Source organism: Streptomyces sp. NPDC006798, from assembly GCF_040635975.1.
In the GTDB taxonomy this organism is placed as follows: domain Bacteria; phylum Actinomycetota; class Actinomycetes; order Streptomycetales; family Streptomycetaceae; genus Streptomyces.
Window position 1 is genome coordinate 1 of the sequence record NZ_JBEYIS010000028.1, and the last position, 103,229, is coordinate 103,229.

87 protein-coding genes, 4 tRNA genes, 3 pseudogenes and 1 riboswitch are annotated in these 103,229 nt (G+C 71.3%); of the genes and pseudogenes, 56 read left to right on the forward strand and 38 right to left on the reverse strand.

The window, feature by feature from the left end; translation table 11 throughout:
- The first annotated feature begins 292 nt into the window (after window positions 1-292).
- The 4 genes from ABZ714_RS20035 (at window position 293) to ABZ714_RS20050 (ending at window position 4,034) form a co-directional block, all read left to right on the forward strand.
- On the forward strand, window positions 293-1,015 hold the full coding sequence (locus ABZ714_RS20035; protein ID WP_358826606.1) for an HNH endonuclease: 723 nt from the start codon (window positions 293-295) through the stop codon (window positions 1,013-1,015).
- A gap of 171 nt (window positions 1,016-1,186) precedes the next feature.
- Complete coding sequence (locus ABZ714_RS20040) at window positions 1,187-1,507, forward strand: hypothetical protein (RefSeq protein ID WP_358826607.1); 321 nt, start codon at window positions 1,187-1,189, stop codon at window positions 1,505-1,507.
- A 150-nt stretch (window positions 1,508-1,657) separates the two neighbouring features.
- Window positions 1,658-2,278 carry an HhH-GPD-type base excision DNA repair protein gene (locus ABZ714_RS20045; protein ID WP_358826608.1) on the forward strand — a complete coding sequence of 207 codons (621 nt, stop codon included), beginning with the start codon at window positions 1,658-1,660 and terminating at the stop codon, window positions 2,276-2,278.
- A 223-nt stretch (window positions 2,279-2,501) separates the two neighbouring features.
- A complete protein-coding gene (locus ABZ714_RS20050; RefSeq protein WP_358826687.1) occupies window positions 2,502-4,034 on the forward strand; it encodes a M20/M25/M40 family metallo-hydrolase in 1,533 nt (510 codons plus the stop codon).
- 91 nt (window positions 4,035-4,125) lie between these two features.
- Here ABZ714_RS20050 and ABZ714_RS20055 read toward each other — a convergent pair whose 3' ends face one another.
- On the reverse strand, window positions 4,126-5,664 hold the full coding sequence (locus ABZ714_RS20055) for a helicase HerA-like domain-containing protein (protein ID WP_358826609.1): 1,539 nt from the start codon (window positions 5,662-5,664) through the stop codon (window positions 4,126-4,128).
- A 152-nt stretch (window positions 5,665-5,816) separates the two neighbouring features.
- Between ABZ714_RS20055 and ABZ714_RS20060 the strand changes: the two genes are divergently transcribed.
- Window positions 5,817-6,113 carry a type II toxin-antitoxin system VapB family antitoxin gene (locus ABZ714_RS20060; RefSeq protein ID WP_003955420.1) on the forward strand — a complete coding sequence of 99 codons (297 nt, stop codon included), beginning with the start codon at window positions 5,817-5,819 and terminating at the stop codon, window positions 6,111-6,113.
- Window positions 6,114-6,283: 170 nt separating this feature from the next.
- Complete coding sequence (locus tag ABZ714_RS20065) at window positions 6,284-6,913, forward strand: LytR C-terminal domain-containing protein (RefSeq protein WP_358826610.1); 630 nt, start codon at window positions 6,284-6,286, stop codon at window positions 6,911-6,913.
- Window positions 6,914-6,983: 70 nt separating this feature from the next.
- Here ABZ714_RS20065 and upp read toward each other — a convergent pair whose 3' ends face one another.
- The gene (upp, locus tag ABZ714_RS20070; RefSeq protein ID WP_358826611.1) at window positions 6,984-7,619 is read right to left on the reverse strand and encodes a uracil phosphoribosyltransferase; all 636 of its coding nucleotides are present in this window, start codon (window positions 7,617-7,619) and stop codon (window positions 6,984-6,986) included.
- A 192-nt stretch (window positions 7,620-7,811) separates the two neighbouring features.
- Between upp and ABZ714_RS20075 the strand changes: the two genes are divergently transcribed.
- The 10 genes from ABZ714_RS20075 to ABZ714_RS20120 all read left to right on the forward strand — a co-directional run bounded on the left by ABZ714_RS20075 (window position 7,812) and on the right by ABZ714_RS20120 (window position 13,743).
- Entirely contained in the window at window positions 7,812-8,081 is a 270-nt protein-coding gene (locus tag ABZ714_RS20075; protein WP_358826612.1) for a hypothetical protein, read from the forward strand.
- A gap of 193 nt (window positions 8,082-8,274) precedes the next feature.
- Window positions 8,275-8,805, forward strand: a complete 531-nt coding sequence (locus tag ABZ714_RS20080) for a hypothetical protein (protein WP_358826613.1) — start codon at window positions 8,275-8,277, stop codon at window positions 8,803-8,805.
- Between the two features lie 65 nt (window positions 8,806-8,870).
- Window positions 8,871-9,299: a tRNA adenosine(34) deaminase TadA gene (gene tadA, locus ABZ714_RS20085; RefSeq protein ID WP_358826614.1), complete on the forward strand. Its 429-nt coding sequence runs from the start codon at window positions 8,871-8,873 to the stop codon at window positions 9,297-9,299.
- 78 nt (window positions 9,300-9,377) lie between these two features.
- A tRNA-Ser gene (locus ABZ714_RS20090) sits at window positions 9,378-9,465 on the forward strand.
- A 114-nt stretch (window positions 9,466-9,579) separates the two neighbouring features.
- The gene (locus tag ABZ714_RS20095) at window positions 9,580-9,828 is read left to right on the forward strand and encodes a hypothetical protein (protein WP_358826615.1); all 249 of its coding nucleotides are present in this window, start codon (window positions 9,580-9,582) and stop codon (window positions 9,826-9,828) included.
- Complete coding sequence (locus ABZ714_RS20100; protein ID WP_358826616.1) at window positions 9,813-10,253, forward strand: PIN domain-containing protein; 441 nt, start codon at window positions 9,813-9,815, stop codon at window positions 10,251-10,253. The genes ABZ714_RS20095 and ABZ714_RS20100 overlap by 16 nt, the downstream gene beginning before the upstream one ends.
- 355 nt (window positions 10,254-10,608) lie before the next feature.
- Window positions 10,609-10,773 carry a hypothetical protein gene (locus tag ABZ714_RS20105; RefSeq protein ID WP_358826617.1) on the forward strand — a complete coding sequence of 55 codons (165 nt, stop codon included), beginning with the start codon at window positions 10,609-10,611 and terminating at the stop codon, window positions 10,771-10,773.
- An 82-nt stretch (window positions 10,774-10,855) separates the two neighbouring features.
- Complete coding sequence (locus ABZ714_RS20110; protein ID WP_358826618.1) at window positions 10,856-11,149, forward strand: Dabb family protein; 294 nt, start codon at window positions 10,856-10,858, stop codon at window positions 11,147-11,149.
- A 367-nt stretch (window positions 11,150-11,516) separates the two neighbouring features.
- Window positions 11,517-12,431 carry an RNA polymerase sigma factor SigF gene (locus tag ABZ714_RS20115; protein ID WP_358826619.1) on the forward strand — a complete coding sequence of 305 codons (915 nt, stop codon included), beginning with the start codon at window positions 11,517-11,519 and terminating at the stop codon, window positions 12,429-12,431.
- 235 nt (window positions 12,432-12,666) lie between these two features.
- The gene (locus tag ABZ714_RS20120) at window positions 12,667-13,743 is read left to right on the forward strand and encodes an RNA polymerase sigma factor SigF (protein ID WP_358826620.1); all 1,077 of its coding nucleotides are present in this window, start codon (window positions 12,667-12,669) and stop codon (window positions 13,741-13,743) included.
- 502 nt (window positions 13,744-14,245) lie between these two features.
- Here ABZ714_RS20120 and ABZ714_RS20125 read toward each other — a convergent pair.
- Window positions 14,246-14,467 carry a hypothetical protein gene (locus tag ABZ714_RS20125; RefSeq protein WP_358826621.1) on the reverse strand — a complete coding sequence of 74 codons (222 nt, stop codon included), beginning with the start codon at window positions 14,465-14,467 and terminating at the stop codon, window positions 14,246-14,248.
- 214 nt (window positions 14,468-14,681) lie between these two features.
- On the opposite strand from ABZ714_RS20125, the gene ABZ714_RS20130 reads away from it, so the two are divergent.
- Both ABZ714_RS20130 and ABZ714_RS20135 read left to right on the forward strand, forming a co-directional pair.
- On the forward strand, window positions 14,682-15,164 hold the full coding sequence (locus ABZ714_RS20130; RefSeq protein ID WP_358826622.1) for a MarR family transcriptional regulator: 483 nt from the start codon (window positions 14,682-14,684) through the stop codon (window positions 15,162-15,164).
- Between the two features lie 71 nt (window positions 15,165-15,235).
- Window positions 15,236-16,903, forward strand: a complete 1,668-nt coding sequence (locus ABZ714_RS20135; protein WP_358826623.1) for an MFS transporter — start codon at window positions 15,236-15,238, stop codon at window positions 16,901-16,903.
- Between the two features lie 64 nt (window positions 16,904-16,967).
- Here ABZ714_RS20135 and ABZ714_RS20140 read toward each other — a convergent pair whose 3' ends face one another.
- The 4 genes and pseudogenes from ABZ714_RS20140 to ABZ714_RS20155 form a co-directional block, all read right to left on the reverse strand.
- Window positions 16,968-17,966, reverse strand: a complete 999-nt coding sequence (locus tag ABZ714_RS20140) for a TetR/AcrR family transcriptional regulator C-terminal domain-containing protein (RefSeq protein WP_358826624.1) — start codon at window positions 17,964-17,966, stop codon at window positions 16,968-16,970.
- A gap of 105 nt (window positions 17,967-18,071) precedes the next feature.
- Window positions 18,072-19,592 carry a DHA2 family efflux MFS transporter permease subunit gene (locus tag ABZ714_RS20145; RefSeq protein ID WP_358826625.1) on the reverse strand — a complete coding sequence of 507 codons (1,521 nt, stop codon included), beginning with the start codon at window positions 19,590-19,592 and terminating at the stop codon, window positions 18,072-18,074.
- Between the two features lie 165 nt (window positions 19,593-19,757).
- Window positions 19,758-20,051: pseudogene (locus ABZ714_RS20150) on the reverse strand (winged helix-turn-helix domain-containing protein); the annotation flags it as partial.
- Window positions 20,052-20,194: 143 nt separating this feature from the next.
- On the reverse strand, window positions 20,195-21,064 hold the full coding sequence (locus ABZ714_RS20155; protein ID WP_358826626.1) for a DUF2797 domain-containing protein: 870 nt from the start codon (window positions 21,062-21,064) through the stop codon (window positions 20,195-20,197).
- A gap of 268 nt (window positions 21,065-21,332) precedes the next feature.
- Here ABZ714_RS20155 and ABZ714_RS20160 point away from each other — a divergent pair, with 268 nt between their 5' ends.
- Window positions 21,333-21,836: a toll/interleukin-1 receptor domain-containing protein gene (locus ABZ714_RS20160; protein WP_358826627.1), complete on the forward strand. Its 504-nt coding sequence runs from the start codon at window positions 21,333-21,335 to the stop codon at window positions 21,834-21,836.
- A 9-nt stretch (window positions 21,837-21,845) separates the two neighbouring features.
- Here ABZ714_RS20160 and ABZ714_RS20165 read toward each other — a convergent pair whose 3' ends face one another.
- Window positions 21,846-22,121, reverse strand: coding sequence for a hypothetical protein (locus tag ABZ714_RS20165; protein ID WP_358826628.1), 276 nt, complete (start codon window positions 22,119-22,121; stop codon window positions 21,846-21,848).
- A gap of 140 nt (window positions 22,122-22,261) precedes the next feature.
- Between ABZ714_RS20165 and ABZ714_RS20170 the strand changes: the two genes are divergently transcribed.
- The gene (locus ABZ714_RS20170; RefSeq protein ID WP_358826688.1) at window positions 22,262-22,591 is read left to right on the forward strand and encodes a hypothetical protein; all 330 of its coding nucleotides are present in this window, start codon (window positions 22,262-22,264) and stop codon (window positions 22,589-22,591) included.
- 226 nt (window positions 22,592-22,817) lie between these two features.
- Here the strand turns inward: ABZ714_RS20170 and ABZ714_RS20175 are convergent.
- Both ABZ714_RS20175 and ABZ714_RS20180 read right to left on the reverse strand, forming a co-directional pair.
- Window positions 22,818-22,890, reverse strand: a tRNA-Arg gene (locus tag ABZ714_RS20175).
- A gap of 258 nt (window positions 22,891-23,148) precedes the next feature.
- Window positions 23,149-23,242: transfer RNA gene (locus ABZ714_RS20180), tRNA-Ser, on the reverse strand.
- A gap of 271 nt (window positions 23,243-23,513) precedes the next feature.
- Between ABZ714_RS20180 and ABZ714_RS20185 the strand changes: the two genes are divergently transcribed.
- Together ABZ714_RS20185 and ABZ714_RS20190 are read left to right on the forward strand one after the other, a co-directional pair.
- Entirely contained in the window at window positions 23,514-23,993 is a 480-nt protein-coding gene (locus tag ABZ714_RS20185; protein WP_358826629.1) for an SSI family serine proteinase inhibitor, read from the forward strand.
- A gap of 207 nt (window positions 23,994-24,200) precedes the next feature.
- Entirely contained in the window at window positions 24,201-28,508 is a 4,308-nt protein-coding gene (locus tag ABZ714_RS20190) for a PAS domain-containing protein (RefSeq protein WP_358826630.1), read from the forward strand.
- 149 nt (window positions 28,509-28,657) lie between these two features.
- On the opposite strand, the gene ABZ714_RS20195 is transcribed toward ABZ714_RS20190, so the two are convergent.
- The 3 genes from ABZ714_RS20195 to ABZ714_RS20205 form a co-directional block, all read right to left on the reverse strand.
- On the reverse strand, window positions 28,658-30,310 hold the full coding sequence (locus ABZ714_RS20195; protein WP_358826631.1) for a long-chain fatty acid--CoA ligase: 1,653 nt from the start codon (window positions 30,308-30,310) through the stop codon (window positions 28,658-28,660).
- Between the two features lie 348 nt (window positions 30,311-30,658).
- Window positions 30,659-31,246, reverse strand: coding sequence for a SigE family RNA polymerase sigma factor (locus ABZ714_RS20200; protein ID WP_358826632.1), 588 nt, complete (start codon window positions 31,244-31,246; stop codon window positions 30,659-30,661).
- A gap of 667 nt (window positions 31,247-31,913) precedes the next feature.
- Complete coding sequence (locus ABZ714_RS20205) at window positions 31,914-32,222, reverse strand: hypothetical protein (RefSeq protein ID WP_358826633.1); 309 nt, start codon at window positions 32,220-32,222, stop codon at window positions 31,914-31,916.
- Between the two features lie 354 nt (window positions 32,223-32,576).
- Here ABZ714_RS20205 and ABZ714_RS20210 point away from each other — a divergent pair, with 354 nt between their 5' ends.
- Window positions 32,577-33,563, forward strand: coding sequence for a bifunctional DNA primase/polymerase (locus tag ABZ714_RS20210; protein ID WP_358826634.1), 987 nt, complete (start codon window positions 32,577-32,579; stop codon window positions 33,561-33,563).
- Between the two features lie 77 nt (window positions 33,564-33,640).
- Here ABZ714_RS20210 and ABZ714_RS20215 read toward each other — a convergent pair whose 3' ends face one another.
- The 3 genes from ABZ714_RS20215 to ABZ714_RS20225 all read right to left on the reverse strand — a co-directional run bounded on the left by ABZ714_RS20215 (window position 33,641) and on the right by ABZ714_RS20225 (window position 36,530).
- Complete coding sequence (locus ABZ714_RS20215; RefSeq protein ID WP_358826635.1) at window positions 33,641-33,889, reverse strand: hypothetical protein; 249 nt, start codon at window positions 33,887-33,889, stop codon at window positions 33,641-33,643.
- Between the two features lie 518 nt (window positions 33,890-34,407).
- Window positions 34,408-35,238 carry a class I SAM-dependent methyltransferase gene (locus tag ABZ714_RS20220; RefSeq protein ID WP_358826636.1) on the reverse strand — a complete coding sequence of 277 codons (831 nt, stop codon included), beginning with the start codon at window positions 35,236-35,238 and terminating at the stop codon, window positions 34,408-34,410.
- Entirely contained in the window at window positions 35,235-36,530 is a 1,296-nt protein-coding gene (locus tag ABZ714_RS20225; RefSeq protein WP_358826637.1) for a helix-turn-helix domain-containing protein, read from the reverse strand. The genes ABZ714_RS20220 and ABZ714_RS20225 overlap by 4 nt, the downstream gene beginning before the upstream one ends.
- Window positions 36,531-36,831: 301 nt before the next feature.
- On the opposite strand from ABZ714_RS20225, the gene ABZ714_RS20230 reads away from it, so the two are divergent.
- The 10 genes from ABZ714_RS20230 (at window position 36,832) to ABZ714_RS20275 (ending at window position 45,745) form a co-directional block, all read left to right on the forward strand.
- A complete protein-coding gene (locus ABZ714_RS20230) occupies window positions 36,832-36,990 on the forward strand; it encodes a hypothetical protein (protein WP_358826638.1) in 159 nt (52 codons plus the stop codon).
- A 111-nt stretch (window positions 36,991-37,101) separates the two neighbouring features.
- Complete coding sequence (locus ABZ714_RS20235; RefSeq protein ID WP_358826639.1) at window positions 37,102-37,230, forward strand: albusnodin family lasso peptide; 129 nt, start codon at window positions 37,102-37,104, stop codon at window positions 37,228-37,230.
- 71 nt (window positions 37,231-37,301) lie between these two features.
- On the forward strand, window positions 37,302-39,002 hold the full coding sequence (locus ABZ714_RS20240) for an albusnodin/ikarugamycin family macrolactam cyclase (RefSeq protein ID WP_358826640.1): 1,701 nt from the start codon (window positions 37,302-37,304) through the stop codon (window positions 39,000-39,002).
- Entirely contained in the window at window positions 38,999-39,637 is a 639-nt protein-coding gene (locus tag ABZ714_RS20245) for a lasso peptide biosynthesis B2 protein (protein ID WP_358826641.1), read from the forward strand. The genes ABZ714_RS20240 and ABZ714_RS20245 overlap by 4 nt, the downstream gene beginning before the upstream one ends.
- On the forward strand, window positions 39,634-40,185 hold the full coding sequence (locus tag ABZ714_RS20250) for a GNAT family protein (RefSeq protein WP_358826642.1): 552 nt from the start codon (window positions 39,634-39,636) through the stop codon (window positions 40,183-40,185). Before ABZ714_RS20245 ends, ABZ714_RS20250 begins: the two co-directional genes overlap by 4 nt.
- A gap of 170 nt (window positions 40,186-40,355) precedes the next feature.
- Window positions 40,356-41,762: a cell division protein FtsK gene (locus ABZ714_RS20255; protein WP_358826643.1), complete on the forward strand. Its 1,407-nt coding sequence runs from the start codon at window positions 40,356-40,358 to the stop codon at window positions 41,760-41,762.
- 48 nt (window positions 41,763-41,810) lie between these two features.
- Entirely contained in the window at window positions 41,811-42,539 is a 729-nt protein-coding gene (locus ABZ714_RS20260; protein ID WP_358826644.1) for a DUF2637 domain-containing protein, read from the forward strand.
- A gap of 145 nt (window positions 42,540-42,684) precedes the next feature.
- On the forward strand, window positions 42,685-44,157 hold the full coding sequence (locus ABZ714_RS20265; protein WP_358826645.1) for a replication initiator: 1,473 nt from the start codon (window positions 42,685-42,687) through the stop codon (window positions 44,155-44,157).
- A complete protein-coding gene (locus ABZ714_RS20270) occupies window positions 44,154-44,357 on the forward strand; it encodes a helix-turn-helix domain-containing protein (RefSeq protein ID WP_358826646.1) in 204 nt (67 codons plus the stop codon). The genes ABZ714_RS20265 and ABZ714_RS20270 overlap by 4 nt, the downstream gene beginning before the upstream one ends.
- Window positions 44,351-45,745, forward strand: coding sequence for a site-specific integrase (locus tag ABZ714_RS20275; RefSeq protein WP_358826647.1), 1,395 nt, complete (start codon window positions 44,351-44,353; stop codon window positions 45,743-45,745). Before ABZ714_RS20270 ends, ABZ714_RS20275 begins: the two co-directional genes overlap by 7 nt.
- 82 nt (window positions 45,746-45,827) lie before the next feature.
- Here the strand turns inward: ABZ714_RS20275 and ABZ714_RS20280 are convergent, their stop codons facing one another.
- A complete protein-coding gene (locus tag ABZ714_RS20280; protein WP_358826648.1) occupies window positions 45,828-46,592 on the reverse strand; it encodes an Eco29kI family restriction endonuclease in 765 nt (254 codons plus the stop codon).
- Between the two features lie 45 nt (window positions 46,593-46,637).
- Window positions 46,638-47,420 carry a GIY-YIG nuclease family protein gene (locus ABZ714_RS20285; RefSeq protein WP_358826649.1) on the reverse strand — a complete coding sequence of 261 codons (783 nt, stop codon included), beginning with the start codon at window positions 47,418-47,420 and terminating at the stop codon, window positions 46,638-46,640.
- A gap of 123 nt (window positions 47,421-47,543) precedes the next feature.
- Between ABZ714_RS20285 and ABZ714_RS20290 the strand changes: the two genes are divergently transcribed.
- Window positions 47,544-48,848 (forward strand): DNA cytosine methyltransferase, encoded by a 1,305-nt coding sequence (locus ABZ714_RS20290; protein WP_358826650.1) that lies wholly within the window; start codon window positions 47,544-47,546, stop codon window positions 48,846-48,848.
- Window positions 48,849-48,988: 140 nt separating this feature from the next.
- Window positions 48,989-49,627 carry a very short patch repair endonuclease gene (locus ABZ714_RS20295; RefSeq protein WP_358826651.1) on the forward strand — a complete coding sequence of 213 codons (639 nt, stop codon included), beginning with the start codon at window positions 48,989-48,991 and terminating at the stop codon, window positions 49,625-49,627.
- A gap of 188 nt (window positions 49,628-49,815) precedes the next feature.
- Here ABZ714_RS20295 and ABZ714_RS20300 read toward each other — a convergent pair.
- Both ABZ714_RS20300 and ABZ714_RS20305 read right to left on the reverse strand, forming a co-directional pair.
- Window positions 49,816-49,903 (reverse strand) — tRNA-Ser (locus tag ABZ714_RS20300).
- A gap of 90 nt (window positions 49,904-49,993) precedes the next feature.
- Window positions 49,994-51,652 (reverse strand): trypsin-like peptidase domain-containing protein, encoded by a 1,659-nt coding sequence (locus ABZ714_RS20305; RefSeq protein WP_358826652.1) that lies wholly within the window; start codon window positions 51,650-51,652, stop codon window positions 49,994-49,996.
- Window positions 51,653-51,880: 228 nt separating this feature from the next.
- Between ABZ714_RS20305 and ABZ714_RS20310 the strand changes: the two genes are divergently transcribed.
- The 3 genes from ABZ714_RS20310 to ABZ714_RS20320 all read left to right on the forward strand — a co-directional run bounded on the left by ABZ714_RS20310 (window position 51,881) and on the right by ABZ714_RS20320 (window position 55,297).
- Complete coding sequence (locus ABZ714_RS20310; protein ID WP_358826653.1) at window positions 51,881-52,696, forward strand: glycerophosphodiester phosphodiesterase; 816 nt, start codon at window positions 51,881-51,883, stop codon at window positions 52,694-52,696.
- Between the two features lie 345 nt (window positions 52,697-53,041).
- Entirely contained in the window at window positions 53,042-53,647 is a 606-nt protein-coding gene (locus tag ABZ714_RS20315; RefSeq protein WP_358826654.1) for an ATP-binding protein, read from the forward strand.
- 657 nt (window positions 53,648-54,304) lie between these two features.
- Entirely contained in the window at window positions 54,305-55,297 is a 993-nt protein-coding gene (locus tag ABZ714_RS20320; RefSeq protein ID WP_358826655.1) for a DUF5926 family protein, read from the forward strand.
- A gap of 382 nt (window positions 55,298-55,679) precedes the next feature.
- On the opposite strand, the gene ABZ714_RS20325 is transcribed toward ABZ714_RS20320, so the two are convergent.
- Both ABZ714_RS20325 and ABZ714_RS20330 read right to left on the reverse strand, forming a co-directional pair.
- Window positions 55,680-56,354: a hypothetical protein gene (locus ABZ714_RS20325; protein WP_358826656.1), complete on the reverse strand. Its 675-nt coding sequence runs from the start codon at window positions 56,352-56,354 to the stop codon at window positions 55,680-55,682.
- A 357-nt stretch (window positions 56,355-56,711) separates the two neighbouring features.
- Window positions 56,712-57,395, reverse strand: a complete 684-nt coding sequence (locus tag ABZ714_RS20330; protein ID WP_358826657.1) for a bifunctional DNA primase/polymerase — start codon at window positions 57,393-57,395, stop codon at window positions 56,712-56,714.
- A gap of 1,104 nt (window positions 57,396-58,499) precedes the next feature.
- Between ABZ714_RS20330 and ABZ714_RS20335 the strand changes: the two genes are divergently transcribed.
- Both ABZ714_RS20335 and ABZ714_RS20340 read left to right on the forward strand, forming a co-directional pair.
- Window positions 58,500-60,077 (forward strand): PP2C family protein-serine/threonine phosphatase, encoded by a 1,578-nt coding sequence (locus ABZ714_RS20335; protein WP_358826658.1) that lies wholly within the window; start codon window positions 58,500-58,502, stop codon window positions 60,075-60,077.
- Window positions 60,078-60,382: 305 nt separating this feature from the next.
- Window positions 60,383-61,840 carry an aminopeptidase P family protein gene (locus ABZ714_RS20340; RefSeq protein ID WP_358826659.1) on the forward strand — a complete coding sequence of 486 codons (1,458 nt, stop codon included), beginning with the start codon at window positions 60,383-60,385 and terminating at the stop codon, window positions 61,838-61,840.
- A 93-nt stretch (window positions 61,841-61,933) separates the two neighbouring features.
- Here the strand turns inward: ABZ714_RS20340 and ABZ714_RS20345 are convergent.
- Together ABZ714_RS20345 and ABZ714_RS20350 are read right to left on the reverse strand one after the other, a co-directional pair.
- Window positions 61,934-62,074, reverse strand: a pseudogene (locus ABZ714_RS20345) (ATP-binding protein); the annotation flags it as partial.
- Between the two features lie 375 nt (window positions 62,075-62,449).
- A pseudogene (locus ABZ714_RS20350) lies at window positions 62,450-62,725 on the reverse strand (ATP-binding protein); the annotation flags it as partial.
- Window positions 62,726-63,025: 300 nt separating this feature from the next.
- On the opposite strand from ABZ714_RS20350, the gene ABZ714_RS20355 reads away from it, so the two are divergent.
- From ABZ714_RS20355 to ABZ714_RS20395, 9 genes are all read left to right on the forward strand, one after another.
- Window positions 63,026-63,838: a hypothetical protein gene (locus ABZ714_RS20355; RefSeq protein ID WP_358826660.1), complete on the forward strand. Its 813-nt coding sequence runs from the start codon at window positions 63,026-63,028 to the stop codon at window positions 63,836-63,838.
- Between the two features lie 214 nt (window positions 63,839-64,052).
- A complete protein-coding gene (locus ABZ714_RS20360; RefSeq protein WP_358826689.1) occupies window positions 64,053-64,835 on the forward strand; it encodes a YcnI family protein in 783 nt (260 codons plus the stop codon).
- A 44-nt stretch (window positions 64,836-64,879) separates the two neighbouring features.
- Window positions 64,880-65,542 carry an SCO family protein gene (locus ABZ714_RS20365; RefSeq protein ID WP_358826661.1) on the forward strand — a complete coding sequence of 221 codons (663 nt, stop codon included), beginning with the start codon at window positions 64,880-64,882 and terminating at the stop codon, window positions 65,540-65,542.
- Window positions 65,543-65,646: 104 nt separating this feature from the next.
- Window positions 65,647-66,153 (forward strand): copper chaperone PCu(A)C, encoded by a 507-nt coding sequence (locus ABZ714_RS20370; protein WP_358826662.1) that lies wholly within the window; start codon window positions 65,647-65,649, stop codon window positions 66,151-66,153.
- Between the two features lie 22 nt (window positions 66,154-66,175).
- Window positions 66,176-68,254, forward strand: coding sequence for a copper resistance protein CopC (locus ABZ714_RS20375; RefSeq protein ID WP_358826663.1), 2,079 nt, complete (start codon window positions 66,176-66,178; stop codon window positions 68,252-68,254).
- An 8-nt stretch (window positions 68,255-68,262) separates the two neighbouring features.
- The gene (efeB, locus tag ABZ714_RS20380) at window positions 68,263-69,681 is read left to right on the forward strand and encodes an iron uptake transporter deferrochelatase/peroxidase subunit (protein ID WP_358826664.1); all 1,419 of its coding nucleotides are present in this window, start codon (window positions 68,263-68,265) and stop codon (window positions 69,679-69,681) included.
- Between the two features lie 177 nt (window positions 69,682-69,858).
- On the forward strand, window positions 69,859-70,794 hold the full coding sequence (gene pheA / locus ABZ714_RS20385; protein ID WP_358826665.1) for a prephenate dehydratase: 936 nt from the start codon (window positions 69,859-69,861) through the stop codon (window positions 70,792-70,794).
- Between the two features lie 774 nt (window positions 70,795-71,568).
- Window positions 71,569-72,846 (forward strand): serine--tRNA ligase, encoded by a 1,278-nt coding sequence (gene serS / locus ABZ714_RS20390; protein WP_358826666.1) that lies wholly within the window; start codon window positions 71,569-71,571, stop codon window positions 72,844-72,846.
- On the forward strand, window positions 72,843-73,697 hold the full coding sequence (locus ABZ714_RS20395; protein WP_358826667.1) for an HAD family hydrolase: 855 nt from the start codon (window positions 72,843-72,845) through the stop codon (window positions 73,695-73,697). The genes serS and ABZ714_RS20395 overlap by 4 nt, the downstream gene beginning before the upstream one ends.
- A 474-nt stretch (window positions 73,698-74,171) precedes the next feature.
- Here the strand turns inward: ABZ714_RS20395 and ABZ714_RS20400 are convergent, their stop codons facing one another.
- The 4 genes from ABZ714_RS20400 to ABZ714_RS20415 all read right to left on the reverse strand — a co-directional run bounded on the left by ABZ714_RS20400 (window position 74,172) and on the right by ABZ714_RS20415 (window position 77,832).
- Window positions 74,172-74,891, reverse strand: a complete 720-nt coding sequence (locus tag ABZ714_RS20400; RefSeq protein WP_358826668.1) for an ABC transporter permease — start codon at window positions 74,889-74,891, stop codon at window positions 74,172-74,174.
- A gap of 19 nt (window positions 74,892-74,910) precedes the next feature.
- A complete protein-coding gene (locus ABZ714_RS20405; RefSeq protein ID WP_358826669.1) occupies window positions 74,911-75,822 on the reverse strand; it encodes an ABC transporter ATP-binding protein in 912 nt (303 codons plus the stop codon).
- Between the two features lie 100 nt (window positions 75,823-75,922).
- Complete coding sequence (locus tag ABZ714_RS20410; protein WP_358826670.1) at window positions 75,923-76,846, reverse strand: ABC transporter permease; 924 nt, start codon at window positions 76,844-76,846, stop codon at window positions 75,923-75,925.
- Window positions 76,843-77,832, reverse strand: coding sequence for an ABC transporter ATP-binding protein (locus ABZ714_RS20415; protein ID WP_358826690.1), 990 nt, complete (start codon window positions 77,830-77,832; stop codon window positions 76,843-76,845). The genes ABZ714_RS20410 and ABZ714_RS20415 overlap by 4 nt, the downstream gene beginning before the upstream one ends.
- A 477-nt stretch (window positions 77,833-78,309) precedes the next feature.
- Here ABZ714_RS20415 and ABZ714_RS20420 point away from each other — a divergent pair, with 477 nt between their 5' ends.
- On the forward strand, window positions 78,310-80,112 hold the full coding sequence (locus ABZ714_RS20420) for an SDR family oxidoreductase (protein ID WP_358826671.1): 1,803 nt from the start codon (window positions 78,310-78,312) through the stop codon (window positions 80,110-80,112).
- Between the two features lie 266 nt (window positions 80,113-80,378).
- Here the strand turns inward: ABZ714_RS20420 and ABZ714_RS20425 are convergent, their stop codons facing one another.
- Genes ABZ714_RS20425 through ABZ714_RS20435 form a run of 3 tightly spaced genes read right to left on the reverse strand, consistent with a single transcriptional unit; the run spans window position 80,379 to window position 81,239 of the window.
- The gene (locus ABZ714_RS20425; RefSeq protein ID WP_358826672.1) at window positions 80,379-80,555 is read right to left on the reverse strand and encodes a hypothetical protein; all 177 of its coding nucleotides are present in this window, start codon (window positions 80,553-80,555) and stop codon (window positions 80,379-80,381) included.
- Window positions 80,556-80,568: 13 nt separating this feature from the next.
- A complete protein-coding gene (locus tag ABZ714_RS20430) occupies window positions 80,569-80,961 on the reverse strand; it encodes a DNA-binding protein (protein ID WP_358826673.1) in 393 nt (130 codons plus the stop codon).
- The gene (locus ABZ714_RS20435) at window positions 80,958-81,239 is read right to left on the reverse strand and encodes a hypothetical protein (RefSeq protein ID WP_358826674.1); all 282 of its coding nucleotides are present in this window, start codon (window positions 81,237-81,239) and stop codon (window positions 80,958-80,960) included. Before ABZ714_RS20435 ends, ABZ714_RS20430 begins: the two co-directional genes overlap by 4 nt.
- A gap of 118 nt (window positions 81,240-81,357) precedes the next feature.
- On the opposite strand from ABZ714_RS20435, the gene ABZ714_RS20440 reads away from it, so the two are divergent.
- Complete coding sequence (locus tag ABZ714_RS20440; RefSeq protein WP_358826675.1) at window positions 81,358-82,251, forward strand: LLM class flavin-dependent oxidoreductase; 894 nt, start codon at window positions 81,358-81,360, stop codon at window positions 82,249-82,251.
- Window positions 82,252-82,351: 100 nt separating this feature from the next.
- On the forward strand, window positions 82,352-83,224 hold the full coding sequence (locus ABZ714_RS20445; protein ID WP_358826676.1) for a Cof-type HAD-IIB family hydrolase: 873 nt from the start codon (window positions 82,352-82,354) through the stop codon (window positions 83,222-83,224).
- 24 nt (window positions 83,225-83,248) lie between these two features.
- Here the strand turns inward: ABZ714_RS20445 and ABZ714_RS20450 are convergent, their stop codons facing one another.
- The 6 genes from ABZ714_RS20450 to hisC all read right to left on the reverse strand — a co-directional run bounded on the left by ABZ714_RS20450 (window position 83,249) and on the right by hisC (window position 94,925).
- Window positions 83,249-84,754 (reverse strand): peptidoglycan DD-metalloendopeptidase family protein, encoded by a 1,506-nt coding sequence (locus ABZ714_RS20450; protein ID WP_358826677.1) that lies wholly within the window; start codon window positions 84,752-84,754, stop codon window positions 83,249-83,251.
- 131 nt (window positions 84,755-84,885) lie between these two features.
- Window positions 84,886-86,730 (reverse strand): GAF domain-containing protein, encoded by a 1,845-nt coding sequence (locus tag ABZ714_RS20455; protein WP_358826678.1) that lies wholly within the window; start codon window positions 86,728-86,730, stop codon window positions 84,886-84,888.
- A 185-nt stretch (window positions 86,731-86,915) separates the two neighbouring features.
- Complete coding sequence (gene cydD / locus ABZ714_RS20460; RefSeq protein ID WP_358826679.1) at window positions 86,916-90,584, reverse strand: thiol reductant ABC exporter subunit CydD; 3,669 nt, start codon at window positions 90,582-90,584, stop codon at window positions 86,916-86,918.
- A gap of 90 nt (window positions 90,585-90,674) precedes the next feature.
- Complete coding sequence (cydB, locus tag ABZ714_RS20465) at window positions 90,675-91,676, reverse strand: cytochrome d ubiquinol oxidase subunit II (protein ID WP_358826680.1); 1,002 nt, start codon at window positions 91,674-91,676, stop codon at window positions 90,675-90,677.
- Between the two features lie 21 nt (window positions 91,677-91,697).
- Window positions 91,698-93,206: a cytochrome ubiquinol oxidase subunit I gene (locus tag ABZ714_RS20470; protein WP_358826681.1), complete on the reverse strand. Its 1,509-nt coding sequence runs from the start codon at window positions 93,204-93,206 to the stop codon at window positions 91,698-91,700.
- Between the two features lie 645 nt (window positions 93,207-93,851).
- Window positions 93,852-94,925 carry a histidinol-phosphate transaminase gene (hisC, locus tag ABZ714_RS20475; protein WP_358826691.1) on the reverse strand — a complete coding sequence of 358 codons (1,074 nt, stop codon included), beginning with the start codon at window positions 94,923-94,925 and terminating at the stop codon, window positions 93,852-93,854.
- Window positions 94,926-95,373: 448 nt separating this feature from the next.
- On the opposite strand from hisC, the gene ABZ714_RS20480 reads away from it, so the two are divergent.
- From ABZ714_RS20480 to ABZ714_RS20490, 3 genes are all read left to right on the forward strand, one after another.
- Window positions 95,374-96,486: a LacI family DNA-binding transcriptional regulator gene (locus ABZ714_RS20480; RefSeq protein WP_358826682.1), complete on the forward strand. Its 1,113-nt coding sequence runs from the start codon at window positions 95,374-95,376 to the stop codon at window positions 96,484-96,486.
- Window positions 96,487-96,805: 319 nt separating this feature from the next.
- Window positions 96,806-98,242, forward strand: coding sequence for a metallophosphoesterase (locus ABZ714_RS20485; RefSeq protein ID WP_358826683.1), 1,437 nt, complete (start codon window positions 96,806-96,808; stop codon window positions 98,240-98,242).
- A 140-nt stretch (window positions 98,243-98,382) separates the two neighbouring features.
- A complete protein-coding gene (locus ABZ714_RS20490; RefSeq protein WP_358826684.1) occupies window positions 98,383-99,204 on the forward strand; it encodes a hypothetical protein in 822 nt (273 codons plus the stop codon).
- Window positions 99,205-99,334: 130 nt separating this feature from the next.
- On the opposite strand, the gene thiC is transcribed toward ABZ714_RS20490, so the two are convergent.
- Window positions 99,335-101,137, reverse strand: a complete 1,803-nt coding sequence (gene thiC, locus ABZ714_RS20495) for a phosphomethylpyrimidine synthase ThiC (protein WP_358826685.1) — start codon at window positions 101,135-101,137, stop codon at window positions 99,335-99,337.
- A riboswitch (TPP riboswitch) is annotated at window positions 101,131-101,309 on the reverse strand. Its footprint overlaps the gene before it by 7 nt.
- Window positions 101,310-101,381: 72 nt before the next feature.
- Here thiC and ABZ714_RS20500 point away from each other — a divergent pair.
- Window positions 101,382-103,037, forward strand: coding sequence for a YibE/F family protein (locus ABZ714_RS20500; protein WP_358826686.1), 1,656 nt, complete (start codon window positions 101,382-101,384; stop codon window positions 103,035-103,037).
- Window positions 103,038-103,229 lie beyond the last annotated feature (192 nt).

Below are 103,229 nucleotides of genomic sequence, written 5' to 3' on the forward strand. Positions count from 1 at the left end.
CCGAACCGTCCGACACCCCGTCGCCGGGGGCGTCATCCGCCCCGGACCCGAGGCCCGGTGAGTCGGGTGAGGCCGGTGAGGCCGGGGCCCACGCCCGGCCGCCGCGGCCCCGCACCCGTCGGCCCGTACGGCCCCGGACGCCCGCCCGGCACCCCCCGGGCGGGCGTCCGGACAGCTGTACGGGCCGGCGCCGTACCGAACGCCACCTCTCCGGGCTCAACTTTCCACCCGGAAGGACGTCTTGCCCCGCAAGGTGCGGCCCGGACCCCCTCCGAGGCGCTATCACCGTCGCATGACCGACCATCGCGTCCGCGGCACGACCGCCGTCGCCGCCGCCCTCGTCCTCGTTGTCGTTGTCGTTGTCGTTGTCGCACCGCTGCTCCTCACCTCCCCGGCCGCGACCGCCGCGCCCCTCGCCCCCTCCTCGTCGGACCAGGTCTACCAACTGGAGGACGCGATCTCCCTGCTGGTCGAGGCCGACGAGGACCGGACCGGCTACGCCGACACCGCCTTCCCCCGCTGGAACCAGGGCCTCGACCCCGCCGACGGCTGCACCACCCGCGAGGAGGTGCTGATCGCGGAGGCCGTGGAGCAGCCCGCCGTCTCCCGCGGCTGCGCCCTGCGCGGCGGCCGGTGGGTCTCGCCCTACGACAACCAGTCCGCGACCGATCTCCAGGCCCTGGCCGTGGCCCACGCCGTGCCGCTCGCCGAGGCCTGGGGCTCCGGCGCGAAGGCGTGGACCGCCGAGCGCCGGGAGGCGTACGCCAACGACCAGGCGGCGTACCCCAGCCTGAACGTGGTGACCGCGCGGACCGTCCGCGAGCGGGCCGAGGCCGACATCGCCGGCTGGCTGCCGCCGCACCCCGACGCCGTCTGCCGCTATATCGGCGACTGGGTGGCGACCAAGCTCCGCTGGGGTCTGACCGTCGACAAGAACGAGAACGAGGTCCTGAAGCTCTTCGCCGACAACTCCTGTGAGACCACCGGTGTCATCCGCCGCCTCGCATCCGTCTGATCCACATCCGCCCGCTTTTTCCTACCGCCGAACGAGTGAATTGTGTGCTCGCCTGCTTGTACACCGTGACCTCGGGGCCGGTTCTGCGGATACACCCGGTGAACGGATGACCGTGAACCGACCGAGAACAGATGTCCGTGCCGCACCGGCACGGCTCCCGGAGGCGGAGAGATGACCAGGGTGACCATGCCGATAGTGAAGCCGACCACCGAGCGGACCCCCGAGAGCAGTCCCGAAGGCACCCCCGCGCGGCGGCCCCGCGCCGAGGGACCCCGGCGGGCCCGGCTGCTGCTGACCGCCCTCGGGGCGACGGCGCTGGCGGTGGCGATCCCCGTCCAGCCGGCCGCCGCCGACTCCTCCCGCGAGGGCGATCAGTTCACCCTGATCTCGGTCGACCACATCGAGCTGGACGACCCGGCGGAGGACGTCCTGGAGCACGCGGTGATCCTGGAGAACGCCCAGATCCTGCCGGTCACGCACCACCACCGCTGACCGGGGCGGGCCCGTCGACCACCGGGGTCCCGCCGTACACGGCGGCGGGGCCCCGGTGCCGTACCCCCGCGAGCCGTACGCCCGGCCGCGCGAAGGCCCCCGCCCACGCGCCGCTGGCGGCCGGGGCCCCGCCGGGTGACCATCGAGTGCATGAGCGCCAACAGCACCGGGGCGGCCGGGACCCCCGCCCACTCCCTCCACCTCGCCCAGCAGCCGGAAGCCGACGCCCTGCTCAGCCGCAGCCCGCTGGCCGCCCTGGTCGGCATGCTGCTCGACCAGCAGGTGCCCATGGAGTGGGCCTTCTCCGGCCCGTACACGATCGCCTCCCGGATGGGCCGGGACGATCTCGACGCCGCCGAGATCGCCGCCTACGACCCCGAGGCCTTCGCGGAGCTGCTGAAGGAGAAACCGGCCGTCCACCGCTATCCGGGCAGTATGGCCCAGCGGGTCCAGACGCTCTGCCGCTTCCTCGTCGACGAGTACGGGGGCGATGTCACCGCCCTGTGGACCGGCGCCGCCGACGGGGCCGAACTGCTGGCCCGGCTCAAGGCGCTGCCCGGCTTCGGCGAGCAGAAGGCGAAGATCTTCCTGGCCCTGCTGGGCAAGCAACTGGGGGTACGGCCCCGGGGCTGGCGGGTCGCGGCGGGGGCGTACGGCGAGGCCGGCTCCTACCGCTCGGCCGCCGACATCACGGGACCCGAGTCACTCGCCAAGGTCCGGGCCCACAAGCAGGAGGCGAAGCGGGCGGCGAAGGCCGCGAAGGAAGGGTGACGGAAACGGACGTTCCGGACCCGGGGTGCGGCCGGTCGGGCGAACCCGGCCGCAACCGGCACAAGGAACAAGCCATTCCGGGAAGGGTGAAGTGTGGCAATGCCACACCACGGGAAGTGAGTTGAAGCACAGACGTTCCCAGGGGCACACCTCCCCGGCTAGCTTCCCGTTCGACATGTCCATTACGGGAAGGAACTCTGTGAAGGCATCCCGTCGCAGAGCCGTGGCCTCTCTGGCCGCCGCCGCACTCGCGACCCCGCTGCTGCTGGCCTCCGCTTCGCCCGCCGCCACGGCCGATCACCATACGCCGAAGGACCGGGAGACCCGCGGCGCCGCCAAGCTGGCGGCGAAGCTGGTGAAGAAGTCGTCCGCCGACGACGCCTTCGAGCACCTGGAGAAGTTCCAGCAGATATCGGACACCACCGGCAACCGGGCCGCCGGAACGCTGGGTTACGACGCCTCCGCTGCGTATGTGTTCCAGCAGCTGAAGAAGTCCGGCTACAACGTCTCGTACCAGACGTTCCAGTTCCCGTACATCGAGACGCAGGCCGAGAAGCTGGAAGTCGTCTCCCCGACGCCCCGCCCGGTCGGGGTCGTGGCGATGGACTACACCAAGTCCACCCCGGTCGGCGGCATCACCGCCGACCTGGCCGCCGTCCCGGTCGACGCGACCACCGGCTGCGAGCCCGCCGACTACGCCTCCGCCACCTTCACCGGCAAGATCGCGCTGATCAAGCGCGGCGGCTGCACCTTCGCGCAGAAGCAGGCCACGGCCGCCGACGCGGGTGCCGTCGGCGCCCTGATCTTCAACAACACCGAAGGCTCCATGGGCGGCACCCTGGGCGACCCGGCCGGGGTGAAGATCCCCACCGGCGGTGTGGTCCTGGCCGAGGGCGAGAGGCTCGCCGCCGAACTGGCGGGCGGACCGGTGCGCGTCACGCTCGACGTGCGGCAGCTCCAGGAGACCCGCACCACCCGCAATGTGATCGCCGAGACCAAGCACGGCAACGCCGCCAACACGGTGATGCTCGGCGCCCACCTCGACAGCGTCTCCGAGGGCGCGGGCATCAACGACAACGGCTCCGGCTCCGCCGGTCTGCTGGAGGTCGCCGAGGAGCTGGCGAAGGCCGAGAAGCGGCCCACCAACAAGATCCGCTTCGCCTGGTGGGGCGCCGAGGAGAACGGTCTGCTCGGCTCCGAGGCGTATGTCGCGAGCCTCAGCTCCCTCGGCAAGAAGGAGATCAAGGCGTATCTCAACTTCGACATGATCGCCTCGCCGAACTACGGCATCTTCCTCTACGACGGCGACAACTCGGACGGCGTGGGCGCGGGCCCGGGCCCCGAGGGCTCCGCGCAGATCGAGCGGGACATGCAGAAGTTCCTCGACGGCCGGAACACCCCGCACGAGGGCACCGACTTCACCGGCCGCTCCGACTACGGCCCGTTCATCGAGATCGGCATCCCGGCGGGCGGCACGTTCACCGGCGCCGAGGTCAAGAAGACGGCCGCCCAGGCCGCCAAGTTCGGCGGCACCGCCGGTGTGGCGTACGACCCGAACTACCACGGCGCGGGCGACGACCTGAGCAACATCAGCATGAAGGCGTTCCGGATCAATATCGGCATCATCGCCAACGCGGCCGGTACCTACGCCCATGACATCAGCTCGCTCACCAAGCCGGTTCCCCCGGCCGGTCCGAACGGCGGCCAGTCCGGCAGCGGCGGACTGCGCGACGGCCACGCGGTCGTGACCGAGTAACACCCCGCACGGCTTCCGGCGGAGGCGCCGAACGCGCCTCCGCCGGAAGGAACGTTCAACCGGCTGCCGGGCCCGGTGCTACGGGCCCGGCTCAGCGCCTGCGCCGGGACGTACCGAAGAGCGAGCGGGTGATCTCCCGCCCCAGCTGGGTCCCCACCGAGCGGGCCAGGGTCGTGAAGACCCCGCTGCCCACCACCTGCGCGACCAGCGACTCCCGTTCCGGTTCGGCCGGTTCGGGGCGCGGCTCCGGCTGCCGCTCGGGCTCCGCCGGGGCCGACGGCGCCGCGGTCAGCTTCTCGTACGCCGACTCCCGGTCGACCGCCCGCGCGTACTTCCCGTACGACGCCGAGGCCCGCACCGCCGCGTCCAGCGCCGCCGGATCGACCGGCCCCATCAGCGACTCCGGCGCCCGCAGCCGGACCGCGGCGACCGGTGTCGGCGCGCCCGACTCGCCCAGTACGGTCACCACCGCCTCGCCCGTCCCCAGACCGGTCAGCACCTCTTCGAGGTCGTACGGCGACTTGGGGAAGGTCCGGACCGTCGCCGTCAGCGCCTTGGCGTCCTCCGGGGTGTACGCCCGCAGCGCGTGCTGTACCCGGCTCCCGAGCTGCGCCAGCACATCGGCGGGCACGTCCTTCGGGGTCTGGGTGACGAAGAAGACCCCGACGCCCTTGGACCGGATCAGCCGTACGGTCTGCGTGACCGACTCCAGAAACGCCTTCGACGCGCCCGTGAAGAGCAGATGCGCCTCGTCGAAGAAGAACACCAGCTTCGGCCGGTCCGCGTCGCCGACCTCCGGCAGATCCTGGAAGAGATCGGCCAGCAGCCACATCAGGAAGGTGGAGAACAGCCGCGGCCGGTCCTGGACCGCCGGGAGTTCCAGTACGGAGACGACGCCCCGGCCGTCCGGCGCGGTCCGCAGCAACTCCGCCGTGTCGAACTCGGGCTCGCCGAAGAAGCCTCCCGCGCCCTGCTGCTCGAAGGCGGTCAGCGACCGCAGGATCACCCCGGCCGTGGCCGCCGAGAGCCCGCCGACCGTCCGCAGTTCGGCCTTCCCCTCGTCGGAGACCAGGAAGGCGACGACCGCCCGCAGGTCCTTGAGGTCGTACAACTCCAGGCCCTTGGCGTCCGCGTAGTGGAAGACCAGCCCGAGGGACTGCTCCTGGGTCGGATTGAGATCCAGCACCTTCGCCAGCAGGACCGGGCCGAAGTCGGTGACGGTGGCCCGGACCGGGATCCCGGTACCGATCCCGCCGAGCGCGTAGAACTCCGCCGGACGGCCCCCCGGCCGCCACTCCTGCCCCACATCGGCGGAGCGCTCGCGGACCCGGTCGTTCGGCTCGCCCGGCGCCGAGATCCCCGACAGGTCGCCCTTCACATCGGCCAGGAAGACCGGAACGCCGCTCGCCGAGAGCTGTTCGGCCATCAGCTGGAGGGTCTTGGTCTTCCCGGTACCGGTCGCGCCCGCGACCAGACCGTGCCGGTTGAGGGTCGCCAGCGGCACCCGGACCGGCGCGTCGGCGCGGCAGACCCCGTCCCACAGCACCGCGCCCAGCTCCAGCGCCGGGCCGTCGAAGGCGTATCCCTCGGCGATCCGCCGTACCGGCTCCGCCGTACCGTCGTCGGTCATCTCGTACCCCTGTCGTCCCCCCGATTTCCCCGGCTCTCGCCGGGCTTTCCCCCGGCTTTCCCCGGCGGATTCCTCGTTTGTCAGCCTTCGCCCAGGATCGCACCGGCCCGCCATGGCTGCGCCCGGAGGGGCTTGACCGGTAGGCTTTCCGTGTGATCTTCAAGCGCATCGGAAACGGCCGGCCATACCCCGACCATGGCCGGGAATCCACCCGGCAGTGGGCGGACGTCGCCCCGCGTCCGGTCCGCCTCGACCAGCTCGTCACCACCAAGGGCCAGCTGGACCTCGAAACGCTGCTCGCCGAGGACTCGACCTTCTACGGCGACCTCTTCGCGCATGTCGTGAAGTGGCAGGGCGATCTGTATCTGGAGGACGGGCTGCACCGCGCGGTGCGCGCGGCGCTCCAGCAGCGCCAGGTGCTGCACGCCCGCGTCCTCGAACTGGGCTGACCCGCGGCCCGCCGCCCGGTTCACCCCTCGGAACGGCGCGGCGGCGGCCCGCCCGGCGTTCCCGATCGGCGGCGCCCCACTGGGCCTTTCGGACCCATTCCCGGGCCGTACGGGCGCAACCCGTAGATCATCTTGTAGGCACGGCGTCCGGACGGCACTACGCTGCGCCCATGAGCATGCTGACTCCTCCCGGGATGGGGGGAAAGTACCGCATCACGGGCGACGTCTACCCCCGGATGCGCCGTCCCCGCAACCGCCGCAGGATCGTCGTCGTCGCGATCGCCGCGGTGGTGGCCCTCGGACTGGCGGGCTGGGGAACGGTGCAGCTCATCGATGCCTTCTCCGGCGGCTCCGAGAAGGAGACCACGGCGTCCCGGAAGGCGGGCTGCGTCCCCGCGAAGGGCAAGCCGTCGGCGCCTCCGAAGACGCCGGTCACCCTGAAACCCGCCCAGATCACCGTGAACGTCTACAACGCGACCCCGCGCGGCGGTCTCGCGAAGGCGGCGGCGGAGGAACTGAAGGCCCGCGGCTTCACCATCGGCAAGGTCGGCAACGCCACCGCCGCCTACGACAAGAAGATCCCGGGCGCCGGACTGCTGCTGGGCGCGCCCGGCGCCGTGAAGGGCCCGTTCAATGTGCTGGGAACCCAGCTGCCCGGGGCGACGGCCAGGACGGACACCAGGAGCACGGCCGATGTCGACCTGATCATCGGTACGGCCTACACGTCACTGGCGCCGCGCCCGGCGGCGGAGAAGGCCCTGACGACCCTGGCCAACCCGGCCCGCACACCGGCCTGCTGACGGCCGGGCGGGCGGCGCGTTCGGTGGTACGCCAGGTGATGACGCGTACCACCGAACCCTCGGGGATCCGCTACTCCGCGGAGCCGTACATCCGGTCGCCCGCGTCGCCGAGCCCCGGCACGATGTAGCCCTGCTCGTTCAGCCGCTCGTCGACCGCGGCCGTGACGACCGTCACCGGCGCGCCCTCCAGCTCGCGCTCCATCACCTCGACGCCCTCCGGCGCCGCCAGCAGCACCACGGCCGTGACATCGTCCGCGCCCCGCTGGATCAGCTCGCGGATCGCGGCGACCAGCGTGCCGCCGGTGGCCAGCATCGGGTCGAGTACGTACACCTGCCGGCCGGACAGGTCCTCCGGCATCCGGGTGGCGTAGGTCGACGCCTCCAGCGTCTCCTCGTTGCGGATCATCCCGAGGAAGCCGACCTCGGCGGTGGGCAGCAGCCGCACCATGCCGTCGAGCATGCCGAGCCCGGCCCGCAGGATCGGCACCACGAGGGGCCGGGGGTGCGAGAGCTTCACCCCGGTCGTGGTGGTCACCGGGGTGTCGATGTCGACCTGCTCGGTGCGCACGTCCCGGGTCGCCTCGTAGGCGAGCAGGGTGACCAGCTCGTCGGCGAGCCGCCGGAAGGTGGGGGAGTCGGTGCGCCTGTCGCGCAGCGTCGTGAGCTTGTGCGCCACCAGGGGGTGGTCGACAACGTGGATCCGCATGTCCTCCACAGTAGCCCGGCACCGCGACCCGGCTCGCATCAACCGAGGTGAGCGGGGGAAGGTGGAGGCATACGAGGCATCGGCGGAGCCGTTGGGCGGTGAGGAACCGTGCCGGAACCCGGTCGCGAAGGACGCGCGGCCCCGGATGGGAAACGCAACACGAAGGAAGCAGAGAAAGGGGACGAACCGGTGATGAACTGCGGGGACGCCCCCGGCCGGAGGCCCGTCGGCGGCCGAGATCCCGGCGACGCCTTCGAAGACGCCGCCGGGATCTCGGCCGCCGAGGCCGATCCCGAGGCCGGGGACGGCACCGGGGAGCCGGAGGAGACCCGCAGGCGCCGCCGGGCCGCGTTTCTGCGGGAGCTGCACGAGGCGAAGGCCCTGCGGGAGCGGGTCCAGCCGCGCCGCGCGCGGGCCGCGCGGATGCGCCAGCAGATGCGGATGCGCACCTTCCGCTGGTGATCGGGAAGCCGCCGGGCAGGCCGGAACGGGCCCCCGACCGGGTAACTCCGATGCCGGGCGGAAAAAGAACTGGTGGCCGACGCAACGACGGAAGACCTCTCGCGGAGCCCGGGTTTCTGCCACGATTCCGATGGGGCGGGGCACCTATGCCACGCCGCCGGTCGTCACACCTCTGATCAGTGGGAGAGTCACGGTGTACTTCGCCGCACTGCTCGCGCGCACTCATGACGGGTGGGAAGCGAGCGACACAGAGCTCGACGATGTGGAGACCCTGGCCGATCTGGCCGATCTGGCCCGGGAAGCCGCGTCCGACGACGAGACGGTGATCGTCTTCATCGAGCAGGAGGGCGCCTGGTTCGGCCTGCTGCGGGTGGAGGGCGAGGAGGACCCCCGGGTCTTCGTCTCGAACGCGGCCCGGGCCGCGCGCTCCTCGTACGGGGAGATCCTGACCAAGGAGGTACTCGGCGGGGACGAGGACGACCCGGCCGAAGACCTCGACGCACTCGACCTCGACGGCACCGAGGACGGCGAGCCGGAGCCCGAGAGCGCCGACGGCGACGGGGACGACCCCGAGGGCGCGGCCCCCGCGGGCCCGGTCGGCGACGCCCGGATCCTCACCGACCTCGGCATCACCGAGCCCGAGCTGCTCGCCCTGCGCGACGACGCGCTCGGCGAGATCGCGGAGGCCCTCGGCGCCGGAGAGGTCCTGGAGGCCGTCCGCTAGTGAGTTCGGCAGCACGGCCGGCGGAGCCCGTACGGGATCCGGTACGAGCCCCCTGGGAAGCACCGATGCGGCTCGCCGTCGCGGAGGCGGAACGCGCGGCACTCGCGGGCGACGTCCCGGTCGGCGCCCTCGTCCTCGACGGCGACGGCCGCGTCCTGGCCACCGCGCACAACGAACGGGAACTGACCGGCGACCCGACGGCCCACGCCGAGATCCTGGCGATCCGCCGGGCCGCCGAGTCCCGCCCCGGCTGGCGGCTGACCGGCTGCACGCTGCTGGTCACCCTGGAGCCGTGCACGATGTGCGCGGGCGCCATCACCCAGTCCCGGCTCGACCGGGTGGTCTACGGCGCCCGCGACGAGAAGGCGGGCGCGGTCGGCTCCCTCTGGGACGTCGTACGCGACCGCCGCCTCAACCACCGCCCCGAAGTGATCACGGGCGTCCTGGAGGAGGCGTGCGCGGCCCCCCTGACCGCCTTCTTCCGCACCCGCTGACCCCACCACCGCCCCCGGTCCGGACGGCCCCGGATACCGATTTCGGCGATGGCCCCACCGTGTACTAAGCTCTCCCTCGGTAGCGTGTCCGAGCGGCCGAAGGAGCTCGCCTCGAAAGCGAGTGTGGCGTAACCCGTCACCGTGGGTTCAAATCCCACCGCTACCGCTTCTGACGCCCTCCCGGGTTGTGGAAACACTCTCCGGGAGGGCGTTTTGCGTATCCGGAACGGACTCGCGGATACGACTGGAAGAATCCTACTTGCAGTAGGACAATGCTCTTATGGCTATCGAGCACACACCCCCGGACGAGACGACCGTCAAGAAGTCCGTCACGATCCCCAAGTCGCTGGCACGGGAAGTAGAGGCCCGCACGGGCGCGCGGGGTTTCTCGCGTTTCGTCTCCGAGGCCGTCGAGCACGCCCTCGCTCTCACCAAGACCAGGGAGATCGTCCAGGGGTACGAGGACGAACACGGCGCCTTCACTCCGGAAGAGATCGAGGAGGCCCGCCGCACATGGCACGGCGAGTAGCCCTGGCTTTCCCCCGCTCCTTCTTGTTCCTCGACGCCCAGCCGCTGTCCCTGCTGGCCGATCAGGACCGCCGGATGGCGCTGATGCTGAAGGTGGCGGAGTCGGAGGGGTACGCTGCCGCGATCTCCACGGTGAGTCTGGCCGAGGTCCGCCGCACCGGGCGGGCCGCGGACCGACTGCGCTGGCTCCGCTCCCGGCTCACCGTCGTCCCCGTCACCGAGGCCGTCGCGGATACCGCGGCCCGCCTTCTCGAGGACGCCGGACTGGATGGTCACGAGAATGTCGTGGACGCGATCGTGGTCGCCACCGCCGCCGGTTCGGGCGGCCCCGCGAAGGTGGTCTCCGCCGATGGTTCCCATATCCCGAAGCTCTGCCATGCGGCATCCGTGACCCGCAGCACCCCCGTGGAGTGGATCCGGGTCTGACGCGGCCGGGGCGGGCCGTTACGCGGGGTCCGGCACGAGAGGGAAGAAGGTCGGGGGAAGCGGCATCGGGGGAGAGCCGCTCCCCCCGGCGGCGACCGGTGTGCGCCGGTCGGGGGCGCGGGCCGCGATCGGGGGAAGCTGCGGACCGCGCGGCCCCTGGCACGGGCCGGTCGCGCGCCCGGGCGGATTCCTGCCAGATCCGTACGGGCACTGCCGACCATCCTGCTCCTCCTTCCGGTCCGATCCGGTCGGCAAAGGGCCCGCTTCCACAGGTCCTTGGTCCATAAAGGCTCGGTTAGACTTCCGCGACCGCGCCGCCGGGGCGCGTACGGGAGCGGACGGGAAGGCGGAGCTGATGGCAAACGTGCAGAAGATCGCGTTCTATCTCGTCATCGTTTTCGTGCTGTACACGATCATCACGGACCCCGAGAAGGCGGCGGACCTGGTCCAGATAGGCTTCGAGGCCATATCGGACGCCGCGCAGTCCGTCGGCGACTTCATGTCCGGGCTCGTCGGCTGAGTCCGGCGCCCCGGGCAGCCGGGGCCGGGCCGGGGGCGGTGCGGCCGTCCGTCCGTGTCGTACGACCCGATCGAGGAGTCCCGTGATCCGCCACCTGGTGCTGTTCAAGCTGAACGACGGCGTCGTACGGGACGAGCCGAGGGTCGCCGCGGGCGCGGCGGCGTTCGAGGCGCTCGACGGGCAGGTGCCGGAGATCGCGCAGTGGGAGTGCGCCTGGAATTTCTCCGACCGCCCCATCGCCTACGACTACGCCATCAACTGCGCCGTGGCCGACCGTGGCGCGCTCCAGCGGTATCTGGAGCACCCGGCTCACCAGGCCGCGGCGGCCCAGTGGCGGGAGTTCGCCACCTGGGTGATCGCCGACTACGAGATCTGAGCCGTACGCCACGACTCACCCCTACGAAGACGCCCCTTGCCTCTGAGGCAAGGGGCTTTTCCAGGTTTGAACCCCAACTTGCCTTCAACACGGCTTTATCAGGTGCTTGCACACAGTGGACATGTCTTGTGATGCTATGACCGCTTTTGACGGATGAGTTGACCGTAGTTGACCGCGAAGGGGTGGCGTCATCGTGCCGGCCAGTACCGCGCCTCGTCAGGCGCCGCCCCAGACCGCGAACCCGGCCCCGGGTCCGGCCGCCGCCCCGCCGGGCGGCGCCCCCGGTCCGCCCGCTCCCGGCCCGCCCGCCGCCGTGCCGGGACCGGGGGTCGTACCCGGTCCCGGGGCGGTGCCCGGTCCGGGACCGGTGCCCGACGCCGGTCCCGGCACCGAAGGCACCGGGGCCACCGGGGAGCCCGGCGGCCCGTCCGGCTCCGGGACGGACCCCGGCACCTCCAGCACCCCCGGATCACCCGGCATCCCCGGCCCAGAATCCGCGGCCCGCCCCCAGGGCGGCGGCCGGGGCGCCGACACCCGCGCCCTGACCCAGGTCCTCTTCGGCGAGCTGAAGACTCTCGTCCCCGGCACCCCCGAGCACACCCGGGTCCGGGGCGCCCTGATCGAGGCGAATCTGCCGCTGGTCCGGTACGCGGCGGCCCGCTTCCGCAGCCGTAACGAGCCGATGGAGGACGTCGTCCAGGTCGGCACGATCGGGCTGATCAACGCGATCGACCGGTTCGACCCCGACCGGGGCGTACAGTTCCCGACCTTCGCCATGCCCACGGTCGTCGGCGAGATCAAACGATACTTCCGGGACAATGTGCGCACCGTGCACGTCCCCCGGCGGCTGCACGAGCTGTGGGTGCAGGTCAACGGCGCGACCGAGGATCTGACCACCGCTCACGGCCGGACCCCCACCACCGCCGAGATCGCCGAACGGCTGAAGATCGGCGAGGACGAGGTACTCGCCTGTATCGAGGCCGGGCGCTCCTACCACGCGACTTCTTTGGAGGCCGCCCAGGAGGGCGACGGCCTCCCCGGCCTGCTCGACCGGCTCGGCTACGAGGACCCGGCGCTGGCCGGGGTCGAACACCGCGACCTCGTCCGCCATCTGCTCGTACAGCTGCCCGAGCGCGAGCAGCGGATCCTGATGCTCCGCTACTACAGCAATCTGACGCAGTCGCAGATCAGCCAGGAGCTGGGGGTGTCTCAGATGCATGTGTCAAGACTCCTCGCCCGGAGCTTCGCCCGATTGCGATCCGCAAACAGGATCGAGAGCTAGCCGGAACGGGTAGAGACCGTACGGAGGCATCCGTACGGGTCGCCATCGGCGCACCCCCCGCTTCCTGCGTTGATTCGTTTCCTCCATGTCGACTTGTCACTTCAGCGCGTTGCCGACATGTGACATTCTGCGGGTGACGCGTTTGCCGCAGCCTTCCCGCCGGTATCTCAGGGGCAGGCTGCGTTCCTCCGTTGGTCGCGGCCACCGCGACCGACCGCGACCTCTAGGGGGTGGCATGTCCGCAGAACAGGGCAGCTCGAAGGTGCTCACGCGCACGCCCGCGTCCGTGTCCGTGTCCGCGTCCGGCTCCGGGTCGGAAGCGCTGACCGGGCTGCCGGAGCTGACGGCGATGCCGGAACTGGCAGGGCTCACAAGGCCCGTGCCGGAGCCGGCGACCGGATCGGGCGCCGAACCGGCCGCCGGTCCCGCCGCCGAGACGGCCGATCAGGCCGCAGGCGCGGACTCCGCCGATTCCGCGGCTGCCGCGTCCCGAACCGCCGAAGCCCCGGGCGGTTCAGGCGGTTCAACGGGGTCGGACGCCATCGACACCCGTACGCTGTCCCGCTCCCTCTTCCTGCGGCTGCGCGCCCTCGACAACCAGGGCACCGGCGACAGCCCGGAGCGCACCTACGTCCGCGACACCCTGATCGAGCTGAATCTGCCCCTCGTCCGGTACGCGGCGGCCCGCTTCCGCAGCCGTAACGAGCCGATGGAGGACATCGTCCAGGTCGGCACGATCGGGCTGATCAAGGCGATCGATCGTTTCGATTGCGAACGCGGTGTGGAGTTCCCGACGTTCGCGATGCCCACGGTCGTCGGTGAGATCAAGCGCTTCTTCCGCGACACCTCGTGGTCGGTCCGCGTGCCGCGCCGCCTCCAGGAGCTGCGGCTGGCGCTGACGAAGGCGAGCGACGAGCTGGCGCAGCGCCTCGACCGCTCCCCGACCGTGCCCGAACTGGCCGCGGTCCTCGGGGTGTCGGAGGAAGAGGTCGTGGACGGCCTCGCGGTCGGCAACGCGTACACGGCGTCGTCGCTGGACTCGCCCTCCCCGGAGGACGACGGCGGCGAGGGCTCCCTGGCGGACCGTCTCGGGTACGAGGACACGGCGCTGGAGGGGGTGGAGTACCGCGAGTCGCTGAAGCCGCTGCTGGCCAAACTGCCGCCCCGTGAGCGGCAGATCATCATGCTGCGCTTCTTCGCCAATATGACGCAGTCGCAGATCGGCGAGGAGGTCGGCATCTCGCAGATGCACGTCTCCCGGCTGCTGACGCGGACGCTGGCCCAGCTCCGTCAGGGGCTGACCGCCGACTGACCCCCGACCGGGTGGGCGGGCGCCGCGCGCCGGGCGATCGTACGACCGCGTGACCGTGTGACCGCGCCCCTGTGACCGTTCGGCCGAGCGCCCGACCGGCGCCCGGCCCGCCGACCGCCACCGACCCTCACCGAGCCGCGTCGAGCGCCTGATCGACTGGTCGCCCGCAGACCGTCCGCCGCATCCGTCCGGATCGCGGTCGACGGCCCGCTGACGGCCCGTCGACCGGCTGCCGGCGCCTGCCGGCGCCTGCCTTCGACCGGCCGTTTCCGCTTCCGGCCCGTCGTGCCACGACGGCACGGGTCGCACCCGGTGTCCGTGGCCGCGCCGCGCGTACCGCCCGGCACGCGAATCGAGACCGGGCGGGGGTCCCGGGCATCGGCAGCCGCAGCACATCCGTATCGGCACCGGCACGGCATCGGCCGGAGCCACCCCCACGGGGCATGCCGCCGTCAGGACGGCGCGTACCGGTACGGCATACGCCGGGAACGGCGACGCGGGCTCAGCCCAGGGCGAGCCAGAGCGCCCCGCCGAGGACGGCGAGCGCCACCACGACCCCGGCGATCAGCCCGATCCGGGAGCCGGAGCGCTCGGGGGCCGCGTCCCGCCGCCGCCCCTCCGGCGCCCCATCGTCGACGAACGCGCGGAACATCTGGGTACTGCCCGCCGGGTCGTACGCACCCTCGGGGCCCTGGCCGTGCGGAGCTTGGGGGTTGTCTGCCATGGGCCCCGACCCTAGCGAACCGGCCGTGGCCGCCCAAGCCCCCGGCCACGCCCCACCGGCCCCTCCTTGGCGAGTTCTTCACTCCCGCGAGGCCGGCCGCGAAGCCATTTAATTTGCCTTGAGCAACCACTCACCCTATGGTTGCTCTAAGCAACAACCATTGGCGTACTTTCATCGGCTCCGGCCGGCTTTCATCAGGGGAGGAACCCGGACCATGGCCGCTCAGACCCGGTACGCGGAACTGGCCCGCCAGCTGAACTCGATCGGCGCCCTGCGGCGCGGTCTGCTGCGCGCGCTCCCCGCCGACTGTCCGTCCGGCCCCGCCGCCACCCTTTCCCTGCTGCACCGGCACGGCGAGATGCGGATGAGCAGGCTCTGCGAGCTGCTCGCCATCGATATGTCGGTGACCAGCCGGCATGTCGCCCACACCGTGGACCGCGGCTGGGTGGAGCGGGCGACCGACCCGGGCGGCGACCGCCGCTCCCGGCTGCTCCGGCTCACCCCCGAGGGCCGGGCCAAGCTCGGCGAACTCCATGAACGGAGCGCCGAACTGCTGGCCGGACGGCTGGCGGACTGGTCGGATCCGGAGATCGGCGAACTGATCGCGATGCTCGAACGGCTCCGGGAGTCCTTCACCCGCGACTGCCGCCCGGCGGACGCCTCCGTACCGCCACCGACACCGGCGCCCGCGCGCTGACCCCCGAACACCCCCACCCCACATCACCCACCCACCCACCACTCCACCCGAAGGGACGGACGAGGACGGCCATGGCAGCGACCACCCACAGCGCCGCGACGGGGGACGACGGCGCCCCGATGACCCATCGGCAGATCATGGAGGCGCTCTCCGGCCTGCTGATCGGGATGTTCGTCGCGATCCTGTCGTCCACGATCATCTCCAACGCCCTGCCGCAGATCATCACGGATCTCGGCGGCGGCCAGAGCGCCTATACCTGGATGGTCACCGCCGCCCTGCTGTCGATGACCGCGACCACGCCCCTCTGGGGCAAGCTGGCCGATCTGGTCAGCAAGAAGCTGCTGGTCCAGATAGCCCTGCTGATCTGGATCGCGGGCTCGGTCGCCGCCGGACTCGCGACCAGTACCGGTGCGCTGATCGCCTGCCGGGTCGTCCAGGGCATCGGCGTCGGCGGTCTGAGCGCCCTGGCGCAGATCATCATGGCCGCGATGATCGCCCCCCGGGAGCGGGGCCGCTACAGCGGCTATCTCGGTGCCACCTTCGCGATCGCGACGGTCGGCGGCCCGCTGCTCGGCGGGGTGATCACGGACACCTCCTGGCTCGGCTGGCGCTGGTGCTTCTACGCCGGTGTGCCGTTCGCCCTGCTCGCCCTGGTGGTGCTGCGGCGGACCCTGCGGCTGCCCGTGGTCAAGCGCCGCGACGTCAAGGTCGACTGGTTCGGGGCCACACTGATCAGCGCCGCCGTATCGCTGCTGCTGATCTGGGTGACCTTCGCCGGTGACTCGTTCGGCTGGGCGTCGTGGCAGACGTACGCCATGCTCGGCGGTACGGCGCTGCTCACCGCGGCCTTCCTGTGGGTGGAGTCCCGGGCGGGCGAGCCGATCATCCCGCTGCACCTGTTCCGCAACCGGACCATCGCCCTCGCCTCGGTCGCGTCGCTCTTCGTCGGCGTCGCGATGTTCGCGGGCACGGTCTTCTTCAGCCAGTACTTCCAGCTGGCCCGGGGGTTGTCGCCGACGATGTCCGGGGTGATGACGATCCCGATGATCGCCGGGATCTTCCTCTCCTCGACGGTCTCGGGACGGCTGATCACCCGGACCGGCCGGTGGAAGTCCTGGCTGGTCATCGGCGGTGTGCTGACCACGGCGGGGCTGGGTCTGCTGGGCACGATCCGGTACGACACCGCGTACGGGTATACCGCCGTCTATATGGCGGTCCTCGGTCTGGGGATCGGGATGACCATGCAGAACCTGGTGCTCTGCACCCAGAACCAGGTCGACGCGTCGGAGCTGGGCGCGGCGTCGTCGGTCGTCACCTTCTTCCGCTCCCTCGGCGGCGCGATCGGTGTCTCGGCGCTGGGCGCGCTCCTCGGCACCCGGGTCACCGGCTATGTCGAGGACGGTCTTACGGCCCTGGGCCCCGAGGGCGCGGCGGCCGGGCAGGCCGCGGCGGGCGGCGGGATCCCGGACCTCGATCTGCTGCCGGGTCCGGTACGCGCGGTGATGGAGAGCGCGTACGGCCACGGGGTCGCCGATGTCTTCCTCTACTCGGCGCCGTTCGCCCTGCTGGCGCTGTTGGTGACGGTCTTCATCAAGGAGGTGCCGCTGAAGACGCGTACGGTCGTCACCGACACCGACACCGACACCGACGCGGACACCGAGACCGAGACGGATTCCGGTCGGCGTCCGGCGCGGACACCGGCGGCCGTCGCGGCTGAGGGCACGGACACCCGCGGCTGAGGGCGCGGACCCGGCAGAGGGGGCGTACGGCTGTCGAAGCCGTACGCCCCCTCTGCCGTACGGCCTACTCCCCCGAGGGGTCGGCCGATTCGTCCCCGGCCCGTTCCGCCATCCGCTCGATCCCGGCGATCAGCAGGTCGAGGGCGAAATCGAAGTCCCGGTTCCGCATGTCCGCGATGGTGCTGCCGCCCCGCGCGTCCAGCATCTCGGTCGAGACGGCGACGTACTCGGCCAGTTCGGGCAGTTCGCCGACCGTACGCATGGCACCGGCGATGGCCTCGTCCTCGGTCATTCCGGCGGCGGCGGAGCGGACCATGGACTGGCCCTCGATCGTGCCGAAGCCGTAGACGAACTGGAAGACCGCGGCCATACCGCCGAGCTGCCCCCGGAGCGGCAGTCCGGAGTTCTGTACCGCCTGCTGGGCGGCGAGGACGAAGGAAACGGAGTTCGGCCCGATATTGAGGAAGTGGCCGACGAGTGCGGAGGTCCACGGATGCCGTACCAGCAGGGTGCGGTAGGCGAGGCTCAGGGCGCGCAGCTGCTCGCGCCAGCGGGCGGGATCCGAGACGTCCGGCAGGGGCAGCTCGCCGTAGACCGCGTCGAGCGCGTACTCCAGCAGGTCTTCCTTGTTGTCGACGTACCAGTAGACCGACATCGCGGTGACGTCCAGCTCGGCGGCGAGCCGGCGCATGGAGAACTTGGCGGGGCCCTCCGTGTCGAGCAGCCGTACCGCCGCCGCCACGATCTTCGTCCGGTCGAGAGTGGCGGCCAGGGTGGAGCGGCGGTGGCGGGCGCGGGCGGCCTTCTGGTCGGTCTGCCACACACTGGTACGCAGAGGGGGCTTGGCCGCGCCGTCACCGCCGTCCGGCGCTCCGGCCCCGCCGCCCGGCCCGCCGGAACCCTCCCCGGCTCCGGCGCCCGGTCTTTCGGACCCGTCACCCGGACCCGGGCCCTCGGACCCGTCCCCCGGACCCGTACCCGTACCTTCGTCGGACTTTCCGCCCCCGTCGGCCGCGCTCGCCATCACACCACCCTGCTCCTTCTCTTGGTCCGCCGCTGTCACCGCCGTCGATGGTATGCGGCAGAGGTGGTAGCGCTGCCGCGGAGGCGCACCGCCCGGCCGTCGGCTTTCCCCGATCCGCACGTTCCGCACCTCCGCTGCCCGCCCCTACCGCGCGGCCGGGACGCGGTCGTGCCGCTCGGCGCGCCACAGCAGACCGGCCGCCAGCAGACCGCCCACCAGGACGGCGACCGCCCCGACCAGCTGACTGGTCTCCAGACCGGTGGCGAAGGCATCGGCGACGGCCGCGCGTTCGGCGTCGTTTCCGGCCGCCGCGAGGGCGGCGGGCAGGGAGGCCGCGCCGATGGCCGCGGGGACGAGCGCCGCGAACCTGGCGTTGAGGACCGCGCCGAGTACGGCGACCCCGAGACCGTTGCCGAACTCGGCGAGGGTGCCGTTGATCCCGGCGCCGACCCCGGCCTTCTCCGGCGGAATGGCGCTCATGATGGCATTGGCCATCGCGGGCATCGAGAGCGCGACACCGGCGCCCATGACGACCAGGCCGAGCAGGGTGCCGCCGTAACCGCCGTCGCTCAGGAGGGCGATCGAGGCGAGCCCGGCCGAGACCAGGGTCATGCCGATGGCGATGGCCGCGGGGGTGCCGATCTTCCTGACCAGCAGCGCGCCGCCGCCGGTGAGATTGATGGCGATCACCGCGAGGGCCAGCGGGGCGGTCCGCAGACCGGCGTCCAGGGGGTCGTAGCCGAGGACGAACTGGAGGTGCTGGGTGAGCAGGAACAGGGATCCGGTCATTCCGAAGGCGACGAGGATGGCGCCCGCGACCGCGCCGACGAACTTCCGGTTGCGGAAGAAGTGCATATCGAGCATCGGGTACGGAATGCTCAGCTCCCACCGGACGAAGGCGGCCAGGACGCCGATGCCGACGGCCGCGGCGATCAGTACCTCGGCGGAGGTCCAGCCGTGGTCGGGCCCGGAGATGATCGCGTAGACGACGGCGGTCATACCGATGGTGGAGAGTACGGCCCCCATCAGGTCGGGCCGGTCGCCCTGCGGATTCTTGGACTCCGGTACGAGGGCGGCGACGGCGATCAGCCCCAGCGCCACCACCGGCAGATTGATCAGGAAGATCGCGCCCCACCAGAAGTGGTCCAGCATGAAGCCGCCGAGCAGCGGACCGCCCGCGAACCCGAGGGAACTGACGGTCGACCAGATGCCGATCGCCTTGATCCGCTCGCTGTCGTCGAAGATCTGCACGATCACGGCGAGGGTCGTGGTGAGCAGCAGCGCCCCGCCGACGCCCATCCCGGCCCGGGCGGCGATCAGCTGGCCCGAGGTCTGGGAGAGCCCGGCGGCGAGGGAGCCGACGCCGAACAGGAAGAGCCCGGCGAGCAGCAGCTTCCGGCGGCCGTAGCGGTCGGCGGCGTTGCCCGCGGTCAGCAGCAGTCCGGACTGGACCAGGGAGTAGGCGTTGATCATCCACTGGATGTCGGAGGTGGAGGCGTCCAGTTCCCGGGTGAGGGAGGGGATGGCCACGCTGAGCACGGTGTTGTCGATCAGGACGACGAGCTGGGCGAGCGAGATCACGCCGAGGATCAGCCAGCGCTGGGGGTGGCCCCCGGGCTGGATCAGGGGGGCGTCGGGCCCGGACGAGGTTGCGGACACAGCCATAGGGGCACCTCCTGGTGCGGTGTGGGGGAGCGGTTCCCGTACACCGTACAAGGGTTCCTGTACGCCGTATAACTGTTTTTTCGAGCCGCCTGTCGAATCACCCCGCTTGCTCCCGCGAGACGTAGAAGATCCCCTCGCTCACCCCCGGGGATCACTCCCCGAGGCTCACTCCCCGGGCCGGATCAGATACCCGGACCCCCGCCGGGTGTGGATCATCGGAGGGCGCCCGGCGTCGATCTTCTTCCGGAGGTAGGAGACATACAGCTCGACGATGTTGGCCTGGCCGCCGAAGTCGTAGGACCAGACGCGGTCGAGGATCTGCGCCTTGCTCAGCACCCGCCGGGGATTGCGCATCAGATACCGCAGCAGGGCGAACTCGGTCGCCGTCAGCCGGATCGGATCACCCGCGCGCCACACCTCCCGGGTGTCCTCGTCGAGAACCAGGTCCCCGACGGTGAGCCGCCGTACGGTCCGGGTACCGCGGGCGAGGGTCTGCTGCGATGTCGGCGTCATGCACCGGACGCTAAGCGCCCCCGATCAGAAGGACCTTGTCGCAGGATGGGAATTCCCTGAGAAAACCCCGCCCGGTCCGCCCCGCCCCCTTAGAACAGCCCGTCCTGAACGCTCCGGGCGCCGGTCCCGGCGAGGGGTACGGACACCCCGGCGGCCGGATCGGCCCCGACCAGCGACCAGCCGGCCAGCAGCCGGGTGTCGAGCACGATCTGCCGCTCCTCGGCGACCCAGAGATGCAGATCGGGCCCGGCGACAGCGACCAGGGTCCCCGCGACGGTCCCGCCGTCGACCAGCTCCCGCACCACGGGCGCCCCCGGAACCAGCCGCTCCAGACCGAACGCCGCCGCGTGATCGACCGCCGCGTACGGCAGCGGCTCCAGGGTCTCGCCCCACCCCGCGACCGCCCGGGCCCGCCCGTACCACTCCGCGACCTCGGCCGCGCGCTCCGCCGCGTGCCCCGGCAGCGCGGCCCGTACGGCCCGCTTCTCCGCGTACGAAACCCGGTCCGGCACCCCCAGCGCGCTCCGCAGCACCTCCTCGGTCCGCCGCGCCGCCATCAAGGGCCCGCGGCCGAGCCAGCTGAACACCACGGCCCCCTGCTCCAGCAGCCGGACCCGCCCCCGCTCCTCGGCGGTGATCCCGACCTTCACCATCCCGGGCCCGAACCACGCCAGATACACCCGGTACACCCGCGGATCGTCGGGCACCCCGTCGGCGGCCACCGACCCCACCCGGTCCAGCCGCCCGCACTCACCGCACAGGGCCCGCGTCACCCGCCCGGCCACGACCACCCGCCCGGGACACGGATTCCCCCGCGCCCCCGTACACACCCGCTCCCCCTCGGCCCGGAACCCCAGCCGCTTCCCCGCGGTCAGCGGACTGATCCGCCCGCCCTCCCACCGCAACACCGCTATCCGCGCCTCGGGCGGCCAGCCGAGCCCCGTGCATCGCCACGTCATACGCACCTCCGGGCACCGGCGGTCACGACCACAACGACCAAAACATCCACAACGAACACAAGCACGAAAGCGCAGAGGGTACCCGAGGCAACCGACTCACCCCCGCCGACCCATCACTTTCCAGCCGCCCGAAATCCCCCTCGGACTTCTACCCGCCCACGTCACCCCACGAACGCCCATGCCGAACCCCTGTCCGAAACCGCCCCCTAGGACGGCAGAACCCCGCCCGGAGAGACTCGGAAACGCCATCCCAGCAAAGAGGAGCACAGTGGAACAAATATTTCTCAACTACCGCAAGGACGGCGGCTCCTATGCGGCGGCCCTCCTCGACGAACTGCTGTCGAAGCGCTTCGGGGAGAGCCGGGTCTTCCGGGCCGCCCGCTCCATCCCCCCGGGCTCGGACTACCCGGACGCGATCCTCGGCGCCGCGGCGCGCTGCGAGATCCTGCTCGCCGTGGTGGACCCGGGATGGCGGAACCACTTCTCCACCGGCCCGGGCGCCACGGACCCGGAGGAGAACTGGGTGACCCGGGAAATGGCCGAGGCGTTCGAGAACGACAGAACCGTGATCCCGGTCCTGCTCTCGAACACCCCCCGCCTCGACGCCACCGCCCTCCCCCACACCCCGACCCTGACCCGCCTGGCGCGTCTCCAGTACCTCAGGTTCGACTACCGCCACATCCACCGCGACACGGCCGCCATGACCGACCAACTGACCAGGATGTGCCCGCGCCTCATACCCCTCGACACACCGGCGCCGGCCGAGGCATGACCCACCACATCACCCGGCCTGCCGGGCCCGCCGCTCCCCGAAGAACTCGCCCAGGAACTGAAGAAGCAGCCCGCCCAGCAGCAGCGGCACGGTCACCTCGTACGTCACCATCCGCGCGGTCCCAAGACCCACGGCGGCCAGCAGGGCACCGGCCCCCCAGACCCTGGCCTGCCGCACCTTCCCGTTCCACGGCAACACCACCCGCCCGGCCACCAGGGCGATCACTCCGGCGGCCCCGAGTACCAGTGCCATCACGATGCTGATGATCAAAAACAACTCGGCCACATGCCCCCCTTTGGTCGCTCTCCCCCCAATGATCGCAGCGCCCTCAACACCCCCACAATGCCGCTATCCGGCAGCCCGGCCACCCCCTGACTGCCGCCCCGCACCGGCTACGGAACTGGGAACGAGACAGGATCGGTAGCATTCGAGCAGTTGAAGGGGGAGCCGTAGCACTGGTCCGCAAGGGGTCACGACATATCGTCGTCGACGGCGTGACCTACCGCTGGCGGCTGCGTGGCAGGCCGACGTACGACCAGGGGATGGCCTGGTCGCCGTGCACGTTCGCGGTCGAACACGCGGACAGCCCGGGCACGACCCTCGTGGTCACCACCGACCAGCCGCATCCGAGCAACTGGCTCGGCCGAGATGCCAGGCCGGTACTGCCGTCCGACGTAGCCGAGGCAATCGGGCTCGCGCTCCGCACAGGGTGGATTCCCACGAATCCGGGCCGCCCATTCCACCTCGGGCGCTGATCGCCGATGGAGACCGGGGGGCCTCTACGCACCATCCGCGCGGAGATCTCGGCAGCAGCAACGGTCCCGCCGGCCGAAGCCCGGCGCAGAAACCCGGGCGCCCGGTCGAGCCTCGAGGACAGGGGATGACACCACGCGGTGATCACCGTGGACCCGGCCGTGCGTTTCACCGCGTATCGCATAACGCGAGAGGCCCCGGACTCTCGTCCGGGGCCTCTCGTTCATGTGCACTCGGCAGGATTCGAACCTGCAACCTTCTGATCCGTAGTCAGATGCTCTATCCGTTAAGCTACGAGTGCTTGCCTTGCTCGGCTTCGCGGGCTTTTCGTCCCGGTCGGCGTTGCGGGAACAACATTACATGACCTGCGCCGTCACGCGAAATCCATTAGCCCCACCCCTCCTGACCTGCGAAAACAGTCTCGCGAGCAGGAGGTGGACAGACCCCCGGACGGGCCCTCGACAAGGGCCTCGCCGTCCCTCGGACGAGGGATGTGGGGTGGCGGGAGCAGACGCACCAGAGCCCCGGTCCTGAGGGGCCGGGGCTCTGGTGATCTTGCTGGCGGAGGCGGAGGGATTTGAACCCTCGATGGGCGGTAAAACCCAAACCGCATTAGCAGTGCGGCGCCATAGACCGGACTAGGCGACGCCTCCAGCACCTCGCGCAGCCGCGCGTGGTGTGCCGATGATGACACAGCCACACGGGCTGTCACCAATCGCCGTCCACCGTACTAGGCGGTCGGGGGCGAGAGCAAAGGCGATTCCGGGCCCCCGATAGGCATCCGATAGCCATCCGAGAGGGCTCTCGAATGGGCTCCCGGGGCGGCCTCGGCGGGCGGAGAGCGCAACGAGACGGGGCGGGGCGCGTTAGAGGGTGTGGGGCCGTCGGCCCTCCGTTTCGCGTACGAGCCGAACAGGAGCGTTCATGCTGCGCCGCATCGTCACCACCGCCACCGCGTCCGCCGCCGCCCTCACCGCCCTCACCGCCTTCGCGGGTGCTTCGGTGGCCGCGCAGCCGCTGCTGCTGCCCCTGCCGCTGCCGCCGCTGCTCGGCGGGGAGCAGGCGGAGGACCGGCTGACCGTGGTGGTGTCGGAGACGGGGAACACCAGGACCGACGGGCGGTACGAGCTGGAGTGCGGCCCGGCCGGGGCCGTCGGCGGGAATCATCCGGCCGCCGACGCCGCCTGTGACCGGCTCGACGAGCTGGCGCGGGGTACGGAGGATCCCTTCGCGCCGGTGGACCGGGGGGTGTTCTGCACCCAGCAGGCGGGCGGGCCCGCGACCGCGCGGGTGACCGGGGTCTGGCAGGGGCATCGGGTCGACGCCTCCTTCTCCCGGCAGAACGGCTGCGAGATCCACCGCTGGAACAACCTCACGCCGGTACTGCCGAGCGCCGGGGCCTGATGCCCGGCCCCTGGTCGGCGTCGGGAGGGCGGGCCGATCGGGCCGGGGGCTCGTACCCGGAAACGTCACGGGGGACCCACCGGTCCCCCACACCGTCGGCACACCACCGGATGAGAGCTGACCCTCAGCCCCCGCCCCGGTACACCCACTGCCCTAGACTCCCTCCAGTGACAGGCTGATGTCCGTAGGTCAGGAGGAACCGTCGTCGTGAGCAGCAGGCCATCCCGAGGCGCTGCTCGCCTCGCAGCCATACTCGACGCACTCCCCGACGGCCTGGTGCTCGTCAATTGCAACGGCACCGTCGTCAACGCCAACACCATCGCCCTCGGGCTGTTCGAGGCGCCCGGTACGGCGCTGGTCGGGCGCGGGTTGCTGGATCTGCTGCCCGCGTTCGACTCCCGGCTGATTCCCGGGTCGATGCGCCGGCCGGAGGCCGCCGACGCCCGGGGCCGTACCAAGCCGACCCGGATGACGGCCCGGCGGACGGACGGCAGCGAGTTCCCCGTGGAGGTGACGAGCGCCAATCTGGAGGACGGGCGCGAGGCGTACGACGCCGCCACCACCTACACGGGTGACGAACTGCTGATGCTGGTGGTACGGGATCTGTCGGGCACCGTGGACACCGAGGCGGAGCTGGCCCGTTCGCAGCGGCAGACCGAGATGATCCTGCGCGCGGCGGCCGAGGGCGTCGTGGGTACGGACACCGAGGGCCGGGTCGTCCTGGTCAATCCGGCGGCGGCCCAGATCCTCGGGTTCCGCGCCAGCGACCTGGGTGGCCGGGAGCTGCATCCGCTGGTGCTGCACTCGCGCGAGGACGGCAAGCCGTTCCCGTACAACGAGTCGCCCCTCGCGGACACCCTCAGGTCCGGGCGGAAGCACCGGGTCCGGGGGCAGGTGCTCTGGTCGAAGGACGGTTCGCGGGTCCCGGTCGACCTGACGACGGCGCCGGTACGCGACGGGGACCAGCTGGTCGGAGCGGTGATGACCTTCACCGACCGCAGGCCGTTCGAGAAGCTGGTCGAGCGGCACAGGACCGAGTCGGAGCGGCTGGCCGAGCGGCACAGGACGGAGCTGGCGGAGACCACCGAGCGGCTGACGGCCGAGCGGGACCTGGCCGCGGAGGAGTACGCCGCCGAGATCGCCGACAAGTCGGAGCGGTACACCGCCGAGATCGAGGCCCGTGACGAGCGGCACCGCGAGCTGGCGGCGCGGCACGAGCAGTTGACGGCGGTCCTGGGCGGTGCGCTCCGGGCGCCGCTGGACGAACTCCGTACGGAGCTGGGCATGCTCGCCGCCGACCCGGCCGGGCAGCTCTGGCCCGAGGCGAACCAGATCCTGCACCATCTCGCCGCCGGGTACGCCCGGATGACGACCCTGATCGACAACGTTCTCGGCTATCAGCGGCTCGACACCGGTGACGAGCCGCTGTTGAAGACGAATGTCCTGCTCGACGCGGTGGTGGCCACCGCCGTCGAGGGCGCGGTGGAGCTGATCGGGCCCGGCCGGGCGCAGTTCGCGGTGCACGCGCCGCCGATCGAGGCCGAGGTGGACGCGGGCCGGCTGGCGACGGCGCTGGCGCATCTGATCGCCGATGTCGCCGGGGTCGACGCGACCGGCAAGACCCGGCAGCCGGTACTGAACGACGGTACGGCGCCGGGGTACGCGGACTCCACGATCGTGGTCGCGGCGGCGCAGCGCGGCAGGGTGGTCCGGTTCGAGATCCGCGGCCCGTACGCCGGGGGCGATCCGGTCCATCAGCCCATCGTGCGCGGGATCGTCGGGGCGCACGGCGGGGTCGTACAGACCCATGAGGTGCCGGGGACCAGCGGCGGCGCGTATGTGGTCGAGGTGCCGCTGGGCGAGGGTTCGGGCGCGGTGGCGGCGAAGGCCGCCGTCGATGTCGATGCCGGTGGTGGTGAGGGACCGGCCGGGGGATCGGTCGGCGGGGCGACCGGCGGTGGGGCCGGGCAGGTTCTGGCGCTGCCGGAGCAGGCGACGGACGAGACGATGGGCGGTGGGCGCCGCCGGGCCCGCCGGGGGTCCACGGACGCGTTCCTGGAGAGCCCGCTGGCGGCGGAGCGGGCCGCCGGGGAGCCGCAGGGCTCCGATTCCGGCCCGGGTTCCGGTTCCGGCTCCGTTTCCGGCTCCGGTTCGGGCCCGGAGACCGCCGGTGCCGGTATCGGTGCCGGGGGCGAGGACGACGGCGGTACGGGGCGTCGGCGCGGCGCGCAGGGCGGCGTACCGGCTCATGAACTGATCCCGGCGCAGGACGCGACCGGGGGCACGGGCCGTCGGCGCGGGCGGCCGAGTCCGGCGGAGGGCGCGGTCGTGACCGCCGCCGAGGGTGCCGCGGCGGCCGGGCAGGCCGCCGCTCCGGGTGCCGCCGTACCGCCGCAGGGCGTTCCGGTGGAGGGTGCGGCCGTCGCCGGGGCCCAGGCCGTGCGCCGGGCGCGGCACGGCGGAGTGGCCGAGCTTCCGGCCGGGGCCGGAACCGGGGCCGGGGACGCGGGCCGACCGGGCGACCACGGTGGCACGGGTGGCCCTGGCGGCCTTGGTGGCGTGCCCGTGCAGGGCGCGGAGGCCGTCGCGGTGCCCGTACCGGGTCCCGGACAGCCCGTACCGGCGCAGGGGCTGCCCGCCCAGGCGGCCGCGGCCGGCGGGCGGCGGGCCCGGCGCGCGCTCGCGCCCGCACCGGCGGAGGGCACGGATCCGCAGGCGCGGTCCCCGTTCGCGCTGCCGCCCGCCGACGCCGACCGGGCGCCGGGCGGCGGGGACACCGGTCAGCACGAGCTGGTGTTCACCCAGCCCGGTACCGATCAGCACACTCCCCCGCAGCCGCATCCGATTCCCCTTCCGATTCCCGGTCCGGTTCCGGGGGCGGGGGCGGGGGCGGGTCAGGCTGCCGGTCCTGGTGCCGGTCCCGGCACGGGGCCCGATCCGGCCGCGCCCGCTCCGACGGGCCGCCGCCGGGCCCGCCGTCCGGAGGGAGCCGACGACACGGCCGGACACGGCCGACCGCTCGCCCCGGAGGCCCCGGGCGCGTCCGGGGCCCCCGCCGACGGATCCGTACCGGTGTCGCATCCGCACGGGACCGGCGGAACCGGGTCCCTGTCGCTGCCGCTGCCGCCCGCGGAGCCCGTACCTCCGGCTCCGCCCGTTCCCGCGCCCGCCGTCCAGGCGCCCGGCGCTCCGCTGCCGGGTGCTCCGACGCGGGGTGGTCGGACCGGGGGTCCGGCTCAGGGGCGTACCGCCGCACAGCCGTTGCCCGCCGAGGCCCCGACTCCGGCCGGTGGCGTACCGCTGCCGCCGGACGCCTCGCAGGGGAGGGCGTTCAGTGTGCGGGCCCTCGGTCAGGGCGGCCCCGGCCACCAGGCCGCCGCGCCCGGACCCGTACCCGCGCCTGTTCCCGTACCCGCGTCCGTGTCCTCGGCATCGTCCGGATCCGGGCAGCCGCAGGGCTCCGGGCAGCAGGGGCCGGGTCAGCAGGGCTCTTCCGGTTCCGGTCGGCGCCGCAAGCTGGGTACGCCACCGACCGCCGACCGGCCCGAGCCGGGTGCGGACCCGCAGTCGGCCGCCGCACAGGCGGTCCCGGCGGCTCCCTCCGCGACCCCGGTGGCCCCGGTGACCCCGGCCGCCACCCCCGTACCGTCCGGTCTCGACCGGGACGGCGGGGCGCCGGGCCGGGCTTACGCCATCAGCGCGCCCGACGACGGCGCCGAGGGCCCCGAGTCGCTGGACGGCGCGGTCGAGGTCGACAACCGGCCGCCGCCCCAGCCCGTCGACGACGAGCTGCCGCCCGAGCCGCTGGACAATCCGCGGCGGCTGCTGGTGTGGCCCGCGCCCGACGTCTCCACCCAGCAGGCGCTGAGCGAGCGGGGCTACCGGCCCGTCGTGGTCCATTCACGGGAGGAGGTCGACGCGCAGATAGCGGCGTTCCCGGCCGCCCTGTTCGTGGATCCGCTGACCGGTCCGATCACCCGTACCGCCTTGCAGTCGCTCCGTCAGGCCGCCGTGGCAGCCGAGGTTCCGGTGCTGGTCACGGCCGGTCTGGGGCAGGCCACGCGAGAGGCCGCGTACGGCGCCGACCCGGCCGTCCTGCTGAAGGCGCTCGCCCCGCGCGACAGCGAGCAGCACCCCTCCCGGGTACTGCTGATCGAGGAGCACGAGGAGATCGCCCTGGCGCTGACGGAGGCGCTGGAGCGGCGCGGTCTCCAGGTCGCCCGGGCGGCGGCCGACGCGGACGCGGTCACCCTCGCCACCCAGATGCGGCCCAACCTGGTCGTGATGGATCTGATGCAGGTACGGCGCCGCCGGGCCGGGATCATCGACTGGCTGCGCGCCAACGGCCGGCTCAACCGCACCCCGCTCGTCGTCTACACCTCGGCCGGGCTCAACCGCGCCGAACTGCCCCGGCTCGCGTCGGGGGAGACGGTGCTGTTCCTCGCGGAGCGGTCGACCAGCACCGAGGTGCAGTCGCGGATCGTCGATCTGCTCGCCAAGATCGGTACCAACTGACCGGGGCGGATTGACCGGGACCGGCTGACCGGGACAGCCCTTAGCCGGGACCGGTCAGCGGAAGATACGGAGAACCGCGCCCGCCGATTTCCATGGCGGGCGCGGTTCTCCGTATCCGTATCTACTTATCCCCGTATCCCGGGAAAGAACTACACCTCGACGACGTCCAGTTCCCCGTCCGCGTACTGCCTGCGGATCACCCGCTTGTCGAACTTGCCGATATTCGTCTTCGGCACCTCCTCGACCAGCGACCAGCGCTCCGGGAGCTGCCACTTCGCCACGGTCTCGGCGAGGAACGCCTTCAGACCCGGCAGATCGACGGTCGCACCGGCTTTGAGGACCACGGTCGCCAGCGGGCGCTCGTCCCACTTGGGGTCGGGCACCGCGACCACCGCCGCCTCGGCGACTTCGGGATGGGCCATCAGCGCGTTCTCCAGGGCGATGCTGGAGATCCACTCGCCACCGGACTTGATCACGTCCTTGACCCGGTCGGTGAGGGTGAGGAAGCCGTCGTGGCTGATCACTCCGACGTCACCGGTCTTCAGCCAGCCGTCGTCGCTGAACTTGTCCTCGGGGCGGAGCGGTTCGGCCCCGGTGCCGCCGAAGTACGAGGCCGTGATCCACGGGCCGCGTACCTCCAGCTCGCCGACCGACTCGTTGTCCCAGGGCAGGACGTCCCCGCCCGGGCCGACGATCCGGCCCTCGACCCCGGCCGGGAACCGGCCCTGCGTATTGCGGTACGGCCACTCCTCCTCGGGGGTGAGTCCGCCCGGCGGGTGGGCCATCGTGCCGAGCGGGGAGGTCTCCGTCATGCCCCAGGCCGGACAGAGCCGTACGCCCAGCTCGTCGTAGGCCTTCATCAGCGCCGGAGGACAGGCCGAGCCGCCGATGGTGACCTGGGTGAGGGACGTCAGATCGCGCGGGTTGGCGGTGACCTCGGCGAGCAGGCCCTGCCAGATGGTGGGGATCGCGGCGGCGTGCGTCGGCCGCTCGCGCTCGATCATCTCGGCCAGCGGCGCGGGCTGGAGGAAACGATCCGGCATCAGCATGCCGACACCGGTCATAAAGGTGGCGTGCGGAATTCCCCAGGCATTTACATGGAATTGCGGCACGACGACGAGGGTCGTGTCCTTGTCCGTCAGGCCCATCGACTCCGCCATACCCACCTGCATCGAATGCAGATAGATCGAACGGTGGGAGAAGACCACGCCCTTGGGATCGCCGGTGGTGCCGGAGGTGTAACACATGGCGGCGGCGGTACGTTCGTCCAGCTCCGGCCAGTCGAAGGTGGTCGGGCGGTCCGCCAGCAGCTCCTCGTACTCGTGGATCCGCGCCTCGGTGTCCGCACCGGTCAGCAGCCCCCGGTCACCGGGTCCCGAGACCACGATGTGTTCGACGGTGGGCAGATGCGGCAGCAGCGGGGCGAGCAGGGGGAGCAGCGAGCCGTTGACGATGACCACCCGGTCGGCGGCGTGGTTCGCGATCCAGATCAGCTGCTCGGCGGGGAGCCGGAGATTGAGCGTATGCAGGACGGCGCCCATGGAGGGCACGGCCAGATACGCCTCCAGATGTTCGGCGTTGTTCCACATGAGGGTCGCGACCCGCTGGTCGCCGTCGACCCCCAGCTCGTCGCGGAGCGCGTTCGCCAGCCGGATCGCCCGTTCACCGACCTCGCCGAAGCTGCGGCGCTCCGGTTCGGGACCGCCGGTCCAGGTCGTGACCTGGGAACCCGCGTGAACTCTCATCCCGTGTTCGAGGATGCGGCTCACGGTCAGCGGTAGATCCTGCATGGTGCTCAGCACGGCGTCCTCCCGGTGGGCGCTGTGATGCTACGCGGCAGTAAGGGTGTGAAGATTCTGCTCGCGTACCAGGCGGTATGTCACTACCCGGGGGAGACGAAATCGCCGTCGGGGGCGAGTGGAGGGGCGGCCGGTGGCCGCGGCCGGGTGGTGGGCACCGGGCAGGCGCCGGATGGAGCGGTGGATCGGGCTCTGGCGGTGCTGTCCGCGAAGCCCGTCGGGCTCGCGGCGTTCGGGTGGTACGCGGCCTCGCGAACACCCGGGCGTCGTCGGAGCCGGTGTGCCGTACGGATTCGTACGTCTGGATTCGCACGCCTTCGCATGTCTGCGTACGGATTCGTACGCTGCGGCTCAGCGCGCGGGCGCCAGCTCCGGGTCCTCGCGGAGTTTGCCGAGCGCCCGGGAGACCGCGCTCTTGACCGTTCCCACGGAAACCCCGAGCACCTCGGCCGTCTGGGCCTCGCTCAGGTCCTCGTAATAACGCAGCACCACCATCGCCCGCTGCCGGTCCGGGAGCCTCATCACCGCCCGCCACATCGCGTCGTGCAGCACCTGCTGCTCCGCCGGGTCGGGCGTGGGCGAGGTCTCCCGCTCGGGCACCTCCTCGCAGGCGAACTCGTCCACCTTCCGCTTCCGCCACTGCGACGTCCGGGTGTTCAGCAGGGCCCGGCGGACATAGCCGTCGAGCGCCCGGTGGTCCTCGATCCGCTCCCAGGCCACATAGGTCTTGGTGAGGGCGGTCTGGAGCAGGTCCTCGGCGTCGCAGGGGTTCGCGGTGAGCGAGCGCGCGGTCCGCAGCAGCACGGGGCCCCGCGCCCGCACATACGACGAGAACGACGGGTAGCAAGAGCTGGTCGCGTACCGTGCGTCGGTCGTGCCGTACGACGGAGGCACCGGCAGGGCGGCCTTCGAAGCGCTTGTGCAGACTGGCGTGGTCACAGCTCCACGCTAGGAGCGGGCCCGGCTCCGGCGGATCGGCCAGAAGGCCCGAAGGCATGTCCCCCTCAGGTTGTAGTGGTGGTGGTGACCCCACCTCCTCTGGGTGGAGAAGACCCTCAGGGGCGGAGGAGAGGCCGTGGCCGGCGGATGTCCGTTCCGCCGGGATGGCCCGGACCGGTGACGGTTTTCCGGGTGGAGACGGGTCCTCTCCGGGAGTACGACCTGGGTGGACCTCCGTACGCCTCCAGGTGGAGAACAAGCACTCCTACCCCTGATACCCCGGTCCACCCCTACCCGCCGGGTACGGGAACCGGCAGCGGTACGGGCAGGGGGCGCGGGCGGGTGCTCACAGGCGTGCGGGACCGGACGAGGGCTTCGGCGTACGAGCCCCGGCGCGTGAGTCCTTCGACGCGCTGATACCTCCGACAGACACCCGGCGGACACCCGACAGGCCCGGAGGCCGCCCGGACCCCCGTACCGGCCGGGACCGGGGTCCGGGGCGCACCCGGATGTCCCCGGAGTCGCCCGCCCGTCGAAGTGAGAACCAACAGAGGGCAAGAGAACAAAGAGGAGGCGCCGAGAACGGAGAAGCGCCTGCGCGGCGGCGCTCCCGGCACCGCCGCGCAGGCGACATCACCCCTCGGTCATCCCCCCGTCGGGCCGGACCTCACCACCACAGGTGCCCGAAGTGGACATTCACGTTGTCCTGGTCGATGGCGGTGAAGGCCGAGCCGTTGACGCTGGCGTTATTGCTCTGGTTCGAGGAACCGGCGCCGCTGGCGACCTGCTGGCTGGTGGTCGAGTTGCCGTGATTGGCGCCGCCCACCCCGCTGCCGGCGATCGAGGCGATGGTCGTATTCGATCCGTTGTCCGCGAAAGCTCCGTTGTCGGCCGAGGCGACCCCGGTGAACAGGACAGCCGTCAGGGGCAGGGCGGCAACAGCGGCGAGAACGCGGACCGTACGGATGCTTGCCATGTCTTCTCCTCCGAAAAATTCATAACTACTGCCATAAATACGACGTATCTCACCGAGGCGACTCCGGGCGCCGGTCCACAAGGACCGAACGCGCCGGATCGCGATGACGACGTCGCGCCCCCAGAGTTGCCCAACGAACCCCCGCCGAACCACCCAAGCCGGAGCGATTCCCCCTCAAGCGTGAGGACAAGCAGATAAACCCCTTTCACGCCCGCAGACCGGTACGGACCACCGGAACCGACCCCGCCGGATAACCCTGGATCCCGGGCGCGACAAGAGGTGAACCGTTACGGCATCCCTCGGCCCTGTCACCCCCCTCTACCGATCTTCGAACACAAGTACGAAAATAAGCTCATGGCCCTGCCCGACAGAGAGACCTCCACCCTCGTTCTCGCCCACGCCCTGGCCGCCGCCGAACGCGGCCTCCCCGTCATCCCGCTGTCCGCCTCGAAACTCCCGGCCCTGCGGTCGCCGCACCGCGACGAGCCGGCCCCCGGCCGGGCCGCCGACGCCGCCCGGACCGAACGGTGCCGCGGCGCCTGCGGGCTGCCCGGCCACGGCGTCCACGACGCCACCACCGACCCGGCGGCCGTACGCGCCCTGTTCGCCGCCGCGCCCGGGGCGACCGGCTACGGCATCGCGTGCGGCCGGGCACCGCACCGGCTGATCGGGATCGACCTCGACGTCACCACCCCGGACATCTCCGGCACCCCCGCCGACCAGGGCCCGGCGCCGTCCGCGCCGGATTCGCCCGCGTCCTTCACGGCGCTGCGGGACCTCGCGCTCCGGCATCTGTTCACGATCCCGGAGACGGTCACCGTGATCACCCCGAGCGGGGGCCGCCATCTCTGGCTCACCGGCCCGCCCGATGTCACCGTCCCCAACTCCGCGAGCCGGCTGGCCCCCGGGATCGACATCCGGGGGTACGGGGGCTACCTCGTCGGCCCCGGCTCGGCGACCGCCCGGGGGACGTACCGCCTCGCCCCCGGTACGGCCCGGCTCGCGCCCGCGCCCTGCCCGCGCACGCTCCTTCGGCTGATCGCGCCCCCCGCACGCCCTCACCACCCCGGCGCTTCGCATCCGCGCCCCTCCCACGGCCACGGCCTGGTGCACTTCGTCCGCGCCGCCCACGAGGGCCAACGGAACACCCGGCTGTTCTGGGCCGCCTGCCGGGCCTACGAGAACGGCATCGGCGAGACCCTGGCCGACGCTCTCACCCGCGCCGCCGTCCATGCCGGACTCCCCGAACCCGAGGCCCGCGCCACCATCGCCTCCGCCCACCGCCTCACCTCGGAACAGCGGGGCCGCCGCCACGGGACCGCCGCGCCGAAGCACCCGTAACACCGGAAAGGGGTGCCCCGCCGGCGGGGCACCCCTTCACAACCGATTCCGGCGTCCCGGCGTCCCGGGCTCCGCGGCTACTTCTTGCCGAAGAGGCCGCCCTCGAACTTCGCCCAGTCGTACATCTGGTGCACGGCCTGGCCGAAGATCGGGATGCTGATGTGCTCGAAGACGTCCTCGAGCAGATCGATGTCACCGGTGTTGTAGATCAGCGGCCCGTTGATGTTGATCAGACCGCCCCCGGCACGGGGAGCCGCCTGCTTCTCCTGGGCGTGCGCGGTACCGCTCGACAGGGTCAGGGCGACACCCGCCGCGACAGTCGCCACAAAAGCCGCACAACGAACACGACGCTTCACGAGCACTCCGATCCAGAGGTCTGTTTCCACTGAAATTCCACTGAAATCAGCCCAGGCTCAACTCCCTTATGAACAGGGGGAGTTGAGAAGGTTTTGCCTGTGGGGGGCTGAGATGGACGTCAGCCTGCCATCAGGTCAAGGGCAAGTAAAGTACCTGGAAGCGTTGATGTGATCATGACCGAATCCCCACCGCCTGACCGAAACCCGCCCCCACTTTCGGCCACCCCACCCTCGGGCCGTCCAAACCCGCCGACCCGCCCGACCGTTCCGGACAGACGCCCGGGCAGACGAAAGGCCCCTGACCGATCATGCTGGTCAGAGGCCGTTCCATCAGGGCGGTGGGTGTGGGACTTGAACCCACGGTGACTCGCGCCACGACGGTTTTCAAGACCGTTCCGCTTCCGGTCTCCACACCTGATCCCACCTGGCCGTTCTCCGACTCAAGGGCTGCTGCGACCGGGCCGTGGTCCACACCTGGTCCACAAGGCTCAGGCTGCCCGCACCTTCGCCCCTCGGCAGACGAGGATGCCGCCCAGACATGTGATGCGGAACGCTCCCTCCGCCCGGATGGTCTCCTCGACCCGTTCGCGGGCTCGCTCGACGGTCTCCCGGAACGGGACACCCATCCGGTCCGCCCAGGCTTCGTACGAGGCCAGATGCGCGACGACCGGTTCGGCGTCGGTCACCTCGATGACCCCGGGAAGGGGGATCGTGCGGATATCGGTGAAGACCTCGCCGAGTACCGCCGGTGCGTCCTCCAGGGTGAAGCGCGCGGACAACTGCACCCTGGCCGGCCCCTCCGGGGTGCCCAGGACATCCGCGGCGGACCGGCTCCAGAGGCTTTCCAGCTCCCGCTTGTCGGTCCGGCTGTTGGTGGAGACGATCGCCATCCCGCCGGGCGCCAGGACTCTGCCCAGTTCGCGCACGGCCTGGGCCTGGTCCTCGACGTGGTACAGCATGTGGAGCGCCAGGGCCACGCCGAGCACTCCATCGGTGATGGGGAGCTGCTGAGCGTCCGCGACGAGAGCTCCGGGGATGTCGCCGACGATGCCGGGTGAGACGTCCAGGGGGACCACGGTGAGGTCGGGCCGGTCCTCCCGTATCCGCCGTACGAACTTCCCGTTGCCGCAGCCCACATCCGCGATCGGGCCTCGCACTCCCTCCAGCTCGTTCACGACGATGCCCGGAAGATCGTGGCGCGGGGTCTGCCACTGGTACAGCGACTGGCGAGCGGACAGGTGACGGCCTGTGCCGTATGCCTTGGTGGAGAGAAGACCCCGGTCGGTGACCGAAGCGTCGTTCGTGGGCTGGGCAGTCATCGCGGCTCCGTGGGGTGGCTGACGAGAGCGGGGCGGACGGTCATCTCGTGGATGTGCTCACGAAGATCAAGCACCGACTGTGCGTCACGGTACGGCCCACTGCCCAGGAGCGCGCTCAGTTTGCGAAGCCTGATGGTGATGCTGGCGGTGTGCCCGTCGGCGTCCAGAACCTCGGAGAGCTCCGTGCCGACTCCTTCCACCTCCCCGTTCGCGAGGTAGGCGGTGGCCAGGTCCAGATGGGCGGCGTGTACATCACCAGGGGAGCGTTCCCTTTCAGGGCCGGCCTGGTACAGGTCCACCGCGCGGTTGGACGCGGTGATCGCCAACTGGATCTGTTCGGGTCCCCCGACCGTCAACAGGGTGGTGCCGGTATAGGCCCATTGCTTCGCCTCAGGGAACGAGAAGATCCCCGACGGCTCGTCCGCTTCCGCGGTGCTTCGCGCCTCATGAGCCAGCGTGAGGGTACGCAGGGCGTTGCGCCTGTCACCTCCTGCTGCCAGGGCCCGTGCCTCCAGACTCAGCAACCGGGCCTTGATCGTTCCTGAACCGGGGCCCCGGCCCTCTTCCCGCCCGGCCCTCGCGAGGTCTGCCGCCCTTCCGTGGTCCCCGGCCCAGTAGGCGGCCAGCGACTGGAACGATCGTGCCCAGGAGCGCAACTCCGCGTGCCCTGCGATCTCCGCGCACTGCACCACGGTCCGGGCGTGGGTGGAAGCCGAGGAGCGATCACCGAGGTCGAGCGAAGCATGCGCCGCGAGACCGCAGAGCCAGCCCGCGATCACGTACAGATGCCGTGTCTGGCCGGGGTGCTGGCGGCCTTCGAGTAAGCGGAATACCTCTGCCCGTACGGTGCGGATCTCCGGGACCACCTGAAGCAGCGACCGACTGACAAACCGTTGGGAGAGCCGTTCCACATCGGCGTCGAACTGTTCCAGCACCACGGCGTTGACGTTGGTCTCCGCCGCGTATCGGGCGAGTCGGGAGGACAGCTCCGTATCGGCGTCGAAGCCGCTCCGCTCGTCCGCGCGCGGGTTGACCGCTGGCTCGCCAAGCCCCTTCGGGTACAGCCCCAGCTCCTCCTCGCGGGCTACCTGGAAGACCGCGCACAGGGCCGCCCGGTAGTCGCCGGAGGGCCAGGTGATCGCCCCGCGTTCAAGGCGCGAGATCCAGTTCGCGTCAAGCTCGGGGTCCCGTCCAGTGGCGGCCCGCACCTGGGCGCACACCCGCTCCGCAGCCTGCCTTTGAGTCCACCGCCGCCCGCGTCGGAGCCCTCGCAGAACCTCGTTCGCCATCATCCCGCCGTCTCCGCTGGTCGAGTTGGGGCGGCGGAAATCCTAGCGGGCATCTGCCTTCCCAGTGCCTACAACCTGCCTGGTGATATGCCCTGTTCGGCTGCTGGCCAGCGGAGTTGACTGAAGCGCACCCCAACCGGACGGACCGGAAATCACGTGCACAGCCCTGGCCTCCTGGGCCAGGTCCGGCCTTGGAACACCGACGCCAGGTGCCTCATTCGGTGTCCACCCGTAGGGCCCGCTCTGCTAGGTGCCGAAGTCTGGAGGAGACATGTCCGGGAACTCCCGGAAACACCGCGACCCCGTGAGCTCGGTCCTTACCGGCTTCTGGGCATTGGGCCACATCGTCACCCTGCTCCTCCTCGGGGCCACCGCGCTGCATCAGGACGGCGCTCCCGTCCTCGGATCGCCTCTGACCGAGCCGTCCCGCGAATCAGCACCTGACCTCGGCCACCTCGGCTGACCAGTTCCTCTCACTCCCCCGAACCGCCTCCGGACACACAGTGCCGGAGGCCACCTGCGGCAGGGATAACCATCTCGCCGCCCCAACCAGCGAAGAAGGGAGGTGAACACCATGGCGGACACCACCCAGCCCGGTATCGAACCGGACGAGGAGGTCGTGCCCCTGGAGAACGCGGCTCTGCTGACCCAGGGCGGTAGCAGCAGCAGCGTGGAGAACAAGCGCTCCCCGTACGACTGCTGATCCTCAGCGGCGGCATCCCGCTTCGGGGTGCCGCCGCGCCCTTCCGGCTCGAATCCCTTGGAGGTGATCACATGAGGTGGTTCGGTGGAGCCCTCGTCTCGCCCTCCCCGAGTCCGACACCGGTCGGCGCCCAGGCGCTGTGGCACGAGCCCGACACCTGGACGGTGGGTGCGCCCGTCCGGCTGGCAACAGGAAGTGCGCGACGACGGCTCGCGGTCTTCGGACCCTGTGGAGCGGTGGACGCCGAGTTGAACCGACTGGTCGAGCATGCCGACCACCGCGAACTCGACGCGGCGGCGACCACATGGACCGGCGCCTACGCCCTCGCCCTGGACAACGGGAAGGGCACCTTCACCCTGTGGGCGGACCCCGCCGGCACCTGCCCGCTCTATCTCGCTCGGACGAATGACGGCGCCCTCGTCTGGGCGTCCAGTTCTCTCGCCCTCGCGTCGCTGCTCGGCTGCGGGCCCGACCGAGGGTGGCTGGCCGCGCATCTGGCGGACCCGACCGCGTGGACTCCCGAACGTTCGGCGTGGACCGGGGTGGAACAGATCCCGCCGGGATACCGCTGGACCGTCTCCCCGAACGGGTCGTCGGCCTGCGTCCCGTACTGGGAAACCCCGTCGGCCACCCGAGCCGCATCCGTCGAGCGGCTCCGCGACGACCTGGCGGACAGCGTCCTGATCCGCGTGACCGGCCGGGCGGCCTCCTCGGATCTGTCCGGTGGACTCGACTCCAGCACGCTCGCCGCCGAAGCGGCCCGGTGCGGTCCGGTCCTCGGTGTCACCCTCCACCCGAAAGGGAGGGAGAGCGGCGGCGACACCGATCACGCTCACGAGGTCGCGCGGGCATTCCCCGCCATCCGGCACCGCCTGATGCCGCTGGGACGGGAGCACCTTCCCTTCACCGATCTCGACGCGCTGCTCCTCACCGACGAACCCGCACCGTCCTCGATCACCATCGCCCAGCTCTTCTCCCAGTTCGTCCTGCTGGAGTCCGAGGGAATCGAGGTCCACCTCACGGGCGACGGCGGTGACTCCCTCTTCCTCCCGCCGCCGGTCCACCTCGCCGACCTCGTACGCTCGGGGCGCCTGCTCCGTCTCGCCTCGGACGCCCAGTCCTGGGCACGTCTCCACCGGGCCAGCCCCTGGACTGCCCTGGCCACGGCGTGGAAACGCCCCGATCGACTGGGCACCTCGGCAGCCTCGAAGACCTGGCTGACCAGCGATGCCCTCGACCTGGCCGACGCCGTCACCTCACCCGGCCCGCACAGCGGACACCTGGGGCACGCCGATCGCCACCTTCTCGCGGAGTGCCGCTACGTCGGCCGTACGGCGGCCACGGAGAACCAGTTGGCCGCCGCGTTCGGGATCGAGATGCACAACCCGTTCACCGACGCCCGGATCATGGAATCCGCCCTGGCCGTCCCCGCCGAGGAACGCTGGTCGGCACACCGCTACAAGCCCCTTCTGACCGACTCGGTCCGGGACCTGCTGCCCGACTCGGTAGTACGGCGCGGGGCGAAGGGTCTGTTCGCCATGGACCACCACCACGGTCTCCGGGCCAACCTGGGCCGCGTCCTGGAGCTGGCGGACGGGCACCTCGCGGATCTCGGTCTGGTCCAGCCGGCGGTGCTGCGATCACTGCTTCGCCGGGGCGCGCTCGGGGTCGACATCCCCTGGGGACTGATCGAACCGGTCCTCGGCACGGAGCTCTGGCTCCGCGCCTCCGGAACGGCCACACAGCTCGTACGGTGGGAGACGAGGCCATGACCACGCCGCTCCCGAACCGGCACACCCGTACGGCGATCATCGACCGGACCGGGGTGGTCATCGACTACCGCACCGGCTCCACCACGGTCCTCACCGGAGCGTCGCTGACCCGCTGGCTCGATGATCTGGACGACAGCGCGGCTCCGGCTCCCGTGACCGTTCAGTCGTCCGCGGTCTCCTGGGGAACCAGCGAATCGGCCGCCTGCCTCCCGGCCCTTCCCCGGCCGCCATGGCGATGGGCCCTGGCCGCGGCCGTGCTGCTTCTCTGCACGCTCGCCGTCCGGCAGTTCGGCAGCCGTGGAACACGCTTCGGCCGCCTGGTCCGCCTCGCCGAGGCCGGCCGGAACCTCCCTCCTCCGCCCCGGGACCAAGCGGCGCTCGCGGTCCGCTCCGTCCGCTGGGCGGCCCGTGTCCTGCCCGCCCGAGTCGCCTGTCTGGAGGAATCCACGACGGCCTCGCTGCTGCTGGCGTGCCGCGGCCGGGGCGGGGTCTGGCGGCACGGCATCGCCACCGACCCCATCCGATTGCACGCGTGGATCTGCGATATTCACGCCCGCCCGGTCGAGGAACCGGACCAGACTGACGACTACACACCCCTCAACACCCCGGCAGCAACAGCGAAGAGGTACCGATGACCGCCCCGCAGATCCTGCTCACCGGCGAACGCGTCGCCTTGGTCCTCCCCGACCGCGATCACCTTCCCGACTACCACCGCTGGGAGAACGACTCCGGCACCATCCTCGGCTTCGGCACCCAGGTCCCCCAGTCCTGGGAAGCCCGCTCGGGCGGCTGGGAGCGCCAGCGCGCCAACCGCGACTACCCCCAGTTCGAGGTGGTCACCACCGACGACCACACCCCCGTCGGGCTCACCACCCTCCAGATCGACGGAGCGGTACGGACGGCGGAGTTCGTGATCCTGATGGCCCCCGAAGCCCGTGGCCGGGGCCTCGCCACCGAGGCCACCGCCCTCACCCTCCGCTGGGCGTTCGAGTACGCCGCCCTCCGCATGGTCTGGCTCAAGGTCCTGGAGCCCAACGCGGCCGGCGTCGCGGCCTACCAGAAGGCCGGCTTCCAGCCCGCAGGCCGCCTGCGGCAGTCCGGCTACTGGCAGGGCCGCCCCTGCGACGAACTCCTGATGGACGCCCTCGCCGACGACCACTTGGTGACCGCCGACCCCGCCTGATCACGGCGGAAAGCCGCCCACGCGGGGGCTGGCGCGGCTTTGGCCGGTGTCCTGCCCGGTCCGGGGTCGGGCATGGCCAGGGGGCCGTACGCTGGCCGGCAACTCGGGCAGGGACCCCGGTCCACGACATCCATGTCCCGGCCCCTGCGGGGCACATCCGAGGAGAGCAAGTGACTGTGCAGGAGGCGTACGCCTACGCCCCCGTCGTGGTGGGGGCGGGCCTCGTCCTGATTGGCCTGTGGGCCCTGTGGTGGGTGATCCGCTACATACGAGCGGACGAGATGCTGCGGGCCAGCATCCGGCAGGCGGTACGGGTCCGCAGGAGCTGGAAGCGGCTCGCCCCGATGATCAAGCTGGCGGCGGTGGACAAGACCCCGACCACGATGGCGGTCCTGGCCAACCCGGAGGGCAAGCCGATCAAGCCACGGGTCGTGATCCCAGCCCTCAAGGTCACCCCCGACCGGTTCGGCGTCGTCGCGCTGGCGAACTGCGTACCCGGCGTTGGGCTGGAGGAATTCCAGAAGGCCGCCCCCTATCTGGCCGACGCCTGGCGGTGCGCGCGGGTTTCCGTCCAGCCGGACAAGCCCGGTCTCTTCGTCATCCGGGGCGTTCGCCTGGACCCGCTCACGCTGAAGACCACGCACACCCCCACGGGGCGGGTTCCGGCGAAGCCTGCCACCTGGAACCTGGGCCAGGACGAGTACGCACAACCCGTCTCCGCGAACCTGGCGGAGGTGCCGGGCGTCACCGTGGCCGGCCTGCCCGGCTACGGCAAGACCTCACTCATCAACCGCCTCATCTGCGACTGGGGCCCCTCGCCCGCGATCCAGTTCGTGGGCTTCGACGGAAAGGTCTCCGCCGCGAGCGAGGGGGACTATGCCCATCTCTCCCAGAGGATGTTCGACTTCGCCGGGGACGACCTGGAGGACGCGAACAGGCTGCTCAACCGCCTGGTGGAACTCCTGCGGGATCGCACCTCCGCCGTTCTGTCGCTGCTCGGTTCACCGAACATGTGGCACGTCGGCCCCTCCGAGAAGTGGCCCCTGGTGGTCGTGATCATCGATGAAGCGCACACCTACTTCCGCGATCACAAGGGCAGTGACCCCAGGACCAAGAAGCTGGCGGCGCTGGCAGCCGATAACGCCCGGCTCGTGGAAGCACTGGTCAAGAAGGGCCGCTCGGTGGGCTTCCTGACCATCCTGGCCACGCAGAAGGCGACCGGCGACGCGATCCCCACGTTCATCCGCGATGTGTGCCCGGTAGGGCTGTCCTTCGCGCAGAAGACCGCCGAAGCCGCGGTGGCCGCGCTCGGCGAGGACATCCGCAACTGGGAGGACGCCAGTCCCGTCAACCTCCAGGACCCCTCCTACGTCGGCGTCGCCTCCATGAACAACCAGTTCGGCCCCGGCTTCCTCCGCGTGCGTACGCCCTTCGTGGCCGGCGAGCACGCCGCCCGGATAGCCTCCGCGACCGCCCACCTCACACGGGACCCGGCCGATCTCCTTGCCCGGCTGCGGGCGTCCGCGCCCGTACCGCTCACCAAGAAGGAGGACGACGGCTTGCCGGAAGCCGCCTGACCTCGACCCCTTGCCGTACCTCACCACTGGAAAGGAGGTGAACACCTCATGAAAGAGGACCGGATCACTCAGCGCACCGTGACCGTGGTCATGATCATCATCGCGGCCCTGGCGTTCGTCTTCTCCTTCGGCAACGTCTGGTCCCTCGCTCTCCGCCTGGGCATCCCCGAACCGATCGCGCCCCTGATCGCCCCCATGGTGGACCTGTCCGTCGTCGGTCTGATGGTCGCCCTGCACCACTTGTCCCTGCGCGGCGTCTCCGCCGAGGAACTGAAGGCCGCGACGCGCCTGATGCACGTCTCCGGCCTGCTGACCCTGGCCCTCAACATCGCCGAACCGATCATCGCCGGGCACTACGGCCGTGCCGCCGTGGACGCGGTCGCCCCGCTGCTCCTCCTGAGTTGGGGCACTGTGGGCCCTCAGCTCCTGCGCCACTTCCACGCCGTGGCCATCGAGTCCGCACCGGCTCCCTCCCCGGATCGGCCGCCCGCTCCTCAGCCGGTCGCCCTCGGCGACGCCGACACAAAGGCATCCCCGGAGATTGCCGCCCCGGCCGTCGAGCCTCTTCTCCCTGTCGGCCCTGCTCCGGCCCCCGACAGACCCGCCCCGGCGTCCACGGCTCCCGCCTCCAAACTGCCTGAGCCGCTGCTGAACGAAGCGCGATCGATCGCCCTGTCCCATCAGGCCGAACACGGTGAGCCCATCACCTCGGCCCAGTTGAAGGCACGGCTCGGGATCGACCTGCCGATGGCCACCGCGCTCCACGCCGCCCTGTAGGGCCTCCCCTCCCGCCGGCCTTCCCGGCAACCCCTTCCCGCCCTCCGGGCGCACTTCACCACGCCTGTGGGCAGCAGCCCCAGCAGTCGTCGGCTGCTGCCCGCACGGCGGACACCCCCATGCCAGAAAGGAAGCCCCGCCACCCATGGCCCGTACCCCGGACCTCCGCCATGTGATCAGCCCCGCCGTGCGGGACCTCATCGAACTGGCCCATCTCGACGACTTCGACCGTGTCACCGAGCAGATCCGCGACATGCGCGGCTGCACCCGGCCCGTGAACCTCACCGGCTGGACCGAGACCCGCGACGCGACGACGAACACAGTCGTCCGCTCGTACTCGACCGCCGCCGAACCCACGGGGCGACTCCTCACACCCTGCGGCAACCGGCGCTCCTCGCGCTGTCCCTCCTGCTCCCGCGTCTACGCCGCCGACACCTACCACCTGATCAAGGCCGGACTGTCCGGCGGCAAGACCGTCGCAGAAACGATTTACCAACATCCCCGGGTCTTCGCCACCCTCACCGCCCCCAGCTTCGGCCCCGTTCACAACCGCCCCACCGATCACAGCGGTAAGCCCCTCCCCTGCCGCTGCGGCAACCACCACCCCGAGGACGCCTCCGCCCTCGGTACTCCTCTCGCTCCGGACACCTACGACTACACCGGTGCCGTCCTCTGGAACGCCCACGCGGGCGCTCTGTGGGCTCGCTTCACCACCTACCTCCGGCGTGCGCTCGCCGCTCACCTCGGCATGACGCAGAAGGCACTCAACGCCGCCGTGCGCGTCTCCTTCGCCAAGGTCGCCGAGTACCAGAAGCGCGGCCTGGTCCACTTCCACGCCGTGATCCGCCTCGACGGACCGGACGGTCACACCAGCTCTCCCCCGGCCTGGGCCACCGCCGACGCCCTCGACCACGCCGTACGCACCGCCGCCCGGAAAGCCGTGCTCACCCTCGCATCCGACGCGATCGGTGAACGGGAGATCACCTGGGGCGAGCGGATCGACGTCCGGGAGATCTCCGCCTTCGGCGACGGCGAACTCACCGACCGGAAGGTGGCCGCCTACGTCGCCAAGTACGCCACGAAGAGCGCCGAGGGCTCCGGCACCGTCGACCGGCCGCTGATCTGCCGCCCCTGCTCCGGGCGCGGCTACAGGAACGGCCCCGACCGCTTCCGTGATCTGTGCGACCACTGCGACGGCACCGGGCAGGCCGAACCCCTCAAGGATCTCCGTGTGCAGCAGCACGTCCGGCAGATGATCCGCACTGCCTGGGACCTCGGCCACCTCCCGGAGTTCGCCGACCTCAAGCTGTGGAAGTGGGCCCACATGCTCGGCTTCCGGGGCCACTTCTCCAGCAAGTCCCGCTGCTACTCGACCACCCTCGGGGCCCTCCGGGACGTACGCCGCGCCTGGCGGACCGCGCAGGCCGACGCCGCCCGCGCCCGTGCCGACCACCCCACCACCGATGCCACGACCCTCGTCACCGAGTCGTCCTGGGCCTACCTCTCCTCCGGCTACCGCCCCGGCGAAGAACTCCTCGCTGCCCAGACCCGCCATGACATCGCCCAGACCTGTGCTGCGGCCGACCGGGCCAAGACCGAAGGAGAGATCCACCTGTGACCGCCGCGGCTGCCCACCGAAACCAGAAGCTCACCCTGCCGGAGGCACTGGCGGAGATCCGGATCTCCCGCGCGGCCTTCTACCGGATGCGTGCTCGCGGGCACGGGCCGAAGTGCCTCAAGCTCCCCAACGGCCAGATCCGCATCCGCCGCGCCGACCTTGACGCCTGGTTCGCGGCCTGCGAGGTGACCGCGTGCTGACCTACGACGTGAAGGTCTGGGGCATCCGCAAGCGGCCCGACCGCGCCACGCCCTACCAGCTCCGCTGGCGCGTCGGTGCCCAGCCGTTCTCCAAGAGCTACAAGATCAAGGCCCAGGCGGACGGACGGCGCACGGAGCTGCTGAACGCCCTGCGCGAGCGGGAGCAGTTCGACACCGAGACCGGTCTTCCCGCCTCGGAGCTCCGCGCCCTCAAATCCCCCACCTGGTACTCCCACGCCCGTGCGTACGCGGCGATGAAGTGGCCAACCACATCGGCCAAGCACCGCGCGAGCATCGCGGACGCCCTGGCGACCGCTACGCCCAAGCTGGTCAAGGACACCCACGGAGCCCCGGCTCCGAAGGTGCTCCGCACCGCCCTCTACTCGTGGGTCTTCCGGTTCGTCCTGGGCGACGACGGCGAACTCCGCCCCCGGATCGACGTTGACGAACCTCCGGCGGAGATCGTGGCCGCGCTGGACTGGATCAACCGCAAGTCGGTGGACATCACGGCCCTCAACACGCCTTCGGTGGCCCGCTCGGGCCTCGACGCCATGACGCTGCGGCTGGACGGCAAGAAGGCCGCCGCCAACACGGTGAAGCGGAAACTGCCGGTCTTCAGCAACTGCCTGCGGTACGCCGTGGAGCGCGAGCTGCTGGCCACCTTCCCGCTGGACAAGGTGGACTGGACACCCCCGGAAACCGACGACGAGATCGACTTCCGGTTCGTCCCCGGCCCGAAGCTGGCCAAGAAGATGATCACCGCTGTCGGCGAGCTGGGCGAGCGCGGCCGGCACCTGAAGGCGTTCTTCGGCTGCCTCTACTACGCCGCCAACCGTCCCGGCGAAGCCGCCAACCTGCGCGAGATCGACTTCACCCTCCCAGAGGAGGGCTGGGGCGAAGTCCTGCTCTCCGCCAGCACCCCTCGCGTCGGCTCCGGCTGGACCGACACGGGGGAGTCCTTCGACACACGCGGGCTCAAGAAGCGGGCGCAGAAGGCCACCCGGCCCGTCCCCATCCCGCCCGTCCTGGTCCGGATGATCCGCGACCACATCAAGGAGTTCGGCACCGCCGACGACGGCCGCCTCTTCCGCGCCTCCCGGGGCGGCCACCTCCTGTCCAAGGAGTACGGCGACATCTGGAAGGCCGCCCGCCTCGCCGTGCTCACCCCAGACGAGATCGAGACCCCTCTTGCCGAGGTGCCGTACGGGCTCCGCGCCGCTGGCGTCTCCCTCTGGCTGGACTCCGGCGTCGCCCCCTCTGAAGTCGCCCGCCGCGCGGGCCACAGCATCGCGGTTCTTTTCCGCTTTTATGCCAAGGCGATCCACCGCAACCAGCAGCACTCAAACCAGCAGATCGAACGGGCTCTGGAGGAAGCGGAGGAGGAGTAGACGAAGCACGGCGTACGACCGAAGTTCCGACAACGACGAATCTCCTGTCGCCACCTATCGGGCCGGTGGCAGAAGCTTCATTTCAGTCGTTGTTTGCCTCTTCAGCCTGCTCCGCCTCGATGGAGAGAACAGCTTCTTCCGACAGCCTGCCGGCGAAAAGATCCCGGATCCGCGAACGGGACATGTCCGTCGGCGTCTTGCTCGGCGTCGGCATGTTGTCAGGATGGGACCACCATCGGCCCGGATGCAATTCGTCCCAGGCAGGACGGTAACTGTCCTTCCGCCGGTTGGCTCCGGGATCGTGGTTTCCGAAGCCGTCGACGATGCTGTTCCAGACCGGCCGATAGTGCCGGATCATCACCCGCTCGGCGATGCTCACGAACGCCTCGATCGCGACCAGGTACCGAACACTGAAGTCCGAAATCTCTAGGTCGTGGACCTGGCCGAGTGACTGCTTGTGTTCGTAGATCCGGTCCCACAGCGTGGTGGCGTCGGGCTTTTCCTCAGCCGTCCCCTTCCGCACACCGGTGGGACGTGCCTGTCCCACGTAGACGGGGACGAGGCAATCAGGTGAGCTGATCTCCGCGTATAGGGGATTAGGGCCGCGGTAGTACAGGGCGTAGATCCCGCTGCCGTACACGGGGCTGACTTCGTCCAGCGGCTCGGGTTCCCGGCTCAAGAGTTCGGCTTCTACACTGCGCCCCAGGTTTTCCAGATCCAGGGGGTTGTACGGATCGGAATGGCGTTCTTTCGCCGCTATACGCCACGCCTTCGACTTCCGAGGCTTCTTCGCGGGCTTCTTTGGTGAGGGAAAATTCTCACTCGACAGGTTGGGCGAGACCGACAATTTACCTAGACCCTTCGACTCGTACGGATTACTGGATCACCACTCTCACCGATGCCGGACATCTACAACGCCGGTGTTGCGGTAGTACCGCCGGGCGCTCGGGTACTCCTCGACCTTCGGATACATAATCAGGTATCCCGGGAGAGCGGTGATCTGCCAGTTTTCCGGAAGCCGCGCGGCGATAGCTCTGAGCGTCTCGTCCGCAGTCGCATGCGAGTCGGGGAGGTCCACGTCTATGTCGTCGAACTCCTTCGAGGCCTGGTAGCGGAAAACGTATGGAAGGTGCGCCTTGATCTCCTGAAGCAAGCTAGAGAGAGGCACCGCCCTGTCCACCAAGGTGCGTTCGGCCAGCAGCTCCGTCAGCTTGCACTCAAGGTCGATCGGGTGCTCGTGATCGAAGTGACCTTCGTCCACCTCGGTCGTATCCCGCCGCTTGCCGGGGTCGTTGTTGCCGAACCCGTTGTAGTTCCACGGAACCTGCCCCTGGCCCCTGTGTTGGTTGATCAGCAGGCGCTCGGGAGCGACCGCGCCGAAGTCCTCGTCCACATAGAGGCAGGTGAACGCCATCTGGCCGATGGAGATGTTCGTGCGGCCGGAGATCTTTCGGTAGTGCTTCTCGATCCGCTGCGGAAGGCTGCGATCCGCCTTGCCCACGTAGACGAGGTCATCGTCCTTGTAGAGCTGATAGACACCGGGCAAGGGCCGGAGCGACCGGATGTTCCCCATGGTGAGAGGCGCTGGCGTCAGCTCCTTCAGCGCGGCCGCGAGCTGATCGCCGAGTGCCTTGGTGATGCTCAGCTTGAACTCGGCGTGATTCTCCAGCGACACGACCAGGGCCTCCCGACGGGCGACGAGTGATTGTCGTCACCCTATCCGGTGACGTCGGGGAACACGGTGCCGGATTATCGCGAAGGGTTCACTTGATCAACAATTCCGCGGTATGGTTTTCGCATGTCTGAGCTGCGAAAGAAGCGCCCCAAGGCGGGAACCTGTGTCGAGCTGTTCGCCGGTGGCGGTGGCCTCGCCATGGGCGTCCACAACGCTGGCTTCCGACCGCTGCTGGTGAACGAGTACGACAAGCGGGCTATCGAGACCCTCCAGACGAACCTGATGCCGGATGGCGGAGAGTGGCCGCTGAAACCCGGCGACGTCCGCGGCCTGCGGGACGACTTCAAGGAGCTGGAAGGTCAGGTCGACCTCCTCGCCGGTGGTCCGCCCTGCCAGCCGTTCAGCCTTGGCGGTGTCGCCAAGGGCACGGAGGACGAGCGGAACATGTTCCCGCAGATGTTCCGTGCCATCCAGGAGATGCGACCGAAGGCTGTCATCTGCGAGAACGTCCGGGGCCTGCTTCGGAAATCCTTCGACCCGTACTTCAAGTACATCCTCAACGAGATGAGACTCCCCTTCGTCGAGCGCGAGAAAGGCGCGACATGGGAGGACCACAACGACGTTCTGGAGAAGCAGCTCGCCAACGACTCGGTGCCTGCCTCCGAGCGTTACATCGTGAAGTACCACCCTGTGAACGCCGCCGATTTCGGCGTCCCTCAAATCCGGCAGCGGGTCATGATCGTGGCCTTCCGCGCGGATCTTGGGATCGATGAGGACGGCTGGGAGAGCTTCGCGCCGAAGGCGACGCACTCGGATGAGTCGTTGATCCACTCCATGCGTGAGGGCGGAGAGTACTGGCGTCGCCATCGAAAGGTGTCGGAAGAGGTGAAGGCCCGTGCCATCGCGAACCTGCCGGGGCTCGACTACGACAACCCGAAGATCAAGGAGAAGCTGACCCTTCAGCCTTGGAGGACACTCCGGGACGCGATTCATGGCGTTGACGAGTTCGAGGGGTACACGCTGCCGTTCGTCGACGAGGAAGCGGTCAACAAGAAGAAGTCCGTGGGGAAGATCTCCGACCATTTCGGATGGCCTGGCGCCCGGGTCTACACAGGGCACACCCCGAACCTCCTTGACCGTCCCGCCAAGACGGTCAAGGCCGGTGTGCACGGCGTTCCCGGTGGCGAGTCCGTGATGATGATGGACAATCCCACATTCGATGGGAGCGGCTACCGGTACATGACAGTCCGTGAGACCGCGCGTGTCATGACCTTCCCCGACAAATGGACGCTCGCCGGCCCGCGTGGCGAGAAGATGCGGCAGCTTGGGAATGCCGTGCCCGTGAAGCTGGGCAAAGTGTTCGCCGACGCGATCGCCGCCGCCTTGGACTCGGTCGGCGCTCTGGAGAGGCCCGGCGGGAAGCGGTGACGCGAGCTACAGTCGGAGCACAGCAGGGCTGGAACGATCAACTGCCGCCCGCGAAGGCATACAAAGCGCGTCCGGGCCTGTCCCGTGACAAGCGGAGCGCCGAACAGGACAAGGCGGCCGGCGGCCGACACCGCCGCGCCGTGCCGCTCGACGACGGTTCCCACGCGCGCGGGTCGATCCAGCTCCGACGATACCGAAGCACCCGTCGCATCCGCGCTTACCTCCGCTGGTCGGACAACGGGAAGACAAGGGAGAAGTACGTCTGCGAGGTCTACGAAGCGACACGTAAGGCGAACCTCGCTCTCGCGTGGACGGAGGCGCGGGAAGCGGGCAAGGTGGTCGACGAGCCGCTCCCCCCGAATTCGAAAGCTTCGTCGATCTCCGTTCGCGCGGTCATGACCGCGAACAAGGGCAAGGACACCAAGCCGGAGCTGTTGCTGCGCGCTGCCCTGCACCACAGAGGGCTGCGCTATCGGGTAGGCATCCGCCCTCTCCCTGAGCTACGGCGCACTGCGGACGTCGTCTTCCCCAGGGCCAAGGTGGCAGTCTTCGTCGACGGTTGCTTCTGGCACGGCTGCCCGGACCACTACCGGCCGGCGAAGAAGAGCGGCGAGGAGTGGAGCCAGAAGATCAAGGACAACCGGGACCGCGACGCGTCCACCACACTCGCTCTCAAGGATCAGGGATGGGCGGTGCTCCGGTTCTGGGAGCACGAGGACTTGGAGCTGGCCGCCGAGAAGGTCAGGACTGTGGTCGAAGAACGAAGGTCTGGGCCCTGACGGTCCTCTGCATACTTCTCTCCGGCAGGCTGGTAGTCGACCTCGGCACATGATCGGAACCTGGTCCACGCCTGGTCCACACACGCTGGTCAACGGCGTGACAGGGGCGAATCAAGGTGAGACAGGGCCCATGCAGAAGGGGTGCCCCGGATTCGGGACACCCCTTCTGACCTGCACATACTCTGATCTGGCGGTGGGTGTGGGATTTGAACCCACGGTGACTCGCGCCACGACGGTTTTCAAGACCGTTCCCTTAGGCCGCTCGGGCAACCCACCCCGTCCGCGCGGCAACCGGCGCGGAGCGGCCTACAGAGTACCGGGACGCCGGAGGGTGTCGCAGCAGACTTCCGGGGTGGGCGGGGCGGGTCAGCTGTCGCCGGTGCGGGAGCCGAGGGTGAGGGTGACCGTGGACTCCTTGCCACCGCGTTCGTAGGTCAGGGTGACCTTGTCGCCCGGCTTGTGGTTCCAGATCTCGCTGATCAGGGTCGGGCCGCTGTCGATGGGCTTGTCGTCGAACTTGGTGATGATGTCGCCCGGCTTCAGACCGGCCTTGGCGGCGGGGCCGGACGGGGGGACCGCCGGGGTGCCGTCGGTGCCCCGGTCGGCGATCTTGGCGCCCTCGGTGGACTCGGACATGCCGACCGTGGCGCCGATCACGGGGTAGACCGGCTTGCCGGTCTTGATGAGCTGGTCGCCGACGTTCTTCGCCTGGTTGATCGGGATGGCGAAGCCGAGGCCGATGGAGCCCGCCTGGCCCAGGGCGCCGCCGGTGGACTGGATGGCGGAGTTGATGCCGATCACCGCGCCGCGGGAATCGAGCAGCGGGCCGCCCGAGTTGCCGGGGTTGATGGAGGCGTCGGTCTGGAGGGCGCTCATGTAGGAGCCGCGGGTTCCGCTGCCGTCGCCGGAGGCCACCGGCCGGTTCTTCGCGCTGATGATGCCCGTCGTGACCGTGTTGGAGAGGCCGAAGGGGGCGCCGATCGCGATCGTGGAGTCGCCGACGGCGACCTTCTCGGAGTCCCCGAGGGGCAGCGGGGTCAGTCCGGCCGGGGGGGTCTTCAGCTTCAGTACGGCGACGTCGTAGCCCTCCGCACGGCCGACGACCTCCGCGTCGTACTCCCGGCCGTTGGAGAACGTCACCGCCAGGGTGCCGCCCTCGGCGGCGGTGGCCACCACATGGTTGTTGGTGAGGATGTGGCCCTGCTGGTCGTAGACGAAGCCGGTGCCGGTACCGCCGCCGCCCTGGGAGCCGCCGGGGAGGTCGCCGCGGCCTTCGCCGCCGCTCGACTTGGCCTCGATGGTCACGACGCTGGGCAGCGCCTTGGCGGCGACCGCCGCGACCGTGTCGGGAGCGCGCTTGAGGTCCTTCGGGATCTCGGACGACGTGACCGTCGTGGAGGAGCTGTCCTCGTTCCGCTCGGACGCCGCCCAGTAGCCCGCGGCGCCGCCGACGCCGCCCGCGACCAGCGCCGCCACCAGGACCGCGGTCACCAGGGCGGTCCCCCGCTTTCGCGGGGGCTTGGCGCCGTCCGGCGGGGGCTGGGCACCCCAGACCGGACCGTCGCCGCCACCGTGCGCCGGGGCGGCGAATCCGGTGGACGGGGTGGCCGCCGGAGCCGGGGGAGGCGGGGACGCCCAGCCCTCGCCCGCCGGGTACGCGGCAGTGCCGGTGTCCGTGCCCGCGCCCGGCTGCTGCGGAGCCGGAGGCGGCGGCGCGGCGGGCGCGGTGTGTGCAGCGGGGGCCGGAGGCGGCGGCGGGGACACGGGCGGGGTGTGCGCCGGGGGCGCGGCGGGTACGGCGGGCGCCGGGGGAGCCGACAGGGCTTCCGCCGGAGCTGCCGGAGGGGTCGCAGGCGTCGGGGGTACGGAATCGGCGGGCGCGGCAGGCCCGGGATCCTGCGCCTGGGGTGAGTGCGGCGGGGGCGGCCCCTCGGGAGCGACGGGCGGCACAGGGGGTACGGGCGGGGCGGACGGGGTCGCCGACTGCCGCGCCGCGCCCTCGTTGCCCTCGTACTCGGTGCTCACGGCTCATCTCCTCAGGTCGCGAAGTCCGCGCTGCAAGTGTCTCGAATGTTCTCGGTCCAGCATTTCCCACGGCCCGTCAGAGCTGGGTAAGCGGGAGCTGTGTCTCTTCCGCCCTTCCTTTATAAGCGACAAAACGGGCCGATGGCGGAGGTGGGCGCGGACCTGCCGCACCGGGCCTTCCCGCGCCCCGCGCACCCGTCCCGCCCGCCTCGGTGGCACCATGACGCGGTGACCCCAGCACGGCAGCAGAACATCCAGGTCGTGGCTCACCGAGGCGCCTCCGAGGACGCCCCCGAGCACACACTGGCCGCATATATGAAGGCGATCGAGGACGGCGCCGACGCGCTCGAATGCGATGTACGGCTCACCGCCGACGGGCATCTCGTCTGCGTCCACGACCGCCGGGTGAACCGGACCTCCAACGGGCGCGGCGCCGTCTCGGCGCTGGAGCTGGCCGATCTCGCCGCCCTCGACTTCGGCACCTGGAAGGGCCGGGAGGACTCCGCCGAGAGCCCCGACTGGGGCGATCCGTCGCTCACCTCCGTCCTCACCCTGGAGCGGCTGCTCGAACTCGTCGCCGACTCGGGCCGGCGGATCGAGCTGGCCGTCGAGACCAAGCACCCCACGCGCTGGGCGGGACAGGTGGAGGAGCGGCTGCTCCAGCTCCTGGGCCGGTTCGGACTCGCCGCGCCCCCGGCGCCGGACGAGTCGTCCGTACGGATCATGAGCTTCTCGGCCCGGTCGCTGCACCGGGTCGCGGCGGCGGCGCCGACCCTGCCCACGGTCTATCTGATGCAGTTCGCCGGGCCCCGGCTGCGCGAGGGGCGGCTGCCCGCGGGCGCCCGGATCGCCGGGCCCTCGATCCGGATGGTGCGCAACCATCCGGAGCACGTCGAGCGTCTTCACCGGGCGGGACACCGGGTCCATGTCTGGACCGTCGACGATCCGGCGGATGTGGAGCTGTGCGTCCGGCTCGGTGTCGCGGGGATCATCACCAACCGACCGCGACAAGTACTGGAGCAGCTCGGCCGGACCACCGGCTGACGCCGGACCGGGACACGGCCCGGACCCGGCGGTCGAGCCGTCGGCCGTCGACGGTCGGGGGCGACGGCCCGGCGGGCGGCCGGGGCGCCGTCGGCCGTGTAACTCGCGCCACAGATCACCCTGCACATCTCCTTCACATTTCCGCCCGCTTCCCCCGAGTGCGCCCCGGTATCGGGCGGAACGACCCGTCATAGGTGCACATGGCACCCACTACGGGGAGTGCACCGGCGCATTCGCACCGTACTGTCCGGTCAGTAGTGCCCCCATCCGGCCACCCGGCCCCGGTTTCCGGTCCAGTCCATCGGGGCATTCACACGGTGGCGTGGGGCAAAGGAGGTCTCGGGGGTGGCGTTGGTGGTGGCACAACACGTGCCCACGTCGTCGAGCATGGCCGTACCCCATGGCCCTGCGGGCGTGGGTGAGGCGAGGCATCGCATGCGTGAGCAGCTGCGCATGAGCAAAGTGCCCGAATCGGTTATCGACGACGCGATGCTGATTCTTTCCGAGCTGCTGAGCAACGCCTTCCGGCACGGCAGGCCCCTGGGCCTGGCCGACCGGGGCGACGGAGACATCCGAGCGGCCTGGCGGGTGGACCGGTCGGGGCGGCTGACGGTCGAGGTGACCGACGGCGGCGGCCCGACCAGGCCCGTGCCGTCGACGCCGTCGGTGACCGCGCGCGGGGGCCGCGGCCTCCAGATCATCACGGCGCTCGCACGGGAGTGGGGCGTACGCGATCATCCGGCGGGCGAGGTCACCGTATGGGCGCTGGTGACGGAGGGCAGCGGCCACGATCCGTACGCTACGCGCGTCACCACCGGTGTCCCGGGCGGCGGGTTCGGCTTCGTGGAGCCGTACGACGGCGTGCCGTACGACGAGGTCGCCTATGACGGCGCGGCATACGACCGAAGGCCCGGGGGCGCTCCCGGCGGGGAGCCGCGCGACACCGCCTGAGCGGAGTACCGGCCCGAAGACGCCGCCATGGGGCGGCGCGCCCCGCCGTATGAAAGTCCGGCGGGGCGGGCCGTCGAGTGCGCGGCGGGCCGTCGACTGGCGTTCGCGCGCGGCGTGCCCGTGATTCCGGGAACTCTCGCGGCGGGCCACAGGGCTCCGGCCGAGCGGCGTGGCCGTAGAGCGGCGATCCCCTCGCCGGGCGGCGGCGGACGGCGGGGTGACACGTACCGCCGACGGCCGTACGGCTCCCCCGCGCCCCCTGCCGCTTCAGGGCGCCGCCGCGACCCCACCGGGGCGACCGCGCGCCGTCGATCGCCGTCGAGCACCGCGCGTTTCCGGCCGACCGATTTCCGGGCCACCGCACGGTTTCCGGACGGACGGCCCCTTCTCTGGGCAGGCGGGTGTTTCGGAGCCGCCGTACGTCCCACGGATCCGCTGTACGCGTCCGGCGGCGACCCGTCACCCCCGGACCGCCCCCGTCCCGGCGAATCGCGGGCGCCGGTGCCGTCGGCCGGACGGGGCTTTCCCGGCATGGCCTAGGCTCGCGCCAGCACCGACAACACGTACAGCACCACCCATCAGGCGTCCTGTGCCCGCGCACCAACCCAGGCTGCGCACGGACACCGCGCACGCCGTATCCACGGGAGAAGCCCCACCATGGCCAAGAAGCGCCCCCAGACCAAGTCCGCCAGGCAGCAGCCGCAGGGCGGGAGCAGGACCGTCGGCGCCAATGAGCCCGTACCGGTGGTCGGCGCCCGGGAGCCCTGCCCGTGCGGTTCGGGCCGCCGCTACAAGGCGTGCCACGGCCGGGCCGCCGCCCATGCCGTCACCGAGCTGGTCCAGCGGCCCTTCGACGGGCTGCCGGGCGAGGCCGACTGGGTCGCCCTGCGCGAGCTGGTCCCGGCCGCGACGGTCGAGCTGACGCTCAGGGACGGACTGCCCGACGGTGTGCCGTCCGTGACGCTGGCGACCGTACTGCCGATGGCCTGGCCCGCGCTCCGCCGCGACGACGGCTCCGTTCTCCTCGGCCTCCAGAACGACACCGCTTCCGGCGATCTGAGCCGCGATCTCGCGGACACCCTCGCCCGCGCGCTGACCGCGGAGCCCGGCACCCCGGTCGGCGCCGAGCGCGCCGCGTCCGGCGACGGCCCCCGGCTCCAGGACCTGCTCGACCCGGCCGCCCCCTTCGAGCCGGTGGTGCACACCGGGTTCGAGTTCTGGGTGACGGAGGCCGAGTCCGCGGGGCCCGACGTCGCCGCCTCCCTGGAGCGGGCGAACGCCGCGGCCATCCCCACGGTCAGGCTCTCCGGCGTCGACGCCGCCTACTGGTGCGAGACCCCGGAGAAGAACCACCTCCGCTGGGTGATGACGCACCCCGAGGAGAAGCTGCTCGACGCCCTCGCCCGGCTGCACGCGGCGGGCACCTCGTCCCTCGGCGACGACACCCGGCTCGTCGGCTCGTTCCGGGCCCACGGTCTGACCGTTCCGGTCTGGGACCTGCCGTCCGGGATGGGCGCCGAGGAGTGCGAGAAGCCCGCCGCCGCCTTCGCCGAGCGGCTCGCCGGGGCGCTCGCCTCGGACGCCCCGCTGACCCCGGAGGAGCGCAGGGCGCGCGGTGGCCTCACCAATCGGCAGATCACGCTGAGCTGAACACGCCAATTATTACGGCCGACGCACAACTGGCCGGAACACGACCCCGGATGGAATCCCGGGCCGCCGTCGGCCCGGGAGCCATGGTCGGCGCGGGTGGACGGTGCCGGGATTAGCGGGTGACTCCAGTCACAACTCCCGCCACACTCAGCCGATTTTCTGTCCGAATAACCGAGATCGAATTTGCGAACCGCAGATCTCTTGTTACCGTTCTTAAGAGCCCGGTCGCTGGTGCATCCCCCGTCGCCAGCGATCGGGCCTCTGTCGTTTCGGAGCCGGACCCGCCCGGCCGGGTCCGCCCGGTCGCACCGGGCCCGCCGACCGGGTCGTACCGGAGGCTCCGCTTCCTTCCGGCCGCCCGTCCGCCGCCGGTCCCGCTCCCTCAACGCCCGGCCGGATCGCGGTAGTTGCCGCCGGACTCGCTTCCCGAACGGAGCAGCAGCGGCGGCCCGTCAGCGGCCCGGACCGGATCGCCCGGAGCCTCGCCGGCACCTCCGCCGGACGCCTCGCCCGGCCGCTCCACCGCCGCGAACTCGGCGATCGCCGAATAGCCGGTGAGACCGCGGGAAGACATCCCCGGTGTCTCGCAGACCTTCGGCTCGTCGCCCGCTTCCACCGCGCAGATCAGCCGAACCGTTCGCCACCCGGGACCCATCAGAGTCAGTACGGAGTTCAATTCCGCGCCGGTGGCATTCCGGTAGTACGTACGCCCCCATGTGGTACGGCCATCGGTCAGTACACATGTCTGCGCTTCGACACCGTGGGGTGAGGTGAGTTCCGGTCCGCAGCGGACCCTCATGATCCCGGGACCCGCCGGCGCGGAATGGAGTGCTCCGACAATCGGACCGGCCTTGTTCGCCGTCTTCGGCGGAGTGAGCCGCCGATGGATGGGTTGTTTTCCGGTCGTTCTGCCGATGGGATCGCCCATCGCCGTACGCGCCGTACGGTCAGCGCCGTCGGCGTATGGGCCGCCGCCGCCCTCCCCCGCCACCGCGGCCGGGGAGACCAGCCCGGCGACCGACACGACCAGACCGATAGCGACCGTGCGGAGTTTCATGGGCACCTGCCGACTGCGCTGAACCGCTGGAGCATTGGACCGCTGAACCGCTGAACCGTTGCAACATCGGACCGCGGGAACACTGAAAGGCGCGAACGCGCGAACGCGAAACCGTGGAGAAACAGCATCGCGGCGACGCGCGTACGACGGCGGTCCCGGCGGGAACCGGATCCGCCGCACAAGGTGAACGGCGGCCCGGTGGATGCCGCGAGAGGCAACCGACGGGGCGACCATAGCCGGGCCATGCGGTGGCGGAACCCGCCGCACACCCGATTCCCGGACAACTCCGGCGTACTCCTACCCGTTCGGGCGAGGCCGCCGCGCCGGTTCGACGCCCGGCCCCGCCCGGCCGGAGGATCAGTACGCCAGTCGGCTGCCGCCATCCGGAGCGTTCGTGCTCGCCTCCACCAGGGCGTCGACCACGGTCTCCACATCCGGCAGCCAGGGCGCTTCGGCCCCGGGCCGAGGCGCCCGCTCCCAGCGGACCTGCCCCGTACCGGTCTCCGACGGGGGCAGCACCAGATAGCCGCCGTCCCCGTGGAACCGCAGGGAACCGGGCACCCGGTCCTTCACATACAGCAGCTCGCCGAGCCGTTCGAGGCTGTACGGAGCCACCAGCAGCGACCATCGGGTCGAGGTCGCCACCACGGGGCCGAGCCGTACGCCCATCCGGTCCAGCTCGGCCAGGGCCGCCGCTCCGGCGAGCGCCGGCAGACTGACCGCGCAGGGCGCGGTGCCGCCGGTCGCCAGCACCAGCGGTGCCGCGGGCCGGTTCGACCACCACCAGCGCAGCATGCGCTGATCCGTGGTGGCCGCCAGGATTCCGGGGTCGAAGGGGTGGGCGCCGGGTACGACGCACTCGGGGTCGGGGCAGGCGCAGGCCCGCCCCCGGTCACCGCCGGCCGCGGCCGGTCCCACCCCCGGGACCACGGGCCACTGCCATGCGGCGCAGGTGAGCGCCGCTTCCAGCTGAGCAGGCGGTACCGGGCCCCTCTTGCGCCACAACCGGAGCCCGCGTCGCCTTCCGAGGATCTCGCGCATATGCGCTCGTTCCTTTCCGTTGAACGCCGAGGTCCACATCACACCATGTGTGCAGCTCTGTCACTGTGCGTAGGAATACACGCTGTGCGTCCGTACTGCGCTAGGTATGTACCGCTTTACTGCCGCATGTTCCGCGGCTGGTGCATACCTTCGGGTCGGCTGGTCGGCGCCGTTCCCGCCCTGCTGTGCCGGTGGCCTCGACCGCCTCCGGCAGGGGCGTCCCCCCGTCGGCCCGCGGCAGTTGGCCGCCCGGGGGCCGACGTGGCCCTGCTTCGTCGAACGCGTTGATGAGGGACGCGTGCCTGACGCTTCTGTGTCCCGTTATAGCCGGACCGCCCCCGCGTGCGCGGGCCGATCCGTGTTTTCCCCACCGCCCGACGGTCGGTCCGGGTGGCCTGTCCGGGGAAACTGCTCAGGTGGCGTCACGGCTCACGGTCTCTAAGACGCCCCGGCCCTTCGCCGGGTTCCGGGGGATCACGAGGACCCCGGACGTCACCCTTTTACCTGCTTTACGCACTTCACGTACCCGTCACGCTCGGCGTGACGCGTCCGGGCGGAGGCCCGCCGACAGCCGCCCCGGAAAGACTCGCTCCGGAAGGCCCGTTCGGAAGGATCAACGTCGAACGCGTTCAGTCGATCGCAATTGACGGCAAGCGGGAGCGATTTCCAGCCAAGTTCCACCGGGTGTGACGAATGCCCTGCACTCCGGAACTCTCCGTCAAGAACACCCCAAAGCCTGTCCAAACTCACGTAGACACCATCAATCCCACTGGTGCAATGCTGGACATCCGCTTACATCTGCGTGTAGATGTGGACCCATTGCTGGCGGCGCAAAATGACCTGGGGGTTTGCAATGCTATGCCACGAAATGCACCCATCGGAAAGCCCTCTGCGATGAGCGCCCCACACCTTCCGAAAGTGGCCGGAATCGATTCTTCGATTCAGCGCTCCCCGCAAACTGCGGCGGCTCCTTCCGCTTCTGCCGACTCCCTCGCGGACGATCCGGCGGCGCGCGGTGCGGAGTCCGGCGCTGAATCCGTACCGCGTTCAGGGGCCGGTGAATCCTCCGAAGCCGGTCGGCGCCCTCTGACCGGGGGCGTATCGATGCTCACAGGGGCGCGTACGGAACCGGGCGCGCCCGCCGCCGAGGCGGAACGCCCCGCCGCCCGGCTCGCCGCCGATCTGGCCGCCCTGCACGAGCTGACCCGCCGCCTGGCGGCCACCGACTCCTTCGACTCCGCCGTGGACGAGGTACTGCGCGCCGGGGCGTCGCTGGTCGGCGCCCGGCGCGGACTGGCCGTGATCGAACCTCCGGCCCGGCCCGCGGCTTCCTTTCCCGCCTCCCTCACCCGGGGGTACGGGCTGAGCCATGCGGAGCTGGGGCAGATCGAGACCGTGCCGCGCGCCCTGACCGCGTACGGCCGCATCCTCGACCGGAGCACGGTCCCGGCCGCGCCGCCGGAGGAGACACGCCCGCCGGTGCCGTCGGCGGCCACGGGTTCCCGGCCGCCGACGGCGATCGCGGGCGCTCAGCTTCCCCCGGCGGTCTCGGGCGCTCGGCTGCCGTCGGCGGTCGCCCATCCGGACATCCTCGGCGACGAGACCCTCGACCCCGTCCGCCGGGCCGTCGCCGTCCGCCTCGGCTGTGCCGCCGCCTACACCCAGCCGCTGGCCTCCGAGACCTCGGGCACGCTCGGCGCCGCCGTCTGGCTCTACGACGAGCCCGCGGCCCCCGCCGACCACCGGCGCGAGCTGGTGGCCCGGTACGCCGGATACGCCACCGAGCACCTCTCCCGGCTGATCGAGCTGGAGGCGGCCCGGCGGAGCGTCGCGGCGATGGCCGAGGAGCTGCTGCCGACCAGGCTGCCCCGGGTCCCCGGGGTCCGGCTCGCCGCCCGGCACCGCACCGGTCCGGACGGACCGCGCGGCGACTGGTACGACGCGCTGCCGCTGCCGGAGGGCGCGCTGGGGCTGGCCGTCGGCTCGGTCGGCGGCACCGGCCCGGGCGCGCTGGCCGCCGTGGGCAGGCTGCGCGCCTCGTTGCGGGCGTACGCGGTGATGGAGGGCGAGGACCCCGTCGCCGTACTCTCCGACCTCGAACTGCTGCTCCGGCTCACGGAACCGGCCGGGACCGCGACGGCGCTGTTCGCCTATGCCGAGCCCGCGGCCGGGAAGATGGTGCTGGCCGGGGCCGGGCACACGCCGCCGCTGCTGATCGGGGAGCGGCGGACGGAGTTCGTGGAGACATCGCTCTCCGCACCGCTGGGGATGCTGGCGTGCTGGGAGGCGCCCAGCGTCGAGGTCTCTCCCGAACCGGGAGAAACGGTGCTCCTCTATACGGACGGGCTGCTGCGGCGGACCGGGGACTCCATGGACCGGGCCTTCGCCCGGCTGCACGCCGCCGCCGCGAGCGTGCCGAAGGCGCTCAGGGACGACCCCGGCGCGATCGCCGACCACGTCCTGGACACCCTGCTGCCGGAGCCGGGCGGCCCGGACGACCGCTCCACCGGCCCCGTCGTCGGTGGAGTCGGTGGAGTCGACGGCGTACCGGGCCCGGTACGCCCCGGTGGCCTCGGTGGCCGTGACCGCCGGGGCGCGGACGCCCGGAGGACGGATGTGCCGGACGGCCGTACGGACCACCGCGAGGACGACGTCGTCGTACTCGCCGTACGGTTCGGCTGACCCGGCCCGTCCCGGCCGCCCGGCCCCGAGGTCGACCGGACGGGCCGCCCGGCCGGTGCGTCGCCCGCCGGTGACGGAACCGCCGGTGTGGGGAGCGTCGGCGGCCGGCATATCGGTGTCGAGGACATCCGTGGCGAGGGCAGGAAAAAGCGGAAGCGGATCCGGACGATCCGGACGGCGCCCGGAAGGCCCTGCGGCCACCGCAGTGGTACACCCGTTATGTCGGACTCGTCACACCCTTCGAGGCCCTCTTCACGCCCCACATACGATGGAGTCCGGTCCGATGACGTGTCGAGGAGGCAGACGTGGCCGAGGAGCTCACCCCGAGTGCCCCGGAAGAAGAAGAGCAGCCGATCAAGCCGCGCAAAAACGGCCTCTACCCCGAGGTTTCCGAAGAGCTCGCCGCGAACATGGCGAGCGGCTGGGCTGACACCGAGCAGCGCGACCTGACCCCGGTCGAGCAGGCGCCGTACGCCGCCGGCCGCCGAGCGGCCCTCTCGGCGCGCTTCCCCGGGGAGCGCCTGGTGGTCCCCTCGGGCAATCTGAAGACGCGGTCCAACGACACGGAATACCCCTTCCGCGCCGCGACCGAGTACGTGTATCTGACCGGTGACCAGAGCGAGGACGGCGTACTCGTCCTGGAGCCCACCGACGACGGGCACGACGCCACCCTCTATCTGCTGCCGCGCTCCGACCGCGAGAACGGTGAGTTCTGGCTCTCCGGCCAGGGCGAGCTGTGGATCGGCCGCCGCCACTCGCTGGCCGAGAAGTCGATCCTGCTCGGGCTGGTGACGGGGGACGTCCGCGAGCTGAAGGAGAAGCTGAGCGAGGCCACCGGACCGGTCCGGATCGTCCGGGGCCATGACTCCGGGGTCGAGGCGGCGCTGGCCGACAAGGTCACCGGCGAGCGCGACGAGGAGCTGCGGGTCTACCTCTCCGAGGCCCGCGCGGTGAAGGACGCCTTCGAGATCGGTGAGCTGCAGCGCGCCTGCGACTCCACCACCCGGGGCTTCGAGGATGTCGTCAAGGTCCTCGACAAGGCCGAGGCGACCAGTGAGCGCTACATTGAAGGAACGTTCTTCCTGAGGGCTCGGGTCGAGGGCAACGACGTCGGCTACGGCTCGATCTGCGCCTCCGGCCCGCATGCGACCACCCTGCACTGGGTGCGGAACGACGGCCCGGTCCGCTCCGGCGATCTGCTGCTGCTGGACGCCGGGGTGGAGACCACCTCCCTCTACACCGCCGACGTCACCCGGACCCTGCCGGTCAACGGCCGCTTCACCGAGCTGCAGCGGAAGATCTACGACGCGGTCCACGACGCCCAGGAGGCCGGGATCGCGGCCGTGAAGCCGGGCGCCAAGTACCGCGACTTCCACGACGCCGCCCAGCGGGTGCTGGCCGAGCGGCTGGTCGAGTGGGGGCTGATCGAGGGCCCCGTCGAGCGCGTCCTGGAGCTGGGCCTCCAGCGTCGCTGGACCCTGCACGGCACCGGCCACATGCTCGGCCTCGACGTCCACGACTGCGCCGCCGCGCGGACCGAGGCGTATGTGGACGGCACCCTGGAGCCGGGCATGTGCCTGACGGTGGAGCCGGGCCTCTACTTCCAGGCGGACGACCTCACCGTCCCCGAGGAGTACCGGGGCATCGGCGTCCGGATCGAGGACGACATCCTCGTCACCGAGGACGGCAACCGGAACCTCTCGGCCGCGCTGCCGCGCCGGTCCGACGAGGTCGAGGCATGGATGGCGGCGCTGAAGGGCTGACATCTCCGAAGGACCGGCCCCCACCGCCGTGGGGGCCGTCCGGACGGACTTCCGCGGAGGACGCGCATGCCGGGCCGGTGAGGGGTCTCCCCCTTACGAGACCTTGAGCAGCGCGTCCTCCCGCCATTTGAGGATCTTGTCGAAGCTGACCACGGCACCCCGGCCCGGCCGGTTGCTGAAGTGGACGTGATCGGCCAGCTCCTCGATCAGACAGAGCCCCCGGCCGCTTTCGGCGGTGGCCGCCGCGAAGCCCGTATCGGGACGCGCGGACGCCGTATCGGAGCGCGCGGGGGTGCCCGTGGCCGTATCGGAGCGGGCGGGGCTCGTACCGGTGGTCCGGTCCTGCCCGGCCCCGAGCCGTTCGAGCGGCCGGCCGGCCGCTCTGTTCGCCGAGATCCCGGAGCTCACCGGGCTCCCGGTGGGTCCCGGCGCCCCGGACGGCGTTCCGGCGGTTTCCAGGCTTCCGGGGCTCCCCTGGTTCCCCTGGCCCCCTTGTCGGCGGGGCGGTCTTCCCGGGGCACCCTCGGCACCTTGGGGGACCGCGTGGGCGGCCCCGGCCACCGGTCCCGCGGCTCCGCCGTGGGCACAGCCCCGGCCGTGCCGGGCGGATCCGGCCGGGAACCCAGGCCCGGAGTCGGACACCTCGATCCGGCACTTCTCGCCGTCCAGATAAGCGGTGACGCGATACCCCCCGGCCCGACCGCCGGAACCCGTACCTCCGCCGTGTTCCACGGCGTTGGCGCAGGCTTCGCTCAGGGCGACCGAGAGGTCGAAGGAGATATCGGGATCGACCCCCGCCGTCTCCATCGCGCCGATGAGCAGCCGCCGGGCGAGCGGAATGCTCGCCGCTTCGCGCCGCAAGTGCAGAGACCACCAGATGCTCATGCTCCAGCCTCCCGGCCGCGGCTCGACATACCGATACGTATTGCCCCAAGACACGGTCCGTAAGCCCAGAGTTGGTGTGATTGCGCTCATTCGGCGGAAGCGCGCCCATGGCGCAAAGGTGTATGCCGGACGGGTGACACCGTGGCGGGGGTGACGGGAGGGACGCGGGCGGCGGCGATTCCGGACCGTGACCGGCCCGGCGCGCTCCGCGCCAACGGCCTCCGATCCCCCTTGATCCATCAGGGGCGTCCCGGACCTGCCGTCGGGCGCCGGAGACCGCAGTGGGATGATGACCCGGCCATGTCGTCCCTGTCGCCCCGGCCCGGTGCGCCCACCGGTACCGGCCTCCGGCTGCTGCGGGCCGCGGTGTTCGCCGCGGTCTGCGTCGTGCTGTCCGCGACGGGACACGCGCTCGCCGCCTATGAGGGCGTCCCCTGGTGGACCCTGCTGGCCGGGCTCGCCGGGACGTTCGCCCTCGTACTGCCGTTCACGGGCCGGGTACGGTCCCTGCCCGCCGTCGCCGTCGCCCTGGGCGCGGGACAGCTCGCGCTCCATGTCCTCTTCGGACTGGGGCAGGGGCATCCGGTCCGGCCGCCGTCCGGCGCGGACGACGGCCTGATCCGGATGGCCGCGAACCTGGTCTGCGGGCCGACCGGCACGCTGACGGCGGACGACGCCCGGCGGATCGTCACCACGGCCGGGATCAACCCGCCGACGGCCGACGGGACGACCGGCCACCCGGCCGGTGAACAGAGCCTCGCCGGGGCCGCACTGCTGCCGTCCCTCTCCATGCTGCTCGCGCATCTGCTGGTCGCCGTGGTGACCGGCTGGCTGCTGCGCCGCGGGGATCTGGCGCTGCTGCGGCTGATCGGGCCGGCGGCGGACTCGGCGCACGAGGCGCGCGAGCTGATGGCCGAGGCGGCCCGGCTGCGGTCGCTGCGGGCCGCGCTCACCCTCGTAAGAACGCTCTGCGCCGGTCTCGTACGGCTTCCGGCGCCCGGCGCCGCCCCCGCGCGCCCCGGCGACGACGCGCCGCCACCACCGGCGGGCGAGGCGCTTCAGCACACGGTGATCAGGCGCGGGCCGCCCCCGGACCTCGCGCTCGCCGCCTGACACGGCCCACTCGACGGGAGTGCGGCCGTGGTGCCCGTGCGCCTTCGCGCACCGGCACGACCACCGTTTCCTCCCCTGTTCGTGGAGTACGTGCACCATGAGAATTTCCCCCGTTTCTTCCGCTTTCTCCGCTTCTTCTGAGTCTGTTGAGCCTGCTGGGTCTGCCGCTTCTTCCGGTTCTGCCGCTTCTTCCGCTTCGGGTTCCGCCGTCGCCATCGGTGGTGCGGCCCGTCGCCGGTCCTTCCGTACCGTCCGGGTCACGGCTCTCGCCGCGGGCGTCGGGGCGGCCTCCCTGCTGCTGGCCGGGCCCGCGTTCGCGCATGTCGGGGTGGAGCCCCGGGGCGACGCGGCCCGGGGCGGTTACGCCACCGTGGACGTCAAGGTCCCCAATGAGCGCGACAACGCCTCGACCGTGAAGCTGGAGATCGTCCTCCCGACCGAGCACCCGCTGGCGTCCGTCCAGCCGCAGCCGGTCCCCGGCTGGAAGGTCGAGGTCACCAAGTCCAAGCTGGCGAAGCCGCTGACCGTGCACGGCAAGCAGATCACCGAGGCCGTTTCGAAGGTCACCTGGACCGCGGACGGTTCGAAGATCGGTCCGGGCCAGTTCCAGCAGTTCCCCCTCTCCCTCGGCCGGCTGCCCGAGAACACCGACCAGCTCGTCTTCAAGGCGCTCCAGACGTACGACAACAAGGAGGTCGTCCGCTGGATCGAGGTCGCCGAGAAGGGCGGCCCCGAGCCGGAGGCGCCTGCTCCGGTGCTGACCCTGTCGGCGCCCGAGTCCGACGGCCACGGCGCTCCCGCCGCCGATGGCTCCGCCGGGGACCACCACGGCGGTACGGACGGGAAGTCCGCGAGCGCCTCCGCCGACGGCGGCGAGGACGGCTCGACGGACACCGTCGCCCGGGTCCTCGGTGTGGTCGGCATCCTGGTGGGTGCCGCGGGTGTCGCCTTCGGCGTGCTCGCCGGCCGCCGCCGCGACAGCGGTGTCACCTCATGACGTCTCTTCCTCCATCCCGTTCCCTCTCCTTCAGGACTGTCTCCATGCGAAAGAAGACCGCACTGGTCGCCGCGCTCGCCGCGGCCACGGCTCTGACCCTCTCCGCCTGCTCCGACGGCGGTTCCGGTTCGGGCTCGAAGAACTCCGTCGCCGAGGTCTCAGCGCCGAAGGACAAGAAGCCCGGTACCGTCCTCGACCAGCCCTTCGAGAAGCCGGATCTGGTACTGACCGACACCAAGGGCAAGCCGTTCGATCTGCGGGAGCGGACGAAGGGCAAGCCGACCCTGCTGTTCTTCGGCTACACCAGCTGCCCCGACGTCTGCCCGATGACGATGAGCAACCTCGCCATCGCCGAGGAGAAGCTTCCGGCGGCCGACCGGGAGAAGCTCCAGGTCGTCTTCGTCACCACCGACCCGGAGCGCGACACCCCCGCCGCGATCGGCAAGTGGCTGCCCTCCGCCGGTGACTCCTCCTTCATCGGCCTGAGCGGTGACTTCAAGACCATCCAGGCCGCCGCCCGCTCGGTCGGGATCGGGATCGACGCGCCGAAGAAGGAGAAGGACGGATCCGTCACCTCCATGCACGGCGCCCAGGTCATGGCCTTCTCCCCGAAGACCGACCGCGGCTACGTCGTCTACGGCGAGGACACCACGCCCGAGGCATACGCCAAGGACCTGCCGAAGCTCGTCCGCGGGGAGGCCCCGTGAGCGACGGACACGGGGGCCGAGCCCAACGACGGTGGCGACGGTGGCGGCGAGGGGGCGCGGCTTACCCCCTGATAGCACTCGCCGTCGTCGTCACCGGGGCGGCCGTGACGCTGACCGCCTGCTCCTCGGACTCCTCCAACGGTAGGCCGAGCACGCCCGAATTGACAGTAAGTGGCGAATTCATGCCACAACCCGTCAATGACATGGCCGCCGGGTTTCTGACCGTACGGAACGGGGGAGGGAAGGCCGACCGGCTCACCTCCGTCACCAGCTCGATCTCCGACCGGATCACGATCCACGAGACCGAGGGCCAGCGGATGCGGAGGGTCGATTCCTTCCCCGTTCCGGCCGAGGGGTCGCTCGCGCTCGAACGCGGTGGCAACCACATCATGTTCGAGCGGCTGAAGTCCCGGCCGGCCAAGGGCCAGAAGGTCGTGGTCGAGCTGCACTTCGAGACGTCCGACCCGATCCGGGTCGAACTCCCCGTCATGGACGCGACGTACAACCCCGCGACCGAGCCGGACTCCGAGCGGCCGGAGAAGGCGGAGCAGTCGGGGAAGTCCGGGGAAGCACCGGAGAAGTCGGGGCACGCCTCCGGCGGGCACCACTGAGCCGAGAATCCCTGAGGAAGCCATGACAACCACCACCGCCCCACACCCCCCACCGGTCCGGCGGACGCGTCCGGCCGGGCCGCTACGGGCCCTGCTCGCGGCCGTCGTCCTCGTCGGCACGGTCCTGAGCGCCCTGCTGGCGGCCGCGGGTCCCGCGGCCGCCCATGCCGCCCTGACCGGGAGCGACCCGAAGGACGGGGCGGTGGTGGCCACGGCCCCGGCGGAGGTCACCCTGACCTTCTCCGAGCAGCTCGCCATGGGCGACGGCTCGATCCGGGTACTCGGACCGAACGGGTCGCGGGCGGACTCCGGTCCGGTCCGCGACCGCTCGGCCGACGGCCGGGTCGCCTACTCCGTCGGCCTGCGGGCCGGGCTGCCGGACGGCACGTACACCGTCGCCTGGCAGGCCGTGTCCGCCGACAGCCATCCGATCTCCGGCGCTTTCACCTTCTCGGTCGGGGCGCCGTCCGCGACCACGGTCGCACTGCCCGACGGCGAGGCGGGCGGCGGAACCGTCGGCGTGCTGTACGACATCGCGCGGTACGTCTCGTACGCGGGCTTCGTCCTGCTCTGCGGCGCCGCGGCCTTCGTCCTGGTGTGCTGGCCCCGGGGCGCGTCCGTACGGTCCGTCCAGAGGCTGATCACCCGCTCCTGGCTGGTCCTGACGGCGGCCACCGTGGCGATGCTGATGCTCCGGGTGCCGTACACCGGCTCCGGGAAGCTCGCGGACGTCTTCGACCTCGGCGGCCTCCAGGACGTCCTGGCGAGCAAGACGGGCGCCGCCCTGGTCTCGCGGCTGCTGCTGCTCGGGGCCGCCGCGCTCTTCGTCGCCGTCCTCATCGGCGCCTACGGCCAGCGGGTCCGGCGCCACGAGGCCCCGGTTCCCGCCCCGGGCGGGGAGCCGCACCCGGTGGACGACCGCCGGGAGGACCTGGCCTTCGGACTGAGGGTCGGCGGTGCGGTGGTCTGTGCCGGAATCGCCGCCACCTGGGCGCTCTCCGAACACGCCTCCACCGGTATCCAGACCGGTCTCGCCATCCCCCTCGACGTCCTCCACCTGCTGGCCGTCGCGGGCTGGCTCGGCGGGCTGGCGGCACTGCTCACGGCGCTGCGCCGGGAGCCGTCGCTGGAGCCGTCGGCGGTACGCCGGTTCTCCGGTGTCGCCCTCGGCTGTGTCGTCGTCCTGGCGGCGACCGGGCTCTATCAGTCCTGGCGGCAGATCGGTTCCTGGTCGGCGCTGACCGGGACGCCGTACGGGCGGCTGCTGCTGGTCAAGGTGGCGCTGGTGGTGCTGATGGTGGCCGTCGCCCGCTGGTCCCGCCGCTGGACGGCCCGGCTGGAGGCGGCCGCGGCGGCGCGGGAGCCGCGGCATTCGGAGTGCTCACGGTGTCTGGAGGCCCGGGCGGCCGAGGAGTTCGCCCGGACACCGGAGGCCGGGGGTGCCGATGACGTCCCGGAGCCGGCCGGTGCCCCGGCGGCGGCCGGACCCGATCCCGGCGCCGACGATCCGGTACGCGCCGCCCAGCTGGCCCGGCAGCGCGCCGCGGTGGCCTCCACGGCCCGCCGCAAGGCCCGGGACGCCGACCCCGTACGGTCCGGACTGCGCCGTTCCGTCCTGGTGGAGACGGGGATCGCGGCCGTCGTCCTGGCCGTGACCACGGTGCTGACGGCCACCGAACCCGCCCGGACCGCGGAGACGGCGGACCGGGCGGCCACGACCGCCGGTTCGTCACCGGCGCCGTCGGGCACCCGTACCCCCGCCCCGGCCGAGGTCGAGATCCCGTTCGACACGGGCGGCACCGACGGCCGGGGCACGATCCGGCTCGGCCTCGACCCGGCGGGCCAGGGACCCAACGGCCTCCGGCTCCGGGTCACCGGACCGGACGGCGGCCCGCTGGACGTCCCGGAGGTACGGATCTCCCTCACCCTCCCGGCCCAGGAGATCGGCCCGCTGGCCGTGACCCCCGTGAGGACGGCGCCGGGAGAGTGGAGCGCCGACGCCGTACGGATCCCCATGGCGGGCGACTGGCGGATCAGGGTGACCGTACGGACCTCGGACATCGACCAGACCTCCGTCGACCAGAACATGAAGATCGGCTGACGTACCCCATGGCGAAGAAGAAGACGACCGCTGCCGGAAAGACCTCCGCGCGGACCCGGACCCCTTCGGGAGAGCCGGGTACGGAGGCGGGCGCCCCTGCCTCCGTACCGGCCGGGCGGGGTACGCACGGACGATTCGGCGGGACGACGGAACCGACGACCGCCCCGGATCAGCAGAACGGTCAGGAATCCGGTACGGGCGGCGAGGGGCCCTCGCGGCGCCGGGTCCTCTCGGCCGCCGGAGCGGCGGGCGCGGCCGGGCTGGCACTGGGCGGCGCGGGGGGCGCCGCGGCCCACGCGGCCACCACCGGCGACGCGCCGACGGCCCTGACCTCGGTCGGTTCGACAACGGCGATGTTTCACGGGAAACATCAGGCGGGCATCACCACGCCCCTGCACTCCCGCGGCCATCTGATCGCCTTCGATCTGGCCCCCGGAGCGGGCCGCAAGGAGGCGGCGGCCCTGCTGCGCCGCTGGTCGGCGCTGGCGGCGGCGCTGATGGCGGGCGAGCCCGCGCCCGACGGCGATACGGGTGTGGCCCTCGACGCCGGGCCGTCGTCGCTGACCCTCACCTTCGGCTTCGGCCGGACCTTCTTCGACCGTACGGGTCTGGTGCCCCGGCGCCCGGCGGGGCTGAAGCCGCTGCCCGCGTTCTCCTCGGACCAGCTCGACCCCCGGCGCTCCGAAGGCGATCTGTGGATCCAGGTCGGGGCGAATGACGCCCTGGTCGCCTTCCATGCCCTGCGGGCCGTACAGCGGGCCGCCGGGGACGCCGCCCGGCTCCGCTGGCAGATGGACGGCTTCAACCGCTCGCCCGGCGCCACGGACCGCCCGATGACCGCCCGCAATCTGATGGGCCAGCTCGACGGCACCAACAACCCACGCCCCGCGGACCCCGACTTCGACCGCCGGATCTTCGTCGCGCCCGGCGGGGACCAGGAGTGGCTCACCGGAGGGTCGTATGCCGTCGTCCGCCGGATCCGGATGCTCCTCGACACCTGGGAGCGGCTGCCGCAGGCCGATCAGGAGCGGGTGATCGGGCGGCGCAAGTCCGACGGCGCCCCGCTCACCGGCGGCTCGGAGACCACTCCCCTGGCGCTGGACGAGCTGGCCGCCGACGGCAGGCCGGTGATCCCGGCCGACGCGCACGCCCGGATCTCGGCACCGGAGCAGAACCAGGGTGCGGCGATGCTGCGGCGCCCCTTCTCGTACCACGACGGCGTACTCACGGACGGCGCGCCGGACGCGGGGCTGCTCTTCGTCTGCTGGCAGGCGGATCCGCTGCGCGGCTTCGTCCCCGTCCAGCGGAAGCTGGACCGGGGCGACGCGCTCTCGGCGTTCGTCCGCCATGAGTCGAGCGGCCTCTTCGCGGTACCGGGGGGCGCGGCGGAGGGCGAGTACATCGGGCAGCGGCTGCTGGAGTCATGACCGGGCCCTTCAGCACCTTCCGCCCATTCAGTACCTTCAGCCGCTTCCGTTTCTCCGGCCGGCCGCTGCTGCCTCTTCAGCCGGTTCCGCTCCTGCGACCGCTTCCGTTTCTCCGGTCGTTTCCACTCGTTCCGCCGATCGCCGGGCCGGGCCCGGCCGTCCTACTAGGGTGACCGTATGTCAGCCACGCGGTATACGTATCTGGGTCCCGAGGGCACCTTCACCGAGGCCGCCCTCCGCACACTGCCGGAGGCAGCCACCCGGGAGCTCGTCCCGATGGTGTCGGTCCCGGCCGCACTCGACGCCGTACGGAACGGGGACGCGGCCGCCGCCTTCGTCCCGATCGAGAACTCGGTCGAGGGCGGGGTGACCGCGACCCTGGACGAGCTGGCGTCGGGCGAGCCGCTGATGATCTACCGCGAGGTGCTGCTGCCGATCGCCTTCGCCCTGCTCGTACGGCCGGGGACGAAGCTGTCGGAGATCAAGACCGTGACCGGGCATCCGGTCGCCCAGCCCCAGGTCCGCAAGTGGCTGCGGGCCCATCTGCCGGACGCCCTGTGGGAGTCGGCGGCGTCCAACGCGGACGGGGCCCGGCTGGTGCGGGAGGGCCGGTACGACGCGGCTTTCGCGGGCGAGTTCGCGGCGGCGACGTACGGCCTGGAAGCGCTGGTGACCGATATCCACGACGCGGAGAACGCGGAGACCCGGTTCGTACTGGTGGGCAGGCCCGCCCGGCCCGCCGCGCCCACCGGGGCGGACAAGACGTCGGTGGTCATCTGGCAGCGGGAGGACCATCCGGGCGGTCTTCTGGAGCTGTTGCAGGAGTTCGCCGTACGCGGCGTCAACCTGATGCTGCTCCAGTCCCGCCCGACGGGGCAGGGCATCGGCAACTACTGCTTCGCGGTCGACGCGGAGGGGCATATCGCCGACCGGCGGGTCGGTGAGGCGCTGATGGGGCTGAAGCGGATCTGTCCCGAGGTGCGGTTCCTGGGCTCGTACCCGCGGGCGGGGGTATCGCCGGGGGATGTCCGCGGGCCGCGGGCGGGTACGTCGGACGAGGAGTTCACGGAGGCGTCGGACTGGCTGGCCCGCTGCCAGGACGGCCGGGTCTGAGGCAAACCGGCTCGGGTCGCGCCGCCGAACCAGCCGCCGGGCCCGGCTGACCGGAACTGTCCTACCTGCTGATTTTCATCATCCACAGAGTTATCCACAGGTGCGGGTTCTCGACCTGGGGACAAGTCGACAGAACGGCCCGACATCGTCGACAAATCGGCCCACCGGCCCCCTCCACTCCTCGCGTCGACCGTGGTCGGCATCACATCGTCCACAGCGCGACCGCGAGGCCCCGGACGTCCGCCCGTCACCTCTGTTTCATCCATCACCCCCCAGGAGGGAGCAATTCCCACCCGAATGAGTGGATGGCGGGGGTTTGGCGAAGGAATCCCGAAGTCGAACCGAGAGCCCACAGGAATGATCACTTCCGGAATCCACAGTTTTCTCACACAGCCTGTGGATAACTTTTCGACAACCGGCCCTCCTGTGGACAACGAGGCTCCAAGTTCCCCGGTCCACAAGGAACATGAGTCAATTCCGGCCGCCCCGCCGTGCCCCGTTCCGGCGAAGCGCCACGATCCGGCTTGACGCCGGCCGGACCCCGCCGACCAGGGCGCGAAGCATCCCCGGACCTCATTCACGGAGCGCGCGGCGAACGACGGGGAGCGCCCCGGAACCCTCCCGGAACCGCGCCGCCGCCGCACCCGATCCCTGCACCACCCCACAATCCGCCAAATAACGGCAAATGTCATCAATGCCATCAATAGCGACAGATCCCAACGCAACGCAATATGGAGTGGCCGAGCGCGAGGCGGGCACCGGTAGCCTGGTGGGGTGATTGACCTTCGCCTGCTCCGTGAGGACCCCGACCGTGTTCGCGCCTCCCAGCGCGCCCGTGGAGAGGACGTCGAACTCGTCGACGCCCTGCTCTCCGCCGATGAGCGCCGCAGGTCGTCCGGCGCGCGCTTCGACGAACTGCGCTCCGAGCAGAAGTCCCTCGGCAAGCTCGTCCCCAAGGCGGCCCCCGAGGAGCGGGTCGAGCTGCTGAAGCGGGCCGAGCAGCTGAAGGCCGAGGTCAAGGCCGCCGAGGCGGAGCAGAACGAGGCCGACGAGCAGGCCCGTGAGCTGCTGCTGCGGCTGGGGAACCTGGTCCACCCCGATGTCCCGGTCGGCGGCGAGGAGGACTTCGTCGTCCTGGAGACCCATGGGACGATCCGCGACTTCGCGGCCGAGGGCTTCGAGCCCCGGGACCACCTGGAGCTGGGCGAGAAGCTGGGCGCGATCGACGTCGAGCGTGCCGCCAAGGTCTCCGGCTCCCGTTTCTACTATCTGACGGGCGTCGGCGCGCTGCTGGAGCTGGCCCTGGTCAACGCCGCGATCGCGCAGGCGACCGAGGCCGGGTTCATCCCGATGCTGACCCCGGCGCTGGTCCGCCCGCGCGCCATGGAGGGCACCGGCTTCCTCGGCCAGGCCGCGGAGAACGTCTACCACCTGGAGAAGGACGACTACTACCTGGTCGGCACCTCCGAGGTCCCGCTCGCCGCGTACCACATGGACGAGATCATCGACGCGGAGAAGCTGCCGCTGCGGTACGCGGGCTTCTCGCCCTGCTTCCGGCGGGAGGCGGGCACGTACGGCAAGGACACCCGCGGCATCTTCCGGGTGCACCAGTTCGACAAGGTCGAGATGTTCTCCTACGTCGCCCCCGAGGACGCCGAGGCCGAGCACCAGCGGCTCCTCGACTGGGAGAAGCAGTGGCTGACCGCCCTCGAACTGCCCTTCCAGGTCATCGACGTGGCCTCCGCCGATCTCGGCTCCTCGGCCTCGCGGAAGTACGACTGCGAGGCGTGGATCCCCACCCAGGGCAGGTACCGCGAGCTGACGTCCGCGTCGAACTGCGACAACTTCCAGGCCCGGCGGCTGTCGATCCGGTACCGGGACGGCAAGAAGACCCAGCCGCTGGCGACGCTGAACGGCACGCTCTGCGCCGTGCCGCGGACCATCGTGGCCCTGTTGGAGAACCACCAGCTCGCGGACGGTTCGGTCCGGGTTCCCGAGGTACTCCGCCCCTACCTGGGCGGCCGGGAACTGCTGGAGCCGGTCTCCCGGTGAGCGCGGCGAGCGGGCCCGGGGAGCGGCGGGACATACCGGAGCCGGCGGGAGCGTTCCCGTACCGGCTGATCGCGACCGATCTCGACGGCACGCTGCTGCGCGGGGACGGCACGGTCTCGGGCCGGACCCGGGACGCGCTCGCCGCCGCCACGGCGGCGGGCGCCGCGCATATCGTGGTCACCGGCCGCGGCGTGCCGTGGACCCGCTACATACTGGACGATCTCGGCTACCGCGGTCTCGCGGTCTGCGGCCAGGGCGCGCAGGTCTACCACGCGGGCGAGCACCGGCTGCTGACGTCCCTCACCCTCGACCGGAAGATCGCCGCGATCGCGCTGGCCAAGCTGGAGGCGGAGATCGGGCGGGTGGCGCTGGCCGCCAGCCGGGACGGGCTGGACGGGGACGTCCTGGTCAGCGCCGACTATGTGGCCCACGAGGGGCCGCTGCCGTATCTGCCGCTGACCGAGGTGGAGCAGTTGTGGGCCGAGCCCCTCAACAAGATCTACATCCAGCACCGCACGCTGGACGACGACGAGCTGACCCGGGTCGCCAGGGAGACCGTGGGCGGGCTGGTCGATGTGGTCATGGCGGGGCCGGGCGTCGTGGAGCTGATCCCGCTGGGTCTGACCAAGGCCACCGGGCTCTCGCTGGCCGCGCGGCGGCTGGGGCTGAAGGCGGCGGGCACGATCGCTTTCGGCGATATGCCCAATGACGTCCCGATGTTCGGCTGGGCCGGGCACGGGGTCGCGATGGCCAACGCCCATGACGAGTTGAAGGCCGTCGCCGACGAGACGACCGCGTCGAACGACGAGGACGGTATCGCGGTGAAGCTGGAGTCCCTGCTCGCGGTCTGACGGCTGCGGGTTCGCGGCCGGACGGCTGTGACCCCCGCCCCCGGCTCGACGGCCGGGGGAAGGGGGCGGTCCGCGCCTCAGCGCGCTCGAAGCGACCGCCCCCTCGGGCCGCACCGCGGCGCGGAGTGTCGCCATGACGGCGGCTCCGCGGCCTGCCGGTGCCCGCCCGGACGGAAGCCCGACCCGCACGGGGCGGTGTCGTGCTCCTCTCCCGGACCCGGGGTTCCGGCTGTCCCGGTCACCCCACTCTCCTCCCGACACCGTTGACCCGCCACCGATTTTCCCCCGGTTCCCCCGGTGTACGGGGCCGGGACCGGCTCCGTACGCCCTGGAAGCAGGCCGCCGGCCCCCCGGCGGCAGATCCCGCTGCGGCCCCGAACGGCCCCGGGCGGGACCGGAGTCGTACGCCCGGAAAACGGGACCGGCCGCGGAAGCCGGGCTTCCGCGGCCGGGGGCCGGATCAGGGGCCGTACGTCACTCCTCGCCGGCCAGCTTCAGCACCTTCAGCCGCTGCCCGGCGTACCAGGTGGCGCCGACCGTGGCGACGGTCAGCAGGACCACGGCGACCGGCAGCTTCACCGCGGAGTCGACCATTCCGTCGGCGGCGATCCGCTCGGCGAGCGCCAGCGACCACTGCTGCACGCTGAGCGTCTTGGCGCCCTCGATCAGACTGCCGAACACGCCCTCCCAGACCAGGGCGTAGATCAGGCCGATCACGACCGCGTTCCGGCTGACCGTACCGATCAGCAGGAAGAGCGCGCTGTAGGCGATCGATCCGAAGAGGGCGGCGATCGTGTAGGCGATGGCGATCTGCTGGCCGTTGCCGTTGAGGATGAAGCCCGCGATCAGGGTCGGGATCGCGGAGAAGGCCATGGTGACGGCGATGGCGACGATCAGTTTGGTGATGATGATCGTCGGCCGCTTCACCGGCTTGGCGAGCAGATAGACGATGGAGCCGTCGTCGATCTCGGGGCCGATCGCGCCGGTGCCCGCGATCACTCCGATCAGGGGCACCATCGTGGCGATGGCGAACCCGGCCAGCATGTTGTTGGCGACCTGGTCGTCGACGCCGGAGAAGCCCCGGACCGCGACCGCGATCAGCAGCAGCAGCCCCGGCAGGATGAAGAGGACGGCCGCGCGGCGGCGGCCGAGTACGGCCCGGTAGGTGAGCCGGGCGACCGTGGGGTTGTACATGGTGGTGTCACAGCTCCTTTCAGGCCGTTACGAGGTAGGAGAAGACCGATTCGAGGGATTCGTCCGACGGCGAGACCGTGAGCAGCCGGATCGAGTGCCGCCGGGCGACCTTCGGCAGGAGTTCGGTGAAGCGGCCGAAGTCGACGGCCTGGACGAGCAGGGCGCCTTCGGAGGTGTCCACCTCGATCCCGGCGGTCGACGGGTCGCCGATCAGCGCGGCCGCGAGCGCGCGGTCGTCGCTGGAGCGGATCAGATAGCGGTGCGGCCGGTCGGTCATCAGCCGCCGGATCCGGCGGAAGTCCCCGGACGCGGCGTGCCGTCCGGCGACGATCACCTCGATATGGGCGGCGAGCTGCTCCACCTCCTCCAGGATGTGGGAGGAGAACAGCACCGTACGGCCGTCGGAGCCCATCCGGCGCAGCAACTCCATGAGCTGCATCCGCTGCCGGGGGTCCATTCCGTTGAACGGCTCGTCGAGCAGCAGCACCGACGGTTCGTGGACCAGGGCCGACGCCATCTTCACCCGCTGGCGCATGCCCTTGCTGTAGGTGGCGATCTTCCGGTCCTGGGCGTACTCCATCTCGACCGTGGCGAGGGCGCGGGCGGCCTCCCGGTCGCCCAGGCCGTGCAGTTCGGCGTTGGCGACGACGAACTCCCGGCCGGTGAGGAAGTCGTACATCGCCTCGCGCTCGGGTACGACGCCGATCTCGCGGTAGACCGACTCGTTGCGCCAGATCGGGGTGCCGTCCAGGGTGACACTTCCGGTGGAGGGCGCCAGGAAACCGCCCATCATATTAATGAGGGTGGACTTCCCGGCTCCGTTCGGACCCAGCAGACCGGTGACACCGGGGCCGACGGCCATGGTGATGTCGTTGACGGCGACGACGTTCCCGAACCACCGGGAGACGTGGTCGATGGAGATGGTGGTCATGGGCGGGGCCCGTTCTCTCGGCTCTGCCGGAATCCGGACCGGGACGGTCCGGGCGATTCGCGGCGGGTGGCAGCGGTGGTCGGGTGCGGCAGCGGCTCGGTCACAGCCCCGCCTTCTTGTAGCGGCTCATCAGCAGGGCGTACGACCCGGCGATCAGCCCGGCGACGACCAGGACGTAGAGCGCGCCGACCCCGGCACCGGTCTCGTGGCCGCCGGGGAAGACGGAGTCCGTGCCCAGGAAGGCGTTCTGGACGCCGTAGACCAGGGTGTACGGCGAGAAGAGGCCGAACCACTGGACGGCATCGGTGCTGCCGGTGCCGTCGGCGATCCCCTGGACCGTGGAGACGGCGGCGTAGGTGATGGTCAGCATGGCGATGATCGCGGCGACGCCGAAGCCCCGGCGGGGGGTGGCGGCGGCCAGGACCAGGGCGAGTCCGGCGAAGAGCACGGAGAGCACGGCGGCGGCGACCAGGCCTTGGGCGAAGTACTTGGTCTGGTCGAGGAAGTCCATCTTGGCCAGCAGCGAGCCCAGGTAGAGCAGAATCAGCGGCGTACCGGTGATGATCAGCATCGCCGTCGCCATGGCACCGTACTTGGCGAGGACGTAGTCGACCCGCTCCAGCGGGCGCGAGAAGTAGAGCGGCACCGTACGGAACCGGAGATCGCGGGAGACCGCCTGCGGCGCCTGGGCGGCGGCGAAGAGGCCGATGACGGCCTGGAGGAAGAACCCGTACTCGGCGTAGTCCAGCGGCAGTTCGTCGGACTCCAGGCTGACGGCGACCGCGACGATGATCAGTGCGGGCAGGCACATCACCGCGAAGAGCATCATCGGCAGGACCTTGGACTTGGCGGAACGGCCGAGTCCGAAGGCGCCGCGCAGGGACTGTACGTACAAGGACCGGCGCACATAGGCGCGGCCCAGACGCTGTCCGTCGTAGTGGCGGTAGCCGATGTTGTGGATCCGGGCGGACTCGGCGGCGTCCGCGGGCGCGCCCGGGGCCGGGACGGGGGTCCTGTCGCTCATCGGGGGTCCCCCTTCACGGCCGGGGCCGGGTGGGCGGCGGCGGCCGCCGTGGTGGTGGTCGTGGTAGCGGCGGTGGCGCCGTCCGTCTGGAAGACCTCCGCGATGTGGTGGCGGCGCTGTTCCATCCGGACGAGTCCCAGGCCGAGTTCGACGACGACGTCCCGGACGGTGTCGTACGTCTGCTCGCCCTCGGCCTCGATCAGCAGGATGTGGCCCGCCCCGGGCAGGCCCTGCTCGACCCGGTCGTGGAGGACGACCCCGGTGGCGGCCAGGCGCTCCCGGAGGGCGGCGGTGCCGTCGGGGTGCTCGTCGGAGTCGGTGACCTCGACGGCGAGGGTCGTGGTGACCTGGGTGAAGTCACTGGTGGAACTGGATCGCAGCAGTTTGCCGCCGTCGATGACGACGACATGGTCACAGGTGCGTTCGAGCTCGCCGAGAAGGTGGGAGGTGACCAGGACGGAGATGCCGAAGTCCGTGTGGACCCGGCGGATCAGTCCCAGCATCTCGTCCCGGCCCACCGGGTCGAGACCGTTGGTCGGCTCGTCGAGGAGGACCAGCTTGGGGTCGTGGACCAGCGCCTGGGCGAGCTTCACCCGCTGTTTCATACCGGTCGAATAGCCGCCGATGGGGCGGTAACGCTCCTCGTAGAGGCCGACATGGCGCAGGGTGTCGGCGGTGCGCTCCCGGGCGGCGGCGGGCGGCAGTCCGGACATCCGGGCCATATGGACGACGAACTCGGTGGCCGAGACATCGGGCGGCAGACAGTCGTGCTCGGGCATGTAGCCGACGTGCTCACGGATCGAGGAGCCCGCGGTGGCGACGTCGAAGCCGAGCACGGCGGCCCGGCCCTCCGAAGCCGGGGTCAGGCCCAGCAGGATCTTGATGAGGGTGGACTTTCCGGCCCCGTTGGCACCTACCAGCCCGGTCACGCCCGGTCCGATGTCCAAGGAGAGCCGGTCGAGAGCGGTCACCCGGGGGAACCGCATGCTGAGGCTTTCGGTGGCGATCACAGTCACCCCTCGACCGTAGTGGCGGCGGGCCGCGCGGGCATCAGTCTTCGTGGTCGGATCCCTGTCAGACCTGAGGTGGACATGGCCTTAGGGGGAGCGACGAAAGTCAGTGGCGGGGCGGTCGGGGTGTCGTCCGATCGGAGTCACGGCGACTACCGAGGAGGGAGTACGGGACCGGGGGCGCGGGCGGTACGCGGCGGGTGGCGGCGCGGGGCATCGCGGGCGGGCGGCGGGCGGGTTGTCCACAGGCGGCCGGGCGTGCCTTGACGCCGTCGCCGGGCATTGTCACATTCGTCCGTGGCAGGCGGCGATCGCGGAGCGCGACGGCGCGCGTACGGAACGGAGAGGGGTGGGGCGGTGCACAGCGGTGACGGAAGGCCGGGCGACGGCGGGCCGGGTCCTGACGGGGCCGGTTCTGGGGAGTCCGGGATCCCGGGTGTGCGGGAGCGGTGGGTGCGGACGGGCGGGGTCGAGTTGTGCGTGGCCGAGGCGGGCGACGCGGAGCGGCCGACGGTCGTCCTGATCCACGGCTACCCCGACAGCAAGGAGGTGTGGTCCGAGGTCGTCGGGCGGCTCGCCGGGGAGCACGGCTTCCATGTGGTGCTGTACGACGTCCGGGGTCACGGCCGCTCCTCGGCGCCGAGGCCGCTGCGCGGCGGCTTCACCCTGGAGAAGCTGACGGACGACTTCCTCGCGGTGGTGGACGAGGTCAGCCCCGGCCGGCCGGTGCATGTCGTGGGCCATGACTGGGGGTCGGTCCAGGCGTGGGAGTTCGTCACCGTGCGGCGGGCCGAGGGCCGGATCGCCTCCTTCACCTCGATCTCGGGCCCGTGCCTGGACCATATGGCCCACTGGCGACGGCAGCGGACCGCGCGGCCCACTCCCCGGGCGGTCGCCCAACTGCTGCGGCAGAACGTCCGTTCCTGGTACATCTACGTGATGCACACCCCCGTCCTGCCCGAGCGGGCCTGGCGGGGGCCGCTCGGCCGGGCCTGGCCTGGGCTGATCGCGCGACGGGAGAAGGTGACGGGCGGCGGCTATCCGGCGCCGTCGCTCCCCGACGACGGGGCGCACGGCATCTGGCTCTACCGGGACAACGTCCGGGCCAGGATGTCCCGGCCGCGCCCTGACGCGTACGCGCACGCCCCGGTCCAGCTGATCGTCCCCGACGAGGACCCCTATCTGTCGCCGCGGCTCTACGACGGCCTGGAGAAGTGGGCGCCCGGTCTGACCCGCCGGTCGCTGGCGGCGGGGCACTGGGTTCCCCGGACCAGGCCGGATCAACTGTGCTCCTGGATCGCCGACTTCGTACGGGCGCGGGAGAAGGCGCCCCCGGCGGCGGTACCCGTGGCCGACGGCGCGGCGGCGGCATCGGCGGAGGTCACAGTTCACGGCTCGGTGCCGGTGCCGGTGCCCGGATCGGGGCCGTACGCCGAGCGGTTCGGCGGGCGGCTGGTGCTGGTGACGGGCGCGGCGAGCGGGATAGGCCGGGCGACGGCGCTCGCCTTCGCGGTGGCGGGGGCGCGGGTGGTGGCCGTGGACCTGGACGCCGAGGGCGCGGCGCGGACGGCTGAGCGGGCCCGGGCTCTCGGCGCGGCCTCGGCCTGGTCCGAACAGGTCGACGTGGCCGACGAGACGGCGATGGAGAAGCTGGCGGGGAAGGTGGCCGGGGAGTACGGGGTGGTGGACGTCCTGGTCAACAATGCGGGGATCGGGGTGGCCGGGCCCTTCCTGGAGACGGCGCCGGAGGACTGGCGGAGGGTCCTCGACGTCAATCTGTGGGGGGTGATCCATGGTTGTCGGCTCTTCGGACGGCAGATGGCCGAGCGCGGCCAGGGCGGCCATATCGTGAATATCGCCTCGGCGGCGGCCTATCAGCCCTTGAAGTCGCTCTCCGCCTACGGGACTTCCAAGGCGGCCGTGCTGATGCTGAGCCAGAGCCTTCGGGCCGAGCTGGCGGGGCGGGACATCGGGGTGACGGCGGTCTGTCCCGGCATCGTGAATACGGGCATCACGTCGACGACCCGGTTCACCGGAGTCGACGCGGCCGAAGAGCGGCGGCTGCGACGGAAGTCGGCCCGGCTGTACCGGCTGCGGAACTACGCTCCGGAGAAGGTGGCGGAGGCGATTCTGCGGGCGGTGGTCCGTGACAGCGCCGTGGTCCCGGTGACCCCGGAGGCACGCGGCGCCCTGCTGATGTCCCGTTTCGCACCGAGGCTGTTGCGCGGGATATCCCGGCTGGAGCCGCCTCTGTGAGCGGGGCGGCGCGGGCCGTAGGGGTGGTGTTCGGAGGCTTCCTGATAGTCGAGTTCGTCAGAGTCGACCCGAACAGAGCCCAATAGAAGTGGCCTTGGCTTCATCGGCTTCAAGGCCCCCTGACATCAGTCATGTTGGGTAAAGCCACGATTATGGGGCTGAGTTGTCCACAGAATCGTCAATTCCCCTGTGGATAACTCGGGTTGACTGTGGATCAAACCTGAGTTGTCCATTTGTTTTCAAGCAGCGGCCGAGCCCGGGGCGGCCTACTCGCGCCCGGCCGCGCCGAAGATCTCGCCCTGCGCCGCTGCCAGCTCCTCCTCGGTGAAGGTCACGCACTCCTCTTCGTAGCGGCGCGGCTCCTCACCGAGCAACTGGTGCCGAATCTGCCGGGCGGCCGACTCGGCGGCATCGCCGGAAACGCTGCCCGTGAGCCTCTTCACGGCTGCCACCTGCTCAGATCGGCTCGACGGCGATACGAGGGAGGCACAGCCGGCGAAGGTCGTCCACATCGCTCGTGACCACGGTGACGTCGCCGTGCTCCGCGTGCGCCGTGGCCGCGAGCATCGCGTCGATGGCGTACTTGTGACCACGCAGGCCTTCCGCCGCGAGCAGTCTGCTTGCCGCCCGCGCGATCTCCTCCGTGACCGGACGCACCTTGGCCAGGGAAACGGCATGGTCGAACGCCGCCTGCGGCACCTTCGGGTCGCGCGCCTCCACCAGCGTGGCGGCGCTCGTCACGACGAGCAGGTCCAGCCTGCGGGCGACATCCAGCCATACGGTCATGTCACGGTGCCGGCGGGAAAGCTTGGAGAGGGCCTCGCTGTCGAGAACGAGGGTCCCGCTCACGCGGCGTCCGCCGCGGTGGCCCCATCACGGCGGGCGGCGTGATGGGCACGGACACGCTCGGCCTTCTCCGACACCTCGGCAGGGTCCACTGCGCCGTGCTCCGCCTCGGCCGCGGCGATGTACTCGTCGATGGCCTCGCGCTGGAGCTGCCGCTGTACGGCTTCCTCGATATAGGAGGAAACACCCTGTTTACCGGCGCGCGCACGGATCGCCTCCAGGGTTTCGGTACGGAGGGAGACGCTGGTGACTCTGGTCTTGCCGGGGCGGGGCGTGTCCATAAGGGGAGTGTAGTACATGTCTTACTAAGATGGTGTCGCTCAATGGGTGGTCCCGCCTTCCTGCGCTGCTCCCCTCGGCGTATCCATGGCCCCGGGAAGCCCGCGTAGGGTTTGAAGCATGCGTCTGAGCACGGTGATCCTTCCCATCCACCCCTGGGCCGAAGGACGGCAGATCTGGCAGCGGGCCGAGGACCTCGGCTTTCACACCGCGTACACCTATGACCATCTGACCTGGCGGACCTTCCGGGACGGGCCCTGGTTCGGGGCGGTGCCGACGTTGACCGCCGCCGCGTGCGCGACCTCGCGGATCCGGCTCGGCACGCTGGTGACCTCGCCGAACTTCCGGCATCCGGTCACTCTCGCCAAGGAGCTGATGGCCCTCGACGACATCTCGGCCGGGCGGCTCACCCTCGGGATCGGGGCGGGCGGTGACGGGTTCGACGCGACGGCGCTCGGGCAGGAGGCGTGGACGCCCCGGGAGCGCGCCGACCGGTTCGCCGAGTTCGTGGCGCTGCTGGACCGGCTGCTCACCGAGGAAGCGGTCACCCATGAGGGCGTCCACTACTCGGCGGTGGAGGCACGGAACGTACCCGGGTGCGTCCAGTCGCCACGACCGCCGTTCGCCGTGGCCGCCGCGGGGCCGCGCGGGATGCGGCTGGCCGCCCGCCACGGACAGGCGTGGGTGACCACGGGCGACCCGAAGATCGGGCGGCGGGGGACTCCCGAGGCGTCCCGGGCCGCGATCGGCGCCCAGGTCGAGCGGCTGGCGGAGATCTGCGCCGAGACCGGACGCGAGGGCGCGGGACCGCACCGGATCCTGCTGACCGGATTCACCCCCGACGGCAACACCCCGCTGCGCTCCCTCGACGCCTTCGTCGACTTCGCGGGCGCGCACTTCGCCCTGGGGATCGACGAGATCGTGATCCACGCGCCGATCCCGGACTCGGAGTTCGCCGCCGAGCAGGCCGTCTACGAGAAGATCGCCTGCGACGCCCTGGCCCAGCTCCGCTGAGCACCCCCGGCGCCGGGGCAGGGGGAGGGCCGGGGCAGGGCCGGGAAAACGGGCCCATCGGCCCGTACACGCGTACGGGCCGGTACGCGAGAATGCTTGTGTGACCCCTGCAATCGATCCCCGCAGCCCGTACCCGGCGCCGCCCCGGCTGATCGCCACGGACCTGGACGGCACCCTGCTGCGCGACGACAAGTCGGTCTCCGCCCGTACGGTCGCCGCGCTCGCGGCGGCCGAGGAGGCCGGGATCGAGGTCTTCTTCGTCACCGGCCGGCCCACCCGCTGGATGGATGTCGTCAGCGACCACGTCCACGGCCACGGGCTGGCGATCTGTGCCAACGGCGCCGCCGTCGTCGATCTGCGCTCCGGCGGCACGCTGCTCGCCGTCCATCCGCTCGCGCGCGCCACGGCCCTCGGGGTCGTCAGGTCGCTGCGCGCCGCGGCGCCCGGGACGACCTTCGGGATCGAGACCGCCGCCGGATTCCACCACGAGGCGGGGTATCCGACGCTCTACGACGACGAGCCGGGAACCATCGTCGCCGAGGCCGAGAAGCTGCTCCAGGACGACGCCGTCTGCTCAGCCCCCGTACTGAAACTGCTGGCCCACCACGCGGCCACGGCACCCGACGCCTTTCACGCCCTCGCCCGCGAGGGCACCGGAAGCCTCGCCTCCGTCACCCGGTCCAGCCCCGGGCCCCTGCTGGAGATCAGCGGCCCAGGGGTGAGCAAGGCCAGCACCCTCGCCCGGTGCTGCGCCGAACGCGGGATCACCGCCGATGAGGTCGTGGCCTTCGGCGATATGCCCAACGACGTGGAGATGCTGCGCTGGGCCGGGACGTCGTACGCGATGGGGAACGCGCATCCGGAGGTGATCGCCGCGGCGTCCGGCCGGACCGTCGCCAACAACGAGGACGGTGTGGCCGTCGTCATCGAGCAGATTCTGCGCGACCACGACCGGGGCCGCGCCCTCGGCTGAACGGCGCGGTCGTACGGCACCCGGTCACGGCTGGAGTCGTACGCCCCGTGAACGCAGCCAGGCCGCCGGGTCCACGCCCGAGCCCAGATACGGGGTGATCCGTACCTCGAAGTGGAGATGCGGGCCGGTGGAGTTGCCCGTCGAGCCCGCGAGCCCGATCACCTGCCCGGCCCGGACCGGCTCGCCCCCGACGACCCCGGCCGACGACAGATGGGCGTACTGCGTGTAATAGCCACCGGGATGCTGGACCACGATCTGGATCCCGAAGGCGCCCCCGCAGGAGACGGTCAGTACCCGGCCGGCGCCCACCGACCGCACCGGTGTGCCGGTGTCGACGGCGAAGTCCTGGCCCGTATGGCGGTTCGCCCATCGCGCGCCGCCGCTGCCGAACCCGGCCGAGAGCCGGTACCGGTCGACCGGTGCCACCCAGGTCTCCCGCCCGCCCGATCCCGCGGATCCAGTTCCGGCTCCGGCTCCGGTTCCGATTCCGGTTCTGCCGTCGCCGGAACTCCGGATATCGCTTCCGGGGGCCGCCGGGAAGCGGGCCGGGCCGGGGCACGTACCCCGTGCGGGCCGGCTCTGCGCCTCGCCCTGGAGGATTCGGCGCGCCGCCGCCAGCCGGGTCTCCAGCCGCTCCTTGGAGCGGGCCAGCCGCGCGGTCCGCAGCTCCAGATCACGCCAGGCCCGGCGGGCCCGGTCCTCGGCGGACGTCAGCCGCCGCTCGGCCTCCTCGGTCCGCGCCAGCAGCCGTTCCACGGCCGTCTCGGCCTGCCGGGCGATCCTTCTGCCGTACATCAGGGCGTCCGGATCGCGGGCGAGCAGCAGCCCGGCGGTGGCGGTGAGCTGGCCACCGGTGCGGTACTGGTCCCGGGCGGCGGCGCCGACCGCGTCGCGGAGCGCGGCGAGTTCCGTACGGCGCCGGCCGAGCTGTTCCTGGAGCCGTACGGCCGCCGCCCGCCGCAGACCCGTCTCGCGCGTGCTCCGCTCGTACGAGGCCGTGACCCGGGCCGCCTCGTCGAAGAGCCGGGCCACCTCGGCGGTGGTCCCGGCGACCGGACCGTGGGCGGCGGCGCGGCCCCGATCCGGGGCCGCGCCCGGGTCCCGGCCCCCGGAATCCGATTCCGGATCCCCCGGCGACCGGCCTTCCGCTTCGCCCTCCCCTCGTGCCTCCGTTCGCGTCCTCGGGCCGCCGCCGGGCGACAGCAGCGCCACCGGGGCCGCCGAGGACCGGGACGGCACCGCGCCGAAACCGGAACCGAGCCCGGCCGGCATACCGGGAACGGGCATCGGGGCCGGGGTGCCGGGACCGGTATCGGCGCCGTAGCCGGATCCCTGCCCCGCGTCCGGTGCCGGGTCGGCGACGACGGACGCGCCATCGGACCGGGAAGCCGCCCCGGCCGCCCCGGCCGCGCCGGTCGCGCCGGTCGCGCCGGTCGTGCCGGTCACCCGCGCCGCCGCCGGGGCGGACGACAGCAGGACGGACCAGATCACCACCAGGACGAGCCACGGCGACCGACGTCTTTGGCACATGCGTCGGATCGTCACCCGGGGAAGGCGCGCATCCGGGGAGCCCGGGGGGTCGTACCGCCACCCGGACCAGCAAAACCCCTCGGCTCACGGACCCCACGGGCCCCAGCACCCACCCCGGATCCGTACGCGGCCTACAGCGGCGCCTCCCAGCGGACCGTCGTCCCCCGGCCGTCGTCGCCGATCCCCGGCCCGCAGACGCTCGACCCGCCCAGCGACTCGGCCCGCCGGGCCAGATTGCGCAGCCCGCTGCGCCGCCCGCCGTCGGGAATGCCGACCCCGTCGTCGGCGACCGTCAGCCGTACGCCGTCGGATCCGTCGGGCAGCTTCGCCGTCGCGTCGACGATCACATCGATCCGGGAGGCGTCCGCGTGCCGGAAGGCGTTCGACAGCGCCTCCCGCAACGCGGCGATCAGGTTCTTCCCGGTCAGCTCGCCGACCAGCGCGTCCACCGGCCCCAGAAAGCGGTGGCCGGGGGTGAAACCGAGCGGTACGGCAGCCATGTTGATCTCCCGCAGTACCCGGGTGCGCAGCCCGGACGGCGCCTCCGCCGGTCCCTGCTGGAGGGCGAAGATGGCGGTACGGATCTCCTGAATGGTGACGTCCAGTTCGTCCACGGCCTTGCCGACCCCGTCCTGGACGGCGGGCACCCGGGACCGCCGCTGCGCGCCCTCCAGCATCATCCCGGTGGCGAAGAGCCGCTGGATCACCAGATCGTGCAGATCGCGGGCGATCCGGTCGCGGTCCTCGTAGACCGCGAGCCGTTCCCGGTCGCGCTGGGCCTCCGCCATGATCAGCGCCAGTGCGGCCTGGGACGCGAACTGGGTGGCGAGGGTCCGCTCGGCCTCGGTGAACTGCCGGGAGCCCCGGGTCCTCGGGGTCGCCAGCGCGCCCAGGACCCGGCCGCCGCTCTGCAGCGGCAGCATCATGCACGGACCGTACCGCCCGGCGCTGCGGGTGATCACCCGGGGGTCGGTGGCGGCGTCGGCGACGAAGACCGGCTCCCCGGCCAGCAGCCGGGCGATCACCGGGCTCTCCGGGGGCATCACCTCGCCGAGCGCCGTCGCGGGCCGCTCGGAGGCGATCGCGACGATCTCGAGGCCGCCCTCGGCCGCCGGGAGCAGCACGATCCCGGCCGCCGCGTCGGCGAGCCGTCTGGCCTGTTCGGCGACGACGGTCAGGGCGTCCTCGGCGTCGCCGCCGGAGAGGAGGGCGGTGGTGACGGCGACGGAGCCGTCGATCCAGCGCTCCCGCTGGCGGGCGGCCTCGTAGAGCCGGGCGTTGCCGATGGCGATGCCCGCCTCGGTGGCGAGGACCCGGACCATATGGAGGTCGTAGTCGTTGAACTCGGCGCCGCCGCGCTTCTCGGCGAGATAGAGATTGCCGAAGATCTCGCCCTGGACCCGGATGGGGACGCCGAGGAAGGTCCGCATCGGCGGATGGCCGGGCGGGAATCCGGCCGCGCGCGGGTCGGAGGTCAGATCGGCGAGCATCACGGGCACCGGGTCGTGGATCAGCGCGCCGAGCAGCCCCCGGTGGCCGTCGGGACGGTGGCCGATCCTGGCGGCGGTCTCCTCGTCGATGCCGTGGGTGACGAAGTCGGAGAGCCCCCGGCCCTCCTCGTCCACGACGCCGATCGCGGCATAGCGGGCGTCGGCGAGTTCGGCGGCGGTCTCGCAGATCCGGTCGAGGGTCGTATGGAGTTCGAGGCCGGTGCCGACGGACCGCATCGCCTCCAGCAGTTGAGGGACCCGGGCGGTCAGCTCGGTGGAGAGCCCCTGGAGGCTGCGGGTGGCCCGGGTCGCGGCTTCCAGCGGATCCCCGGACTCGTCCCGGGATCCGTCCCCGGGCTCGTCCCGGTCCTGGCCCCCGGCGGCCCCGGACCCGTCCTCGACGGCACCGGGCTCGGCACCCGACTCCGACCGGGGGTCGTCCGGCTCGTCGTCGGGCTCTGTGGGGGCAGCGTCGGAAGCCGTCATGGCCTTGAGCCTAGTAATTCCTATTTGCCGAGAAAAGTCGGCTCGGCAGACCGGCCGGAAGCCACCCTTCCGCCGGTCCGGATCCGTACCCCTCCGGGATCCCGCCCCGGATTCCGTACGGGCCGATGCCCCGCGCCGACGGCCTCACCCGCCACCACCACCGCGCCCGCACCCGGCCCCGCCGCTCAGACGCCGGCCTTCGCCGTCACCGCCCCCGCCGTCACCGCTCCCGCCTCCTCCACCCGGGCCGCCGCCACCGCGTCCGTCTCCCGTTCGCGTGCCAGCATCCGCCGCAGGGGCCCCTCGGCCGCCGCGAGTTCGGCGTACGGGCCGCGCTGGACGATCCGGCCCTCCGCCAGGACGACGATCTCGTCCACCGTGTCCAGGCCGGTCAGCCGGTGGGTGATCAGTACGGTGGCCGCGCCCCGGGCGGTCCGCCCCTCGGTCGCCGCCAGCAGATCGGCCGTCAGCGCGTCGGCCGTCGCCAGGTCGAGGTGTTCGGCGGGCTCGTCGAGTACGAGGACCGGGAAGTCGGCCAGCAGGGCGCGGGCCAGGGCGAGCCGCTGCCGCTGGCCGCCGGAGAGCCGGGCGCCGTGCTCGCCGACCAGGGTGTCCATCCCCCGAGGCAGGCCGTCGACCCAGTCCAGCAGCCGGGCGTCGGCGAGGGCCCGCCGGAGTTCGTCGTCGCTCGCGTCGGGCCGGCCGATCCGGAGGTTCTCCCGGACCGAGCTGTCGAAGACATGGGCGTCCTGGGCGCAGAGCCCGACGAAACCCCGGACCGTGTCCCCGTCGAGGTCGCGGGCGGCGACCCCGCCCAGCGTGTACGTGCCGTCCCCGGTGTCGAGGAAGTCGAGGAAGCGGAGGAGCACCTGGGCGAGGGTCGTCTTGCCCGAGCCGGACGCGCCGACGACGGCGATCCTGCTGCCCGCCCCGATGGTCAGGTCGATCCCGTCGAGCGCGTTCCGCTCCCGGCCCCGGTAGCGGGCCCGGACCCCGCGCAGTTCCAGCGGGAACGCGGTCGCGGGCGGCTGCGCCGGAAGCTCCGGTTCGGGTACGGGAACGGGCGCGTCCAGCATCTCGTACACCCGCTCGGCGCTCCGCCCGACCCGCTGCCGGTACTGGACGGCCAGCGGCAGCCCGTTGACCGCCTCGAACGCGGCGAGCGGGGTGAGGACGAGGACCGCGAGGGCGACCCCGTCGAGCCGCCCGTCGCGGACGGCCTGCACCCCGGCGAAGGCGACGAGGACGACGGTCAGTCCGCAGGCGAGGGTGGTGAGTCCGGCGCCGAGGGCGGTGGCCGCGGCGCCCCTGGCGGTGATCCGGGTGAGTCGCCGGTCGGCGTCCCGGACCGCTTCGGTACGGGCGCCGAGCGCCCCCGCGACGGTCAGTTCGGCGGTACCGCGCAGCAGATCGACGGTCCTGGTGGCCAGGGCGCCCCGGGCGGGCGCCAGCTGCCGTTCGGCCCGGCGCGCCACGGCACCGCTCAGCAGCGGTACGGCGAGTCCGGCGGCCAGCAGTCCGGCGGCGAGCAGCGCCCCGGCCTCCGGCAGCAGCCAGCCGGTGAAGCCGACGGCCGCGGCGCTGACCAGCAGCGCCGAGCCCGCGGGCAGCAGCCAGCGGAGCCAGTAGTCCTGGAGGGCGTCGACATCGGTGACCAGCCGGGAGAGCAGATCGCCCCGGCGGGCGCGGCCGAGTCCGGCGGGCGCGATCCGTTCCAGGCCGCGGTGGACGGCGACCCGGAGTTCGGCGAGCATCCGCAGCACGGCGTCGTGGGAGACCAGGCGTTCGGCGTAGCGGAAGACGGCCCGGCCGATACCGAAGGCGCGGGTCGCGGTGACGGCCACCATCAGATGCATGACGGGCGGCTGTTCGGAGGCGCGGGAGATCAGCCAGCCGGAGACCGCCATCAGTCCGACGGCGGAGCCCAGCGCCAGGCTGCCCAGCAGCAGCGCCAGCCGGAAGCGGCCCCGCTGGTGGCGGGCGGCCCGCCGGACCCGGGTGAGGGCGGGGACGCGTACGCCCGCCGCGGTGGTCCGGTCGTCGGGGAGTCCGAAGTCGTACGCGTCGCCGGGCCGGCCGTCCGCCGGGGCGGTGTCAGGGTCGGTGCCGGGGCCCGCGTAGAGGCCGGTGGTACCGACGCCGGGCCGCTCGGGACCCGCCGCCCCGTTCGCCGGAACAGCGACCGGAGCAGCCGCCGTACCCGTGGCGTCTCCGGTACGGCTCAGGGAGACGACGCGGTCGGCGACGGCGAGCAGCGCAGGACGGTGAACCACCAGCAGTACGGTCCGCCCGGCGGCCAGCCGCCGGACCGCCGCCACGACGGCCTCCTCGGTGGCCCCGTCCAGGGCGGCGGTGGGCTCGTCCAGCAGCACCACGGGACGGTCGGCGAGAAACGCGCGGGCGAGCGCCAGCCGCTGCCGCTGTCCGGCGGAGAGCCCGTCGCCGTCCTCGCCGAGTACGGTCTCGATGTCCTCGGGGAGCGCCCGGACGAAGTCGTCGGCCCCGGCCCGGCTCAGTGCCTCCCGGACCGCCTCGTCATCGGCGTCCGGCCGGGCGAGCCGGACGTTGTCGGCGATGGTGCCCGCGAAGAGCTGGGGTCGCTGGGGCACCCAGGCGATCCGCTCCCGCCAGCGGTCGGGGTCGAGTTCGGCGAGCGGGACGCCGCCGACGGTGATTTGGCCCTCGGCGGGGTCGGTGAAGCCGAGGACGACATCGAGCAGGGTGGACTTGCCCACCCCGCTCGGGCCGATCAGGGCGACGGTCTCCCCCTCCTCGACGGTCAGGGACGCGGCGTCCAGGGAGGGTTCGGTACGTCCCTCGTGGCGGACCGTCACCCCGGAGAGCTCCAGCCGGACCGAGGCGGGGACCGATCGGGTCCCGGCCCGGCGCGGCTCCTTCTCCAGCACGGTGAAGATCTCCTCGGCCGCCGCCAGGCCCTCCGCCGCCGCGTGGAACTGGGTGCCCACGGTCCGGATCGGCAGATACGCCTCGGGTGCCAGGATCAGGATGACGAGCCCGGTGTAGAGGTCCATTCCGCCGTGGACCAGCCGCATCCCTATGGTGACGGCGACCAGGGCGACGGAGAGGGTGGAGAGGAGTTCCAGGGCGAAGGAGGAGATGAAGGCGATCCGCAGGGTCCGCAGGGTGGCCCGGCGGTACTCGGCGGTGATCGTACGGATCGACTCGGCCTGCGCCTTGGCCCGGCCGAACACCTTCAGCGTCGGCAGTCCGGCGACCACATCGAGGAAGTGGCCGGAGAGCCGGGAGAGCAGCCGCCACTGACGGTTCATCCGGGCCTGGGTGTACCAGCCGATCAGGACCATGAAGACCGGGATCAGCGGCAGGGTCACCACGATGATGGCCGCGGAGACCCAGTCCTCGGTGACGATCCGGGCCAGTACCGCGATCGGGATCACCACGGCCAGCCCCAGCTGGGGCAGATAGCGGGCGAAGTAGTCGTCCAGCGCGTCGATCCCCCGGGTGGCCAGCGCCACCAGGGAGCCGGTGCGCTGACCGCTCAGCCAGCCGGGTCCCAGGGCGGCGGCCCGCTCCAGCAGCCGCCCCCGCAGCTCGGACTTGACCGCGGCGCTGGCCCGGTGGGCCGCCAGTTCGGTCAGCCAGGAGACCACCGACCGGCCGACGGCGACCGCCGCGAGCAGGGCGAGCGGGGTCAGTACGTCCGAAACGCCGAGACCCTGTTCGAAGGCCCCCACCACCACCTCGGCGATCAGCATCGCCTGGGCGATCACCAGCGCCGCCCCGACCAGCCCGAGGACGACCACCGCGATCAGAAAGCCCCGGGTGGCCCGGGCGTAGCGGAGCAGACGCGGGTCGATCGGTTTCACGTGAAACATCCCCTGAGGACGAGCGGCCCCGCGAACGGGCCCGCGTCGGATGCGGTGCGGGACACGGTCAGTGCGTGACGCAGCCGGTACGAGACACGGTCAGTGCGCGTCGGCGATGTGCTGGGTGCCGATCCGCTTGCGGAAGACCCAGTACGTCCAGCCCTGGTAGAGCATCACCATCGGGGCGGCGATCCCGGCGCACCAGGTCATGATCTTCAGGGTGTACGGGGTCGACGAGGCGTTGGTGACCGTCAGGCTCCAGGCGTCGTTCAGGGACGACGGCATCACATTCGGGAAGAGGGTCAGGAAGAGCATCGTGACCGCGGCCACGATGGTCACCCCGGAGAAGGCGAACGACCAGCCCTCCCGCCCGGCGATATTGGTCCCGATCGCCGCCACCAGCGCCACCACCGCGACGATCAGCGCGACCAGGCTCGTACCGTCGCCCCGGGAGGTCTGGGTCCAGCCCAGGAAACCGACGGCGAGTACGGCGGTGACCAGCCCGAGCTTGGTGGCGAGCGCCCTGGACCGGCCCCGGATGTCGCCGACGGTCTTGAGCGCGACGAAGACCGCGCCGTGGAAGGTGAAGAGGCTCAGGGTGACCAGTCCGCCCAGCAGGGCGTAGGGGTTGAGGAGGTCGGCGACATTGCCGACGTACTCCATCTCGCCGTTGATCTTCACCCCGCGGACGATATTGGCGAAGGCCACGCCCCACAGGAAGGCGGGGACCAGGGAGCACCAGAAGATCGCGTGCTCCCAGTTGGTCTGCCAGCGGTCCTCGTCGCGCTTGTGCCGGTACTCGAAGGCGACACCGCGGACGATCAGACAGAACAGGATGATCAGCAGCGGCAGATAGAAGCCGGAGAAGAGGGTGGCGTACCACTCGGGGAAGGCGGCGAAGGTGGCGCCGCCCGCCGAGAGCAGCCAGACCTCGTTGCCGTCCCAGACGGGGCCGATGGTGTTGATCAGCACCCGCCGCTCCTTGCGGTCGCGGGCGAGCAGTTTGGTCAGTACGCCGACCCCGAAGTCGAAGCCCTCCAGGAAGAAGTAGCCGATCCAGAGGAAGGCGATCAGTACGAACCAGACGTCATGGAGTTCCATGGCTCAGCAGTCCCTTCGGCCTCAGTAGGAGAAGGCCATCGGCCGGTCGGCGTCGCGCTCGTCGCCGCCGATCTTCGTAGGCGGGTTGAGATCGGCCTCGGTCAGCTCGGGCGGGCCCTGCTTGACGTACTTGACCAGCAGCTTGACCTCGATCACGGCGAGGACGGCATAGAGCAGGGTGAAGATGGTCATGGAGGTGAGGACCTCGCCCTGGGAGACCCCGGGGGAGACGGCGGCCTCGGTCTTGAGCACTCCGTAGACCACCCACGGCTGACGGCCCATCTCGGTGAAGATCCAGCCCCAGGAGGTGGCGATCAGCGGGAATGTCATGGTCCACAGGGCGGCGATCCAGTACCAGCGGCTGAACCGGGGGCCGAGGGCCTTCTTCCGGAAGAGGACCAGATTCGGTACCTCGTCCTCGCCGGTCCGCAGCGCCGGTGGCAGCAGGAACCTCTTCCTGGTCAGCCAGAGGCCGAGCAGTCCGAGGCCGAAGGAGGCCATCCCGAAGCCGATCATCCAGCGGAAGCCCCAGTAGGCGACCGGGATATTGGGTCGGTAGTCGCCGGGCCCGTACTTCTCCTGCTCCATCTTGTTGATGTCGTTGATGCCGGGGACGTACGAGTCGAAGTCGCCGTTGGCGAGGAAGGACAGTATCCCGGGGATCTCCAGGGCGACCTCGTTGTGGCCCTTGTCCACATCCCCGTAGGCGAAGATCGAGAACGGTGCCGGGGCCTCGCCGTCCCAGAGGGCTTCGGCGGCGGCCATCTTCATCGGCTGCTGCCTGAACATGACCTTGCCGAGCAGGTCGCCGCTGACGGCGGTGAGCAGCCCGGCGGCGATCACGGTGACCAGGCCGAGCCGGAGCGAGGTCCGCATCACCGGGATGTGCTTCCGCCGGGCCAGGTGGTACGCGGCGATGCCGGCCATGAACGCGCCGCCGACCAGGAAGGCGGCCGTGATGGTGTGGAAGAACTGGGTGACGGCGGTGTCCTGGGAGAGCACCCGCCAGAAGTCGGTCAGCTCGGCTCGGCCGCGCTCCTCGTTGATCCGGTAGCCGACCGGGTGCTGCATCCACGAGTTGGCGGCGAGGATGAAGTAGGCGGAGAGCACCGTGCCGATGGAGACCATCCAGATACAGGCCAGATGGATCTTCTTCGGCAGCTTGTCCCAGCCGAAGATCCACAGCCCGATGAAGGTGGACTCGAAGAAGAAGGCGATCAGCGCCTCGAAGGCGAGCGGGGCGCCGAAGATGTCGCCGACGAAGCGGGAGTAGTCGGACCAGTTCATCCCGAACTGGAACTCCTGCACGATGCCGGTGACGACACCCATGGCGATATTGATCAGGAACAGCTTGCCCCAGAACTTGGTCGCCTTGAGGTACTTCTCCTTGCCGGTCCGGACCCAGGCGGTCTGCAGTCCCGCGGTGAGGGCGGCCAGGGAGATCGTCAGGGGGACGAAGAGGAAGTGATAGACGGTCGTGATGCCGAACTGCCATCGCGCCAGGGTCTCCGGCGCCAGAGCCAAGTCCACGTCGTCATCTCCTTACATCGACAAGGTCAATCGGCAGTTTGCCCGATTAATCCCAGCCATAGCGGGATGAACGAGACACGCTTGTGAAAGCGTTCACATTCACATGAGATTATGTCTCATACGAAATTCAGACTGATGACCGGGGGGTACCTCTTGACGCGGAGACCCGTCGCGGCTAGATCACGACCGGGCGGAGACCCCCGGACGGACCCGGCACCGGGGGCTCCCGACCGGGGTCGAAGGCTCCGGCACGGCCGGGCGCGGGGCCGCCCGGAGGCCCGGAGCACCCGGAAAAACCCCGTGGCCCCCGGCCCCCGGCCGGGGTCCGGGGGCCACGGCGGGATGTACCGAAGCGGCGGTGACGCGGGGGCCGCCGCTCGGGCCGCCGATGCCACCGGTGTCCGAAGGGCCCGGGACGCCCGGGAACACCGACGGCCCGGCCCCGGGTGAGGGGCCGGGGGGGGCCGGGGGGACGTACCGAAGTGCCGGCTGCGTACGCCCGCCCGGCGGTGTACGCCCGCCCGCAGGTGTCGCCGGTGTCACCGGCGACGGCTGTACGGAGCCGGTACCGAGGGACCGGCAGCGCCGGACGGCACCCGGCCGGCCCGCCGGCGGCACCGGACCGGATGATCCGCGGGCAGCCGCCTACAGCTTCTTGTGGAACTCCTCCGCCACCCGCAGGAAGAGATCGTTCGCCTCGGGTTCGCCGATCGTGATCCGCGCGCCCTCGCCGACGAACGGCCGGACCACGACGCCCGCCTCGTCACAGTGCGCCGCGAACTCGGCCGTACGCTCCCCCAGCCGCAGCCAGACGAAGTTGGCCTGGGTCTCCGGCACGGTCCACCCCTGCCCCACCAGGGCCTCGTGCACCCGGGTCCGCTCGCAGACCAGCGTCCCGACCCGGCCCAGCAGTTCGTCCTCGGCCCGCAGCGACGCGACGGCCGCGTCCTGCGCGAGCTGGGTCACCCCGAACGGCACCGCCGTCTTCCGCAGCGCCGCCGCCACCGGCTCGTGGGCGATCGCGAAGCCGACCCGCAGCCCCGCCAGGCCGTACGCCTTGGAGAACGTCCGCAGCACCGCCACATTGGACCGCTCGCGGTAGATCTCCACCCCGTCCGGTACGTCCTGGTCCCGGATGAACTCGCGGTACGCCTCGTCCAGCACCACCAGCACATCCGACGGCACCCGGTCGAGGAACCGCTCCAGAGCCGCCCGGCGCACCACCGTGCCGGTCGGGTTGTTGGGGTTGCAGACGAAGATCAGCCGGGTCCGGTCGGTGATCGCCTCCGCCATCGCGTCCAGGTCGTGCGCCTCGCCCGCCGTCAGCGGCACCTCGACCGGCGTCGCGCCGCTGATCCGGGTGATGATCGGATACGCCTCGAAGGAGCGCCAGGCGTACATCACCTCGTCGCCCGGGCCCGCGGTCGACTGGATCAGCTGCTGGGCGACGCCCACCGAGCCCGTACCGGTCGCCAGATGCGTCAGCGGCACCCCGAACCGGTCCGCCAGCTCGCCCATCAGCCCTGTACACGCCATATCGGGATAGCGGTTGAAGTTCTCGGCCGCCGCCAGAACGCGCTCCATCACCCCCGGAAGCGGGGGATAGGGATTCTCGTTGGACGACAGTTTGTACGCGACGGAGCCGCCGCCCGCCGCCGGCCTGCCGGGCTTGTACGTCGGAATTCCGTTCAGCTCGGCACGGAGCCTCGGGCTCGTCATCGGGCTCGTATCGCTCACCGCAGATCCTCCTCGACCGTCCGTCCCGGCTCCGGCCCGGAAATCCGGCCGGAGCCCAATGCTGCACACCTTATGAGGATTCCCGTTCGAAGGGACCCCCACCCGGCACCCCGGACCGGCTTCGGACAAGAGTTCGGCGATCGGCTCGGACAGGGGTTCGGAAGATCGGGGGGAGCGCTCGCGCCCCTGGCGCGCGCCTCCGGCTCGCTCCGTGGCGCGCGTCCCCCGTAGAGGTGAGTTGAGACCTCTCCGAGACCTTGATCTCGGGCCCGGCTGGGGCCCCGGCACACCTCAGCCGACCGATGAGTATCGAATAAGTTCCTTAAATTCAAAGGCAGTTGATGGTTTATGATCATGCAGAATCGTGCCTGTCAACGGGTGCATATGCGACCGGTCCCACCGCCCGCACGAGCCCTAATATCGGCACGCCATGACAGCAGCAGGGAAGCACCAGGTGAGCCGGACGGACACATCCCGCCGGGGAAGCCGGCAAGGTCGGGCGGGCATCCGAGACGTCGCCGCCGCAGCCGGTGTCTCCATCACGACCGTCTCGGACGCGCTGAACGGGAAGGGCAGACTGCCCGACGCCACCCGCAGACATGTCCGCGAGGTCGCCGACCGGCTGGGATACCGGCCGTCGGCCGCCGCCCGCACCCTCCGTACCGGGAAGTCCGGCCTGATCGGCCTGACCGTGACCACGTACGGGGATGAACCTTTCACCTTCACCGAATTCGCCTACTTCGCCGAGATGGCCAGGGCGGCCACCTCCGCCGCGCTGGCCCGCGGCTACGCCCTGGTGATCCTGCCCGCCACCTCGCGCCACGACGTCTGGTCGAACGTCGCGCTCGACGGCACGGTCGTCATCGACCCCTCCGACCACGATCCGGTCGTCACCGAACTCGTCCGCCAGGGTCTGCCCGTCGTCTCCGACGGCCGCCCGGCCGGGACCCTCCCGGTGACCGCCTGGGTGGACAACGACCACGAGGCGGCCGTCCTCGGCCTGCTGGACCATCTCGCCGACGCGGGCGCCCGCCGGATCGGACTGCTGACCGGGACCACCACGGACACGTACACCCGGCTCTCCACCACCGCCTACCTCAACTGGTGCGAGCGGGTCGGCCAGGATCCCGTCTACGAGTCCTATCCGGCACACGACCCGTGCGCGGGCGCCGTCGCCGCCGACCGGCTGCTGGCCCGCCCGGACCGGCCCGACGCGGTCTACGGACTCTTCGACCCCAACGGCACCGATCTGCTGGCCGCCGCCCGCCGCTACGGGCTCCGCGTCCCCGAGGACCTGCTGCTGGTCTGCTGCAGCGAGTCGACGGTCTACGCCACCACCGAGCCGCCGATCACGACCCTCTCGCTGAAGCCCCGGCGGATCGGCACCGCCGTCGTCCAGCTGCTCATCGACGCCATCGAGGGCATCGACGAGGACCGTCCGGTCGAGCAGGTGATACCGACGGAGCTGATCGTACGGACCTCCTCGCAGCGCCGTTCGCCGCGGACCACCGTCAGCCCGCCGCGGTCCCCCTCGTCGGAGTAGCCGGTCGGCCGGAGCGGACCGCCTCCGGGCGGTCCGGTGGTCCGACGGCCCCCGGCCGAACAATTACGAGCCCTCCCGGAGAGGGCCGGACCGGGCCGGATCCGCCGGTACCGGAGGACACCGGGACACGACCGGAAGCCTCATTACTGCCCTAACGGGGCGAAACAGTCGGCGACTCGGGGGGTACGAGCGGATTCAACACCCCTGGTGCGTCACAGAGCGCGGACCTCATTCCTATGATGGGCGGACGACACCGCGGACCACCCCGACCAGGCTGGGCCGAGAGGTGAACGGCGGCGCGACGGTGGTGGAGGGGTCGATGACTCAGGGGGCCGGTCAAGGACCCGTGGTGCGGACGGCGACGCTGCGCGATTTCCGCGTTCCGCCGTATGCGCAGATGCCCGTGGAACCGTCCGGGGCACAGGACGAGGAACGGCCCGAGAGCATTCCCGCGCCCCGGGGCCCCGAGGAGGGCGCGCCGCAGGCCGGACACCCGGCCCCGGCGGCGCCCGTACCGGCACCCGCGCCCGCTGCTCCCCCCGCTCCCCACGGGCACCAGCAGGAGCCCCCGGCGGCGTACCCCGTAACGGAACAGCCGCCGTACGGCGGCGCCCCCCAGGCACCTCAGGTTCACGCACAGCCCCAGGCGCCTCAGGCACCGGCGCCCGCGCCCGTACCGGCACCCGCGCCGGCCGCGCCCGCGCCGGAGAGGTACGAGGCGTACCCCGCCCGGGCGGCGCACCCCGGGAACGCCGTACCCGAGGACGAACTGCCCGAGGGCTACACCCCCACCGAACGCGATCTCCCGGTCATCAGCCGGGCCGAGCCCGGCGCCGGAGCCGGCGCGGGTACCGGGGCCGGAGCCGATGCCGTACCGCGTCCGGCGGGCGGCGAGCAGTCTGCGCCCAATGAGCTGGGCCCCCTCTATGTCGTCGGCGACGTCCACGGCTATCTCGACGAACTCGTGGCCGCCCTCGCCGCCCAGGGCCTGATCGACGCCGAGGGCAACTGGGCGGCGGGCAATGCCCGGCTCTGGTTCCTCGGCGACTTCACCGACCGGGGGCCGGACGGTATCGGTGTGATCGACCTGGTCATGCGGCTCTCGGCCGAGGCCGCGGCGGCCGGCGGCTACTGCAAGGCCCTGATGGGCAATCACGAGCTGCTGCTGCTCGGCGCGAAGCGGTTCGTCGACACCCCGGTCAACTCCGGTGCCGGTACTGCCACCTTCCAGGCCGCCTGGCTGCTCAACGGCGGCCAGAAGGCCGATATGGACCGGCTCCAGGACGTCCATGTCCAGTGGATGGCCCGGCTCGACGCGGTCGCGGTCGAGGACGGCCATCTGCTGCTGCACTCGGACACCACGGCCTATCTCGACTACGGCGACAACGTCGAGGCCGTCAACGACACCATCCACGACGTCCTCACCCGGAACGACGCGGACGAGTGCTGGGACCTGTTCCGCAAGATGACCAAGCGGTTCGCCTTCCGGGACGAGACGAGCGGGCCCCCGGCGGTCCGCGAACTGCTCGCCGCCTACGGCGGTACCCGGGTGGTGCACGGCCACAGCCCGATTCCGTATCTGCTCGGCGAGGTCGGCACGGAGGAGGGCGAGGGCGCTGAGCGCCCGGTGGTCGAGGGCCCGCACGTCTACGCGGACGGACTGGCGATCGCCATGGACGGCGGGGTCACCATGGCCGGAAAGCTGCTCGTCGTCCAGCTTCCGCTGACCGACCGGAGCGGTACCGACCCTCGTTGACCCTCGTTTTGCCGCAATCCCCTGTCACCCCGCGCGGTAACGGCTCTACCATCGGGTTATCCGTCGCAGACTCTCCTCCGTCGACGACCGGTCCCGTCCGTGCGCGGACGGCCCGGCCCGCGGAGTATCGGGGGACGCACATGAACAGCGCTCCGCATCTGCTGGGCGAGGACCGCGCCGACTACGAGCGGCTCCTCGACGAGGTACTGCGCGACGCCGGTGAGCGGCCGGAACTCGCGGCCGTCGGCGAACGGCTGAACGCCACTCAGCTACGGACCATGGCGCTCAGGGCCACCACCTTGATCACCGCGTCCGCCGCGCCCGAGTACGCGCACTACCTGAGGATCCGCGAGCAGGCGCGCTCCCCCGCGGATCCGGACGCCGCCCCGGAAGCCCCGCCTCCGGACCCTCTCGCCGAGGCCGACGGCGGCGGTGCCGGTCTCGGCGCCGTACTCACCGTGCTGGCACCGGTACTGGCCGGGACGGCGGCGCTGATCTTCCTGCTGGTGGGGTATCTGCTGAAGATGCTCGACCCGGCGCCGTCCTTCGCCACCCCGCTGGTCACGGCGGGCTGGTTCTTCGCCGCCGTGACGGCCGCCGCGATCCTGGCGGCGGCGGTCGGGCTGCTGGTCACCGCGGTCCGCAACAGCGCGACGCAGGTGGCCGCCGTCGAGCTGTCCGAGGACCTGCCGGACGAGGTGGCACGTGCCAAAGACGCCTGGCTGCACGCCGTACTGGAACGCGGCCTGCTGCCGTTCCTCCGGCTGGCGCTGGAGGAACCGGACGTCGATCCGCTCGCCTCGGCCCGGGCGCGGCCGGTGAGCCGGATCCCCAAGGTGGGGTACGACAGCCCGGACTTCTCCAGCCCCGGCGACGGAGCCACGGCCGGGCAGCGGCCGAGCTTCAGCAGCCCCGAGTTCACCAGCCCCGACTTCGGCGGTCCCGAACACCGGCCGGAGTAACCGGCGGATGACCTCGTGGCACCGGCCGGAGTGACCGGCGGATGTCCCCCGTGGCCCCGCCCGGAGTGACCGGAGGGGCCAGGGGGACGTACGAGGCCGCGGCCCGGGCTCAGTGGGCCGCGACCCCTGCTCAGTCCGCCATCGGCAGATAGACCCGGCTGCCGCTCGCCGCGAACTCCTTGGACTTCTGGAGCATGCCCTCGGCGATCTCCGTCTCGCTCGCGTCGTCACCGCCCGCCGGGGCGTCCCCGCCGAACTGCTCGTTGATCGACCGGCTGATCTTCATCGAACAGAACTTGGGCCCGCACATGGAACAGAAGTGGGCCGTCTTCGCGGGCTCCGCGGGCAGCGTCTCGTCATGGAACTCCCGGGCGGTGTCCGGGTCGAGCGCCAGATTGAACTGGTCCTCCCAGCGGAACTCGAACCGCGCGTCGGAGAGCGCGTCGTCCCATACCTGGGCGTCCGGATGCCCCTTCGCGAGATCCGCCGCGTGCGCGGCGATCTTGTAGGTGATCACCCCGGTCTTGACGTCGTCCCGGTTGGGCAGGCCCAGGTGCTCCTTGGGCGTGACGTAGCAGAGCATCGCCGTGCCCCACCAGGCGATCATGGCGGCCCCGATACCCGAGGTGATGTGGTCGTAGGCGGGCGCCACATCGGTGGTCAGCGGACCGAGGGTGTAGAACGGCGCCTCCTCGCAGATCTCCTGCTGGAGGTCGATGTTCTCCTTGATCTTGTGCATCGGGACATGCCCGGGGCCTTCGATCATCGTCTGGACGTTCATCCGCTTGGCGATCCGGTTCAGCTCACCGAGCGTCCGCAGCTCGGCGAACTGCGCCGCGTCGTTGGCGTCCGCGATCGAGCCCGGCCGCAGTCCGTCGCCGAGGGAGTACGTGACGTCGTACGCCGCGAGGATCTCGCACAGCTCCTCGAAGTTCTCGTACAGAAACGATTCCTTGTGGTGCGCCAGGCACCAGGCCGCCATGATCGAGCCGCCGCGCGAGACGATGCCGGTCTTGCGGCGGGCGGTGAGGGGGACGTACCGCAGCAGCACCCCCGCGTGCACGGTCATGTAGTCGACACCCTGCTCGGCCTGTTCGATCACCGTGTCCTTGTAGATCTCCCAGGTCAGTTCCTCGGCCCGGCCGTCGACCTTCTCCAGCGCCTGGTAGAGCGGCACCGTGCCGATCGGGACGGGGGAGTTGCGGAGCACCCACTCGCGGGTGGTGTGGATGTTCCGGCCGGTGGAGAGGTCCATCACCGTGTCGGCGCCCCAGCGGGTGGCCCAGGTCATCTTCTCCACCTCCTCCTCGATCGAGGAGGTGACCGCAGAGTTGCCGATATTGGCGTTGACCTTCACCAGGAACCGCTTGCCGATGATCATCGGCTCGATCTCCGGATGGTTCACATTCGCCGGGAGCACCGCCCGGCCGGCCGCGATCTCCTCCCGGACGACCTCGGGGGAGACGTTCTCCCGGATCGCCACGAACTCCATCTCGGGGGTGATCTCGCCCCGGCGGGCATAGGCGAGCTGGGAGACCGCCCGGCCGTCCCGGCCCCGGCGCGGCTGGCGCGGCCTGCCGGGGAAGACGGCGTCGAGATTGCGCAGTCCACCGCGCGGGGACGTGTGCTTGAGCCCGTCGTCCTCGGGGCGGACGGGACGGCCCGCGTACTCCTCGGTGTCCCCGCGGGCGACGATCCAGCTCTCCCGCAGCGGCGGCAGACCGCGGCGGACATCGGTCTCGACGGTGGGGTCGGTGTACGGGCCCGAGGTGTCGTACAGCGTCACGTCCCGGCCATTGGTGAGGTGCACCTGACGGACCGGCACCCGGAGGTCCGGGCGTGAGCCCGTGACGTACCCCTTGTGCCAGCCCGGCGTGCGGTCGCCGTCGACGGCGGGTTCGACGGCAGGCGTGCGTGCATCCTGAACGGTCATGAAGACCTACTCCCTACGCCGGCATTACCCGGTAACAGGTTCGGCGGTCGACGCAGCGGATCCCGTGGACTCCGTCCCGGGTCGTACACCTGGTTCGTGTACCGCCCGATGACGCGTCTACGGAGGTCAGCGCCCTCTCAGCCCGGTGCTCCGAGCTCCCGCGTGTGCAAAGGTGACACCAACGCTAGCGCCAATTCTGGCGTGCTGAACAGGGGCCCCCGGCCGTTCTTGCGATGATCGGTCGGTGACGTCATCAGCACCCGGCCCCGGACAGGGCCCCGATTCCCGGTACGCGTACGGCTCCGCGGACGGCGGTGACCAGGGGTACGTTCCCGGCCACGGCCCCGCGCCGCCGTACGACCCGGGCCATTCGGCGCCGCCGCCCCCGGTGCCCCGGCCGGCCGCCGCGCACCCGGGACAGCCGGTCGGCGAGGCCGTCGGCGACCCTGTCGCGCAACCGGTCGGGCAGCCGCCCGAGCAGGAGCGGGGGCGGGGACACGGTCATGGCCACAGCGGTCACGGCCATGCGCACGGGCATTCCCACGCGCACGGTCCCGCCGCGCCCGTTTCGCGCCATCTGCGCCGGGTGATCGCCGCCGTACTGATCCCCTTCGCCGCCGCCGTCGTCGTGGGCCTGGCGGTCCTCTGGCCCGGCTCGGCCCCCGGTCACGAGCGGACCGGGGTCGGCTTCGACCGGCAGACCGAGTCGGCGACCGTGACCCGGCTGGAGCCGATCGACTGCAAGTCGGTCAACGCCGCCCAGGTACCGGTGACCGGCAACGGCATGGCCCCGGCCCAGAACGGCGGTACGGGTGCCGCGGCCGGGAACAGCAAGTGCAAGAAGGCGACGATCGAGATCACCAGCGGCCCGCACAAGGGGCGTTCCTTCGGGGAGATCGTCCAGCCGGACGCGCCGCGGAAGCTGAAGCCGGGGCTCGGTGTCGTGGTGGCGTACGCCCCCGACGCGCCCCGGGACCTCCAGTACTCGGTGATCGATGTGAACCGCCGGATGCCGCTCGCCGTCCTGGCCGGGCTCTTCGCCCTGGCAGTGGTACTGGTGGGGCGGATGCGCGGGGTGATGGCGCTGGTGGCGCTGATCATCTCCTTCGCCGTACTGAACTTCTTCATCCTCCCGGCGATTCTGGACGGCTCCAATCCGCTGGTCGTGGCGGTGGTCGGGGCGAGCGCCATCATGCTGATCGCGCTCTACACCTGTCATGGCATCACCGCCAGAACCTCGGTCGCCGTCCTCGGCACCCTGATCTCGCTGCTGCTGATCGGCCTGCTGGGCTCGATCTTCATCGGCTGGGCCACGCTCTCGGGCAATACCGACGACAACACCGGGCTGATCCACGGGCTCTATCCCGGGATCGATATGAGCGGACTGCTGCTGGCCGGGGTGATCATCGGCTCCCTCGGGGTGCTCGACGACGTCACGGTGACCCAGACGTCGGCGGTGTGGGAGTTGCGCCAGGCGGATCCGGGGATGGGGCCGCGGGCGCTGTACCGGGCCGCGATCCGGATCGGCCGGGACCACATCGCGTCGGTGGTCAATACGCTCGTCCTCGCCTACGCGGGTGCGGCGCTGCCGCTGCTGCTGCTCTTCAGCATCGCGCAGAGCGGGATGGGGGCGGTCGCCAACAGCGAGTTGGTGGCCGAGGAGATCGTCCGCACGCTCGTCGGCTCGATCGGCCTGGTGGCGTCGGTACCGGTGACGACGGCGCTGGCGGCGCTGGTGGTCTCGGCGGACCGGCCGGAGCCGGGCGCGGCCGGGAAGGCGAGTGCCGCCGGGCCGGCGGGCGCGGCGGCCGGTGGAGCGACCGGGGCGGGCGGAACGGCCGGTGGCGGTCTCGTCGGCGGCCGGGGAGGCCGCTCGAAGGGCCGGCGCCGCAAGAAGTAGCCCGGCCGGGCCGGGGGCGTACGGCTCCGTTCACGCGCCCCCGGCCCCGGTCGGGACCCCTTCGCACGACCCACCCCTTTCGCCGGGGCACTACACCTAGGGCGTGTCTGACGGATCAGGCTGGATCAGCGAGCGGGGTCTGGTGCCGTGGATCGCGAGGCGGAGGAGGGAGTCCACGCGGTGGGGGTACGC

Coding starts and splice junctions, on each gene's coding strand:
- ABZ714_RS20130 (WP_358826622.1), top strand. CDS start 14,682: ATGGCCGCTCAGACCCGGTACGCGGAACTGGCCCGCCAGCTGAACTCG.
- ABZ714_RS20035 (WP_358826606.1), top strand. CDS start 293: ATGACCGACCATCGCGTCCGCGGCACGACCGCCGTCGCCGCCGCCCTC.
- tadA (WP_358826614.1), top strand. CDS start 8,871: ATGCGGCTCGCCGTCGCGGAGGCGGAACGCGCGGCACTCGCGGGCGAC.
- ABZ714_RS20410 (WP_358826670.1), bottom strand. CDS start 76,846: ATGAGCGACAGGACCCCCGTCCCGGCCCCGGGCGCGCCCGCGGACGCC.
- thiC (WP_358826685.1), bottom strand. CDS start 101,137: ATGACCGTTCAGGATGCACGCACGCCTGCCGTCGAACCCGCCGTCGAC.
- ABZ714_RS20225 (WP_358826637.1), bottom strand. CDS start 36,530: ATGATGGCGAACGAGGTTCTGCGAGGGCTCCGACGCGGGCGGCGGTGG.
- ABZ714_RS20120 (WP_358826620.1), top strand. CDS start 12,667: ATGTCCGCAGAACAGGGCAGCTCGAAGGTGCTCACGCGCACGCCCGCG.
- ABZ714_RS20135 (WP_358826623.1), top strand. CDS start 15,236: ATGGCAGCGACCACCCACAGCGCCGCGACGGGGGACGACGGCGCCCCG.
- ABZ714_RS20440 (WP_358826675.1), top strand. CDS start 81,358: ATGCGTCTGAGCACGGTGATCCTTCCCATCCACCCCTGGGCCGAAGGA.
- ABZ714_RS20245 (WP_358826641.1), top strand. CDS start 38,999: ATGACCACGCCGCTCCCGAACCGGCACACCCGTACGGCGATCATCGAC.
- ABZ714_RS20265 (WP_358826645.1), top strand. CDS start 42,685: ATGGCCCGTACCCCGGACCTCCGCCATGTGATCAGCCCCGCCGTGCGG.
- ABZ714_RS20485 (WP_358826683.1), top strand. CDS start 96,806: ATGACTCAGGGGGCCGGTCAAGGACCCGTGGTGCGGACGGCGACGCTG.
- cydD (WP_358826679.1), bottom strand. CDS start 90,584: ATGTTTCACGTGAAACCGATCGACCCGCGTCTGCTCCGCTACGCCCGG.
- ABZ714_RS20435 (WP_358826674.1), bottom strand. CDS start 81,239: ATGGACACGCCCCGCCCCGGCAAGACCAGAGTCACCAGCGTCTCCCTC.
- hisC (WP_358826691.1), bottom strand. CDS start 94,925: ATGACGAGCCCGAGGCTCCGTGCCGAGCTGAACGGAATTCCGACGTAC.
- ABZ714_RS20405 (WP_358826669.1), bottom strand. CDS start 75,822: ATGACCACCATCTCCATCGACCACGTCTCCCGGTGGTTCGGGAACGTC.
- ABZ714_RS20400 (WP_358826668.1), bottom strand. CDS start 74,891: ATGTACAACCCCACGGTCGCCCGGCTCACCTACCGGGCCGTACTCGGC.
- ABZ714_RS20320 (WP_358826655.1), top strand. CDS start 54,305: ATGGCCAAGAAGCGCCCCCAGACCAAGTCCGCCAGGCAGCAGCCGCAG.
- ABZ714_RS20100 (WP_358826616.1), top strand. CDS start 9,813: ATGGCACGGCGAGTAGCCCTGGCTTTCCCCCGCTCCTTCTTGTTCCTC.
- ABZ714_RS20210 (WP_358826634.1), top strand. CDS start 32,577: ATGGCCCTGCCCGACAGAGAGACCTCCACCCTCGTTCTCGCCCACGCC.
- ABZ714_RS20065 (WP_358826610.1), top strand. CDS start 6,284: ATGAGCATGCTGACTCCTCCCGGGATGGGGGGAAAGTACCGCATCACG.
- ABZ714_RS20205 (WP_358826633.1), bottom strand. CDS start 32,222: ATGGCAAGCATCCGTACGGTCCGCGTTCTCGCCGCTGTTGCCGCCCTG.
- ABZ714_RS20490 (WP_358826684.1), top strand. CDS start 98,383: ATGAACAGCGCTCCGCATCTGCTGGGCGAGGACCGCGCCGACTACGAG.
- ABZ714_RS20145 (WP_358826625.1), bottom strand. CDS start 19,592: ATGGCTGTGTCCGCAACCTCGTCCGGGCCCGACGCCCCCCTGATCCAG.
- ABZ714_RS20455 (WP_358826678.1), bottom strand. CDS start 86,730: ATGACGGCTTCCGACGCTGCCCCCACAGAGCCCGACGACGAGCCGGAC.
- ABZ714_RS20325 (WP_358826656.1), bottom strand. CDS start 56,354: ATGAAACTCCGCACGGTCGCTATCGGTCTGGTCGTGTCGGTCGCCGGG.
- upp (WP_358826611.1), bottom strand. CDS start 7,619: ATGCGGATCCACGTTGTCGACCACCCCCTGGTGGCGCACAAGCTCACG.
- ABZ714_RS20185 (WP_358826629.1), top strand. CDS start 23,514: ATGCTGCGCCGCATCGTCACCACCGCCACCGCGTCCGCCGCCGCCCTC.
- pheA (WP_358826665.1), top strand. CDS start 69,859: ATGTCAGCCACGCGGTATACGTATCTGGGTCCCGAGGGCACCTTCACC.
- ABZ714_RS20290 (WP_358826650.1), top strand. CDS start 47,544: ATGTCTGAGCTGCGAAAGAAGCGCCCCAAGGCGGGAACCTGTGTCGAG.
- ABZ714_RS20480 (WP_358826682.1), top strand. CDS start 95,374: ATGACAGCAGCAGGGAAGCACCAGGTGAGCCGGACGGACACATCCCGC.
- ABZ714_RS20250 (WP_358826642.1), top strand. CDS start 39,634: ATGACCGCCCCGCAGATCCTGCTCACCGGCGAACGCGTCGCCTTGGTC.
- ABZ714_RS20155 (WP_358826626.1), bottom strand. CDS start 21,064: ATGACGTGGCGATGCACGGGGCTCGGCTGGCCGCCCGAGGCGCGGATA.
- ABZ714_RS20055 (WP_358826609.1), bottom strand. CDS start 5,664: ATGACCGACGACGGTACGGCGGAGCCGGTACGGCGGATCGCCGAGGGA.
- ABZ714_RS20415 (WP_358826690.1), bottom strand. CDS start 77,832: ATGCGGTTCCCCCGGGTGACCGCTCTCGACCGGCTCTCCTTGGACATC.
- ABZ714_RS20260 (WP_358826644.1), top strand. CDS start 41,811: ATGAAAGAGGACCGGATCACTCAGCGCACCGTGACCGTGGTCATGATC.
- ABZ714_RS20240 (WP_358826640.1), top strand. CDS start 37,302: ATGAGGTGGTTCGGTGGAGCCCTCGTCTCGCCCTCCCCGAGTCCGACA.
- ABZ714_RS20220 (WP_358826636.1), bottom strand. CDS start 35,238: ATGACTGCCCAGCCCACGAACGACGCTTCGGTCACCGACCGGGGTCTT.
- ABZ714_RS20045 (WP_358826608.1), top strand. CDS start 1,658: ATGAGCGCCAACAGCACCGGGGCGGCCGGGACCCCCGCCCACTCCCTC.
- ABZ714_RS20330 (WP_358826657.1), bottom strand. CDS start 57,395: ATGCGCGAGATCCTCGGAAGGCGACGCGGGCTCCGGTTGTGGCGCAAG.
- ABZ714_RS20335 (WP_358826658.1), top strand. CDS start 58,500: ATGCTCACAGGGGCGCGTACGGAACCGGGCGCGCCCGCCGCCGAGGCG.
- ABZ714_RS20105 (WP_358826617.1), top strand. CDS start 10,609: ATGGCAAACGTGCAGAAGATCGCGTTCTATCTCGTCATCGTTTTCGTG.
- ABZ714_RS20235 (WP_358826639.1), top strand. CDS start 37,102: ATGGCGGACACCACCCAGCCCGGTATCGAACCGGACGAGGAGGTCGTG.
- efeB (WP_358826664.1), top strand. CDS start 68,263: ATGGCGAAGAAGAAGACGACCGCTGCCGGAAAGACCTCCGCGCGGACC.
- ABZ714_RS20075 (WP_358826612.1), top strand. CDS start 7,812: ATGAACTGCGGGGACGCCCCCGGCCGGAGGCCCGTCGGCGGCCGAGAT.
- ABZ714_RS20450 (WP_358826677.1), bottom strand. CDS start 84,754: ATGTGCCAAAGACGTCGGTCGCCGTGGCTCGTCCTGGTGGTGATCTGG.
- ABZ714_RS20355 (WP_358826660.1), top strand. CDS start 63,026: ATGTCGTCCCTGTCGCCCCGGCCCGGTGCGCCCACCGGTACCGGCCTC.
- ABZ714_RS20095 (WP_358826615.1), top strand. CDS start 9,580: ATGGCTATCGAGCACACACCCCCGGACGAGACGACCGTCAAGAAGTCC.
- ABZ714_RS20365 (WP_358826661.1), top strand. CDS start 64,880: ATGCGAAAGAAGACCGCACTGGTCGCCGCGCTCGCCGCGGCCACGGCT.
- ABZ714_RS20375 (WP_358826663.1), top strand. CDS start 66,176: ATGACAACCACCACCGCCCCACACCCCCCACCGGTCCGGCGGACGCGT.
- ABZ714_RS20040 (WP_358826607.1), top strand. CDS start 1,187: ATGACCAGGGTGACCATGCCGATAGTGAAGCCGACCACCGAGCGGACC.
- cydB (WP_358826680.1), bottom strand. CDS start 91,676: ATGGAACTCCATGACGTCTGGTTCGTACTGATCGCCTTCCTCTGGATC.
- ABZ714_RS20125 (WP_358826621.1), bottom strand. CDS start 14,467: ATGGCAGACAACCCCCAAGCTCCGCACGGCCAGGGCCCCGAGGGTGCG.